The 115,343-nt window shown below is 56.5% G+C and carries 98 protein-coding genes, 1 pseudogene and 1 other annotated feature (2 of these 100 cut by a window edge); of the genes and pseudogenes, 53 read left to right on the top strand and 46 right to left on the bottom strand.

The annotated features are described in order from the left end of the window. Position 1: a 1-nt sliver of a YkgJ family cysteine cluster protein gene (locus tag ACL2XJ_RS22755; RefSeq protein WP_413724573.1), read on the bottom strand. Its footprint begins 407 nt before the window's first position; just 1 of its 408 coding nucleotides falls inside the window; only part of the start codon is in view: it crosses the left edge, with 1 base visible at position 1; its stop codon lies beyond the left edge, outside the window. Between the two features lie 267 nt (positions 2-268). Between ACL2XJ_RS22755 and ompW the strand changes: the two genes are divergently transcribed. Beyond that, positions 269-904, top strand: a complete 636-nt coding sequence (ompW, locus tag ACL2XJ_RS22750; RefSeq protein WP_132921394.1) for an outer membrane protein OmpW — start codon at positions 269-271, stop codon at positions 902-904. A 230-nt stretch (positions 905-1,134) separates the two neighbouring features. On the opposite strand, the gene ACL2XJ_RS22745 is transcribed toward ompW, so the two are convergent. From ACL2XJ_RS22745 to ACL2XJ_RS22720, 6 genes and pseudogenes are all read right to left on the bottom strand, one after another. Continuing rightward, a complete protein-coding gene (locus ACL2XJ_RS22745) occupies positions 1,135-1,449 on the bottom strand; it encodes a BON domain-containing protein (RefSeq protein WP_132921395.1) in 315 nt (104 codons plus the stop codon). A gap of 99 nt (positions 1,450-1,548) precedes the next feature. Then, complete coding sequence (trpA, locus tag ACL2XJ_RS22740) at positions 1,549-2,355, bottom strand: tryptophan synthase subunit alpha (RefSeq protein ID WP_132921396.1); 807 nt, start codon at positions 2,353-2,355, stop codon at positions 1,549-1,551. After that, positions 2,355-3,545, bottom strand: coding sequence for a tryptophan synthase subunit beta (gene trpB, locus ACL2XJ_RS22735; RefSeq protein WP_132921397.1), 1,191 nt, complete (start codon positions 3,543-3,545; stop codon positions 2,355-2,357). The genes trpA and trpB overlap by 1 nt, the downstream gene beginning before the upstream one ends. Before the next feature lie 33 nt (positions 3,546-3,578). Next, positions 3,579-4,937: a bifunctional indole-3-glycerol-phosphate synthase TrpC/phosphoribosylanthranilate isomerase TrpF gene (gene trpCF, locus ACL2XJ_RS22730; protein ID WP_413724572.1), complete on the bottom strand. Its 1,359-nt coding sequence runs from the start codon at positions 4,935-4,937 to the stop codon at positions 3,579-3,581. Positions 4,938-4,940: 3 nt separating this feature from the next. Beyond that, positions 4,941-6,534, bottom strand: a pseudogene (trpD, locus tag ACL2XJ_RS22725) (bifunctional anthranilate synthase glutamate amidotransferase component TrpG/anthranilate phosphoribosyltransferase TrpD). Then, positions 6,534-8,096, bottom strand: coding sequence for an anthranilate synthase component 1 (locus ACL2XJ_RS22720; protein WP_132921401.1), 1,563 nt, complete (start codon positions 8,094-8,096; stop codon positions 6,534-6,536). Before ACL2XJ_RS22720 ends, trpD begins: the two are co-directional and overlap by 1 nt. A 24-nt stretch (positions 8,097-8,120) precedes the next feature. Continuing rightward, positions 8,121-8,224 (bottom strand) — a sequence feature (Trp leader region). Between the two features lie 245 nt (positions 8,225-8,469). On the opposite strand from ACL2XJ_RS22720, the gene rnm reads away from it, so the two are divergent. After that, positions 8,470-9,369, top strand: a complete 900-nt coding sequence (gene rnm, locus ACL2XJ_RS22715; RefSeq protein ID WP_413724571.1) for an RNase RNM — start codon at positions 8,470-8,472, stop codon at positions 9,367-9,369. 56 nt (positions 9,370-9,425) lie between these two features. Further along, positions 9,426-10,046: an L-threonylcarbamoyladenylate synthase gene (locus ACL2XJ_RS22710; RefSeq protein ID WP_132921402.1), complete on the top strand. Its 621-nt coding sequence runs from the start codon at positions 9,426-9,428 to the stop codon at positions 10,044-10,046. Between the two features lie 181 nt (positions 10,047-10,227). On the opposite strand, the gene ACL2XJ_RS22705 is transcribed toward ACL2XJ_RS22710, so the two are convergent. The 9 genes from ACL2XJ_RS22705 to ACL2XJ_RS22665 form a co-directional block, all read right to left on the bottom strand. Continuing rightward, the gene (locus ACL2XJ_RS22705; RefSeq protein ID WP_413724570.1) at positions 10,228-11,178 is read right to left on the bottom strand and encodes an ABC transporter substrate-binding protein; all 951 of its coding nucleotides are present in this window, start codon (positions 11,176-11,178) and stop codon (positions 10,228-10,230) included. A 23-nt stretch (positions 11,179-11,201) separates the two neighbouring features. Continuing rightward, positions 11,202-12,401, bottom strand: a complete 1,200-nt coding sequence (locus tag ACL2XJ_RS22700) for an ABC transporter permease (protein WP_413724569.1) — start codon at positions 12,399-12,401, stop codon at positions 11,202-11,204. Continuing rightward, positions 12,398-13,162, bottom strand: coding sequence for an ATP-binding cassette domain-containing protein (locus tag ACL2XJ_RS22695; protein ID WP_413724568.1), 765 nt, complete (start codon positions 13,160-13,162; stop codon positions 12,398-12,400). Before ACL2XJ_RS22695 ends, ACL2XJ_RS22700 begins: the two co-directional genes overlap by 4 nt. Next, positions 13,143-13,466 carry a hypothetical protein gene (locus tag ACL2XJ_RS22690; protein WP_413724567.1) on the bottom strand — a complete coding sequence of 108 codons (324 nt, stop codon included), beginning with the start codon at positions 13,464-13,466 and terminating at the stop codon, positions 13,143-13,145. Before ACL2XJ_RS22690 ends, ACL2XJ_RS22695 begins: the two co-directional genes overlap by 20 nt. Before the next feature lie 9 nt (positions 13,467-13,475). Further along, positions 13,476-14,210, bottom strand: coding sequence for a hypothetical protein (locus ACL2XJ_RS22685; RefSeq protein WP_413724566.1), 735 nt, complete (start codon positions 14,208-14,210; stop codon positions 13,476-13,478). Further along, entirely contained in the window at positions 14,207-15,058 is an 852-nt protein-coding gene (locus ACL2XJ_RS22680; protein ID WP_413724565.1) for a BtpA/SgcQ family protein, read from the bottom strand. Before ACL2XJ_RS22680 ends, ACL2XJ_RS22685 begins: the two co-directional genes overlap by 4 nt. 17 nt (positions 15,059-15,075) lie before the next feature. After that, positions 15,076-15,999 (bottom strand): carbohydrate kinase family protein, encoded by a 924-nt coding sequence (locus tag ACL2XJ_RS22675; RefSeq protein WP_413724564.1) that lies wholly within the window; start codon positions 15,997-15,999, stop codon positions 15,076-15,078. Beyond that, on the bottom strand, positions 15,996-16,748 hold the full coding sequence (locus ACL2XJ_RS22670) for a GntR family transcriptional regulator (protein ID WP_165934100.1): 753 nt from the start codon (positions 16,746-16,748) through the stop codon (positions 15,996-15,998). The genes ACL2XJ_RS22675 and ACL2XJ_RS22670 overlap by 4 nt, the downstream gene beginning before the upstream one ends. Before the next feature lie 455 nt (positions 16,749-17,203). Next, entirely contained in the window at positions 17,204-18,193 is a 990-nt protein-coding gene (locus ACL2XJ_RS22665; RefSeq protein WP_413724563.1) for a hypothetical protein, read from the bottom strand. 503 nt (positions 18,194-18,696) lie between these two features. Between ACL2XJ_RS22665 and rluB the strand changes: the two genes are divergently transcribed. Further along, positions 18,697-19,587, top strand: a complete 891-nt coding sequence (gene rluB / locus ACL2XJ_RS22660; protein WP_132921412.1) for a 23S rRNA pseudouridine(2605) synthase RluB — start codon at positions 18,697-18,699, stop codon at positions 19,585-19,587. Between the two features lie 176 nt (positions 19,588-19,763). Here rluB and cobO read toward each other — a convergent pair whose 3' ends face one another. Next, positions 19,764-20,354 (bottom strand): cob(I)yrinic acid a,c-diamide adenosyltransferase, encoded by a 591-nt coding sequence (gene cobO, locus ACL2XJ_RS22655; RefSeq protein WP_132921413.1) that lies wholly within the window; start codon positions 20,352-20,354, stop codon positions 19,764-19,766. 15 nt (positions 20,355-20,369) lie between these two features. Then, positions 20,370-21,128: a YciK family oxidoreductase gene (locus ACL2XJ_RS22650; RefSeq protein ID WP_132921414.1), complete on the bottom strand. Its 759-nt coding sequence runs from the start codon at positions 21,126-21,128 to the stop codon at positions 20,370-20,372. Positions 21,129-21,434: 306 nt separating this feature from the next. On the opposite strand from ACL2XJ_RS22650, the gene sohB reads away from it, so the two are divergent. Then, the gene (gene sohB, locus ACL2XJ_RS22645) at positions 21,435-22,481 is read left to right on the top strand and encodes a protease SohB (protein WP_413724562.1); all 1,047 of its coding nucleotides are present in this window, start codon (positions 21,435-21,437) and stop codon (positions 22,479-22,481) included. 40 nt (positions 22,482-22,521) lie between these two features. Here the strand turns inward: sohB and ACL2XJ_RS22640 are convergent, their stop codons facing one another. Beyond that, complete coding sequence (locus tag ACL2XJ_RS22640) at positions 22,522-22,773, bottom strand: YciN family protein (RefSeq protein WP_132921416.1); 252 nt, start codon at positions 22,771-22,773, stop codon at positions 22,522-22,524. 423 nt (positions 22,774-23,196) lie between these two features. On the opposite strand from ACL2XJ_RS22640, the gene topA reads away from it, so the two are divergent. The 4 genes from topA (at position 23,197) to ACL2XJ_RS22620 (ending at position 31,674) form a co-directional block, all read left to right on the top strand. After that, positions 23,197-25,785, top strand: coding sequence for a type I DNA topoisomerase (gene topA / locus ACL2XJ_RS22635; protein ID WP_413724561.1), 2,589 nt, complete (start codon positions 23,197-23,199; stop codon positions 25,783-25,785). A 306-nt stretch (positions 25,786-26,091) separates the two neighbouring features. Further along, a complete protein-coding gene (cysB, locus tag ACL2XJ_RS22630) occupies positions 26,092-27,066 on the top strand; it encodes an HTH-type transcriptional regulator CysB (protein ID WP_132921418.1) in 975 nt (324 codons plus the stop codon). Positions 27,067-27,201: 135 nt separating this feature from the next. Continuing rightward, on the top strand, positions 27,202-29,874 hold the full coding sequence (gene acnA, locus ACL2XJ_RS22625) for an aconitate hydratase AcnA (protein WP_413724560.1): 2,673 nt from the start codon (positions 27,202-27,204) through the stop codon (positions 29,872-29,874). A 498-nt stretch (positions 29,875-30,372) separates the two neighbouring features. Continuing rightward, positions 30,373-31,674, top strand: coding sequence for an HAAAP family serine/threonine permease (locus tag ACL2XJ_RS22620; protein ID WP_413724559.1), 1,302 nt, complete (start codon positions 30,373-30,375; stop codon positions 31,672-31,674). A 69-nt stretch (positions 31,675-31,743) separates the two neighbouring features. Here the strand turns inward: ACL2XJ_RS22620 and ribA are convergent, their stop codons facing one another. Further along, complete coding sequence (ribA, locus tag ACL2XJ_RS22615) at positions 31,744-32,334, bottom strand: GTP cyclohydrolase II (protein WP_132921421.1); 591 nt, start codon at positions 32,332-32,334, stop codon at positions 31,744-31,746. Positions 32,335-32,600: 266 nt separating this feature from the next. Between ribA and pgpB the strand changes: the two genes are divergently transcribed. The 9 genes from pgpB to ACL2XJ_RS22570 all read left to right on the top strand — a co-directional run bounded on the left by pgpB (position 32,601) and on the right by ACL2XJ_RS22570 (position 42,738). Continuing rightward, positions 32,601-33,356 carry a phosphatidylglycerophosphatase B gene (gene pgpB / locus ACL2XJ_RS22610; RefSeq protein ID WP_203521299.1) on the top strand — a complete coding sequence of 252 codons (756 nt, stop codon included), beginning with the start codon at positions 32,601-32,603 and terminating at the stop codon, positions 33,354-33,356. Between the two features lie 215 nt (positions 33,357-33,571). Next, entirely contained in the window at positions 33,572-34,513 is a 942-nt protein-coding gene (locus tag ACL2XJ_RS22605; RefSeq protein ID WP_132921423.1) for a D-ribose ABC transporter substrate-binding protein, read from the top strand. Between the two features lie 48 nt (positions 34,514-34,561). Then, positions 34,562-35,224, top strand: a complete 663-nt coding sequence (locus ACL2XJ_RS22600) for a DUF2291 family protein (protein WP_413724558.1) — start codon at positions 34,562-34,564, stop codon at positions 35,222-35,224. Then, positions 35,221-36,741: a sugar ABC transporter ATP-binding protein gene (locus ACL2XJ_RS22595; protein ID WP_132921425.1), complete on the top strand. Its 1,521-nt coding sequence runs from the start codon at positions 35,221-35,223 to the stop codon at positions 36,739-36,741. The genes ACL2XJ_RS22600 and ACL2XJ_RS22595 overlap by 4 nt, the downstream gene beginning before the upstream one ends. A gap of 1 nt (position 36,742) precedes the next feature. Further along, complete coding sequence (locus ACL2XJ_RS22590; RefSeq protein WP_132921426.1) at positions 36,743-37,846, top strand: ABC transporter permease; 1,104 nt, start codon at positions 36,743-36,745, stop codon at positions 37,844-37,846. Between the two features lie 190 nt (positions 37,847-38,036). Beyond that, the gene (locus tag ACL2XJ_RS22585) at positions 38,037-38,867 is read left to right on the top strand and encodes a transketolase (protein ID WP_413726946.1); all 831 of its coding nucleotides are present in this window, start codon (positions 38,037-38,039) and stop codon (positions 38,865-38,867) included. Beyond that, on the top strand, positions 38,860-39,804 hold the full coding sequence (locus tag ACL2XJ_RS22580) for a transketolase family protein (protein ID WP_413724557.1): 945 nt from the start codon (positions 38,860-38,862) through the stop codon (positions 39,802-39,804). The genes ACL2XJ_RS22585 and ACL2XJ_RS22580 overlap by 8 nt, the downstream gene beginning before the upstream one ends. A 2-nt stretch (positions 39,805-39,806) precedes the next feature. After that, entirely contained in the window at positions 39,807-41,306 is a 1,500-nt protein-coding gene (locus ACL2XJ_RS22575) for an FGGY family carbohydrate kinase (protein WP_413724556.1), read from the top strand. Positions 41,307-41,310: 4 nt separating this feature from the next. Beyond that, positions 41,311-42,738 carry an L-fucose/L-arabinose isomerase family protein gene (locus ACL2XJ_RS22570; RefSeq protein ID WP_413724555.1) on the top strand — a complete coding sequence of 476 codons (1,428 nt, stop codon included), beginning with the start codon at positions 41,311-41,313 and terminating at the stop codon, positions 42,736-42,738. 401 nt (positions 42,739-43,139) lie between these two features. Here ACL2XJ_RS22570 and ACL2XJ_RS22565 read toward each other — a convergent pair whose 3' ends face one another. Beyond that, complete coding sequence (locus ACL2XJ_RS22565; RefSeq protein WP_203521305.1) at positions 43,140-44,093, bottom strand: sugar-binding transcriptional regulator; 954 nt, start codon at positions 44,091-44,093, stop codon at positions 43,140-43,142. 280 nt (positions 44,094-44,373) lie between these two features. Between ACL2XJ_RS22565 and ACL2XJ_RS22560 the strand changes: the two genes are divergently transcribed. From ACL2XJ_RS22560 to yciH, 4 genes are all read left to right on the top strand, one after another. Then, positions 44,374-44,685, top strand: a complete 312-nt coding sequence (locus ACL2XJ_RS22560) for a LapA family protein (RefSeq protein ID WP_132921431.1) — start codon at positions 44,374-44,376, stop codon at positions 44,683-44,685. A gap of 6 nt (positions 44,686-44,691) precedes the next feature. Continuing rightward, positions 44,692-45,861 (top strand): lipopolysaccharide assembly protein LapB, encoded by a 1,170-nt coding sequence (lapB, locus tag ACL2XJ_RS22555; RefSeq protein WP_203521306.1) that lies wholly within the window; start codon positions 44,692-44,694, stop codon positions 45,859-45,861. 250 nt (positions 45,862-46,111) lie between these two features. Continuing rightward, on the top strand, positions 46,112-46,864 hold the full coding sequence (gene pyrF, locus ACL2XJ_RS22550; RefSeq protein ID WP_413724554.1) for an orotidine-5'-phosphate decarboxylase: 753 nt from the start codon (positions 46,112-46,114) through the stop codon (positions 46,862-46,864). Continuing rightward, positions 46,854-47,177, top strand: a complete 324-nt coding sequence (gene yciH, locus ACL2XJ_RS22545; RefSeq protein ID WP_132921434.1) for a stress response translation initiation inhibitor YciH — start codon at positions 46,854-46,856, stop codon at positions 47,175-47,177. The genes pyrF and yciH overlap by 11 nt, the downstream gene beginning before the upstream one ends. A 29-nt stretch (positions 47,178-47,206) precedes the next feature. Here the strand turns inward: yciH and ACL2XJ_RS22540 are convergent, their stop codons facing one another. Further along, a complete protein-coding gene (locus ACL2XJ_RS22540) occupies positions 47,207-47,416 on the bottom strand; it encodes a glycine zipper 2TM domain-containing protein (RefSeq protein WP_132927732.1) in 210 nt (69 codons plus the stop codon). Between the two features lie 244 nt (positions 47,417-47,660). Between ACL2XJ_RS22540 and araD the strand changes: the two genes are divergently transcribed. The 4 genes from araD (at position 47,661) to ACL2XJ_RS22520 (ending at position 52,572) form a co-directional block, all read left to right on the top strand. Beyond that, complete coding sequence (gene araD, locus ACL2XJ_RS22535) at positions 47,661-48,356, top strand: L-ribulose-5-phosphate 4-epimerase (RefSeq protein ID WP_413724553.1); 696 nt, start codon at positions 47,661-47,663, stop codon at positions 48,354-48,356. 420 nt (positions 48,357-48,776) lie between these two features. Beyond that, a complete protein-coding gene (kdgT, locus tag ACL2XJ_RS22530; RefSeq protein WP_413724552.1) occupies positions 48,777-49,778 on the top strand; it encodes a 2-keto-3-deoxygluconate transporter in 1,002 nt (333 codons plus the stop codon). A 285-nt stretch (positions 49,779-50,063) separates the two neighbouring features. Further along, entirely contained in the window at positions 50,064-51,530 is a 1,467-nt protein-coding gene (locus ACL2XJ_RS22525) for a TcdA/TcdB catalytic glycosyltransferase domain-containing protein (RefSeq protein ID WP_413724551.1), read from the top strand. A gap of 337 nt (positions 51,531-51,867) precedes the next feature. Continuing rightward, positions 51,868-52,572: a glycosyltransferase gene (locus ACL2XJ_RS22520; RefSeq protein ID WP_413726945.1), complete on the top strand. Its 705-nt coding sequence runs from the start codon at positions 51,868-51,870 to the stop codon at positions 52,570-52,572. A 304-nt stretch (positions 52,573-52,876) separates the two neighbouring features. Here ACL2XJ_RS22520 and ACL2XJ_RS22515 read toward each other — a convergent pair whose 3' ends face one another. Beyond that, positions 52,877-54,811: an exoribonuclease II gene (locus tag ACL2XJ_RS22515; RefSeq protein WP_413724550.1), complete on the bottom strand. Its 1,935-nt coding sequence runs from the start codon at positions 54,809-54,811 to the stop codon at positions 52,877-52,879. Positions 54,812-54,953: 142 nt separating this feature from the next. Continuing rightward, entirely contained in the window at positions 54,954-57,260 is a 2,307-nt protein-coding gene (locus ACL2XJ_RS22510; RefSeq protein ID WP_413724549.1) for an FdhF/YdeP family oxidoreductase, read from the bottom strand. Between the two features lie 307 nt (positions 57,261-57,567). On the opposite strand from ACL2XJ_RS22510, the gene ACL2XJ_RS22505 reads away from it, so the two are divergent. Both ACL2XJ_RS22505 and ACL2XJ_RS22500 read left to right on the top strand, forming a co-directional pair. Further along, positions 57,568-59,166, top strand: a complete 1,599-nt coding sequence (locus ACL2XJ_RS22505) for a PTS transporter subunit EIIC (protein ID WP_413726944.1) — start codon at positions 57,568-57,570, stop codon at positions 59,164-59,166. A gap of 209 nt (positions 59,167-59,375) precedes the next feature. Further along, entirely contained in the window at positions 59,376-60,290 is a 915-nt protein-coding gene (locus ACL2XJ_RS22500) for a LysR family transcriptional regulator (RefSeq protein ID WP_413724548.1), read from the top strand. Between the two features lie 18 nt (positions 60,291-60,308). Here the strand turns inward: ACL2XJ_RS22500 and fabI are convergent, their stop codons facing one another. The 7 genes from fabI to pspF form a co-directional block, all read right to left on the bottom strand. Beyond that, positions 60,309-61,097, bottom strand: a complete 789-nt coding sequence (gene fabI / locus ACL2XJ_RS22495; RefSeq protein WP_132921441.1) for an enoyl-ACP reductase FabI — start codon at positions 61,095-61,097, stop codon at positions 60,309-60,311. 182 nt (positions 61,098-61,279) lie between these two features. Beyond that, the gene (sapF, locus tag ACL2XJ_RS22490; RefSeq protein WP_132921442.1) at positions 61,280-62,092 is read right to left on the bottom strand and encodes a putrescine export ABC transporter ATP-binding protein SapF; all 813 of its coding nucleotides are present in this window, start codon (positions 62,090-62,092) and stop codon (positions 61,280-61,282) included. Positions 62,093-62,094: 2 nt separating this feature from the next. Further along, positions 62,095-63,087, bottom strand: a complete 993-nt coding sequence (gene sapD, locus ACL2XJ_RS22485) for a putrescine export ABC transporter ATP-binding protein SapD (protein ID WP_132921443.1) — start codon at positions 63,085-63,087, stop codon at positions 62,095-62,097. Beyond that, positions 63,087-63,977: a putrescine export ABC transporter permease SapC gene (sapC, locus tag ACL2XJ_RS22480; RefSeq protein ID WP_132921444.1), complete on the bottom strand. Its 891-nt coding sequence runs from the start codon at positions 63,975-63,977 to the stop codon at positions 63,087-63,089. Before sapC ends, sapD begins: the two co-directional genes overlap by 1 nt. Further along, on the bottom strand, positions 63,964-64,929 hold the full coding sequence (gene sapB, locus ACL2XJ_RS22475; protein ID WP_203521316.1) for a putrescine export ABC transporter permease SapB: 966 nt from the start codon (positions 64,927-64,929) through the stop codon (positions 63,964-63,966). Before sapB ends, sapC begins: the two co-directional genes overlap by 14 nt. Next, the gene (gene sapA / locus ACL2XJ_RS22470; protein ID WP_203521317.1) at positions 64,926-66,578 is read right to left on the bottom strand and encodes an ABC transporter substrate-binding protein SapA; all 1,653 of its coding nucleotides are present in this window, start codon (positions 66,576-66,578) and stop codon (positions 64,926-64,928) included. The genes sapB and sapA overlap by 4 nt, the downstream gene beginning before the upstream one ends. 227 nt (positions 66,579-66,805) lie before the next feature. Next, complete coding sequence (gene pspF, locus ACL2XJ_RS22465) at positions 66,806-67,795, bottom strand: phage shock protein operon transcriptional activator (RefSeq protein ID WP_413724547.1); 990 nt, start codon at positions 67,793-67,795, stop codon at positions 66,806-66,808. A gap of 196 nt (positions 67,796-67,991) precedes the next feature. Here pspF and pspA point away from each other — a divergent pair, with 196 nt between their 5' ends. The 6 genes from pspA (at position 67,992) to tyrR (ending at position 73,716) form a co-directional block, all read left to right on the top strand. Then, positions 67,992-68,657 carry a phage shock protein PspA gene (pspA, locus tag ACL2XJ_RS22460; RefSeq protein WP_413724546.1) on the top strand — a complete coding sequence of 222 codons (666 nt, stop codon included), beginning with the start codon at positions 67,992-67,994 and terminating at the stop codon, positions 68,655-68,657. A gap of 155 nt (positions 68,658-68,812) precedes the next feature. Continuing rightward, a complete protein-coding gene (pspB, locus tag ACL2XJ_RS22455) occupies positions 68,813-69,046 on the top strand; it encodes an envelope stress response membrane protein PspB (RefSeq protein WP_132921449.1) in 234 nt (77 codons plus the stop codon). A 1-nt stretch (position 69,047) separates the two neighbouring features. Beyond that, the gene (pspC, locus tag ACL2XJ_RS22450) at positions 69,048-69,407 is read left to right on the top strand and encodes an envelope stress response membrane protein PspC (RefSeq protein ID WP_413724545.1); all 360 of its coding nucleotides are present in this window, start codon (positions 69,048-69,050) and stop codon (positions 69,405-69,407) included. A gap of 111 nt (positions 69,408-69,518) precedes the next feature. After that, complete coding sequence (locus ACL2XJ_RS22445; protein ID WP_203521320.1) at positions 69,519-70,904, top strand: YcjX family protein; 1,386 nt, start codon at positions 69,519-69,521, stop codon at positions 70,902-70,904. After that, complete coding sequence (locus ACL2XJ_RS22440) at positions 70,901-72,007, top strand: YcjF family protein (protein WP_413724544.1); 1,107 nt, start codon at positions 70,901-70,903, stop codon at positions 72,005-72,007. The genes ACL2XJ_RS22445 and ACL2XJ_RS22440 overlap by 4 nt, the downstream gene beginning before the upstream one ends. A gap of 137 nt (positions 72,008-72,144) precedes the next feature. Continuing rightward, positions 72,145-73,716, top strand: a complete 1,572-nt coding sequence (tyrR, locus tag ACL2XJ_RS22435) for a transcriptional regulator TyrR (protein WP_413724543.1) — start codon at positions 72,145-72,147, stop codon at positions 73,714-73,716. Positions 73,717-73,770: 54 nt separating this feature from the next. Here tyrR and tpx read toward each other — a convergent pair whose 3' ends face one another. After that, positions 73,771-74,292: a thiol peroxidase gene (gene tpx / locus ACL2XJ_RS22430; RefSeq protein WP_413724542.1), complete on the bottom strand. Its 522-nt coding sequence runs from the start codon at positions 74,290-74,292 to the stop codon at positions 73,771-73,773. Positions 74,293-74,441: 149 nt separating this feature from the next. Here tpx and ycjG point away from each other — a divergent pair, with 149 nt between their 5' ends. Then, a complete protein-coding gene (gene ycjG / locus ACL2XJ_RS22425; protein WP_132921454.1) occupies positions 74,442-75,410 on the top strand; it encodes an L-Ala-D/L-Glu epimerase in 969 nt (322 codons plus the stop codon). Between the two features lie 24 nt (positions 75,411-75,434). On the opposite strand, the gene mpaA is transcribed toward ycjG, so the two are convergent. Continuing rightward, entirely contained in the window at positions 75,435-76,142 is a 708-nt protein-coding gene (gene mpaA, locus ACL2XJ_RS22420; RefSeq protein ID WP_413724541.1) for a murein tripeptide amidase MpaA, read from the bottom strand. A gap of 201 nt (positions 76,143-76,343) precedes the next feature. On the opposite strand from mpaA, the gene ACL2XJ_RS22415 reads away from it, so the two are divergent. From ACL2XJ_RS22415 to ACL2XJ_RS22400, 4 genes are all read left to right on the top strand, one after another. Beyond that, positions 76,344-77,960: a peptide ABC transporter substrate-binding protein gene (locus ACL2XJ_RS22415; protein WP_413724540.1), complete on the top strand. Its 1,617-nt coding sequence runs from the start codon at positions 76,344-76,346 to the stop codon at positions 77,958-77,960. A 35-nt stretch (positions 77,961-77,995) separates the two neighbouring features. Beyond that, positions 77,996-78,967 (top strand): magnesium/cobalt transporter CorA, encoded by a 972-nt coding sequence (gene corA, locus ACL2XJ_RS22410; protein ID WP_413724539.1) that lies wholly within the window; start codon positions 77,996-77,998, stop codon positions 78,965-78,967. 24 nt (positions 78,968-78,991) lie between these two features. Next, positions 78,992-79,975, top strand: a complete 984-nt coding sequence (gene zntB / locus ACL2XJ_RS22405) for a zinc transporter ZntB (protein ID WP_413724538.1) — start codon at positions 78,992-78,994, stop codon at positions 79,973-79,975. 375 nt (positions 79,976-80,350) lie between these two features. After that, complete coding sequence (locus ACL2XJ_RS22400) at positions 80,351-80,548, top strand: hypothetical protein (protein WP_203523182.1); 198 nt, start codon at positions 80,351-80,353, stop codon at positions 80,546-80,548. A 29-nt stretch (positions 80,549-80,577) separates the two neighbouring features. Here ACL2XJ_RS22400 and ttcA read toward each other — a convergent pair whose 3' ends face one another. The 3 genes from ttcA to nifJ all read right to left on the bottom strand — a co-directional run bounded on the left by ttcA (position 80,578) and on the right by nifJ (position 85,744). Then, entirely contained in the window at positions 80,578-81,513 is a 936-nt protein-coding gene (ttcA, locus tag ACL2XJ_RS22395; RefSeq protein ID WP_413726943.1) for a tRNA 2-thiocytidine(32) synthetase TtcA, read from the bottom strand. A 106-nt stretch (positions 81,514-81,619) separates the two neighbouring features. Continuing rightward, complete coding sequence (locus ACL2XJ_RS22390) at positions 81,620-82,099, bottom strand: hypothetical protein (protein ID WP_413724537.1); 480 nt, start codon at positions 82,097-82,099, stop codon at positions 81,620-81,622. 117 nt (positions 82,100-82,216) lie between these two features. After that, positions 82,217-85,744 carry a pyruvate:ferredoxin (flavodoxin) oxidoreductase gene (gene nifJ, locus ACL2XJ_RS22385; protein WP_413724536.1) on the bottom strand — a complete coding sequence of 1,176 codons (3,528 nt, stop codon included), beginning with the start codon at positions 85,742-85,744 and terminating at the stop codon, positions 82,217-82,219. A 191-nt stretch (positions 85,745-85,935) separates the two neighbouring features. Here nifJ and ACL2XJ_RS22380 point away from each other — a divergent pair, with 191 nt between their 5' ends. Together ACL2XJ_RS22380 and ACL2XJ_RS22375 are read left to right on the top strand one after the other, a co-directional pair. Next, the gene (locus ACL2XJ_RS22380; RefSeq protein ID WP_413724535.1) at positions 85,936-86,583 is read left to right on the top strand and encodes a hypothetical protein; all 648 of its coding nucleotides are present in this window, start codon (positions 85,936-85,938) and stop codon (positions 86,581-86,583) included. Positions 86,584-86,722: 139 nt separating this feature from the next. Further along, positions 86,723-86,989, top strand: a complete 267-nt coding sequence (locus ACL2XJ_RS22375; RefSeq protein WP_132921464.1) for a DUF333 domain-containing protein — start codon at positions 86,723-86,725, stop codon at positions 86,987-86,989. A gap of 315 nt (positions 86,990-87,304) precedes the next feature. Here the strand turns inward: ACL2XJ_RS22375 and ACL2XJ_RS22370 are convergent, their stop codons facing one another. Then, positions 87,305-88,297: a 2-hydroxyacid dehydrogenase gene (locus ACL2XJ_RS22370; RefSeq protein ID WP_413724534.1), complete on the bottom strand. Its 993-nt coding sequence runs from the start codon at positions 88,295-88,297 to the stop codon at positions 87,305-87,307. Between the two features lie 73 nt (positions 88,298-88,370). Here ACL2XJ_RS22370 and ACL2XJ_RS22365 point away from each other — a divergent pair, with 73 nt between their 5' ends. Next, complete coding sequence (locus ACL2XJ_RS22365) at positions 88,371-91,022, top strand: YdbH family protein (protein ID WP_413724533.1); 2,652 nt, start codon at positions 88,371-88,373, stop codon at positions 91,020-91,022. Beyond that, positions 91,019-91,240 (top strand): YnbE family lipoprotein, encoded by a 222-nt coding sequence (locus ACL2XJ_RS22360; protein WP_413724532.1) that lies wholly within the window; start codon positions 91,019-91,021, stop codon positions 91,238-91,240. The genes ACL2XJ_RS22365 and ACL2XJ_RS22360 overlap by 4 nt, the downstream gene beginning before the upstream one ends. A gap of 52 nt (positions 91,241-91,292) precedes the next feature. On the opposite strand, the gene ACL2XJ_RS22355 is transcribed toward ACL2XJ_RS22360, so the two are convergent. Beyond that, on the bottom strand, positions 91,293-91,895 hold the full coding sequence (locus tag ACL2XJ_RS22355) for an FMN-dependent NADH-azoreductase (RefSeq protein WP_132921468.1): 603 nt from the start codon (positions 91,893-91,895) through the stop codon (positions 91,293-91,295). Positions 91,896-92,125: 230 nt separating this feature from the next. On the opposite strand from ACL2XJ_RS22355, the gene hrpA reads away from it, so the two are divergent. Next, entirely contained in the window at positions 92,126-96,010 is a 3,885-nt protein-coding gene (gene hrpA / locus ACL2XJ_RS22350) for an ATP-dependent RNA helicase HrpA (RefSeq protein WP_413724531.1), read from the top strand. Positions 96,011-96,431: 421 nt separating this feature from the next. Here the strand turns inward: hrpA and ACL2XJ_RS22345 are convergent, their stop codons facing one another. The 4 genes from ACL2XJ_RS22345 to rstA form a co-directional block, all read right to left on the bottom strand. Next, on the bottom strand, positions 96,432-97,295 hold the full coding sequence (locus ACL2XJ_RS22345; protein ID WP_413724530.1) for a trypsin-like serine peptidase: 864 nt from the start codon (positions 97,293-97,295) through the stop codon (positions 96,432-96,434). A gap of 397 nt (positions 97,296-97,692) precedes the next feature. Then, complete coding sequence (gene asr, locus ACL2XJ_RS22340) at positions 97,693-98,031, bottom strand: acid resistance repetitive basic protein Asr (RefSeq protein WP_132921471.1); 339 nt, start codon at positions 98,029-98,031, stop codon at positions 97,693-97,695. A gap of 218 nt (positions 98,032-98,249) precedes the next feature. Continuing rightward, a complete protein-coding gene (gene rstB / locus ACL2XJ_RS22335; RefSeq protein ID WP_203521332.1) occupies positions 98,250-99,563 on the bottom strand; it encodes a two-component system sensor histidine kinase RstB in 1,314 nt (437 codons plus the stop codon). Then, positions 99,560-100,285, bottom strand: a complete 726-nt coding sequence (rstA, locus tag ACL2XJ_RS22330) for a two-component system response regulator RstA (protein WP_413724529.1) — start codon at positions 100,283-100,285, stop codon at positions 99,560-99,562. The genes rstB and rstA overlap by 4 nt, the downstream gene beginning before the upstream one ends. 254 nt (positions 100,286-100,539) lie before the next feature. Between rstA and ACL2XJ_RS22325 the strand changes: the two genes are divergently transcribed. Further along, complete coding sequence (locus tag ACL2XJ_RS22325) at positions 100,540-100,965, top strand: hypothetical protein (protein WP_132921474.1); 426 nt, start codon at positions 100,540-100,542, stop codon at positions 100,963-100,965. A gap of 135 nt (positions 100,966-101,100) precedes the next feature. Here ACL2XJ_RS22325 and ydgH read toward each other — a convergent pair whose 3' ends face one another. After that, complete coding sequence (gene ydgH / locus ACL2XJ_RS22320) at positions 101,101-102,057, bottom strand: DUF1471 family protein YdgH (RefSeq protein ID WP_132921475.1); 957 nt, start codon at positions 102,055-102,057, stop codon at positions 101,101-101,103. A gap of 327 nt (positions 102,058-102,384) precedes the next feature. Here ydgH and pntA point away from each other — a divergent pair, with 327 nt between their 5' ends. After that, on the top strand, positions 102,385-103,914 hold the full coding sequence (gene pntA, locus ACL2XJ_RS22315) for a Re/Si-specific NAD(P)(+) transhydrogenase subunit alpha (protein ID WP_132921476.1): 1,530 nt from the start codon (positions 102,385-102,387) through the stop codon (positions 103,912-103,914). A gap of 11 nt (positions 103,915-103,925) precedes the next feature. Further along, on the top strand, positions 103,926-105,314 hold the full coding sequence (gene pntB / locus ACL2XJ_RS22310) for a Re/Si-specific NAD(P)(+) transhydrogenase subunit beta (protein ID WP_132921477.1): 1,389 nt from the start codon (positions 103,926-103,928) through the stop codon (positions 105,312-105,314). Between the two features lie 213 nt (positions 105,315-105,527). Here the strand turns inward: pntB and uspE are convergent, their stop codons facing one another. Further along, the gene (uspE, locus tag ACL2XJ_RS22305; protein ID WP_203521337.1) at positions 105,528-106,481 is read right to left on the bottom strand and encodes a universal stress protein UspE; all 954 of its coding nucleotides are present in this window, start codon (positions 106,479-106,481) and stop codon (positions 105,528-105,530) included. A 125-nt stretch (positions 106,482-106,606) separates the two neighbouring features. Further along, positions 106,607-107,359 carry a fumarate/nitrate reduction transcriptional regulator Fnr gene (fnr, locus tag ACL2XJ_RS22300; protein WP_132927736.1) on the bottom strand — a complete coding sequence of 251 codons (753 nt, stop codon included), beginning with the start codon at positions 107,357-107,359 and terminating at the stop codon, positions 106,607-106,609. A gap of 205 nt (positions 107,360-107,564) precedes the next feature. Between fnr and ACL2XJ_RS22295 the strand changes: the two genes are divergently transcribed. The 6 genes from ACL2XJ_RS22295 (at position 107,565) to ACL2XJ_RS22270 (ending at position 114,967) form a co-directional block, all read left to right on the top strand. Further along, positions 107,565-108,479: an L-lactate dehydrogenase gene (locus ACL2XJ_RS22295; RefSeq protein WP_413724528.1), complete on the top strand. Its 915-nt coding sequence runs from the start codon at positions 107,565-107,567 to the stop codon at positions 108,477-108,479. Between the two features lie 215 nt (positions 108,480-108,694). After that, a complete protein-coding gene (gene smrA, locus ACL2XJ_RS22290; RefSeq protein WP_413726942.1) occupies positions 108,695-109,261 on the top strand; it encodes a DNA endonuclease SmrA in 567 nt (188 codons plus the stop codon). An 81-nt stretch (positions 109,262-109,342) separates the two neighbouring features. After that, positions 109,343-110,119, top strand: coding sequence for a trans-aconitate 2-methyltransferase (gene tam / locus ACL2XJ_RS22285; protein WP_413724527.1), 777 nt, complete (start codon positions 109,343-109,345; stop codon positions 110,117-110,119). 431 nt (positions 110,120-110,550) lie between these two features. Further along, positions 110,551-113,769 (top strand): hypothetical protein, encoded by a 3,219-nt coding sequence (locus tag ACL2XJ_RS22280; RefSeq protein WP_413724526.1) that lies wholly within the window; start codon positions 110,551-110,553, stop codon positions 113,767-113,769. Between the two features lie 86 nt (positions 113,770-113,855). Further along, positions 113,856-114,260 carry an MbcA/ParS/Xre antitoxin family protein gene (locus ACL2XJ_RS22275; protein ID WP_132921481.1) on the top strand — a complete coding sequence of 135 codons (405 nt, stop codon included), beginning with the start codon at positions 113,856-113,858 and terminating at the stop codon, positions 114,258-114,260. Beyond that, positions 114,254-114,967, top strand: a complete 714-nt coding sequence (locus tag ACL2XJ_RS22270; protein ID WP_413724525.1) for an RES family NAD+ phosphorylase — start codon at positions 114,254-114,256, stop codon at positions 114,965-114,967. Before ACL2XJ_RS22275 ends, ACL2XJ_RS22270 begins: the two co-directional genes overlap by 7 nt. A gap of 112 nt (positions 114,968-115,079) precedes the next feature. Here ACL2XJ_RS22270 and ACL2XJ_RS22265 read toward each other — a convergent pair whose 3' ends face one another. Continuing rightward, on the bottom strand, positions 115,080-115,343 hold the end of the coding sequence (locus ACL2XJ_RS22265; protein ID WP_413724524.1) for a fibronectin type III domain-containing protein. The gene runs 672 nt beyond the window's last position; 264 of the gene's 936 nt are visible here — the last part of the coding sequence; the start codon falls outside the window, past its right edge; it ends in the stop codon at positions 115,080-115,082.

Raw genomic sequence — 115,343 nt, 5'->3', positions numbered from 1 at the left:
TGGTGTTTAATGCCCGCTCCCGCCGTTACAAGCCTGAACTGAAACTACCCATCGTACGCCGGGAAATCAATGGAATTTCTCTAATGTCGCTTTTTTTATAATCAATCACTTTGAATTGATATGGATCAATCCAAGATGCATTAACGAATTGATATAAAAGTAGTTAAATACACTTCAACGCAAACGGACCCGCTGCCGTGGCATAGTGTTTATTGTCATGTGGATCAATTTTGCGACCTAAAAGCAAAATATCAATAAGGAGAGGGGCATGAAAAGAACAGTTATTGGCGCGGCATTGGCGGGCGTTCTGTTTTCAACGGCGGTGTCGGCTCAGCAGGCGGGGGATTTCATCGTCCGGGCGGGTTCCGCTACGGTGCGGCCGACGGAGAGTTCCGATAACGTGTTGGGACTGGGGGGATTCAATATTGATAATAATACCCAGCTCGGACTGACATTTACCTATATGGCCACCGATAATATCGGGGTGGAACTGCTGGCGGCGACGCCGTTTCGCCATAAGGTGGGCCTGAACAGCACCGGTGATATCGCCTCGGTAAGACAGCTGCCTCCCAGCTTGATGGCGCAATACTATTTTGGCGAGGCGCAGGATAAATTACGGCCCTATATCGGTGTAGGTCTGAATTACACTACGTTTTTCGATGAAAAATTCAATCAAACCGGACGTGATGCGGGATTAAGCGATCTTAGCCTTAAGGATTCCTGGGGGATAGCCGGCCAGGCAGGGCTGGATTACAACCTGAATGACAATTGGCTGATCAATATGTCGGTGTGGTATATGGATATCGATACGAAAGTGCGGTTCAAGGCCGGCGAAGAGCAGCAGTCGATTCATACCGATATCAATCCGTGGGTATTTATGTTCGCGGTGGGGTATCGGTTTTAGCGTGGCGTGCTATTCCGCTGGTCAGGTTTTTTGCAAACTTGCTCGGAGTTTCTGGGGCGGGGCAGGATGCTAGAAGAGTAAACCGCCCGCGCCAGGACGGCGCGGATCGAGCCTCCATGGACGGATTCACGGCGTGTTTACGATCTAGCTCCTGTTCCGACCGGGCACGGGTTTCAGCCCGACGTGCGTCGGGCTTGCCATGACATGGCGCTCAGCCGCGACCCTTAAGCCTATTTTATACTGATGTGATTTTCCACTTCCCTTACCCCCGGCACGCCGCGGGCAATGGAGACGGCGCGGCTGGCCTCTCGCGATGAACCGGCGAAACCGCTTAACTGCACCCGTCCTTTATAGGTATCCACGTGGATATTGCGGGACGCGACTTCGTCATCCCGCAGCAGTTCCGATTTCACCTTGGTGGTTATCACGGTGTCGTCGATATAGCCGCCGGTGCTTTCGGATTTCGGGGTAGGGGCGCAGCTAATGACCGATGTCGCCAATACGGCGCTAAGGGCAAAGGCGGAAAGCATTTTGAAGGTTCTCATTTTAGCTCCTCGGTATTTTTATCCGTTTATTGCCGGTGTTAAGGCCGGTATCTCTACGCGGCCATCAGAGTGTTACCGATAAAATGAGTATTTTCAACCTCAGCCGCGCGTCGCCGCTTTCATTTCCCGTACAAAGGTGCTGAGTTCATCAAGCATAGCCGTCGGATCGCCGGTATTGCGCTCGATGATTTTTACGATGGCCGAACCGGAGATAGCCCCCGCGGCCCCCGCCGCCAGCGCTTCCCGCACCTGCGCGGGTTCGGCGATGCCAAAGCCCTGCAGCGCCGGCGCCCCGTGATACTCTTTGAGGGTATTTACCAGATGTTCAAGGGGAACATGGCCGCGGTTTTCGCTGCCGGTGACGCCGGCGCGGGACAGCAGGTAGGTATAAGCGCGGCCGTGAGAGGCGATTTCACGCAGCAGGCCCGCATCGGCGTTCGGCGGACAGATAAAAATCGGCGCCACGCCGTGCCGCAGGGCGGCGGTGCGAAACGGCAGGCTCTCTTCCAACGGGACGTCCGCCACCAGCACCGAATCGACGCCCACCTGTTCGCAGCGGGCATAAAAGGTGTCGATGCCTTTATTGAACACCAGATTGGCATACATCAGCAGTCCGATGGGAATATCGGCGTATTTGCGACGGATGGCCGCCAGCATGTCGAAACACTGGTCCGGCGTGACGCCGGCGCTAAATGCCCGCAGATTGGCGTTCTGGATAGTGGGACCGTCCGCCAGCGGATCGGAGAAGGGGATGCCCAGCTCAAGCGCGTCGGCGCCCGCCTCAATCAGCGTGTCGATAATGCTGAGCGACTGGCGGGGGGAGGGATCGCCAAGGGTGACGAACGGCACAAAAGCGCCCTCTTTGCGGCTTTGCAGCGCGGCGAATAACTGCTCATAGCGTTCCATTAGATCTCTCCTCGCGCTTTCAAAATATCGTGAACGGTAAAAATATCCTTATCGCCGCGCCCGGAAAGGTTCACCACCAGAATTTGCTCTTTCTCCGGTTCCGCCTTGATCATCTTTAGAGCATGGGCCAGGGCATGGGACGATTCCAGCGCCGGAATAATCCCTTCATGGCGTGACAACTCTTTGAACGCTTCCAGCGCTTCATCATCGGTAACGGAGACATATTCCGCCCGGCCGATGCTGTTGAGGTAGGCGTGCTGCGGCCCCACCGAGGGGAAATCCAGGCCGGCGGATATGGAGTAGGACTCTTCGATTTGCCCATCGGACGACTGCATCATCGGCGATTTCATGCCGAAGTAGATGCCCAGCCGGCCGTGCTTGAGAGAGGCGCCGTGCTGTCCGGTTTCGATACCCAGGCCGCCGGGTTCAACGCCGATTAGGCGTACAGAGGGTTCATCAATAAAGTCGGCGAACATGCCGATGGCGTTGGAACCGCCGCCGACGCAGGCCAGCACCGCATCCGGCAGGCAGCTTTCCCGCTCGCGCATTTGCTGCTTGGTCTCTTCGCCTATCATGCGCTGGAATTCACGCACGATGGTGGGATAAGGGTGCGGGCCGGCGGCGGTCCCCAGCATATAATGCGCTTTCTCATAGCTGCCGGACCAGTCGCGCAGGGCCTCGTTACAGGCATCCTTGAGGGTGGAGGAGCCGCTGTGTACCGGGATCACTTCCGCGCCCATCAGCCGCATGCGGAACACGTTCGGCGACTGACGCTCGATATCCTTGGCGCCCATGTAAATCCGGCATTTCAGGCCCAGCAGCGCCGATGCCAGGGCGGAGGCCACCCCATGCTGGCCGGCGCCGGTTTCGGCGATGATTTCGGTTTTGCCCATGCGTTTGGCCAGCAACGCCTGGCCCAGCACCTGGTTGGTTTTATGGGCGCCGCCGTGAAGCAGATCTTCCCGCTTGAGATAGAGCTTGGTTTTGGTGCCGGCGGTGAGATTGCGGCACAGGGTCAACGGCGTCGGCCGGCCGGCGTAATTGGTCAGCAGGTCGTTGAATTCAGCCTGGAATACCGGGTCGCTTTGGGCGCTGACAAAGGCTTCTTCCAGCTGCAAGAGGGCCGGTACCAGGATTTGCGGTACGTACATGCCGCCGAATTCGCCAAAATAGGGGTTAAGTAGTGTCATGCTTTCATGTCTCTTAATGATACGGACCGGGAATTAATAGGCGCGAAGCGTCTGAAATACCGTGGCCAGTTTATGATGATCCTTTAGCCCGGGCGCGCTTTCGACGCCGGAGTTGAAATCCAGTCCCACACAGCCCAGCTGCGCGGCGGCCACACAGTTATCCGCCGCCAGCCCTCCCGCCAGCATGACGTTGTCCAGGGTTTGCCCCGCCAGCAACGACCAGTCGAACCGCTGGCCGCTGCCGCCGCCATTGTCCAGCAGGTAGCGATCGACGCCGGTAAAGTCCCTGGCGGGCGAGTGCTTCCGCATGTCCAGCGCTTTCCAAATCCGGCAGGCGGCGGGCAAGCGGCCGCGCAGGGCGGTGATATAATCCTGGTTTTCGCTGCCGTGCAGCTGCACGGCGTAAAGTCCCAGCGCGGCAGCAGTTTGTGCCACTTCGCCGATATCGGCGTCGCGAAAGACTCCCACATACCGCAGCGGCGCGCCGGCGATCACGGTACGGGCGCGTTCCATATCCACCCGGCGCGGGGAGGCGTCCACGAAAATCAGTCCGCCGTACAGGGCGCCGGCATCCAGGGCCGCCCGGGCATCCTGGGGCCGGGTCAGTCCGCAAACCTTGTTTTCACCCAGCAGCACCCGGCGCACGGCGCTGTCCAGATCCGGTTCGGACATCAATGCGCTGCCGATAAGAAAGCCGTTGGCGAAATGGCTCAACTCCCGGACATGCCGATAGGAGGTAATGCCTGATTCGCTGATAACCGTGATGCCGCCGGGAAGTTTCGGCGCCAGGGTGCGGGTACGGTTCAAGTCGATGGATAAATCCCGCAGGTCGCGGTTATTGATTCCCACCACCTTGGCGCCGAGGGCCACGGCGCGGCGGCACTCCTCTTCGCTGATGGCTTCGGTGAGCACCCCCATCTCCAGGCTGTGGGCCACCGCGGCCAGCTGGCGGTAGCTGTCGTCATCGAGAACCGACAGCATCAGCAAAATGGCGTCCGCCTGATGGTAGCGGGCCAGGTAGATCTGGTAAGGATCGATGATAAAATCCTTGCATAACACCGGCTGCGTCACCACGTCGCTTATCTGGCGCAGAAAGTCAAAACTGCCCTGAAAATACTTCTCGTCGGTAAGGACCGAGATGGCCGACGCGTAATGCCTATAGATGCCGGCGATGGCCGCAGGATCGAAATCGGCCCGGATAAGTCCCTTGGACGGCGACGCTTTTTTGCATTCCAGTATAAAGACCGTCCGCGAGCCTTGCAGAGCATGGTAAAAGCTGCGGCTGCTGGGCTTAACCTCATCGCGGAACGCGGATAATGGCTGTTGCTGCTTACGGTCTGCGATCCAGATTTTTTTATCGGCGACGATTTTCGCCAGTACCGTATCCTGCATGTTTTATCCTCTAGCCGCCAAAGCGGTTACCAATTCGTAGGCGCCGCCGCTGCGGATCGCCGTCAATGCCTGCCGGGTATTCTCGCGAAGATCCTCCCGTCCGAATAATTTTAGCAGCAGGGCCACATTGGCGGCGACGGCGGCTTCATGGGCCGGCTCGCCTTTACCTTGTAACAACCGTGCCAGAATGTCACGGTTTTCTTCCGGCGAGCCGCCCAGCAGCGCTTCCACCGGCTGGCTTTGCAAGCCGAAATCCTCCGGCGTCAGTTCATAGCGGCTAATCTCGCCATGGTTCAGTTCCGCCACCTGGGTCGGCGCGTGCAGCGCCACCTCATCCATACCGCCGCCGTGTACTACCGCCGCGCGTTCATAGCCGAGCACCCGCAGGGTTTCGGCAATGGGCAGCACCAGTTCGGGGCTGTAAACGCCGATCAGCGCCAGCGGCGGACGGGCTGGATTGATGAGCGGCCCCAGCACGTTGAAGAGCGTGCGGGTTTTCAGTTGCTGGCGGACCGGCATGGCGTAACGGAAACCGGTGTGGTATTGCGGCGCGTATAAAAAACAGACCCCCAGCTCATCCAAGGCCTGGCGGGATTGCTCCGCCGGCATATCCAGACGGATACCGAACGCCGCCAGCAAATCCGACGAACCCGAGCGGCTGGAGACGCTGCGATTGCCGTGTTTGGCCACCCTGGCGCCGCAGGCGGCGGCGACAAAGGCGCTGGCGGTGGAGATATTGATGCTGTTGGAGCCATCGCCGCCGGTGCCGACGATATCGGCAAACGGATAGTCAGGCCGGGGAAATGCCATGGCGTCCGCCAGTAAAGCGCCGGCGGCGCCGGCGATTTCATCGGGATGTTCGCCGCGTATTTTCATGCTGATCAGCGCCGCCGCCAGCTGTGCGGGTTCCAGCTGTCCCTGGATAATCGCGCTGAAAAGCCGTTGGCTTTCATCACGGCTGATGCGCTCGGCCCGAAAGAGTTTATCAAAAATCTGTTGCATGGCGGTTTCCTTACAATTAAGCCAACGCCCAGTCCAGCGTCTGGTTCAGCAAACGCGCACCCTGGGTGGTTAAAATGGATTCGGGATGGAACTGGAATCCGCAGACGCGATCGGCGTCGTGGCGTACCGCCATCACCATTTGGTTGAAATGGGCGTTGACCGTCAGCCCGGCCGGGATTTCGCTGCCCACCAGCGAATGATAGCGGGCCACCGGCAGCGGGTTCGGCATGCCGGCGAACATGCCCAGTCCATCATGTTCGATAAGGGACGCTTTGCCGTGCAGGATCTCTCCCGCTTGTCCCACGTGTCCGCCATAGGTTTCGACGATAGCCTGATGGCCGAGGCAGATACCGATAATGGGTAACCGGCCGCGCAGCTGCTTGAGCAACTGCGGCATGCAGCCGGCATTGGCCGGCGCGCCGGGGCCGGGAGAAAGCACCAGGATAGGATTATCCATCAGTTGCAGCCGTTCGATGATGGTTTGCGCCGGCAGCTGGTTGCGGTAAACCATGACCCGGTGACCGGCGGCGCGCAGTTGATCCACCAGATTGTAGGTGAAGGAATCGATATTATCGAGCAGCAGGATATCGGCCATCAGAACACCTCCCGGGCATGATGTGCGGTAGCAATGGCGCGCAGCACGGCGCGGGCTTTATTGCGGCTTTCGTCGGCTTCGGCCTGGGGGACGGAATCCAGCACCACGCCGGCGCCCGCCTGGACGGTGGCTATGCCGTCCTCAACGTAGGCGGAGCGGATAACGATGCAGGTATCCAGTACCCCCTGGCCGGTGAAATAGCCGATAGCGCCGCCGTAGCTGCCGCGGCGGGTGCCTTCGGCTTCGGCGATAAGCTGCATGGCGCGCACCTTCGGCGCGCCGCTCAGGGTGCCCATATTCATGCAGGCGCGGTAGGCGTGCAGCGCATCCAGGTCTCCCCGCAGGGTTCCCACCACCCGGGACACCAGATGCATAACAAACGAATAGCGATCCACTTTGGTCAAATCGGCGACATAGCGGCTGCCGGCTTCGCAAATCCGCGCCAGGTCGTTGCGCGCCAGATCCACCAGCATCAGGTGTTCCGCCAGCTCTTTATGATCGGATCGCATCTCCAGTTCGATGCGGCTGTCGAGATCGGCATCAAGCTGACCGTCCGGTTTCCGGCCGCGGGGGCGGGTACCGGCGATGGGATAGATTTCAATTTGCCGGTTCGCCGCGTCGTATTTCAAAGAGCTTTCCGGCGATGCGCCGAACACGGTGAATTCATCGTCCTGCATAAAGAACATATAGGGACTGGGATTGTGCTCTTTTAGTGTGTGGTAGGCCGCCAGCGGCGACGGGCAGGGCAGCGAGAACCGGCGGGAAGGCACCACCTGGAAAATTTCCCCTTCGCGGATCGCCTGCTGCATTTTCTCCACCACCCGGCAAAATTCCTCATCGCTCTGGTTGCATTCCAGCGTCATGCTGTCGATGGTTTGATGGGGGATGGGGCCCGGCACCTGTTGGAGCTGGTGCTGCAGTTGCTCAAGTCGGGCCTGCAGACGCTGTTTCTCGCCGGCGGAGGGACAAAACAGGCTGGCCTGGATTTGGCAGGACTGGCGCTGGTGATCGAGAATAAGCAAGGTTTCCGCCAGGTAAAAACAGAAATCCGGACAGCGCTGATCCTGGCGCACCTCTGGGAGGGATTCAAAACCCGCCACCAGGTCGTAGGCGAACAGGCCGCCGAGAAACAGGGCTTCCGGCCGATCCTCGGGAACCTGCACCAGCGTCAGCAGCAGGCGCAGGCAATCAAACACCGACAGGGCGCGCAAGCGGGCGTCTTCGTCCATGTGGTTTTCCGCCGCTGGGAATGTCAGTTCGCGGCCGTTGGGATGCGCGCGAACCAGGACCTCGGCGGGCAATGCGGCATCCAGCAGCGGCAGCAGCGCCGCTCCGTTGGCGGTGAGCGCCTGGATGGTCACCTGCCGGCCCAGGGCGGAGATGCGCATGGCGCTGTCCAGTACCATCAGGCTTTTGAGATTGCGCTTGCTGTCGATTTCGGCCGATTCGAGCAGTAAGGTGGCGGGACGCGCGCCGCAAAGATGGTTGAACATCGCGGTGGGATCATCCCGGTAGGCGGCCGTTGCCTGTAAGAGTTCCAATGGTGGTCGCATGGTTTGCATTGTTCGTTTTCCTGTTTTTCGCCCATAAAAAAGCCCGCTTGTGGGCGGGCTTTCGGGATCTTGCTCTGTCTGATGACAGCTACGCATGATTACACCGCCCGCTACAGGGAGGTGCGCCACCAGCGAAGCATAAACATATTGGACATCATCATCAGATTCTCGCTTAGATTGAATATGTACTAGTAAACTAGTTCAGCAATGAAATGTCAACAACCGTTGCTTAAAATCGGTAAATAATCTTACCTGTTCGATTCATGGGCGATAAACGCTATGATAGGGACATGCAATGGCCGTTGTACCCGTCACCTTTTGTCTTGCGGCTGTGTTGGCTGCAATTTTAAAGCTATAGGATCTCTATTTTGAAGGTAATTTTTTGACTGATAAACCGTTGGGTGCAAAATCATCGTTGCTCACTCTATATGACCTGCACAGCCATACTACCGCCTCGGACGGTATGCTCGCGCCGGAGGCGCTGGTGGAGCGTGCGGTTGCCATGGGAGTGGATGTGCTGGCGATTACCGATCACGATACCCTGGCAGGCGTGGCGGCGGCGGGTCAGGCTATTATCCGGCAATCCCTGCCGCTGATGCTGATACCGGGAGTGGAAATTTCCACTCTGTGGCAAAACCATGAAATCCATATCGTCGGACTGGGCGTGGACGCCGCCCATCCGGCCATGACCGCGCTGTTGGCGGCCCAGCGGGAAAAACGCCTGGAGCGGGCCATGATCATTGCCCAGCGCCTGGAGCACGCCGGAATTTCCGGCGCCTGGGAGGGGGCCCGGGCGTTTGCCGGCGAGGGGGTGATTACCCGCGGGCACTTTGCCCGTTATCTGGTGAGTATCGGCAAGGCCGATAATCTGGCCGCGGTGTTCAAAAAATACCTGTCGAAAGGGAATCCCGGCTATACGCCGTCGCGGTGGTGTACTATCGAGGAGGCCGTGGACGCCGTTCGGCAGGCGGGAGGGCAGACGGTGGTGGCTCACCCTGGCCGGTATCAGCTTTCCGCCAAATGGCTCAAGCGTTTGCTGGATCATTTTGTGGCCGCGGGCGGCGACGGTATGGAGGTTGCTTCTTGCCAACAGTCTTTGCAGGAAAGGATATTGCTGGCCGGGTACGCCCGTGAACGGCAGTTGCTGGGTTCCCAGGGGTCGGATTTCCATATGCCCTGTGCCTGGATTGAATTGGGGCGTAAGCTCTGGCTCCCGGGGGGAGTCGAGCCGATATGGCGGGACTGGCCGACGCAGAGTGCCATCCAGCCGTCGTTATTTTAAAAGGATAAACAGGGTTTGCCGGGGATTATCCCCGCTAGACGAGCTAAGGAGTGTTAATGAGTCAGTTTTTTACCATTCATCCAGAGAATCCACAGCCGCGATTGATTAACCAAACCGTGGATCAGCTGCGTAAAGGCGCGGTTATCGTTTATCCCACCGATTCGGGGTATGCCCTGGGCTGCCGTCTGGAGGACAAAAATGCCATGGAGCGTATTTGCCGGATCCGCAAGCTGGACAGCGATCATAATTTTACCCTGATGTGCCGCGATCTGTCCGAGCTTTCAACTTACGCCCATGTGGATAACCAGGCGTTCCGATTAATGAAAAACAATACTCCGGGCAAATATACCTTTATTTTGAAGGCCACCAAGGAAGTCCCGCGGCGGTTGATGAACGAGAAGCGTAAAACCATCGGTTTGCGGGTGCCGTCCAACCCCATTGCCCTGGCCCTGCTGGAAAACATGAATGAGCCTTTGATGTCCACCACCCTGATGTTACCGGGTAACGATTTTGCGGAATCCGATCCGGAGCGCATCAAGGATCATCTGTCCAAACAGGTGGATGTGGTGATTCACGGCGGCTTTTTAGGTCAGCAGCCCACTACCGTTATCGATCTTACCGACGATACGCCGCGCGTGGTGCGGGAAGGCGTCGGGGATATTTCGCCTTTTCTCTGAGCGGGGTCTCCCTTTAACACGCGTGGTTCAGGCTCCGATGATCGCGGGCCTAGCGTGCCATGTGGCGCTCCGGCGGGCGGGAAAACCACGCCCGCTTCGACCACATCGGCGCGCTCTCCCTTTAACACGCCCGGTTATGGCGCCGGTGATCGCGGGTTACCGGGCCATGTGGCGCTCCGGCTTAAAGACAATCCGCCTTGTATTCGTAGCGATCTGCTTTCTCCGGCTCGTTGGCGGCGATGGCGACAATATCGGTCAATGTGGTTTTCGCCACCGTTTTGCCCGCCAGCAGCTGGACGGCAATATTCACCACCGCTTCCCCTTCCTGTTTCGGGTTTTGCGCGATCAGCACGTCGATAGTGCCGTTTTTCAGGGCATTCACCTCCGCCGTGGCGGCGTCATAGGCCACCAGCCTGACGCGTTTCACCGCGCCGGCCTGACGCAGGCCGGTGATGGCGCCGATGGCCCCCTGATCGTTGGTGGAGAACACCCCGGCCAAATCCGGATGGGCCGACAGGGCGGAGGTGACGATTTCCGCCGCTTTCTGCGGGTCGTCGCTTTGGTACTGCGGGCCGAGATAGGTTATGCCGGGATAGGCCTTGATCTGTTCGGCGAAGCCCCGTTCACGGGCATCCTGCGCCGCCGAACCGGGGGGCTGGGTAATCACCAGGACTTTGCCTTTGCCGTTCAGCAAACGGTTCATGGCTTGCGCCGCCATTTTGCCGCCTTGTTCGTTATCGGTGATAATCTGGGTCGCCAGGAACGAGGTATCGTGCAGTGTCTGATCGACGGTGAGCACCTTGGCGCCCCGGGCAGCCAACTGCTTCATGGGCGCCACCAGCGCCTGCATATCGGTGGGTACGATAGCCGCTACCGCCGGCTGGGTGGCGGTGACGGCGTTAACCACCGGGATCTGGCTGTCGGCGGCGAATTGATCCGGCGCGAAGACGGTTAAAGAGAGTCCAGCCTGTTTGGCTTTTTCCTGGGCGCCGCATTGCAGCGCCTGGTAAAAGGGGCTGCCCTTTACCCCCAATACCAGCGCGACGCTGCCGGTGGGCTTGGCGGCGGCCGGCAGGGCGAGTCCCATGGCCAGGGTGCAGATCAGAGTCGACAGAACTGTTTTACGCATCATATATACTCCGTTAAGGTCAAAGGTTAACCGCGTTCTCTCGCCCGACGTTTCAGTTGGTCGATCCACACAGCCAGAATCAATACCGCGCCCATGGCGACGGTTTGCCAAAAAGGCGGTATGCCGAGAATGACAAAACCGTTCAAGAGGATAATCGGGATAAACACGCCGATTACCGTGCCGGCCACGCTGCCGATGCCGCCGAACAGGCTGGTTCCCCCTAATACCACCGCCGATATGGTGGAGAGATTGTCCATGGCGTGGCCGCCGATGGTGGTGGTGGAAAAGCGGGCATTGGACATGACGGCGGCCATGCCCGCCAGCGCGCCGGAAATCATGTAAATCCCGACGAGCCGCCTGCGCACATTGACCCCGGCGCGGCGGACCGCCTCCATATTGGATCCGGTGGCGAAGACATGCAGTCCGAAGCGGGTAAGATGCAGTACCGCCGCCGCCGCCAAAGTCACCAGGACGGCGATGACCACCAGCATCGGTATGCCGGCGATATCGCCGCTGCCGATAACGTCCACCAGCCGTTCGGGAATGGCCCGGACATCCACGCCGCCGCTGATGATTTGCGCCAGGCCTAATGCCATGCCGAAAGTGCCGAGGGTGACAATCAGGGCCGGAATGCGGGCCACCGCGATCAGAAAGCCGTTCAGCGCGCCCCACAGGGCGCCGGCCAGCAGCGATACCAGCGTGCCGAGGGCGATAATGCCCCAGCCCGCGTCGGTGGTGCCGAAGGTAGTGCCTGCGCCTCCGGTGAGATAGAGCATGGTTTGGGCAGAGATGACCGAGGAAAAGACCAGCACCGCCCCCACCGATAAATCAATGCCCGCCGCAATGATGACGAAAGTCTGGCCTACCGAGAGCACCAGCAGGATGGCGGCATTGATGGCGATTTGCGACAGATTGTAGGCTGAGCCGAACTGCGCCGGACGCAGCAGCCAGAACAGCGCAATCAGGGCAATCAGCAGCAGGCAGATCCAGCCGCCCCCCAGCAGTTTCGCCAGGAATTCCCGCAGGCCGGCGGGTGACGGACCGTCCGTTGACGGACGCTGCTGTTCTCCGTGATGACCGTTGTCCGCCGTCCCGCGAGGGCTGCCCGACGCCTGGGGCGGATCACCGGCGGAATACGCCGCCCCGTGACGGCTGCCCGGTCCCTGGGACGGTTCACCGGCCAACTGTACCGGGTCTGAATCGGACGGAGAGAGCGTATTTTTCATCGGGACTCCTCGGCGGCGGCGCCGCTGGTCATGGCGGTGACCAAATCTTCCACCCGCGCGCCGGCGGTGGAGAGCTGGCCGACGCTGCGTCCCAGGCGCAGCACTTCCACCCGGTCGGCGATTTCCAGCACCTGCGGCATATTGTGGCTGATCAGCACCACCGCGATGCCTGAAGCGCGAACCTGTCTTATCAATTCCAGCACCCGTTCGGTCTGTACTACCCCCAGGGCGGCGGTGGGTTCATCCAGGAAGATGACCCGGTCCGCCCACATGGCGGCGCGGGCGATGGCCACCGACTGCCGCTGGCCTCCGGACAGGGTGGATATGGGCACTTTCAGCGAACGCAGCGACACGCCCAGCCGGGCGAACTGGCCCACCGCCTTGCGCCGCATCGAGGCCCGGTCCAGACAGCCGAGTTTTCCCAGCAGACCGGGCAAAAGCTCCTCGCGGCCTAAAAACAGGTTGTCCACCGGCGTTAACTCCGGCGCCAGCGCCAAGTCCTGGTAAACGGTGGAGATACCCAACTGCTGGGCCACAGAGGGGGAGGCCAGGCTCACCGGCTGACCGTCTATAAGGATCGTGCCGCCGTCGGGCCGGTCGGCGCCGGAAAGGATTTTCACCAGCGTCGATTTACCGGCGCCGTTATCGCCGATCAAGGCGCAGATCTCGCCCGGATAGACGCGGAAACTCACTCCTTCCAGCGCCTTGACATGGCCGAAATGACGGCTGATGCCGCGGGCTTCAAGAACCGGCGTGCTCATAAGCGGAATTCTCCAGCGGCAAGCCAATATTATTGGAAAACGCGAACCATTCGTTGTAGGCCGCGGCGGTCAAATTGGCCCAATGGGCAAAGGCGGCTTCCGCGTCGGGAAAATGCCAAAGCTCCACGGTTTGGAAATCATGTTGGCCGCGAATATGATATACCCCGATGCGCGCCGCGCCGGCCTGGGTTGCCTGTTTCGCCAGTTGGTCCCAGCGGGCCTGTTTTTCCCGCCGCTCCGTTTCGGACAGGCGGTACCAATGGGGCCGCGGGCGGGCATAATGAATCCAGAGACTGTTTGACATGTGTTTTCCTTATGCGCGTTCAGGCAGCAGCAGTTCGGCCAGCGGGCGGACTTTGCCCACTACGTGCCGAGAGGTGGTAAACATAAAATCGGCGGCGTCTTCATGGCCGCTGATGGCTTTATCGACGGTTTCGGGCCGGTCCGTTTCCCAAATGCCCAGGTGGTGCCAGCTATGGGCCCAGTCCAGCCGGTGGCGACCGGCGATATTGATGTTGAGCGCCAAATCCCCTTTAAAGGCGACATCGCATTCCGCGTCATAGTCGCGCCGCTGTTGTGCCGTCGCCTCGCACCAGGCATCGTTCCATTCCCAGAGGGCCATAAACCCCCAGTTGCGCTCCAGGACCGGCCCTGAACCCCGGACGGTGGCGAACTCACGGGGGCCTAGCAGCCATTCGGTGGTGAACAGCCGGCCCCAGCCCGCCTGTTCCAGGCGCACCGTGCCCGCCAGCGCCGCGCTCAATCCCGGCGCTTCGAAGGCGCCGGACAGATCCCATTGATGGGCGAAGCCGCTGTCAAGGGCCATAGGGCGCACGTTACTCTGCGGGTCGAACATGGCCCGAAACGACAACAGCCATCCCTCGTCGCGCAGCTGCTCCAGCACCGCCATCAGCCGCCGGTAATCCCCGTCGCCATAAATCGCCGGTCCGCCGTCCGTCTGCCGTTTGGCCAAAAACGCCACCACACAGCCACTGGAGGCGGCCGGCTCTGAACTGAATACCTCGGTCTCGCCGGTGAGCAGGGTCATAACGCCTCCCGGACTTTTATTACCGCATTCATCAGCTCCTCCACCCGTTTGGCGTCCACCGGCAGCCACCAGCGGCCATCCTGTTTCAGCCACTGGCCGATAATGGCGCCGTCGGCGGCGGCGAACAGGGTCGGCACCTGGCTCGGCGACAGCCCTGAGCCCACGATGACCGGCAGGTTGGTGCCGCCGCGCACTTCGTCGACTTCGCGGGGCTCGGTGGGGGAGCCGGTGCGGGTACCGGTAGCGATAAGCACATCGGCGTCAAACCATTCCGCGTCGGTGGCCTGTTCGGGAATGCTGCGATCCGCCGTGATGGCATGGGCGCCGAACTTGACGTGGACATCGGCGAAGATGGCCACGTCGCGGGCGTCAATCATGGCGCGATAGCGCATGGCTTCCGGCGCCGGGCCGTTGATGAAACCTTCATTGGCGACATAGGCATTGACCCATTGATTTACCCGCACCCAGCGTGCGCCCACCGCTTTGGCAATGGCCAGCGCCGGAATGGCGCCGTTGGCCACGCAGGTGATGCCGATGGGGGTGTTCACCGCGCCACGGACCTCCATGCAGACGGCGGTTAACGCCGCCACGGTCTCCGGGCCGATATGTTCCGGCCGCGAGAAGGGCAGATCGCTGGCATTTTCCACGATAATGCCGTCGATGCCCCCTTTTGACAGGGTCAGGGCATCCCTCACCGCCGCCGCGGCGATGGACTTCATGGTCTCCCCTTGGTAACGGGGCGCGCCGGGCAGCGCATTAAGATGGATAACGCCTATCACCGGTTTTTTCACCGGGAAAAGCGCTGCCAGCATATCGGGTTTCTCGGGCAGTACGATGGGTGCGGCCATAATCTCTCTCTTGGTCATTATTCATTTGTCCCGGCGGTATAGCCGGCCGGGGCGTTCTCGAATCGAATCAATTGTTCGCGGGTGGGGTAGGAAGACTGCGCCCCCATCCCGCCGCAGCTGTAGGTGGCGGCGTAAACCGCCTCACGCAGCGCCAGGGGAACGGATAAACCCTCCAGGCGCCGGGCGATAAACCAGCCCGCCAGGCAGTCGCCGGCGCCGGTGGTATCCACCACGGCGGGCGTACCGATAAAACGGGCATCATGGCTGGCTTCGGCACAAACATAACGTGCGCCCTGGGGACCAAGGGTACAAACCACCGATCTGACCCCCAGCGCCAGTAACCGCGCTATCGGCTCATCGCCGATTTGCGCCAGGGCCCGCTGGTTGCAAAACACCGTTTCGGCGCCGTTCAGCACAGGATGCAGCGGCGCCAGGCCGGCCATAAACGTGGCCGGTTCCAAATCGATAGACCAGGGTATGCCCGCGTGCCGGCAATGTTCGATGACGCTTTCGGCGGCGGCGCTGTAAACGGCGGTATGCAGCCAGCCCACCCCACGCCAATCAAGACCGCTCAGCAGATCGGCGCCGGGGTACATGGATACGCCCGGTTCCAGCAGCAGCCGCTTTTCTCCCTGGGCGTCCAGTAAAACGATGGCGCGGCAGGTTCGGCCGGGTCTGCGTCCGCCGGTAACGTCGATACCCGCCGCCCGCAGCGGCGCCAGCAAGCCCTCGGCAAATAAATCATCGCCGGTTTCCACCGCCAGGCCGACCGAGGCGCCGGCCAGCCGGCAGGCCAGCGCCGCGTTGGTCACCACGCCGCCGGGCATTTCATTGGTAATGCTCACCAGCAGCTTTTCATCGGGCTGGGGCATTTTTTCCATCAGCAGAGTGGTATCCAGGCTGATATCTCCCACAAATAACGCTTTGCCGGCCGCCGTCATGATCGCACCAGATCGATGGTGAAGCTGTAGCGATCGGCGCGGTAGCTCACCGTGGCAAACTCTACCGGCTGTCGCTGGTTGTCATGGCTTAACCGACGGGCAATCAGCACCGCCGTACCGCGAGCGATGGTAAGCAGTCGCGCCAGCTCGCCGTCGGCGATGCCGGCGCTGATGGTTTCCCGCGCGCCGATAATGCGGCAGCCGCAGTGCTGCTCCAGCCAAGCGTAGAGAGAGCCGGAATTGAGTTCGGCGACGGTGGGAAGGGGATGCCGGCTGAACAGCGACGGCGAAAACCAGGAGTGAGATACCGCCATGGCCAACCCGTCGGCGCTTAACAGGCGCGATACCATAAAGGCTTTGACGTTTTCCGCCATGCCCAGTGCGGCAGCCGCTTCCGGCGGCATAGCGGCCATACGGGCGGCGAGGGTGGCGTAACCGGCGGTGAATCCCCGCCGCCGCATATCCTCGGCAAAACTGGACATTTGATTCAAGGGTTGCAACACATGGGGTGGCAGCACCATTGAGCCTTTGCCGGCGCGGCGGGTAATCAATCCCTCCTGCTCCAGTTTGTCCAGTGCGGTGCGGGCGGTGGTGCGGCTGACGCCGAAGGTCTTATTCAACGCCGCTTCCGAGGGCAGGATATCGCCGGGCTTAAATCCGCCAAACTCGATTTCCCGCCGCAATCGCTCGGCTATCTGCCACCAAAGAGGCTGCGGGCCGGAGAGCAACCCGTGCTGATCCCAATCCATAATTAACGCCTTGTTAACCTTAATGTCATGATAATTGAATGTCATGACATTGTTGTCAATATAGGCAGTTAGGATAAATCATTATTAAAATCATATGGTTCTGGCGTTATGACGGCAAGACATTCGGGGTTTTATGGAAAAGAAACAGCCAGTTGAAAGATGACAATGAATTTCTTGTTAACATTAAAAAGCGTTGTGTAAAGATTGATAGGAAATAATTATGACAAGGTGATGCGAATCTACGTATGAGACGAATACGGATAATGAGAATCTCAAGACAGCGCTGATTTTTGAAGGTTTAGGGCTTTGACGGGATGCAAAGGCAGGGGATAACGATAATCACGAGCACGCGGAGCTGTGCTTTGCCCATAGGACCAAAACTAGCTCCCGCGTATTTCAAGACCCGAATGAGGCCAATAGAGAGAGCTTATGCCCTGCTTATCCGCAGGATTAGCTTACACGCTAGGGGCGGTTGCTTGAACTGCCGCGCCGCTAGCGCTTAATCTTTTTGTGGAAAATTTCTCGGCGAGCTTATCTCCCAAAAAAGTGAAGAAATCCGCGCTGACAATATTATGCTCTCCCTTAATTGGCTGAGATTTTACTAACTTTAATTTCAAAGCATCATCAGGAGATGCCAGCGCATTCTTCGGTATTTCAAATTCCTCTTCCCCCATAAAATCGAAAGGTGTCCCATTTGTAATGCTTTTCCCAGCCAAATTCCATTTGACCATTTTATCTCTTAACATGGATAAAAAATCATTTTCATGGCATATATAATTAGCCCAGGCTTCAACCATATAAAATTCATTGTTTACCTTCACTCGGCATACTTCATGCGCGAAACTTCCATCTGATCTGAACAAAGCCAATCCTGGTTTCAACCCAAGCTTATGACACAACGCATAGGCGATACGTGCCATGACACCGCAGTTTCCAAATTCATGCGTAACGCAATATTCCAATGCTTTTTGGGTAGATGTTTCGAACAGTTTTTGCGACTCTATTTCATAAAAAAGCGTTTCTTGAATATGATACATATCGCGATTGGTTTTTATTTTATTAGAAGATTTTATACTGCTCCCTTTATACAAAAAACGCACGGTTTTCAACACGTTTTCAAGCACTTTTAATGTTTCATCCGCTGTCATGGCTTTCCCCATCTCTCCATGGTCAATAGACGAAGCCTCGGAGATCGCATCTGATGGTATGCCCATCCTGCTGGCGAAATCAGCCTTAAGTATGCCTGTGGCAAAAATACTTAACAGTAAGTCATCCCCTGTTTTTTTATGGTATGGGGCGCCGGCGACAAGATCATCCGCGGTATTTCCAATATTTTTAAGGGTATTTAAAAAATGTAATTCTTTATTGCTACCTGAGGTAAATTCAACAGTTTCTTTAGCACTGGTTGGTATGTCCCAATTTGCTGGGCCCGAAATATTATGCATTATTAAATTCCTTGTTTTGCGCAAGTCAGTATAAAATTGTGTCAATGCCGCGTATATACTTTAATCTGCATGATGCTACAGCCTTGATAATGCAATCATATTTAATTTATTAAATTATATTTCATTTACTATAAATAAAACTTTCAAATTTTGACTCTATTTTATGAAAAATATTCAACATATATTATTGGTTTGACCGAATTCCAGGGGGCCCCTGGCGTCCTCGCTACTATCAGGGCCCTTACCGCATGGATACCGTTTTAGTCACGGCATGTCGCGAGATCGGGGAACGTCCAATGCCGGCCGATGAAATGCGTACAAGCTTTTAGCGTTAAGTTAGGGTATTATACTCGCCCGCAAAAAGGAGTGTGCATGCTATTGCCGCAACAGGCTTTATGACACTCTTAAACGCTGAATTTCATTGTATAGCAATGGGTAGAATTTGTTCAATCCCTTGTTTATTAACATTAGACGCCTGTGAAGGCGACAATCGAGGTTGCTCAATGAGCGAAAAGCTGCAAAAAGTCCTGGCCCGCGCCGGGCATGGTTCCCGCCGAGAAATTGAATCCCTGATTGAACAAGGCCGCGTCAGCGTCGATGGTAAAATCGCCACGCTGGGTGATCGGGTCGAAGTCGTCGGCTCAATGAAAATTCGCGTGGACGGTCATGTGGTCAGCATTACCGCCACCGAGGAATCGGTATGCCGGGTATTGGCCTATTACAAACCCGAGGGAGAACTCTGTACCCGCCGCGATCCCGACGGACGCCCGACGGTCTTTGATCGTCTGCCGAAAATTTCCGGTTCACGCTGGGTGGCGGTAGGGCGCCTGGATATCAACACCTCCGGCCTGTTATTGTTCACCACCGACGGCGAATTGGCCAACCGCCTGATGCACCCCCGGTGCGAGGTGGAACGTGAATACGCCGTGCGGGTGTTCGGTCAGGTGGACGATGAGAAAATTCGCCAATTGACCAAAGGCATTCAGCTGGAAGACGGCGCCGCCGCGTTCAAGTCACTGAGCTTCCAAGGCGGCGAAGGCCTGAATCAATGGTACAACGTCACCCTGAATGAAGGGCGCAACCGCGAAGTGCGGCGGTTATGGGAAGCGGTGGGCGTACAGGTCAGCCGCCTGATTCGTACCCGCTACGGCGATATTCCCCTGCCCAAGGGATTGCCCCGCGGCGGCTGGACCGAACTCAGCCTGCTGGAAATCAACTACCTGCGTGAAATGGTGCAGTTGCCCGCCGAGACGGTCAGCAAAATGCCGGTGGAGCGTGAACGCCGCCGCATGAAAGCCAACCAGATCCGCCGGGCGGTTAAACGCCACAGCCAGGTAGCTCCCACCCGCCGCGGCGGCGGCGGCCAAAGCAGCAAACGCAATTCCGGCGCATAATGTGCGGCCAGGGCCAGCTAAATCCTAATCACGGAAGCTTCATGCCGGCATGTTAAAGGGAGACAGCGCTGATGGGGTCGAAGCGGGCGTGGTTTTTCCGCCCGCCGGAGCGCCCCATGGCACGGTAGGCCCGCTAACATCGATCGTGCAGCGAACCTGTTAAAGGGTCACCGTCCCTACCAATCAATACCCTGCTGAGCCTTGATCCCGGCATCAAAAGCGTGTTTAACCGGCCGCAGTTCGCTCACCGTATCCGCCAGATCCAACAGCTCCCGATGACAGGCGCGCCCGGTAATAATCACCGTCTGGTTTGGGGGACGACGAAGCAGCGCCTCAATGACCTCGGATAAATCGATATAATCGTACGTCACCATATAGGTCAGTTCGTCCAACAGCACCAAATCCAGCGTTTCATCCGCCAGCATCCGCAAACCATGCTGCCAAACCTCCTGTGCGGCGGCGCGATCGGTTACCCGATTTTGCGTATTCCAGGTAAAACCGGTGGCCATCACCTGAAATTCCACGCCGTGGGCTTCCAGCAGGTTGCGTTCACCGTTCGGCCATTGACCTTTGATAAACTGAATTACCCCAGCACGCATACCGTGCCCGACGGCCCGGGTAACGGTGCCGAAACCGGCGGTGGTCTTCCCCTTGCCGTTGCCGGTAAAAACGATCACGATTCCCCGCTCCTCTCGCGCCCCGGCGATACGGGCATCCACTTTCTCTTTTAATCGCTGTTGGCGCTGCTGGTGCCTTTCTTCGCTCATGGTGTCATCCTGTTTTCACGCCGGTCCCGGTTTACGGTCCGGCTGGGCATCAAAACTGATGCCGGTTTTGCGGTGACTGTCGTCACCCATCAGATACAGATAAATCGGCATAATATCCGCCGGCGTTTTGAGTTTTTCGGCGTCTTCGCCGGGAAAAGCATTTTTGCGCATGGCAGTCCGGGTGCCGCCGGGATTGATGCAGTTGACCCGGAGCCGGGCGGCGGGATATTCATCCGCCAGTACCTGCATCATGCCTTCGGTGGCGAATTTCGACACCGCGTAAACCCCCCAGTTGGCACGGCCTTGCCGGCCGACGCTGGAACTGCTGAATATCAGCGACGGCCGATAAGCTTTAAGCAGCAGCGGCAGCATGGCCCTGGTCAATAAAAAGGTAGCGTTGACGTTCACTTCCATGACGTTACGCCAGCTGTCGGCGGATTGCCGCGCCATGGGCGCTATTTCTCCCAGCAAACCGGCGTTATTCAGCAGCCCGTCCAGCCGGGGAATTTCCCGCATCAACGCTTCTCCCAACTGCCGGTACTCCTGCTCGCCGGCCTGTGATAAATCCAGCGTGATCACACGGGCATCCGCACCGCCTTCATCGGCGATCTGCTGCCGCACCGCCGCCAGCTTCGCCTCCGTTCTGCCCAGCAGCAGCAACGATGCGCCGTAACGGGCATAGGTCAGCGCCGCTTCACGCCCGATGCCGTCGCCGGCGCCGGTAACCATAATGATACGCTGCTGCAGTAGATTGTTTGCGGGCTGGTAATACACGTCGGACTCCTCTGCTTACTATTGCTTACTGCGCTTATTTTTATTTGCTTTGCGGGCAGGACGCTTAATTACCCGGGCGATGGCCGGAAGGATCTCTCTTTTATGCCTGAAACGGTGGGTGATTTCAATGTATGCCCGGCCAATGCCGGCGGATGTCGCATCGCGATTTCCCCTCCGGAGGCGGGCCGGCGGGAAAAACAAGATTTATCACTATTATAGGGCGGAATATTCCGAATTTTCTGACGACGAGACCCCGGCTGTTAGCTAGAATAAGCCACAACGAAAACAATTCAGCAAGGTGGCAAAATGGAATTCCTCTCTCTCTATGGACTTTTTTTGGCGAAAGCCATTACCGTGGTGGCGGCTATCGGGGCCGTTATGCTGCTGGCGGTAGGGCTGCGCCAGCGGCAGCGCAGACGCAAGGGTGAGCTCCAGGTCACCGATTTGGGTAAGCATTACCGCGAAATGCAGCGCGAAATGCAGCTGGCCCGCATGGGAGAGGCGGAACAGCGCATTTGGCACAAACGTTACAAAAAAGAGGAAAAGCACGATGCCAAACTGGCGCGCAATCGCGCCAAACGCGGCGAAAAAACGCCGCTGAAATCCTGTCTGTATGTTCTTGATTTCAAGGGCAGCATAGATGCGGGGGAAGTGGCCTCGCTGCGGGAAGAAATTTCCGCGGTGCTGGCGGTTGCCAAACCGCAGGACGAAGTTCTGCTGCGGTTGGAAAGCCCAGGCGGGGTGGTGCATGGTTACGGGTTGGCCGCTTCGCAGCTGCAGCGCCTGCGCGACAAAGGCATTCGCCTCACCGTGGCGGTGGATAAAGTGGCCGCCAGCGGCGGCTATATGATGGCCTGCGTTGCCGACCGCATAATCGCCGCGCCGTTTTCCATTATCGGCTCCATTGGGGTGGTGGCGCAAATTCCTAATTTCAACCGCCTGTTAAAGCGCAACGATATAGATGTGGAACTGCATACCGCCGGTGCGTATAAACGGACCTTGACGCTGTTTGGCGAAAATTCCGAGCAGGGCCGTCAGAAATTCCAGCAAGATCTCAATGAAACACATCAATTATTTAAACAATTCGTGCATGAGATGCGTCCGTCGCTGGATATTGAAGCCGTGGCTACCGGCGAGCATTGGTACGGCAGCCAGGCAAGGGAGAAGGGGCTGGTGGACGGCATCGGCACCAGCGATGAACTGCTGATTGCCGAAATGGCTAATCACGAGGTCATCAACATCAAATACGCACGCCGGAAACGTTTGCTTTCGCGATTCACCGACAGTGCGGCCTTGAGTATCGAACAGCGGCTGCTGCATTGGTGGCAGAAAGGGGAAAAGCCCTTATTATGAATATAGGCGGGCCGGGAATACGGCCCGTTACCCACAACGCTCAATCCTGCAGATGATATTTCTCCGATAGCACCACGGCCAGATGTTTAAACATATTAAACACCGCTGTGGTTTTACGGGTGGGTATTCCGTCCTGATCGAAAAAAAATTCGCCGCGGAAAACCAGCACGCCGTCTTTTTGTTCTACTTCGGTCGCTTCCATACCGTGCATATATTCATCGTGTTCACGTATGATCCTATTCGCTTCAATCAACAGGTTTTTGCGATCAATGGGGGTGGTTTTTGCGTACATAAATTTTGCTCCTTGGTTAATGCAGAGCCTATTGTAATACCCGGTTGTGTTTGGCTGCAAACAGACTAAGGTTTATTCCGTTGGCGCCTTTTTTTCTTAATTGGTTTACAACAGCCGCTTTTTTTGTATCGCTAATAAGTTGCGCCAACTTTTTTATCATGTAGAGTGTGGGCCTTCATGACTCTGGGGATGCCGATGGGCACAAACCGGCAATGGATTTATCAATATCATAGGCTAATATTGATAAATTTATTATATTTATCAGTAGGTTAATCTCATGTCGCTAGTGAAAGAACAGACCGGCTAGAAAGAGGTTGATTTTTGACGGTACTGCCGCAATATAAAATCAGAGGTATGCCCAGCCAGGGTCTGGCGCACAAAAAGCTTCTTTTCAGAGAAGAAATCATTCAGGTAAAGGTAAAAATGGGTAAAGCTCTCGTTATCGTTGAATCCCCGGCGAAAGCCAAAACGATTAATAAATATTTAGGTAATGACTACGTGGTCAAGTCCAGCGTCGGTCACATCCGCGATTTGCCCACCAGTGGTTCAGCCAGTAAGAAAAGCGCAGACACAACTAAAAAGAAAAAAGAAAAAAGCGATGCGCAAAGCGCGCTGGTTAATCGTATGGGAATCGACCCTTATCATGGCTGGAAGGCCCATTACGAGATATTGCCCGGCAAAGAAAAAGTGGTTACCGAGCTGAAAGCGCTGGCGGAAAATGCCGACCATATTTATCTCGCGACCGACCTTGACCGCGAGGGGGAAGCCATTGCCTGGCACCTGCGGGAAGTGATTGGCGGCGATGATAAACGGTTCAGCCGGGTGGTGTTTAACGAAATCACCCGTAATGCCATTACCCAGGCGTTTAAACAGCCCGGCGAATTAAATATCGATCGGGTGAATGCCCAGCAGGCACGCCGGTTTATGGACCGCGTAGTGGGTTACATGGTGTCGCCGCTGCTGTGGAAAAAGCTGGCCCGCGGGCTGTCCGCGGGCCGCGTGCAGTCGGTGGCCGTCCGGCTGGTGGTGGAACGCGAGCGGGAAATAAAGGCCTTTGTACCGGAAGAGTACTGGGAACTGCACGCCGATCTTAAGGTGTCCGCCAAAGCGCAACTGCAGATGCAGGTTACCCATGAAGGGGACAAGCCCTTCAAACCGGTGAACCAGGAGCAAACCCAGTCCGCGGTCAAACAGCTGGAAAACGCCACCTATATCATCGCCGATCGCGAGGATAAACCCACCAGCAGCAAAGCCGGGGCGCCTTTTACCACCTCTACCCTGCAACAGGCCGCCAGCACCCGCCTGGGCTACGGGGTGAAAAAAACCATGATGCTGGCCCAGCGTCTGTATGAGGCGGGGCATATCACCTATATGCGTACCGACTCCACCAATCTGAGCCAGGATGCGCTGACGATGGCCCGGGATTACATCGGCGCGCAGTTTGGCGCCAAGTATCTGCCCAAACAGGCCAATGAATATGCCAGCAAGGAAAATTCACAGGAAGCCCATGAAGCCATTCGTCCCTCGGACGTCGGCAACCTGGCCGAACAGCTCAGTGATATGGAACCGGACGCGCAAAAACTCTACCAACTGATCTGGCGTCAGTTTGTTGCCTGCCAGATGATGCCTGCGCTGTATGATTCCACCACCCTGACGGTAAAAGCCGGTGATTTTTCCCTGCGCGCCAAAGGGCGCATCCTGCGGTTCGACGGCTGGACCAAAGTCATGCCGGCGCTGCGCAAGGGCGATGAAGACCGCACCCTGCCCGCCGTGAAAGTGGGGCAAGAGCTCGCCCTGGAAAAATTGCTGCCCAGCCAGCATTTTACCAAGCCGCCCGCCCGTTACAGCGAAGCCTCGCTGGTGAAGGAATTGGAAAAACGCGGTATCGGCCGGCCTTCCACCTATGTGTCGATCATCTCCACCATTCAGGATCGCGGTTACGTCCAGGTGGAAAACCGGCGCTTTTACGCGGAAAAAATGGGCGAAATCGTCACCGACCGGCTGGAAGAGAATTTCCGCGAGCTGATGAACTATGATTTCACCGCCCGCATGGAAGACAAGCTCGATCAGGTGGCCAACAATAAGGAAGAGTGGAAAGCGGTGCTGGATTCGTTTTTCACCGAGTTCACCCATCAGTTGGAAATCGCCGAAAAAGACCCGGAAGAGGGGGGCATGCGTCTCAACCAGATGGTGATGACCAGCATCGATTGCCCCACCTGCGGACGTAAAATGGGCATCCGTACCGCCAGCACCGGCGTATTCCTCGGCTGTTCAGGTTATGCCCTGCCGCCGAAAGAACGGTGTAAAACCACCATCAACCTGATCCCCGAAGCCGAGACCCTGAACATACTCGAAGGGGATGACGCTGAAACCAATGCGCTGCGCGCCCGCCGACGTTGCCCGAAATGCGGCATGGCCATGGACAGTTATCTTATCGATAACAATCGCAAAATCCACGTCTGCGGCAACAACCCTCTGTGCGACGGATATGAAATAGAGCAGGGGGAATTTCGCATCAAGGGCTATGACGGCCCGGTGGTGGAATGCGAAAAATGCGGTTCCGAAATGCATTTGAAGCTGGGGCGTTTCGGAAAATACATGGCCTGTACCAACGACGAGTGCAAGAACACCCGCAAAATCCTTCGTAACGGCGACGTCGCGCCGCCGAAAGAGGATCCGGTGCCGCTGCCGGAACTGCCCTGCGAAAAATCAGACGCCTATTTTGTCCTTCGCGACGGTGCCGCGGGAGTGTTCCTGGCCGCCAATACCTTCCCGAAATCCCGGGAAACCCGCGCGCCGCTGGTGGAAGAACTGGCCCGTTTCAAGGATCGTTTACCGGAAAAACTCCGTTATTTGGCCGACGCGCCGGTGAAGGACGATGAAGGGAATAAAACCATGGTTCGTTTCAGCCGCAAGACCAAACAGCAATATGTCTCGTCGGAAAAAGACGGCAAGGCCACCGGCTGGAGCGCGTTTTACATCGACGGCAAATGGCAGGTCAGCAAAAAATAAGCGGGCATGGTTTTACCGCTCGCCGCAGCGCCCCACGGCACAATCAGCCCGCTATCACTGAAGCTTGCATGAGCCGTATTAAAGGGATTATCTCGCCCTGCCGCCTACCACAACCAACCTCCGGGTTGGTTTTTTTATGCTTTATAAATAAGTTATATATAGCGATTTTTTATGATTAAATAGTATTATAGCAAAATATTACTTTTGCCCCCGATGCTGACAAAAGCCGGCTGCCTCATGGTGACAGCGACTCCAAACGGTACTTTTGCACCGGATTCTTGCACCTGTTATGCCAGGATGACAAATATGAAATTGCAGCAGCTTCGATATATTGTTGAAGTGGTAAATCATAATCTGAATGTTTCTTCCACTGCCGAGGGGCTGTATACCTCGCAGCCCGGCATCAGCAAACAGGTGCGAATGCTGGAAGATGAACTGGGGGTGCAGATTTTTGCCCGCAGCGGCAAACATCTGACCCAGGTGACCCCCGCGGGGCAAGAGATCATCCGCATTGCCCGCGAAGTCCTGTCGAAAGTCGACGCCATAAAAGCCGTTGCCGGCGAACATACCTACCCCGATAAAGGCTCGCTGTATGTAGCCACGACCCACACCCAGGCCCGCTACGCTCTGCCTGAAGTCATCAAAGGCTTTATCGAACGCTATCCGCGGGTTTCCCTGCATATGCATCAGGGCTCCCCCACACAAATCGCCGAGGCGGTATCCAAAGGCGTGGCGGACTTCGCCATCGCCACCGAGGCGCTGCATCTCTATGAAGATCTGGTGATGCTGCCCTGTTATCACTGGAACCGGGCTATCGTGGTGCTTCCCAATCATCCGTTGGCCAACAAGGCCAACATCACCATTGATGAGCTGGCGGCCTATCCGCTGGTGACCTATACCTTTGGTTTCACCGGCCGTTCCGAACTGGATACCGCCTTCAACCGCGCCGGGCTGACGCCGCGCATCGTCTTTACCGCCACCGACGCCGATGTGATCAAAACCTATGTCCGCATGGGGCTGGGCGTTGGGGTAATTGCCAATATGGCGGTAAGCGAAGAAGCCGATCCGGACCTGGTTAAAATCAATGCTGATGCAATGTTTGCCCTGAGCACCACCAAAATCGGCTTTCGTCGCAGCACTTTTTTGCGCAGCTATATGTACGACTTCATCCAGCGCTTTGCGCCTCATTTAACCCGCGACGTGGTGGATACGGCCATTGCCCTGCGCTCCAATGAGGAAATAGAGGCCATGTTCAAAGATATCAAACTGCCGGTTAAATAATCCATAACGCCTTTTCCGGCTAGCCTGACCGCATCACTTGTTATGAAAACGTTACATTAATCTTGTAAAATGATGACAGATCGCCTCAAACCCAATGGGGTTATGACTATAATGAAATAAAAGTCTGGAGGAGTTATGTCGTCAACAATTCGAGAAACCAGTAAGGAACGCCTGGTGGTCGGGGATAAAACCTACCGCTATTTCAGCCTGCCCCACGCTGCGCGGACGCTGGGTAATCTTGACGCTCTGCCCAAATCCATGAAAGTGCTGCTGGAAAACCTGCTGCGCAACGAGGACGGTGACATTGTCACCGAAGAGCATCTGAGAGCGGTGGCCGGCTGGCTGGAAAACGCCCATGCCGAGGGTGAAATCGCCTATCGCCCGGCCCGGGTGCTGATGCAGGATTTCACCGGCGTGCCGGCGGTTGTGGACCTTGCCGCCATGCGGGAGGCGGTAAAGCGCCTGGGCGGCGATGTAAACAAGGTCAATCCCCTGTCGCCGGTTGACCTGGTTATCGACCATTCCGTCACCGTCGACAGCTATGGCAACGACGGAGCCTATGTAGAAAACAACCATCTGGAGATGGAAAGGAACCTCGAGCGCTACAAATTCCTGCGCTGGGGGCAGCAGGCATTCAGCCGGTTCCGGGTCGTGCCGCCGGGAAACGGTATCTGCCATCAGGTCAATCTCGAATACCTTGCGCAAACCGTTTGGCACGAGCAGCAGGATGGTGAAGAAGTAGCCTATCCCGACACGCTGGTGGGCACCGATTCCCATACCACCATGGTCAACGGCCTCGGCGTGCTGGGCTGGGGCGTGGGCGGTATCGAAGCGGAAGCGGCCATGCTCGGCCAGCCGGTATCCATGCTGATTCCGGACGTGGTGGGTTTTAAGCTTATCGGCAAGCTTAATGAGGGCATCACCGCCACCGATCTGGTGCTGACCGTAACGCAAATGCTGCGTAAACACGGCGTGGTGGGTAAATTCGTGGAATTTTATGGCGATGGGCTGGACGTGCTGCCCCTGGCGGATCGCGCCACCATCGGCAATATGGCGCCGGAATACGGCGCCACCTGCGGTTTTTTCCCGGTAGATGCCATCAGCCTGGATTATCTGCGACTGACCGGCCGCAGCGAAGAGCAGATAGCGCTGGTGGAAGCCTATAGCAAAGCACAGGGCCTCTGGCGCAATGCTGGGGATGAACCGCGCTTCACCAGTACGCTGGTATTGGATATGGGAACGGTAGTGGCAAGCCTGGCGGGGCCGAAACGGCCGCAGGACCGGGTGCCGTTGCCGGGTGTGGCGGCGGCGTTCCGCGCCAGCGATGAGCTGGATTTCACCAAGCGTACCCATCATCCGGATTTCCAGGACGTGGAGCTGGAGGGGGAATCCTTCCAACTGCATCAAGGGGCGGTGGTGATTGCCGCCATTACCTCCTGCACCAATACCTCCAATGCCAATATCCTGATGGCCGCCGGCCTGCTGGCCCGCAACGCGGTGCAAAAGGGGCTGAAGACCAAGCCTTGGGTGAAAACCTCGTTAGCCCCCGGATCCAAAGTGGTGACCGATTATCTGGCGGCGGCGGGATTGACGCCTTATCTGAATCAGCTCGGTTTTAACCTGGTGGGTTACGGTTGCACCACCTGCATCGGTAACTCCGGCCCGCTGAAGGAACCCATCGAGGCGGCCATCAAGTCCGGGGATTTGACCGTGGGAGCGGTGCTGTCCGGCAACCGTAACTTTGAAGGGCGTATCCATCCGCTGGTGAAAACCAACTGGCTGGCGTCGCCGCCGCTGGTGGTGGCCTATGCCCTGGCCGGTAATATGCTGGTGAATCTGAGCACCGATCCGCTGGGCACCGACGCCGGCGGGCAGCCGGTGTATCTCAAGGACATCTGGCCGAGTTCGGCGGAAATCGCCGATTCGGTGAGCCTGGTTAACAGCGCCATGTTCCATAAGGAATACAGCGCTATTTTCAACGGCAACCGGGATTGGCAGGAGATCGAGGTCAATCGCACCCCAACTTACCACTGGCAGGATGACTCCACCTATATCCGCCTGACGCCGTTCTTTGACCAGATGCGGCATCAGCCCGAGCCGGTGGAAAATATCCGCGGCGCCCGTATTCTGGCGTTGCTCGGCGATTCGGTGACCACGGATCATATCTCCCCGGCGGGCAATATCAAAGCGGACAGCCCGGCGGGACATTATCTGCGGGAAAACGGCGTGGAAGCGGGAAATTTCAATTCCTACGGATCCCGGCGCGGCAACTACGAAGTGATGGCGCGCGGCACCTTTGCCAATATCCGGATCCGGAACGAAATGGTGCCGGGTGTGGAAGGGGGGATAACCCGTCACTATCCGTCCGGCGATGAGATGCCGATTTACGATGCCGCCATGCGCTACCAACGGGAACAGGTGCCGCTGGCGGTTATTGCCGGTAAAGAGTACGGTTCCGGCTCCAGCCGGGATTGGGCCGCGAAGGGCCCGCGGCTGCTGGGCATCCGGGTAGTGATTGCCGAAACCTTCGAACGTATTCACCGTTCGAATCTGATTGGCATGGGGATTCTGCCGCTGGAATTCCCGGCCGGCGTGACCCGGCAATCGCTGCGGCTGAAGGGGGATGAGCGTATCAGCATCGGCGGCCTGGGCGAGCTGGCTCCCGGCCAGACGGTGGCGGTGACCATCGACTATGCCGATGGCCGCAGCGAGCAGGTGATGACCCGCTGCCGTATCGATACCGGCAACGAGCTTACCTATTACCAGCATGACGGTATTCTGAACTATGTCATCCGCCGAATGCTGTAATCGGCGTTTCATAAGCTTCGCCTCCCCCCTTAGCGTCCGGCGAGACGTTAGGGGGGCAGGCATGAGAGTACCGATGGATCCTCGAATCATTGTTAATACGGGGTGTATTATTTTGTGGTGGTAGCTATTTCACCTTATTATATTAATCTAACACCTATATTAATCTAACACCTATATTAGTCTATAAAATTATTTCTGTGATTATTATTAAGGATAAAGTATCAAATTATCTATCTTACAGACTGACAATATTAAAGTATCAATATTGATTTTTTAAAATTTGGCTTCTTTGTTGTTTACTTCGTTAATACATTCATTTTTGTGATCCTGATAGGGTAATTAAATTTACCGTTTGATATAGAATGCCGCCACCGCATAAAGAGCAGATATGTGAAAATAGACTGTTATTTTCATGAATGGCTATGCTTAACGCTAGCAGAATATCTTTAGCATATTCACGGCATTTTTATCGAAACGTTCCCTGAGGAGAACATTATAATGAATAGCATCACGGAAAGCGCCTCGGTGCTGGAGGCGTCTCCGGACTCCAGCTGGCGCAGAAGCGACACCATGTGGATGTTGGGCCTGTACGGTACGGCCATTGGCGCGGGCGTGCTGTTTTTACCCATTAACGCGGGTATCGGCGGGCTGGTTCCGCTGATTATCATGGCCATTATGGCTTTCCCCATGACTTTTTTCGCCCACCGCGGATTATGTCGTTTTGTCTTGTCAGGTAAAAAAGGGGGTGGGGATATCACCGAAGTTGTTGAGGAACATTTCGGCGTGGGTGCGGGTAAATTAATCACCTTGCTGTATTTTTTTGCTATTTACCCTATTTGCCTGGTATATGGCGTGGCTATTACGAATACCGTTAATAGTTTTATTATCCATCAGCTTCATTTGCCGACGCCGCCGCGTGCAATATTAGCGCTGATATTAATCCTCGGGCTGATGACTATTGTGCGTTTCGGTAAAGAAATGATCGTCAAGGCGATGAGCATCCTGGTTTTCCCCTTTGTGGCGGCGTTAATGCTGTTGGCGGTTTATTTGATTCCGCACTGGAGCTCGGCTATTTTTGACAGCGCCTCCGCTGCCGGCAGCATGACCGGCCATAGCCTGATGGTTACACTTTGGCTGGCAATTCCGGTGATGGTGTTTTCGTTCAACCATTCGCCGATCATCTCCTCCTTTGCGGTGGCCAAGCGTCAGGAGTATGGCGACGGCGCGGAGAAGAAGTGTTCGCGCATCCTGGCCTGCAGCCATGTGATGATGGTGCTGACGGTGATGTTCTTCGTTTTCAGCTGCGCGCTGAGCCTGTCAACCGCCGATTTGGCCCAGGCCAAGGCGCAGAATATTACCATTTTGTCCTATCTGGCGAACCACTTCAATAACCCGCTGATCGAGTGGGTGGCGCCTATCATCGCCACCGTCGCCATCAGCAAATCCTTCCTCGGCCATTATTTGGGGGCGCGCGAGGGTTTCAACGGCATGATGATCAAATCCTTGCGCAGCCGGGGGAAGAGCGCTTCCGAAGAAACGCTTAACCGTATTACCGGCATTTTCATGCTGCTGACCACCTGGCTGGTGGCGACGATGAACCCCAGCATCCTGGGCATGATCGAGACCCTGGGCGGACCGATTATCGCCATGCTGCTGTTTTTGATGCCGATGTATGCCATGCATAAGGTCCCGGCCATGAAAAAATACAGCGGCACTATCATTAACGTATTAAGTAACGTATTTGTGGCGTTAGTGGGCCTGGTGGCCATGTCGGCAATCGTCTATAACCTGCTGGGCTAAAGGGACGGCGGGTCGTCCCGGCCCGCTTCCTGCCCTTCCATCAGCGGCGGATGAAGTAACGGGCAGAGATCAGATGTCCAGCAAATGGCCCATTTTGGTCGCTTTGGTATTGAGATAGCGTTCATTCTTCGGATTGCGGCCGACGATCAGCGGGACGCGTTCGATGATATGAATGCCGGCCTCGGTGAGAATCTCCACCTTCTGCGGATTATTGGTGAGCAGACGGATGGAGTCCACGCCCAGCAGCTTGAACATATCGGCGCATAGGGTGAAATCCCGCTCATCTGCGGCAAACCCCAGCTGATGATTGGCTTCCACCGTATCGGCCCCTTTATCCTGCAGCGCGTAGGCGCGAATTTTATTCAGCAACCCGATATTCCGGCCTTCCTGGCGGTGATACAGTAAAATCCCCCGGCCTTCCTCGGCGATATGCGTCAAGGCGGCTTCGAGCTGGAATCCACAGTCGCATCGCAGGCTAAACAGGGCATCACCGGTCAGGCACTCCGAGTGCACCCGCGCCAGCACCGGCTCCACGCCGGTAATATCACCGAACACCAGCGCCAGATGGTCGTGTCCTGTGGCTATCTCTTCAAAACCCACCATCAGAAAGTCGCCCCAGGGTGTCGGCAGTTTGGCCTCTGCCACACGTTTAAGCTGCATTTTACTCTCCAAAACCGAAATACTGACGCGCATCCTACTTATTATCTTGCTGTTTGACCAGCGTGGCGCAAAGTGATACGCGAAAATCCGTTAATAAGGTATTTTGCCACAAGTTCATTAAAATCTGACGATTGATCATGCTTATTATTGGCAAAATAGTCATTTGATTGTCACAATTCCCTACAACGACGGGCAATTTATAAGCCTCCCCCCTTCGGTCTTGGGATTCAATTCTTCTCGGCAAAGCTTTTTCAGCGGAAAGACACATGTTTGATATTGCGAAACGCACCGGTTTTGGCGCGATAGTACTTATGGTAATCCCTATTTTAGCCTGGGTCAGTGGCTGGCAGTGGCATCCGGATAACGAAGTGTGGTGGTGGCGGGTATTGTTTTGGACGACCCAAACCGTGACGTCTCCCTGGGGCTTTATCACCAGCATCGTCCTGTTTGCCTGGTTCCTATGGTGTTTGCGGTTTCGCTTGGGGCCTGCGCTGGTTTTGGCCTGTATTCTCGGCGTCGCGCTGCTGGCGGGCCAGGGTATCAAGTCGGCCATCAAGGACCGGGTGCGGGAGCCGAGGCCCTATGTGATATGGCTGGAGCAGACCCACGATATGGACGGCCGGGATTTTTATTCCCTGCCGGGCAAGGCCCGGTCGATGCTGGTGAAAAAAGAGCTGCAGAACGAACAGGAAATTCCCCGCTGGCTGCGTAAACATTGGCAGCATGAAACCGGCTTCGCTTTTCCCTCCGGCCACACGGTGTTTGCCGCCAGCTGGGCCTTACTGGCCTGGGGGCTGCTGTGGCCTCGGCGGCATTATAAATCGGTGATAGTGATTATGGTCTGGTCGGTGGCGGTGTTGAGCAGCCGCATGGTGCTGGGTATGCACTGGCCGCGGGATGTGCTGATGGGCATCCTGCTGAGCTGGCTGGTGATCGCATCGGCCTGCTGGCTGGTGCAGCGCTGGATTGGGCCTTTAGTGCCCAAACCCGATGAAGCCCGGGATATCAAATCCCGTATGTAGCCCTCATGGAATATTGCCTGCCGCGCAAGGATGCGCGCCGCGGCCCTGCTCAAAATGTCACCCTCTCGCCATCCTCCGGAATGTAACGGTAATGTTGCTTTTGTGATATCTATCGCTATTCCTAAAATTCGCCATGGACAATCATCATTAGAATTGCCACACTCCATATGAATATAAAATCAAAAGTGAATATATATTCATAACGGAGAACAACAATGAACACCTACCTACTCAAACCTTGTCTTGCCGCCGTTTTACTGTCCTTGTCCATGGCGTCTTTTGCCGCCGACAAAGGCTTAATCGCCATCATTACCCCGTCCCATGACAATCCGTTCTTTAAAGCGGAAGCGGATGCCGCCACCGCCAAGGCCACCCAATTGGGCTATACCACGCTGGTGGCGTCCCATGACGATGACGTAAGTAAGCAAAACCAACTGATTGAAACCGCCATTGCGCGCAAAGCGAAAGCGATAGTGCTGGATAACGCCGGCGCCGATGCCACCATCGGGCCGTTGAAGAAGGCCAAGGCCGCCGGCATCCCGGCGTTTCTTATCGATCGCGAAATCAATGCCACCGGCGTGGCGGTGGCGCAGATTGTCTCCAATAACTACCAGGGCGCGCAGCTGGGGGCGGAAAAATTCGTCAAGCTGATGAACGGCAAGGGGAATTATGTGGAACTGCTGGGCCAGGAGTCCGATACCAACGCCCATGTGCGCTCACAGGGCTATCACGATGTGATTGACGACTATACCGGCCTGAAGATGGTGGCCCAGCAAACCGCCAACTGGAGCCAGACCGAAGCCTTCTCCCGTATGGAATCCATGCTGCAGGCCCATCCGGATATCACCGGCGTGATTTCCGGCAACGATACCATGGCCCTGGGAGCGGAAGCCGCGCTGAAGGCCGCCGGACGTAAAGATATTATCGTGGTGGGATTTGACGGCAGCGACTATGTGCGGGATTCCATCCTGGCCAAAGGCAATATCAAGGCCACGGTGTTGCAGCCGGGCTGGCGCGAAGCGGAAATGGCGGTGGAACAGGCTGATGCCTACCTGAAAACCGGTAAAGCCCAGAAAGAAGAGAAGCAGCTGATGGATTGCGTATTGATTGATGAAACCAATGCCAAAAACCTGAAAAATTTCGGCGTTCAGCCTTAAGTGACGTACCGGAAGGGGCCGCGCGGCCCCTTCAAAACAGGAGAGGGTATGCAACTCAGCGTATTACGCATATTGGGCAAAGAGGCCACATTGGGCAATCCGGGCACAGGCAAAAAACTGGCCACCTGGGCCCTGGCCCTGTTACTGCTGTCCGCCTGCGACGTGGTCAAACTGGGCAGCGACGGTAAGCCGATTATTCCGGCGGATCCCACGGCGGGTCCGGATTATTCCAACCAGACGCCGCAGCAGATAGCCCAGGAATTCTGGGGACCAAAAATACTGCCCGCCGCCCGCAGCCAGGCGCTGGATTGGCCGGCGCTGAAGCAAGCGCAGGAAAAACTGGCCGGTACCGACACCAAAAGCGTCTACAGTAAATTTTCCGCCAAGGTCGGCGCGGTGGATGCCGACGGCATGGAACGCAAACTGACCTTGAACGTCAACGGCGATACCGTGCTGCTGCAATTGGGACCCGTCATCAAGGGTAACGCGGTACGTGATGCCGCCGGGTTTATCCATTTTGAGGATTTCAAAAACCAGGTGCAGTTCGCCCAGGTGTCCAGGGCGTTGAATAAACAGGCGCTGGGCGGCCTGCCGGCCATTGACCCAAGCTGGGTCGGACAGCCGGTGGACGTGCTGGCGGCGTTTACCCTGAGCCATGGGAGTATCGATGACGGCGTGGCGCTGGATATCAAGCGGGGGGCGAGTCAATGAGCGATAAACCTGAGGTGGTGCTGCGCGCTCAAGGCATCACCATGATGTATCCGGGCACCCTGGCGTTGGACAACGTAAATTACAACGTCTATCGCGGCAAAGTGAATGTGATAATCGGCGAGAACGGCGCCGGTAAATCCACCCTGATGAACGTGCTGGCGGGCGTGCAACAGCCCACCGCCGGCGAAATCCTGCTCAATGGCGAGCGGGTGAGCTTTGGCAATACCCGCGAGGCGGCGGCGAAAGGCATCGGCATGGTGCATCAGGAACTGAACCTGTCGGAAAACCTCAATGTGGCGGAAAACATCTTCCTCGGCCGCGAACAGCAAACCGGCCTGTGGCCCATTAATCAGGCTGAACAGGAGCGGGTGGCCGCCGAACTGATGGCACGGCTGGATCAGCCCATCTCTCCCCGTGAGCTGGTGTCCAATCTCAAGGTCGGCCAGCAGCAAATGATAGAGATAGCCAAGGCGCTGGCGGAGCGGGCGGATATCCTGATCCTTGACGAGCCCACCTCGGCCCTCAGTAAAAACGAAGTGGACGTGCTGTTTCGGGTAATTCGCGAGCTGACCCGCCAGGGCGTATCCATTATCTATATCTCCCATCGCCTGGAGGAGCTGATGGCCATCGGCGATTACATTACGATTCTGCGCGACGGGCGCTTTCAGGCCGAGGCGGTGGTGGGGGAAATCGACGTGCCCTGGATCGTGCGGGAGATGCTTGGCGGTGACCCTGTCACAACTTTTCTCAAGCCCGGCCGCCAATTCGGCTTGCCGGTATTGCAGGCGGACCATATCACCTGCGTCAACGATGCCGGTCATCCGGTGGTGAACGATGTGACCTTTACCGTGCGCGCCGGCGAAATCGTCGGCATCTACGGCCTGATGGGAGCCGGTCGTACCGAACTGTTCGAGTGCCTGCTGGGCACCGAAAAAAACTACCTGGGCAAAATCTGGCTGGGGGATTTACCCATCTCCACCGGTATGTCCACCGCCAACCGCATCAAGCTCGGCATGACCCTGGTGCCGGAGGATCGCAAAAAATCGGGCATTTTTCCCGCCTCCTCGGTAGCGGTGAACCTGACCATCTCCAGCCTGTGGCGGCGACTGCAAAACGGTATCAGCATCATGCGCCGGGATGAAGAGCGGGTGGTGGCGTCCACCATCGGCAACCTGTCCATCAAGGTCTCTTCGCCGGACGTGGAAATCCAGGCCCTGAGCGGCGGCAATCAGCAAAAGGTGGTGATTGGCCGTTCGCTGCTCACCGATCCGAAGCTGCTGCTGCTGGACGAACCCACCCGCGGCATTGACGTGGGCGCCAAGGCGGATGTGTTTGAAATGATGGTGGCCCTGTCGGAACAGGGGATCGGCATTCTGTTTTCCACCTCGGATTTAAAAGAAATCATGGCGGTCTCCGACCGTATTCTGGTGATGTCGAACGGGAAATTGACGGCGAACGTGGAGCGTCAGTCCGCCCAGGAATCGGCATTGGTCACGGCGAGTGCAAAAGGATTCTGATATGAAAGCAATCAATACCGCCGCGTTAGCGCCTCTTACGGCCAGCCGGTCATTCCGGTCGCGGGAAAATATTCTGCTGCTCCTGCTTAAGCTACGCACTTTTATCGCGCTGTTTTTGATTTTAGGCTTTTTCACCTTTACCGTGTCCGGCTTCCTGGCCACGGAAAGCATTCTTATTATGTTGAAGCATATCTCCATCAATGCTTTTTTGGCGCTGGGCATCACCTTTGTCATCATCACCGCCGGCATCGATCTGTCCATCGGCGCCACCCTTGGCCTGTGCGGCATGTTCGCCGGTTGGATGATCACCCACGGCATTGTGTTGCCGATGTTCGGCATCGCCATCTTCCCCAGCGTCTGGGTCATCGTGCCGGCGGTTCTGGTGCTCGGCGGGCTTATCGGCGCCGTTAACGGCTGGATCATCACCCGCTATAACGTGGCGCCTTTTATCTGCACCCTGGGCACCATGTATATCGTGCGGGGCGCGGCGATGCTGCTGTCCAACGGCGAGACCTTCCCCGGCCTGGACGGCAACCCGCGGCTTGGCAATACCGGTTTTGATTTCATCGGTTCCGGTTCGCTGCTGGGGGTGCCTTACTGTATCTGGCTGATGTTCGTGCTGGCATTGATCATTGCCTATATTGCGCGCCGCCTGCCGTTTGGCCGCCATGTTTACGCCATCGGCGATAACGAACGGGCGGCGGAGCTGTCCGGTATCAAGGTGAAGCAGGTAAAAATCTGGGTTTATACCATTTCCGGCCTGTGCGCCGCGGTAGCGGGCATTGTGGTGACCTCGCAGCTGGTGGCCAGCCATCCGGCCACCGGTACGTCATTTGAAATGAATGCCATCGCGGCGGTGGTATTAGGAGGGACGTCGCTGGCCGGCGGGCGCGGGACCATTGTCGGCACCCTTATCGGCGCCTTTGTTATCGGCATCCTGGCGGACGGCCTGGTAATGATGGGGGTTAGTGAATTCTGGCAGATGGTCATCAAAGGGATGGTGATTATCGTGGCGGTCATTATCGATCAAATGCAAAACCGGATGCAGCATAAGGCGGCCATCGTCTCGCAAAAGATCGTCAAAGAAGAGGCCGCCACCGAGTAACCCCCGTTCCCGTGCCGTTTACGATGATGCCGTAACGAGGGCTGGGAGGCAGCGACAAAACGGCGAGACGAGGGGGATTTGCCCGAAGGGATGGGGGCGGCGGGAAGTTTTTTACGCCACGCATGAATAAATATTCCCATATGGATAAAAATTCACATGGGCAATAAATTGATAATCAAGAGGTAATATGATGAATCCTTATTCATTGTCCATCGATGATCTGGTGACCAAGGCGCGGCATATCCGCCGCCGCATCGTGCAGCTGAATGCAGGCAGTCCGGCGGGAGGCCATACCGGCGCCGATCTCTCCGAGGTGGAAATTCTCACCGCGCTCTATTTCCGCCTGCTGAACTGCGCGCCGGACCGGCTCGATGACCCCGAACGGGATATCTATATCCAGTCGAAAGGCCATGGCGTGGGGGGGTATTACTGCTGTCTGGCGGAAGCGGGCTATTTCCCCCTCGACTGGCTACCCACGTACCAACATGCCAATTCCCATCTACCGGGCCATCCGGTGCGCCATAAGACCCCCGGCATTGAATTGAATACCGGCGCGCTGGGGCACGGGCTGCCGGTGGCGGTGGGTATCGCGCTGGCGGCAAAACGGGATAACAGTCCGCGCCGGGTCTTCGCGCTCACCGGCGACGGCGAACTGGCTGAGGGCAGTAATTGGGAAGCCGCGCTGGTATCCGCCCATTACGGCCTCGATAACCTGGTGATCATCAACGATAAGAACAAGCTTCAGCTGGCGGGATCCACCCGGTCCATTATGAATACCGATCCCCTGGGGGATAAATGGCGGGCGTTCGGCCTGAATGTCACCGAGTGCGCCGGTAACGATATGCAATCGGTGGTGGACACGCTGGAAAACTTGCCGTCCAACGGCAAACCGAACGTGGTGATCGCCAACACGGAAAAGGGCGCCGGCATCTCCTTTACCCAGGGGCGGGCCGAATGGCATCACCGGGTATTTAAAGGCGATGAAATCACCCTGGCATTGGAGGAACTCAAAGATGAGTAATGCAGAACATTTAGCCAGCGTCATGGTGGAACAGCTGATCAAAGCGGTGGATAACGGCCTGGACGTGGTGCCGGTATTGGCCGATTCCACCTCCACCGCCAAAATAGGCCCGTTCATCGCCCGTTTTCCCGACCGCATCGTGAACGTGGGCATTGCGGAACAAACCATGGTGGGTACGGCGGTGGGCCTGTCCATCGGCGGCAAAATCGCCGTCACCTGCAATGCGGCGCCGTTTTTGATCTCCCGCGCCAACGAGCAGGTAAAAGTGGACGTTTGCTACAACAATTGCAATGTGAAACTGTTCGGCCTGAACGCCGGCGCCAGTTACGGGCCCCTGGCCAGCACCCATCACAGTATTGACGATATCGCCATCATGCGCGGTTTCGGCAATATCCAGATTTTTGCGCCGTCGTCGCCGGAAGAATGCCGCCAAATCATCGATTATGCCCTCGCCTATGTCGGGCCGGTGTATATCCGGCTGGATGGCAAAGCCTTGCCCGCCCTGCATGACGAGACCTACCGGTTCAAACCCGGTCAAATCGATGTGATGCGCCATGGCGAAGACGTGGCGCTGGTAGCGATGGGATCAACGGTACATGAAGCGGTGGATGCCGCCCGGATTCTGGATGAGCAGGGCGTTTCTGCCGCGGTCATCAATATATCCTCCATTCGCCCGTGCGATACTCGTCAGCTACTCTCCTTATTAACAAAGAGTAAACATGTGATTAGCATCGAAGAACATAACATTAACGGCGGCGTGGGCAGCCTGGTGGCCGAAGTGCTGGCGGAAGCGGGCTGCGCTATTCCCCTGGTGCGGCTGGGCATCGGCGACGGCGAGTACGCCATTGCGGCGGATCGCGCCGCCACCCGCGCCCACCACGGTTTCGATGCTCAGGGCGTAGTCAATACCGCCTTGCGCGTTTGCCGGGGGAACTGACCATGGCCACGCCCATCATTCTGGCTATTGACGAGGGCACCACCAATGCCAAGGCCATTGCTGTCGATGCCGAAGGCCGGGTTCTGTCTAAAGCGGCGGTGCCCTTGGCCCTGATTCATCCGCGGCCGGGCTGGGCGGAGCAGGATCCCGACGCGGTCTGGCAAGGTGTTTGCCAGGCTATCGCGGGTTGCCTGTCCGCCCTCGGCGACGTTCAGGTGGCGGCGGTGGCCATCAGCAATCAGCGGGAGTCGGTATTGGTATGGGAGCGCGCCGGCGGACGGCCGTTGACGCCCATCGTCAGCTGGCAATGTCGCCGATCCGAGGACTTTTGCCGCCGGCTCCATGAGGACGGCCGTGGGGAAATGATTTATCACCTTACCGGGCTGCCCATCGATCCGTTATTCCCCGCCGCGAAAATCCGCGGCCTGCTGGCGGCGCTACCGGACGGTTTTGCCCGCGCCGGCCGGGGAGAGCTGTGCGTGGGTACCCTTGATTGCTGGCTTAACTGGCAGCTCACCGGCGGACGGGCCTTTGTCACCGACTATGCCAATGCCGCCCGCACCCAATTGTTTAATATCCGTGAAGGCCGCTGGGACGACGCGCTGCTGCAGCTGTTTTCCGTGCCCGCCGCCTGCTTGCCACAGGTGCGGCCCTCGGCGGCGGTACAGGGCTATACCCTGGCCGGCCGGGTGCCGGGACTGGCGGGAGAGATTCCCGTGGCGTCGTTAATCGGCGATTCCCACGCGGCGTTATACGGCCAGGGCGGCAATCAGGCCGGCGATGTGAAAGCCACCTACGGCACCGGCTCATCCCTGATGATGGCGCTGGAGAACATCGGTGCGCCGGCAACGGGCCTGAGCACCACCGTGGCCTGGCATGACGGCCGGCTGTGCTACGCGCTGGAAGGCAATATCACCCATACCGGCTCCGGGCTGGCCTGGGTGGCGCGCCTGCTGGGGATATCCTCTCTGGCGGAACTCTCCGCCATGGCGTTGAGCCAGGCGGGTAATCAGGGCGTCTATTTTGTCCCGGCCTTGTCCGGGCTGGGGGCGCCTTATTGGGACAGCCGGGCGCGCGGATTGATCTGCGGGTTGACCGACGCCGCCACGCCCGCGGTGCTGGCGCGCGCCGGCCTTGAGTCCATCGCGTACCAGATTGCCGATGTGTTTTTTGCCATGGAGCGCGCCGCGGGACGGTCGTTGCCGGCGCTGCGGGTAGACGGCGGCGCTACGCAGAATGCCTGGCTGATGCAGTTTCAGGCCGATTTGCTGCAGCGGCGGCTGATTCGCAATCTCAACGCCGAAGTGTCTGCCCTGGGCGCCGCTTATCTGGCGGGCAAAACCCTGGGCTGGTGGACCAACGAGGATATCGCGGTCTTGCCGAGGGAAGTGGAGTATATCGAACCCCGGGCCGAGACCGCGGAGATGCAAGACAATTATAAAAATTGGCAAACGGCCGTAGCACGGGCCCGTTATCAAGCAGAACAACCCTACCGGGAGTGAAGTAATGTCGAGAAAAATTCTACAACAATTAACCTTCGGCGTGATCGTCGGCAATCGGGGCTTTTTCCCCAGCTATCTGGTCACCGAGGCGCGGCGCGATGCGGCGCAGGTGTTTGAGCAATTGGGCATCAAGACGGTTATCCTGGATGAAAACCAGAGCAAGCTGGGCGGGGTGGAAACCTGGCAGGACGCCAAAGCCTGCGCTGAACTGTTTCACCGCCATCGCGACGAGATTAACGGCGTGGTGATACTGCTGCCTAATTTCGGCGATGAAAAAGCCGTGGCAGACGCCGTTCGCCTGTCGGGATTAACCGTGCCGGTGTTGGTGCAGGCGGAGCAGGACAGCCTGGATAAAATGGGGTTGGCGACCCGGCGCGACAGTTTCTGCGGCAAAATTTCCCTGTGTAATAATCTGCGCCAGTGCGGTATCCCCTTTACGCTCACCAGCCGCCATGTCTGCGCGGTGGCGGGCGAGGACTTTTCGCGGGATTTACAGCGGTTTACCCAGCTTTGCCGGCTGGTGCACGCTATGAAAGGCGTGCGCATCGGCGCTATCGGCGCCCGGCCCGCCGCCTTTAATACGGTGCGTTACAGCGAAAAGCTGCTGGAGCGTATGGGCGTGTCGGTGGAGACGCTGGATTTATCGGAGATTTTTACCCGGGTCGGCCGGTTGAGCGACAATGATTTGCGGGTGGATGAAAAGCTGGCGCTGCTGAAGGATAACGCCGATACCGCCGCTATCCCGGCCCAGAAGCTGCATACCATGGCGAAACTGTTTGTGGTGATTAGCGAATGGGTACTGGCTAACGATATTGATACGACCGCTATTCAGTGCTGGACCTCGCTGCAGGAAAATCTGGGTATTAATGTCTGTTCTATCATGAGCGTGATGTCCGGTCAGCTGATGCCCAGCGCCTGCGAGGTGGATGTGATGGGCGCGCTGTCCATGTATGCGCTGGCCAGCTGCTCGCTGTCGCCGGCGTCCATCGCCGACTGGAATAACAATTTCGGCGATGAGCAGGATAAATGCGTGTTGTTCCATTGCGGTAATTTCCCCGCTGAAAGCCTGGAAAGTCCGGTGATGGGTACGGCGGATATTATCGGTACTACGGTGGGGTGCGAGAATACCTGCGGCGCGGTGCACGGCCGGATGAAGGCCGGTCCGCTTACGTATTTCCGGCTGTCGTCGGACGATTTTACCGGCAAGGTGCGGGCCTATGTGGGCGAGGGGACGGTGGTGGACGACCCGCTGGATACCGTGGGCTGCCGCGCGGTGGTGCAGATCCCCGCCATGGAGCCGCTGCTGCGGTATATTTGCGAGCAGGGCTTTGAGCATCATGTGGCTATGAACCATTCCGCTACCGCGGCGGTGCTGCATGAGGCGTTTACCAAATATTTGGGGATTGAGTGTTATTGGCATGCCAAGGCGTAATGTACGATCGGCTGGCACGGTCTCCCTTTAACATGTTCGCTGCGCGATCGGTGATAGCGGGCTTACCGCGCTGTGGGGCGCTCCGGCGGGCGGTAAAACCACGCCCGCTTCGACCCCATCAGCACGGTCTCCCTTTAACACGTTCGCTGCGCGATCGGTGATGGCGGGCTTACCGCGCTGTGGGGCGCTCCGGCGGGCGGTAAAACCACGCCCGCTTCGACCCCATCAGCACGATCTCCCTTTAACATGTTCGCTGCGCGATCGGTGATGGCGGGCTTACCGCGCTGTGGGGTGCTCCGGCGGGCGGTAAAACCACGCCCGCTTCGACCCCATCAGCACGGTCTCCCTTTAACATGTTCGCTGCGCGATCGGTGGGTGCGGGCCTACCGCGCTGTGGGATGCTAGGGGAGCGAGATGAGCTTTTCACCCACCAGCCGGTCGGTGATCAGCACATCGATATAGCGGCCTTCCAGGGCGCCCTTGATGGCCGCGACTTTTTCATGTCCCCCCGCCAGGGCCACTACCCGTTCGCATTCACGCACCTGGGGCAGCGGCATGCCGATCACCGGGTCTTCTTCGTCCGCCAGCACCGCTTCGCCTTTGCTGTTGAAATAATGCAGGCAGATATCCCCCACGGCGCCGCGCTGCGCCAGCAGCCTGAGCATTTTTTCGTGGTAATAGTTGCCGGAATTCATTAGCAACTGCGAAGGTTCCAGCGCGCCGATACCCACCAGCGCGACGTCCACTTCGCTGAATTTGGCCACGACATCGGCCACCTCGCTGCTGTTGATAAGCCGTAGCCGATCCTCAACCGAGCGTTCGATGCTTTGCGCCGGCAGCAGATAGGCCGGGCAGTTCAGCTGGTCCGCCAGCAGTTGGGTCAATAGTGTGGCCTGGACATTGCCGTTGGGACCCACGCCCCCGAGGAGCTGGATAACGCCGCTGGCCTTGACCGCCAGCGGATGCAGATTATCCACCATTTCCCGCAGGGTGCTGCTCCAGGAGGAAATACCCACCAGATCGTTCGGGCGGATGCTGGTCTGCATATAATGGGCGGCGGCGGAACCGATGGCCTGTTTGATCTGCTGAGGTTCGGCATCATCCGGCACATCCACCACAATGGCCTGGTCGATGCCGTAACGCCGCTGGATGGCCGACTCCAGCCCCATAAACATATTGGGCGGCTGTACCACGCTGATTTTAACCACCCCTTCTTTGATGCAACGGGTGATGGCCCGGGAAACGAAAGATTGTGACAAATGCAACGCGGCGGCGATATCCGCTTGTTTTTGATTTTCGGTATAATAAAGCGTGGCGATTTTAACCAATAATCGCTGTTCGTCTTGCTTAGACATGCGGCGTCCCCAGACTCGCCATACGGTGGCATCATTTTTATGCATAACTGAATAAATAACAAGAGACAAGGGGCTGCAGGGCGGCGATGACCGTTTCATGAGGGGCGGCAAAACGCGGTGATTTTAACCATCGGCCCCGGATTCAACCCGGTGGGCAGCAGATAATGCAGTTAAGTTGTCTGCGGGATTTCCTTCGTAACGCGGGAAATGCTAATTTATAGGCTCTGGGTACCGGTATACCGGTGTAATCCATTTAAATAACGCAGTTGCAGGAAATCATGTGAAATATGTACTGATATTTTTGCTGGTTCTGGTGATTTTTATTATTTCCGTCACCTTTGGGGCGCATAACGATCAAATCGTCACCTTTAACTACTTGCTGGCAGAGGGGCAATATCGGGTTTCCACCTTGTTGACCTGGATATTCGCACTGGGTTTTATCCTGGGCTGGGCCGTTTGCGGTTTGTTTTATCTGCGCGTCCGTTTCGCCCTGATGCGGGCGGAGCGCCGGGTCAAACGGCTGGAACAGCAGCCGGCGCCGGTTAACAGCGCGGCGCCCGTCGCTACCGCGCCCGCTGTCAGTAAGGAATAACGCGTTATGTTAGAACTGCTGTTTCTGTTGTTGCCCGTGGCTGCCGCTTACGGTTGGTACATGGGGCGCAGAAGCGCGCAGCAGGATAAGCAACAGGACGCCAATCGCCTCTCCCGCGAGTATGTGGCAGGGGTTAATTTTTTGCTGTCCAATCAGCAGGACAAAGCGGTGGACCTGTTTCTTGACATGCTCAAGGAGGACAGCAACGCCGTCGAGGCCCATCTTACGCTGGGGAACCTGTTTCGATCCCGGGGGGAGGTGGATCGGGCCATCCGTATTCACCAGGCGTTAATGGAGAGTACCGCGCTGAGTTTCGAGCAGCGGTTGCTGGCCACCCAGCAATTGGGCCGTGACTATATGGCCGCCGGTTTCTACGATCGCGCCGAGGAAATGTTCAGCCAGCTGGTGGACGAAGATGATTTTCGCACCGGGGCGTTGCAGCAGCTGCTGCAGATTTACCAGGACACCAGCGATTGGAACAAGGCAATCGAGATAGCGGAAAAGCTGGTGAAGCTGGGCAAAGAGCCTCTGCGGATTGAAATTGCCCATTTTTATTGCGAGCTGGCGCTGCAGGCCATGGGCAGCGACGATCTGGACAAGGCGATGGCGCAGTTGAAAAAGGGCGCGGCGGCCGATAAGAACTGCTCCCGCGTCTCGATCATGATGGGGCGCATTTTTATGGCGCGTCAGGACTACCCTGCCGCGGTGGCCGCCCTGCAGCGGGTGCTGGATCAGGACAAGGAGATGGTCAGCGAGACTTTGCCTATTTTGCAAACCTGCTATCAGCATCTCGAAAAGCCTGAGGCCTGGGCCGAATTTCTCACCCGCTGCGTTGAAATGAACACCGGCGCGGCGGCGGAGCTGCTGCTGGCGGATGTTATCGAACAAAACGACGGCACGGAAAACGCCCAGCTTTATATCAATCAGCAGCTGCGCCAGCATCCCACGATGAGGATGTTCCACCGTCTGATGGATTTCCATCTGAACGAAGCGGAAGACGGACGGGCCAAAGAGAGTCTGCAGGTGCTGCGGGATATGGTGGGGGAACAGATCCGGACCAAGCCCCGTTACCGCTGCAATAAGTGCGGATTCACCTCCCACAGCCTGTACTGGCATTGTCCCTCCTGTAAATCCTGGGCCTCCATCAAACCCATCCGCGGCCTTGACGAACAGTAATCCGTGACAAGCCGTGAAGGTGAGGATGAGTTTACCGCATCACGGGTATGGGTAATACCGGCTGCAATCTTGCAGACGAAGAACGGTTATCATCTCCAACGCTCTCGTTTGCCGGCGCTGGGCTTTTTTCTTGCCGGCAGGTAAAATACTCCGCATCCATTAAACTGGCGCTGTGCGCAGGTTATTTTATCGGCGGCGAATGTCAACCGCCGCGCCGGCACCGCCAGCCTTCCCATCAAAAGGTACCCTCATGACCCGCGACTTCCAGTCGTCTGTGCCGCCGGGATTTTCCTCACCCATCATCGTGGCGTTGGACTATGCCTCCCGTTCCGAGGCTCTGGCCTTTGCCCATAGGGTTTCCCCCAATGAGTGCCGGCTGAAAATCGGAAAAGAGATGTTTACCCGCTTCGGCCCGGATTTCGTTCGCGATCTGCAGCGGCTGGGCTTCGATATTTTCCTCGACCTGAAATTTCATGATATTCCCAATACCGTCGCCAAGGCCGTGTCCGCGGCGGCGGAGCTGGGCGTGTGGATGGTGAATGTGCACGCCGGCGGCGGGGAACGGATGATGGCGGCGGCGAAAGAGGCCCTTGCCCCGTTCGGTGCCCAAGCGCCTAGACTTATCGCCGTAACGCTGCTTACCAGCATGGCGGATGAAGATTTAACGGCCCTGGGCATTCCATACGGGGCTTTTGAGTATGCCGGACGACTGGCGGACCTGGCCCGGCGCTGCGGGCTGGACGGCGTGGTCTGTTCCGCGCGGGAAGCCGCTGTGTTTAAACAGCGATTCGGCGCTGAATTTCTGCTGGTCACCCCCGGTATCCGGCCGGAAGGCAGCGACGCCGGCGATCAGCGTCGGGTCCTGACGCCGGTGGAAGCCCTGCGGGCCGGGGTGGATTATATGGTGATCGGGCGTCCTATTACCCGTTCACAGGACCCGGCCGCAACGCTGCAAGGCATCTTGATGTCATTGCGCGACGTGGGAGGAAACGATGGACAATAACAGCCGTGTGGTCTATTCCACCGAGAGCGGGCGGATAACCGAGCCGTCCCGGCCGGTAGCCCGTCCCAAGGGTGATGGCGTGGTGCGGATTCAGCGCCAGACCAGCGGACGCAAGGGAAAAGGCGTTTGTCTGATTAGCGGCCTGGATGTAGATGATAATGCGCTGGCGGCGCTGGCGGCGGAGCTGAAGAAAAAGTGCGGCTGCGGCGGGTCGGTGAAGGAGGGCGTGATTGAAATACAGGGTGATAAACGGGAACTGTTGAAACAGCTCCTGGAAGCCAAGGGACTGAAAGTCAAACTGGCCGGCGGTTAACCGTGCAGGTTAACGCCGGCGGGACCGGCTTAATGCACCTGATGGCCGACAACGCCGCCAACCGCCGCGCCGCCTAAGGTACCCAAAGCGCTGCCATTGGTAAGAACCGCGCCGCCCACCGCGCCGACGCCGGCACCGATGGCGGTGTTACGCCCACGTCTCGTTTCACACGCACTTAGGGTAACAACCAGGGCGATCGCCACGGCGGCCGCGGTAATACGTTTGGTTGAATATTTCATCATCATCAATTTCTCCATAGATTGCTGTTGTTATTGATTGCTAGTTAATAATTATAGTACGTTCCGCTTGTTTAGCCCGGATTAACAATAATATATCTGCCTGCTCTCCTGGCTCGCCTCGGCATGCCCACGGTCGCGAAAAACGGTCAATAGCAGAAGTAGGGCGGATCTTTAGCCGATTAGGCCATAGCGGTTGCTTCTGGCTGCCGGGACAATGTCCTCTAGCGTTCAAGAGGACTTAACGATGCTTACCGAATTGAAAGAACAGGTCCTGGCGGCCAACCTTGCTTTGCCGCGCCATCACCTGGTGACCTTTACCTGGGGAAATGTCAGCGCGGTGGACCGCCCACAGGGATTGATGGTGATTAAGCCTTCCGGCGTCAGTTACGAAGAGATGACCCGGGAAGATATGGTGGTAGTGGAATTGGAAACCGGGCGGGTGGTGGAAGGACAGAAAAAACCCTCTTCCGACACCGACACCCATCGGGTGCTGTATCTGGATTTTGCCGGCATCGGCGGTATCGTCCATACCCATTCGCGCCATGCCACTATCTGGGCGCAGGCCGGACAAGACATTCCTGCCTGGGGCACCACCCATGCCGACTATTTTTATGGCGCCGTTCCCTGTACCCGGCTGATGACGCCCGCGGAAATACAGGGCCGCTATGAATGGGAAACCGGCAAGGTTATTGTGGATACCTTCGTCTCCCGCGGTATTGATCCCGAGGCGGTTCCCGCGGTGCTGGTAAATTCACACGGTCCCTTCGCCTGGGGCAGCGATGCCGATAATGCGGTCCACAACGCGGTGGTCTTGGAAGAGCTTGCCTATATGGGCATATTCTCCCGCCAATTGACGCCCGATTTGCCGCCGATGCAATCGGAATTGCTGGACAAGCATTATTTACGTAAACACGGTAAAAACGCTTATTACGGACAATAGCAAAAACTCACGATAATGGCTCTGTGGCGCCGGTTATGCCGATCTGCCGGCGTCATGTAAAGCTCTACAGGCGTGCGTTCAACATAACCGCGACAGAATGCGCCGGCGGGTTTTTATTCCACTCTTTTCCCTTCCTGATGAATGTTTGAATCCTGAAAACCTCAATCTTTTTACTGGTGTCGTACCCTGTTACCGCTTTGGGAATGTGATTTGGATCTCATTTCAAAACCCAATGCCCATTTAGTTAAAATGATCTGTTTATAAAAAAGAAACAACGTTTCATTTTTATGTCGCAGATCACTGTATGACAAGATGTAAATGGCTAACGTAGCGCCTAACCGATCTTATCAATGCACGGAGCGTCCACGGGGCGGCTCCGTACCAAAGATGGATGATAATTCGAACTTAGGTGGAATCCAGATGCAAATCAAACGTGCAATTGACAAAATCCCTGGTGGCATGATGCTGGTGCCGCTCTTCATCGGCGCGCTGTGTCATACATTTGCACCCGATTCGGGTAAATATTTCGGCTCCTTCACTAATGGTTTGATTTCCGGCACCGTCCCTATCCTGGCGGTCTGGTTTTTCTGTATGGGGGCCTCCATCAAGCTCAGCGCCACCGGCACCGTGCTGCGTAAATCCGGTACCCTGGTGGTGACCAAAATCGCCGTTGCCTGGGTGGTGGCTGCGGTGGCGTCAAGGCTGCTGCCGGCCAATGGCGTGGAAATCGGCTTTTTTGCCGGCTTGTCCACCCTGGCGCTGGTAGCCTCCATGGATATGACCAACGGCGGCCTCTACGCGTCCATCATGCAGCAATACGGCACCAAGGAGGAATCCGGCGCCTTTGTTTTGATGTCGCTGGAATCCGGCCCGCTAATGACCATGATTATTCTGGGCACCGCCGGCATCGCCTCGTTTGAACCTCATGTGTTCGTCGGCGCGGTATTGCCGTTTCTGATTGGATTTGCCTTGGGCAACCTGGATCCCGAGCTGCGGGACTTCTTCAGCAAGGCGGTACAGACCCTGATTCCTTTCTTCGCCTTCGCGCTGGGCAATACCATTAATCTTAACGTTATCGCCCAAACCGGGCTGCTGGGGATTTTGCTGGGTATCGGCGTGATTATCGTTACCGGCATTCCGTTGATCCTCGCGGATAAATACATCGGCGGCGGCGACGGCACGGCGGGTATCGCCGCCTCCAGCTCCGCCGGCGCCGCAGTGGCCACGCCGGTGCTGATAGCCGAGATGATCCCGGCGTTCAAACCCATGGCGCCGGCCGCCACCGCGCTGGTGGCCACGTCGGTTATCGTCACCTCCATTCTGGTGCCGATTATCACCGCGCTCTATTCCAAGCGGGTGAGAAAAGGAGAGGTCGCCGCACTTGCGCAGGCAGAATTGAAATCGCAGGCCATTGAACGCTAGAAGTACGAAGATAGTTGAACCACAGAAAACCCCTCCGCGGGGTTTTTTGCATTTTTAGCTGATCCCGTCTTAAAGCGATTGCAGGACATTTCTAAATGGGACAGAATTCGCTCGCGGAATAAATGAGCTAAGATGCTATCTACTCCTCTAAATATATTAATTTTCATTTGAAAATTGTCAGCGCTTACCTGCGGGAGAGGCGAATAAGCTTGTTACCTGCGCCAATAAATCACCACCATCCGCATTGATAAAAATTGACTCAATTAAAATATAATGGTTATCTCTATGTATAATTCAATCTCTGGTTTAAATTATTTTAACCCCGCCTATGCACAAAACACCGATACCCTCTATTTTAATAAAATATTCAATATATGGGATGTTTGGCAACACAACACAGCGGGCGTGATAGGAGAGCGTAGAGCACAGGCGGTGGAAATAATGAAAGAGTGTGTCATTCAAGGAGGGTCGATTTTAGACCTTAGCGAACTGGATCTGACGGAAATACCCGTTTTGCCGGCTGGTATCGAAGAGCTGAATGTGAGCCGTAATGCGCTGATAACACTGCCTGAAATACCGAATGGCGTAAAAAAAATAGACGCCAGTCATAATCGGCTGGAGCAGCTTTGTGTAATGCCATCTACGTTGGAAGAGCTGGATCTCACAAACAATATGTTCAGGGAGTTACCTTTCATCGGCCACCCCTTGCTTAAGCTGGATTTCAGTGAGAACCCGATTTCCCATAAAATCCCAAAAATACTTCATTATATTTGGCTGGGGCAATCTCCGTTACCCACTTTCGCCGTGTCCAATATAATAAATAGCGCTGCCGAAAATCCAGATTATACAGTGAAAGTCTGGGTGGAAAATTCGGCAAAAATCAGAACTCAGCTAATAGATGCCGGTTATTCCACCGCATTATTTTCTAAAGTGGAATTTATCGAGCCAAATCCGCCATATATTATTCAGTCAATCATTAACAGAGAGGGCGATCATACACAATTTGCAAATTATGCGGCAGCATCTGATATATTGCGTTTATACATTATGTTTAGCGAAGGGGGATTATATCTGGATGTGGACGTGGCCTTAAAAAAACCATTGGGAGAAATTAAATCTCAAAGTTATGATAGAGTCCCTATGTCAGATTTTTTGATGCAAATAACCTGTAACTATAAGAATAATAGAAATTTGTTAACTTATGGAAACGCAGTGATGGCGTCGGTAAAAAACTCGTTTTCTGCAAGCGAACTATTATATGAAGCTATGGCCCCTTATAGGGCAACAAATAATCGAGAGTCATCGGGTTCTTTAAACAGTACAGATTTTATTAGGTATGTTTCTAGAAAAATATTTGAAACAGGTATGAACTTAGAAAAAGAAAACCGTCACTCGCAAGGCTTTATCCACATGGAAAATAAAATATTCGATTATAACGACGTCATATGGGATCTAAAAAAGACCAACTCATTGTTTAGGTCTAATCTCACTGTGTATCTGACAGGTCCTAGACTTTTCTTTAGATATTTTGAGTCTAAGGGGATTACAATAAGTTTGAGCCACGACACTCAAGCTGACAGTAATGATTTTTATGATCTAAACCAAAAGCTTAGCACCTTAACTATGAATGATAGTAATATCTACGGTAGTATAGATGAAACACAACCCGGCTATATCTGGATAAAGGATATTGATGCAGAGGGCAGATGGGTATTCCTGAATAAACTAAAAAAAGAATTTTCCGAATCATGATTGAATAAAGACATTTTTCAATATCATATATAATTATTTCACTTAAGGAATAGGTTGTATTGCTGTTAAATCTTGAGTTGAGCATGGATAATTGGCGCTGGAATAAAGGCAAAATTATCGTTACTCTGCGGGCGGAAAAATAACACTCTTTATCATATAAGGAGTTCGTTATGCATTACTTAAACTGCCACAATAATCCATATATCTAAGCAATTAAATTCTAATTAATAAAGGATTTTTATATGTTTTTATTAACTCCCTCTAATAATCCTGATTACATGATTTCCCAAGGGAACCCTATCGATAGTACCCATGACAATGGTCTTGCCGTCAGTGAATTAATCAATATTGGTTATTCGATGGCCATCATTTCAAAGATAAAATTTTTGAAGCCTGCCCCCCCTATCATATACAATCGGCCATAGCCAGAGAGAACGTTAAAACCCGATATGCTAACCTACCTGCGGCCTCGGATATATTGCGATATTATCTACTAAAAACATTTGGCGGCCTATATATGGATGTATATGTTGTATTAAAAGAACCTTTGGGCGATTTGGTTTCGCAAAGTGACAATAAAGATTATAAAGCAGATTTCCTTTTTCACTTTATGTATATTATAAAAAACAATGAAGTTTATTCACTTCTTAACAATGATTTTTTAGCCTCCGTGAAGGATTCTGTATTTATTAATAAAATGCTGGATGAAGCAATTTACCCGTATTTAGAAACAACACATAATCCAAACAGCGGCATGTTCAATAACACGGCTTCAATTATAAAGCTAATGGAGGATTTCAAAGAAGTAGCTGTTCCAGAAACTAAAAATTCAATTTTATCTGATGAGTCAAATGAAAATTATGAATTTATTAATGCGATGTGGCATGGTAAAAGAGCTACTGGAAATGCAAGATTTTCGCTCACGCTGAATAACACGGGGCCAGAGTTATTGGAAAAGGTTATATTTGAAAATTCTAGAGATACTTTAATTTTGATGTTACCATTTATAATGAAAACAGACTGGATGACGATGTCATTTTAAATAAATCCTTGAGTCAGATAGTCTTCAAAAATATCAATAATTTTGGTAAGTTTAGCAGGTCGGAGACAAACGCAGCGAGGATAAACGCCGATAGGCGGAGCCCCGTTTTTGAATGGACGCAAGGGTTCGATACAAACGTTAAATGGAGCGGCTTATCCAAAGATCGCACTCCAGGGGAAATATAATAGAGTAGTATAAAATGCACTAAATGCTTCAGCAGGATGTTGAAACGGTGCCGTTAAGGCGTACGGAGTTAAGAAAGGGAATGATACTTCCATATCATTCCCACTTTTCAAAGATGCTCTTAAACCGGCCGCGCAATCACCGATCGTGTTTCCTGGCGCACTTCCTCAAGGGTGACCTCAATGCTGTCCCCCTGGCGGTAGCGCTCTTCGCCTTTCACCTGCACGGTGCCGGTATCCTGGCTGCACACCAGTTCATCGCGCACGCTGTGGATAAAAGGCGCCGGGACAAAGGCCACCGCGCCGTTCTCCAACAGGCGAACCCGCATGCCGCCGCGGGAGATATCAATGATCTCCGCCGCATAGCGCGTGCCGTTGCCGGCTTTGTCCTTGAGATAACGGGCATAAAGCCAATCGCCGACATCCCGTTCCGCCATGCGGTTCAAGCGGCGGCGCTCCGCCAGGCGCAGCATGACGTCTTCCGTCGGGCGGGCGGGGGTGCCCTGGCCCAGTAATCCCTTCAGCAGGCGATGATTAACCATATCGCCGTACTTGCGGATAGGCGAAGTCCAGGTGGCATAGGCATCCAGGCCCAGGCCGAAATGCGGGCCCGGTTCGACGCTGATTTCAGCGAAGGTCTGGAAACGGCGGATGCGGCTGTCGAGATATGAGGTGGGCAGGGCGTCCAGCCGGCGCCGCAGCGCGCAAAAACCTTCCAGCGTCATCAATGTGGCGGCGTCGGCCTGGATATTATTGTTGGCCAGTACGGTGACCGCCTGTTCCACCAGAGTTTCATCAAAACCGTGGTGCACGTTATAAACGCCGTAACCCAGGCCGTCCCGCAAGACCCGCGCCGCGCAAATATTCGCCGTGATCATGGCTTCTTCCACCATCCGATTGGCGATACGGCGCGGCTCTACCTGGATATCCAGCACATCGCCTTTATCGTCCAGCACGAAGCGGTAGTCGGGGCGATCCTTGAACACCAGGGCATTGGACTGGCGCCAGGCGGCCCGGGCCAGGCTCAGGCGCTGCAACAGACGAATCTGTTGGGCCACTGCCTCGTTTTCCGGCTGCCAGTCGCCGGCGTCTTCCAGCCAGTCGGAGACCTGGTCATAAACCAGCTTGGCTTTTGACTCAATCCACGCGGCGAAAAAGTTGGGTTTGTCCGCCAGCGAGCCGTCCGCATTGACCGTAACCCGGCAAACCAGGGCCGGGCGGCGTTCATGGGCATGCAGCGAACAGATGTCATCGGAGAGAATGCGCGGCAGCATCGGGATATTGAATCCCGGCAGATAATTGGTAAACGCCCGATCCCGGGCTATGTTGTCCAGCGGGCTGCCGGCCTGAACATAGGCGGTGGGATCGGCGATGGCGATGGTCAGCACCAGCGTATCCCCTTCACCGGCCGCCACATGCAGGGCGTCATCCATATCTTCGGTGCTGGCGCTGTCGATGGTGATGAAATCCAGGGCGGTCAAATCCTCGCGCACCAGGTTATCATCCTGCAGGGTCAGTCCGTCCACCATGGCCGGCGCTTCGCGTTCGAGATTGTGGCGGGCCAGCGTCACCCACCAGGGGGCGAAATGATTGTCGCCGGTAGTGACCAGATGGGTAATCTCAGCATAAAAATGCCGATCGCCTTTTAGCGGATGGCGGCGCATTTCCGCCACCGCCCAGTCCCCGGTTTTGAATTCATGCTCTACGTTGCGCACCGGACGGCAAGGGATCACTTCTTTGATCAGCGGATGGTCGGGCACGATGGACAGGCGGTCATCCTTGAACTGCACCCGGCCGACAAAGCGCGACAGGGAAGGTTCAATGAGGGTTTCCGGCTCGGCTATCTCCCGCTCTTTCTCCGTGCGCACCACGGCGGCAATCCTGTCGCCGTGCATCACTTTTTTCATAAAGGGCGGCGGGATGAAATAGCTTTTTTGAGCATCGACTTCAAGGAAGCCAAACCCTTTCTCAGTACCTTTGACCACGCCTTCGACACGCGGCGTCTGAGAGTGAAGTTGCTGTTTTAGCTGCGCGAGCAGCGGGTTATCTTGAAACATAATGTCCAGAAGAGTGTAAAAAGGCTTCAATAACGGCAGACAGTTTTACGCGAATCGACGGTTGGCGGCAAGTGTAACGCGCCATTAAAGCCATAAAAAAGCCGCCCGCCCCGGCAAGGGGGGGCGGTGTCGATGCGACGGTTTAAATAATTCGCGCCGTATCCGTTGCCTTGTTCGCCAGCAGACGCACCGGGATGGATTTGGAGGTCGGGGTATGGGTGCCGTCGCCAAAGCTGGACAAAGGCACCAGCGGGTTGGTTTCCGGATAATAGGCCGCCAGGTTGCCGCGGGGAATATCATAGCTAATGACCTTGAAACCGCTGACCTTTCGGCTGATGCCGTCGTGCCACAGGGTTTCGATGTCCACCCGATCGCCGTCGTGCAAGCCCAGCGCCGCCAAATCCTCCGGATGGACAAACACCACTTCCCGCTGGCCATATACGCCGCGATAACGATCGTCCAGTCCGTAAATGGTGGTGTTGTACTGGTCATGGGAGCGCAGGGTTTGCAGGGTAAACGGCACCGTCCGGCCGGCGATTTGCGGAAACAGGGTATCCGGCAGGGGAGCGTCGCTGAATTCCGCTTTGCCGCTGGGCGTATTGAAGCGCAGTTCAGCCGCGGCGTTACCGAGGTAAAATCCCCCCGGCTGTTCGCAGCGAAGGTTGAAATCGGTGAAACCGGGCACGGTGGCGGCGATATGATCGCGGATGAGACGGTAATCACCCGCCAGGGCGGTCCAGTCCAATTTTTCGTTACCCAGCACCGCTGCGGCAATGCCGGCGACGATGGCGGTTTCCGAGCGCTGCAAGGAGGAGAGCGGCGGATTTACCCCTTCCGAGGCGTGTACCATGCTGAACGAATCTTCCACGGTGACATACTGGCTGCCGGCGGTTTGCATATCGAGCTCGGTGCGGCCAAGGGTCGGCAGGATCAGCGCATCGCCGCCGGTAACCAGATGGCTGCGGTTAAGCTTGGTGCTGATATGTACCGTCAGTTCGCAACGGCGCAAGGCGTGCTCGGTGCGGGCGGTATCCGGCGCCGCGGCCGCCAGGTTGCCTCCCAGGGCAATCAGTACCTTGATCTCGCCGCGCAGCATGGCCTCTAGCGCCTCAACGGTGCTGTGTCCGGGGGCGCGCGGAGGCGTAAAGCCGAAATGGGCCGCCAGACTGTCCAGCAAGGCCGCCGGCGGCTTCTCGTCGATGCCCATGGTGCGATTGCCCTGCACATTGCTGTGGCCGCGCACCGGACATAATCCGGCCCCCGGTTTGCCAAGCTGCCCGAACAGCAGTTGCAGATTGACGATTTCCCGCACGGTGGGAACCGAATGCTTGTGCTGGGTAATACCCATGGCCCAGGTGCAAATGACCCGATCGGCGCCGCGGTAGATGTCCGCAGCGTCGCGAAGCTGCTGCTCGCTCAGGCCCGACTGCCGGATGATATGCTGCCACGGGGTGGCATCCACCGCCGCCAGGTAAGCCTCCATGCCCTGGGTATGGCTGTCAATAAACGTTTGGTCAAACAGGCCGGGCCGGCCTTCCGCCAGCTGCCGTCGATGGATTTCCAGCAGGGCTTTCACCATGCCGCGTACCGCCGCCATGTCGCCGCCGAGATTGGGCTGCAGATAGCTGGAACTGATACGGCCGGATTTTGGCGTCAGCAGCTCCAGCGGGTTCTGCGGATCGGCAAAACGCTCCAATCCCCGTTCCCGCAAGGTATTAAAGGTGACGATGCGCGCGCCGCGATCGGCGGCGTGGCGCAGGCTGTGCAGCATACGCGGATGGTTGGTGCCCGGATTCTGGCCGAAAACGAAAATCGCGTCCGCCTGTTCGAATTCATTCAGGTGAATGGTGCCTTTGCCCACGCCGATGCTTTGCTTAAGGCCGCTGCCGCTGGCCTCATGGCACATATTTGAACAGTCGGGGAAATTATTGGTGCCGAACATCCGGCCGAATAATTGATAAAGGTAGGAAGATTCATTGCTGGCGCGGCCGGAGGTATAAAGTTCCGCCTGGTTCGGATTGTCCAGTCCGCGCATATGGCTGGCGATGAGGTCGAACGCCTCCTGCCAGCTTACCGGGTAATAGCGATCGGTTTCCCGGTTGTAGCGCAGCGGCTCCGTCAGACGTCCCTGGTACTCAAGGAAATAATCGCTTTGCTCATAGAGTTTGCTGACGGTGTTCTGGGCGAAAAAATCCGCGTCCAACGCCTTGCGGGTGGCTTCCCAGCTCACCGCCTTGGCGCCGTTTTCACAAAAACTGAAGGTGCTGGTATTGTCATCGCCCCAGGCGCAGCCGGGACAGTCGAAGCCTTTTGATTTGTTTACCCGCATTAAATTACGGATATTTTTGAAGGTCTGTTTACTGTCCCTGACATAACGGGTGGTCGCTTCCAAAGAACCCCAGCCACCCGCCGCGCCGGTATAAGGTTTAATCGCAGGTTTAAATTTCATAAGTTCGTTTCGCAGGTGAATGAAGATAAATATTTGTTAAAATATTTTTAGCTATTTGGGTTAATGAGGTTAATTCTAGGCAGTTTTGATAACACCGTCTAATTGAATAGCCTAATCGCAGGATAGACGGCGGCTATTGCCTAAAGTCCCTTCATCTTTTAATTTTCCATGCTTTAAACCGCACCAAGGCAGGTTAATCTTTTGTGATAGCGTTCATATTTTCAGCCATTGCCGCCGCCGCGGGATCAGGCGCAGCCAATACTGGCTCATACTTACCTGGTTAATTATGAGGAAGAGAGCAATGCTGATGAACGATCTAAGCAGTAAGGTGCATGGATTCGGCAAAGCGTTAATGATGCCGATTTCGGTGATTGCCGCCGCCGGGATCTTTCTCGGGGTGGCGGCGGCCATGCAGAATCCGGCGGTAACCGGCGACGCGTTCGCCAGCCTGAAGTATCCCCAATTGGTTATCGGGTTCATCCGGCAGGTGGCCGGCGCGCTGTTCGCCAACCTGCCGCTGTTTTTTGCCGTGGCCAGCGCCATAGGTCTGGCAAAGGCGGAAAAACCCACCGCGGCCTTCGCGGCGGTCATCGGTTTTATCGCCATGCATGTGGGGGTTAGCGCCAGCCTGGCGGCGCAGAACCTCACCGCCACCACCACCACCGTGCCGGCATTGATAGCCAAAGGCATGACGCCCACCGCGGCACAGATGCTTTCCGCTCAGTTCACGCCGATGCTGGGGATATTCACTTTCAATATGAGCGTATTGGGCGGGGTAATTGCCGGCCTGACGGTGGTGGCGCTGCATAACCGTTTCTATACCATTGTATTGCCGACGGCGGTGAGCTTTTTCGGCGGACGGCGGTTCGTCCCCATCATCACGGTGGTGGTGCTGCCGTTGCTGGGGGTAGTCCTGTCGCTTATTTGGCCCACCATCGGCGCGGCCATCGCCTGGGTGGGTAACCTGATCGGACAAAGCGGCCAGTACGGTGCCTTCTTATTGGGATTTTTCGAACGGCTGCTGATTCCCACCGGCCTGCATCATATCCTTAATGAAACCGTGCGCTTTACCCCCATAGGCGGCATGGTGACGGTGGATAACCATGCCATCGTCGGCGCGCTGAATATTTTCAATACCACGCTGACCCATCCGGGGCTGTTGAGCGACGAGCAGGTGCGCGAGTCAACCCGGTTTCTGGCGCAGGGTAAAATTCCGGTAATGATGTTCGGTCTGCCCGGCGCGGCGCTGGCGATGTACCATTGCGCCCGTCCCGAGCATAAAAAGCGGGTCAAGGCCCTGATGATGGCCGGCGCCCTGGCGTCCTTTACCACCGGTATCACCGAACCGCTGGAGTTCTGTTTTGTTTTCGTTTCACCGGTGCTGTATCTTTTTCATGCGGTGCTGTGCGGCCTGTCGTTTATGCTCATGGACGTTTTCCATCTGATGATTGGCAATGTTCAGGGGGGCGCCATTGACCTGGTAGTGTTCGGCGTGCTCGGCGGCAGCAAAACCCACTGGTGGTATGCGGTACTGCTGGGGCTGATTTATTTTCCGGTCTATTACTTCGGCTTCCGGCTGATTATTACCCGGCTGCGGGTGGAAACCCCCGGCCGCGAGACCCAGGAAGAGGAGGCCACCGAGCGCAAACCTCTCTTGGCCAACGAGCGGGCGGAAAATATCATCACCGGCCTCGGCGGCCAGCAGAATATCGCCGATGTGGATTGCTGTTTTACCCGCCTGCGGGTCCGGGTCAAGGATATGAAGCAGGTAATCGACCGGACCCTGATGCTTACCGGCGCCAGCGGGGTTAAGCGGGTCAGCGACAACGATGTCCAGGTGATCTACGGTCCGCAGGTGGAAAAAATCGCCCAGGATGTCAAAGTTACCCTGGGGGTCACTACCTAACAGGACAATTATCGACAACCTTAAGGTATAATAATTAGATTGCTGATGAATTCGCCCAAGGTCAATAAGGCGGGACAGGATGTGAGAGAAGTAAACCGCCCGCGCCATGGACGGATTCACGGCGTGTTTACTCCGCTGGCATCCTGTCCCCACCAGTCACCCATTCAATCAGGACTATCAATATTACCGCCTTTGGCCGGAAGGAACCGATGGATATAAAACAGCTAATCTACTTATGCAATCTTGAGCGGGAGCGTCATTTCGGCCGCGCCGCGGAAGCGAGCTTCGTCAGCCAGCCGACCCTCTCCGCGCGCCTGAAAAATCTGGAGCGGGAGCTCGGCGTGGCGCTGATCCATCGCGGCAATAGTTTCCAGGGGTTTACCGCCGAAGGGGAACGGGTATTGTCCTGGGCGCGGGAAATCGTCTCGGTCTACCAGGGGCTGAAGCTGGAAGTGGAGTCCCTCAAGCAGGGACTGGCGGGCACGCTGCGCATCGGCATCGTGCCGCAGTGCGGCATTCCCCTGGCCCAGCTGTTGTTCGATGCCCGGCTGGAATACCCCGCTCTCGAATATCAGGTCAACGTGCTCAGCGCCGATCAATTGCTGGAAGCGCTGATTAATCACAGCGTGGATATCGGCGTTGGCTTCTTTGAGCTGAACCTCTTGCAGGAACTGCATTTCCAGGTGGCGCCGCTGCCGGACCGGGGGGTGGATCTGGTGTTCCATCCCGCGCACTTCACCGGGCTTTCCCCCCAGTCCGTAGTGACTTTGGCGCAGGCGGCCGCCTTTCCCCTGTGCCTGGCCGAACCCAGCCGCTACTTCCGGCGCTATCTGGACGAACATTTCCGGGGCGAGGGATTGCATCCGCATATCGCTCTGGAAAGCGCCTCGATCTTTCATTTGCTGCAGGGGGTTTTTGTCGGGCTGGGCTGCGGCATCATGCCCCGCGGGCATCTGCTGCCCGGAATGACACCGGATTTGCTCAGCGCGCCGATACGGCTGCCCGCCATGAAACGACAGGGCGCCGTGGTGGTTGCCGAGCCCGGCCGGGCAACGCCGCTGGCGAAAACCCTGTTCGCCTTCGCCGCCGTCTGGCTGGCGGACAGGATAAACAGGGAGGTGTAAGCAGGGCCGGGCGGGGGGTTAATTCTGTTCCAGATCGTTCATGGAGGCGATATTAAAGCCGCCGTCCACATGAATGACTTCCCCGGTGATGCCTGAGGCCAGATCGGAGCACAGAAACGCGGCGGTATTGCCCACGTCCTCGATGGTCACCACGCGGCGCAGCGGCGTCACCGATTCGCAGTAAGACAGCATTTTCTTGAAGTTCTTGATGCCGGAAGCCGCCAGGGTCCGGATGGGGCCGGCGGAAATGGCGTTGACGCGTATGCCCTGCGGGCCCATGGCGTTGGCCATGTAGCGGGTATTGGCTTCCAGGGACGCCTTGGCCAGTCCCATGACGTTATAGTTGGGTATGGCGCGTTCGGCGCCCAGGTAAGTCAGCGTCACCAGGGCCGAATTCGGATTCAGCATATGGCGGCCGGCTTTCGCCATGGCGACAAAGCTGTAGGAGCTGATATCGTGGGCGATGGCAAAGCCTTCGCGGGTCACGGCGTTCACATAATCGCCGTCCAGCTGCTCGCCCGGGGCAAAGGCAATGGCATGCACGAAACCGTCGTAGTTCGGCCATACCTTGGCCAGTTCGACATACAGCGCTTCGATGCTGGCATCTTCAGCCACATCGCAGGGTAATACGATGCTGGAACCCAATTCACCGGCGAATCCCTCAACCCGTGATTTCAGTTTATCGTTCTGGTAAGTAAATGCCAGTTCGGCACCTTCGCGATGCATCGCCTGCGCGATACCGAAGGCGATGGAGCGATTGCTGGCTACGCCAGTGACCAGAATGCGCTTACCGGTAAGAAAACCCATAGCATTAATCCTTGTAATCATTTTTACATGCGATCGTAGCGCCAGCGACGCGACATTCGACGTTTATAAACCGGCGGAGTGTACCATGAACAACCGTTACAAGTGTATACCCCGCCTCTCTGGAATATCCGCCGCGGATAAACGGGCCATATCCCGCCGTCGCCGGATATACTCCGGGTTTGCTATGGCATGGCGGCATCGCGCCGCCAGGCGTCCGCCGTCAGGGCCTCGCCGAAGTGGCTGGTTATCAGCCGCTTGGTGAGATCGTGCAGCGGGGCGGCCAGCACGTCTGCGGTATTGCCGCGCTCCACCACCTCGCCGTCCTGCATTACCATGATCTGGTCGCTGATATGCTTCATCATGCCCAAATGCTGGGTGACATAGATATAGGCTATACCCTGTTTGGCCTGCAGCTCGAGCATCAGGTTGATGATTTGCGAGCGCATCGACATATCAAGGGAGGCCAGCGCTTCGTCGGCCACGATAACCTTCGGGCGCAGAATAAGCGCCCTGGCCAGGCCCACGCGCTGTTTCTGCCCCGGCGCCAGCATATGGGGGTAATAGAACGCGTGATCCGGGCGCAGCCCCACCTGCCGCAGGGTCAGGTTAATAGCCTGTTCACGCTCCGTCGGCGTCATGGCGGTGTTGAGCCGCAGCGGTACGTCCAACAGCTGTCCGATGCGCTGGCGGGGATTCAGGGCATTGCCTACATCCTGAAAAATCATGCGGATGCGCTGGCTGCGATAGCGGTAATCGCCGAAGGTCAACGGATGGTCATCGATCAAGAGCTCGCCGCCGGTGGGCTCCACCGTGCCCGCCAGCATTTTCGCCAGGGTGGATTTGCCCGAACCGTTCTCGCCGATAATCGCCAGGGTTTGCCCCTCCCGCAGAATAAAGCTCAGGGGCTTCACCGCCTCAACCTGGTGTTTATGGAACAAGCCGCTGCGATAACGGAAGGTTTTAGTGAGGTTGCGGGCTTCCAATAGGGTTTCCATGCTTATTGCCCTTCCATATTGAGGGGGAAATGACAGGCGAACCAGTGGTTCTTTATCGGCTCCAGCGGCGGCATTTCAATACAGGTTTTCTGCGCGTAAGGGCAGCGGGGCCCCAGGCGGCAGCCGATGGGCAAATGCTCCAGGGAGGGAATGCCGCCGGGCAGGGTATTCAGGCGGCTTTTCGGCGGCATGGATCGGCCGAAATCCGGAATGGCGCGGATCAGCGCCTGGGTGTAGGGATGATGGGGGGTGGCTATGAGCTCCTCGCAGGTAGCGCTCTCCACAGTCTGGCCACAGTAGAGCACATTAATACGGTTGGCCCATTTGCTCATCATCTGGATATCGTGGCTGATCAGCAGGATGGTGGTGTTGTTATTCTGGTTCAGACCCGCCAGCAGCCGGAATATCTGCGCCTGGGTGGTGGGTTCCATGGCGTTGGTGGGCTCGTCGGCAATCAGCAGCCGGGGCTGATTGGCCAGGGCGATGGCGATCATCACCTTCTGGCACTCCCCCTCGGTGAGCTCGTAAGGATAGCTGCCCATGATATTGCTATGATCCTTGATGCCCACCCGGTGCAGCAGCTCGATGGCCCGGCGTTTGCGCCAGCCGAACCGTTGCCACCACAGCCCTTTATAGGTCCAGCCCGGGATCACCTGAATCAGCTGGCGGCCGATGGTTTCCGACGGATCGAGGCAGGATTGCGGCTCCTGGAAAATCATCGAGACGTTATGGCCCACCAGCCGGCGCCGCTGGCGCGGGCTCAGCTGCAATAAATCGATGTCGTCGAAGCGAAACCGGTCCGCCGTGACCCGCCAGTTATCCTTGGTGACGCCGCAGATGGCTTTGGCTATCAGGCTCTTGCCGGAGCCGGATTCACCCACCAGACCGCGCACTTCCCCTTCAACCAGGGTGAAACTAACCCGATCCACCGCTTTCACCGGCCCTTCGGCGGTCATGAATTCGATAGTGAGATTACGGATATCCATTAACGGCATTATTCCACCTCCGCAATCATGGCGCGGCGAATGCCGTCGCCCAGTATATTCACGATCAGCACGCTTAACATAATGGCGCCTCCCGGCAGCATCACGGTCCAAGGCGCGGCATAGACCAGTTCCAGCGTATCCCCCATCATGGCGCCCCATTCCGGCGACGGCAACTGCGCCCCGAGATCGAGAAAGCCGAGGGCGGCGATATCCAGAATGGCCATGGACAGGGCGCGGGTGAAATCGGACACCAGGACGCTGGCGATATTGGGCAGCACCGCATAGCGCAGGATATGCGGCATCGATGCGCCGTCGATGCGCACCGCCAGCACATACTCTTTTTCCAGTTCGTCATGCACCGCGCCGTAAACCGTGCGCACGATACGCGGTAAAATGGCCAGCCCCACCGCCAGCATGGCGTGCCCGAGGGAGGGGCCGATAAACGCCACCACCACGATGGCCAGCAGCAGCGACGGAATGGATAACAGCGTGTCCAGCACATGATTGAGCGCCGCCGAGCGCAGGCCGCGGCTAATGCCCGCCAGCACTCCCAGCAGCAGTCCGAAGGCACAAGCCAGTATGGTTAACAGCAGCGCCGCGCCGAAGGTGGGGGCGGTGCCGGTTAACAGGCGGCTGAGCACATCGCGGCCCAGATCGTCGGTGCCCAGGAAGAAGGAGACATCGCCGTAGCGCGACCAGGAGGGCGGCAGGAGCTGGTAGCCGAGAAACTGCTGATCCAGGGCATAAGGCGCCACCACCGAACCGAACACGCACAGCAGGATCAGCAGCATAAAACCGTACAGGCCGATCATCGACATGGCGTCATGGTAAAAGATGCGCCAGATATAACGCAGCGGACTGGCCATGCGTTTTTCGCGATAAATATTATCGGAGAGCATACCACTCCTTATGGCGCAGCGGATTGGCCAGCGCGCCCACCACATCCGCCAGAACATTGACGGCAATCACCAGCGATCCCACCGCCATGACGCCGGCGGAAATGGCGGCGTAATCCTGCTGGCGTATGGCGTTGATCAACCAGCGGCCCACGCCGGGCCAGCTGAAGACCACCTCGGTAATCATGGCCAGCGTCAGCATGGTGGAAAACTGCAATCCCAGTTTGGGGATAATGGGGGGCAGGGCATTATGCACAACATGCCGGCGGATAATGGTGGTCAGCGTCAAGCCGCGGGTCGCCGCCGCCTTGATGTAATTCTGGGCGAACACCTCGTCGGTACTGATGCGCATCAGCCTTATCACCTCGGTGGTGGGGGCCACCGCCAGGGCGATGATGGGCAGCACCATGTGCCGCAGGGTGCTGGTTATCATTTCGTGGCGGTATGGGGAATCGGAAAGCCAGGCATCCAGCAGGGCGAAGCCGGTAACCGGTTTAATCTGATAGAGCAGATCATAACGCCCGGAGACCGGAAACCAGCCCAGATGCAGGGCGAAAAACAGCGTCAGCAGCAGCGCCAGCCAGAACACCGGCATTGACAGGCCCAGCAAGGCGAAGATGCTGATGCCGATATCCTGCCATTTATTGCGCGTCACCCCGGCGACGATGCCCAGGGGGATGCCGACGATAAGCGCCAGGACAAAGGCCAGTATGCATAGCTCCAGGGTGGCGGGGAACACTTCGCGCAGCTGCTGGCCGATGGACTGGCCATTGATGCTGGACACGCCGAAATCCAGATGCAGCAGGCCGTTGAAGTAATAGAAATAGGCATCGGCGAGCGCCGCGCCGCTCAACGGCGCGCTGGGGGTGAAATAACTGAGGCTAAAGCCCACCAGCGACAGGAAAAACAGCGTAATCAGCAGCAGCAGCAGCCGGCGCAGGATAAATATAATCATGGTTTCGGTTCCTGGGAGTCATCCCGGTAAACCCCGGCAAAGGAGGCATTGCCGAAGGGGCTGAGCACCAATCCTTTGATATCGTAGCGATAGGCCTGCAGGCGCAGCGACGATGCCAGCGGCAGTACCGGCAGCTGCTCCTCCAGCATTCGCTGCGCATCCCGGTAGGTCTCCATGCGTCCGGCCAGCTGCTGCGACAGCAGCGCCGAGCGCAGCAATTGGTCGAACAGGGGCTGGCACCAGTGAGCATAGTTGGTTTGCGAGCGGATGGCGGCGCAGCTGAGCAGCGGCCGGAAGAAGCTGTCCGGATCGTTGCTGTCGGTAGACCAGCCCGCCAGCGTCAGGTCGTGGTTCATGGTCATCAGCCGGGCCTCCTGGAACCGGCCCTCCACCGGGACGATAATCACCTTGATGCCCACCTGCGCCAGGTCCGCCTGGATAAGCTCAGCGGTTTTCAGCGGGCTGGGATTATAGGATTGCGAGGCCGTGGGCACCCATAAACGCAGCTCCATGTTGTCTTTGCCGATGGCGTGCAGGAGCGCCCGCGCCTTGTCGGGGTTATATTCGCTGACCTTGGCCTCGTTGTCATAGGCCCAGGAGGCGCGCGGCAGGATCGAGGCGGCGGTCTCGGCGGTGCCGTAATAGATGGACTGCATCAGGCGCTGATTGTTGATGGACAGTGCGATGGCCTGGCGCACCCGCACATCGTCCAGCGGCGGTTTGGCGGTATTGAACGCCAGATAGGCGATATTCATTCCGGGCCTAAGGGTCAGCCGCAGGCGCGGGTCGTCGCGCAGCACCGGAAGCTGGCTGGCGGCGGGATAGGCCAGGACGTCGCACTCCCCGGTCAGCAGCTTGGACAAGCGGCCGATGCCGCCGGCGCCCAAATCGATGACCACCTGCGACATCCGCGGCCGGCCGCGCCAGTAGGCGTCATGGCGCAGCAGGCGGATAAACTGGCCGGCCCGGTATTCGTTAAGCATGAATGGTCCGGTGCCCACCGGCTGGCGATCGATTTGTTCCTGCCGGCCGGCGGCGGTGAGCTGTTCGGCGTACTCCTCCGACAGCACCGGCGCGTAGTGGGTGGCGATATGCCAGAGAAAGGAAGCATCCGGGCTGTTGAGCCGAAACTCCACCGTGTCGTTGTCCAGCTTGCGCACGCTTTGCACCGAGTCGGGAAACTGCAGACTGTCGAAGTAGGGATAGTCGCCGCCGTTGACATCGTGGTAAGGGTGGTGGATATCAAACATGCGGGCAAAGCTGAACACCACGTCGTCCGCGTTCAAATTGCGGGTGGGCGTAAACCAGGCGGTGCGCTGGAACGGAACGTTTTTGCGCAAATGGAAACGATAAGTCGCGCCGTTGTCCAGCACTTCCCAGCTTTGCGCCAGTTCGGGGATCAGCCGATAGGTATAGGGATCCACATCCAATAGACGATCGTAGATTTGCGCCGAGAGGGTATCCACCGTCAGCCCGCTGCTGGCCATTTGCGGGTTGAACGTATTCAGCAAGCCGTTCACGCAATAAACAAAGCCGCTTTGCCGAATGTCAGGCGGGGAGGGCGTCTGGGCCGCCATCGTGGGCAGCCCCGACGACGCCATGACGGTTACCCATAACAGCGCCAGTATAGAAGAACGTTTTATTCCCATAACCACTTGGATCCTACCGGATAATGGTTCCAGTTTACCTCACTCTGGCGCGACACCCAATTTATGCCGTCAATAATCCGGCGGGATCGGCGCTAAAAGCGCCAATTGGCCGGATTGCGCCTGAAAACGCCGCCACCGGAATAAAAGGATGAGAACGGTTATCATCAAAAAGCTTTGCAAATGATAGTGAGAAGCATTAGCAGACACCTGGCGCCCTATCATCAGGGCTATGCGCTGACCTTAACGGCGTGTTTTTTCATTATCCCCCGCAGCTGGTGGTAGCTCAATGACAACAGATCGGCGGCCTGGCGCTGATTATACCGTGCCTGCGCCAGCGCGCGCTCTATCCAGTATTTCTCCTGTTGTTCAAGCCAGGCTTTCAAATCCAGCGGCAGCGCCGCCGGGGCGCCGTCGGGCGTCTCGTCCGGGTCGGCGGCGGCGTTCACCGCCGCGAAGGGATCGAGCAGTATTGCGTCCAAGGGACGATCGCTGCTGCCGTGACGATAAATCGACCGCTCCACCACGTTTTTCAGCTCCCGGACATTGCCGGGCCAGTAATACGCCAGCAGCGTTTGTCTCGCCGCCGGGGTAAAGCCGGGAAACAGCGGCAAATCGATTTCCCGGCACATCTGGATGGCAAAATGCTCCGCCATGACCATAATATCCTGCTGCCTTGCCCGCAGCGGCGGCAGCGCCACCACGTCAAACGCCAGCCGGTCCAGCAAATCGGCGCGGAAATCGCCGGCTTTGGCCAGGCGGGGCAAGTCGGCATGGGTGGCGCACACCAGCCGGACGTCCACTTGCAGCGGCTGGCTGCCTCCCACCCGTTCCAGCTCGCCGTATTCAATCACCCTGAGTAATTTTTCCTGCACCATCATCGGCGCGGTGGCCAGCTCATCCAGAAACAGGGTGCCGCCGTCCGCCCTCTCGAACCGTCCCTGGTGACGTTTTTGCGCGCCGGTAAAGGCCCCTGCCTCGTGGCCGAACAGTTCCGAATCCAGCAGGTTTTCATTCAAGGCGGCGCAGTTAAGGGAGATGAACGGACCCTGCCAGCGGGGGGAGAGGTAATGGAGCCGCCGGGCTATCAGCTCTTTACCGGTTCCCCGTTCGCCGATGACCAACACCGGCTTGTTCAGCCGCGCCAGCCGGGAGACCTGTTCCAGCACTTCCAGGAAATTATTGGATTGCCCCAGCAGGTTTTCATGATGATCCGCCATGGTGAATTTCGCCAACAGTTGGTATATATAATCACTATAGCGGAAGCCCAATGAAGAGCAATTATAAAAAACATATAAAATCAATGCATTAAAATTCGTGCATTATTGGCACGCTATTTGTAATCCCCTCTGTAGGGCATGTTCATTATGAACACATTTTCAGTCGTTAACCGGCTAGATATAAAGGGGATCTGCAATGGGTATTTTTTCTCGTTTCACCGATATCGTGAACGCCAATATCAATGCCTTACTGGATAAGGCGGAAGATCCGGAAAAACTGGTCCGCCTGATGATTCAGGAAATGGAGGATACCCTGGTCGAGGTGCGCACCACCTCCGCCCAGGCGCTGGCGGAAAAGAAACAGCTGTTGCGGCGTATCAGCCAGGGGGAAACGCAGCAGGCCGACTGGCAGGCAAAAGCCGAATTGGCCCTGACCAAAAACAAAGAAGACCTGGCGCGCGCCGCGCTGATGGAAAAGCAGCGCCTCACCAAAATTGTCGCCGCCCTGCATCAGGACGTGTCGGTGATTGAAGAAACGCTGGATCGCATGAAACGTGAAATAGGCGAGCTTGAGAATAAGCTGGCGGAAACCCGCGCCCGCCAGAAAACCCTGGCGCTGCGCCATCAGGCCGCCGCTTCTTCCCGGGATATCCGCCGTCAGCTGGACAGCGGTAAAATCGACGAAGCCATGGCCCGATTTGAACAGTTCGAAAGCCGTATCGACAGCATGGAGGCCGAGGCCGAAAGCGTCGGCTTCGGCAAACAAAAATCGCTGGACCAGCAGTTCGCCGAATTGAAAGCGGATGATGAAATCAGCCAACAGCTGGCGGCCCTGAAAGCGCAAATGAATAAAACCGAATAATGCAGGCCGCTGACAAACGTACTCGGCGTCAATAAGGCGGGACAGGCTGCCAGAAGAGTAAACCGTCCCGGCCGAGCACGTTGGCAACAGATTCATCAATGAGCAATTACCCTAAATAATGCGAGTTGCCGCCTTCCCGATGATAAGGAGTCATCATGACTGCAGTGTTGATTGTGCTCGCCATACCCTTGACCGTGTTTTTGCTGTTTGTGGCGCCGGTATGGCTGTGGTTGCATTATGGCAATCGCCGTCGGCAGGGGTCGCTTTTTCAGACGCAGGATGCCCGGCGATTGGCGCAGCTCCAGGAAGAGGCGCAGCGGATGCAGACGCGTATCCGGGCGTTGGAGGATATTCTGGATGCGGAATACCCCGACTGGAGGCAACAATAGGATGAATGGAATAATGAAAAAACAGCTGTTCCGCCGGCCCGACGAGGGCATGATCAAAGGGGTCTGCGCCGGCCTGGCGCACTATTTTGATATTCCGGTGCGGCTGGTGCGGATTATCGTGGTGCTGTCGATGTTTTTCGGACTGTTTATGCTGACCATCATCGCTTACGCCATCCTGGCGTATTGGCTGGAACCCGCGCCGGCGGGTGCCGAAGGTTCTGATTCCGCCGCCATGCCCCCCGGCCGGCAACTGGACGTGCTGGAAATGCAGCTTAAGGACAGCGAGCAGCATCTGCGCCGGGTCGAACGTTATGTCACCTCCGAAACCTTTGGCCTGCGTAACCGGTTCCGCCACCTATAACACGCGCGGCGCCGGGTTTGCCGGCTGATGATGAAGCAACGGACAAAGAGCCGGATTTGTCTGGGGATGCAATCCACGACATAATCAACTTTTGCCATGTGGAAAACTGGAATGGACGCTCTGAATCAATGGCTGAATCGCGGCATCGATCGCCATCTGCGCCTGGCGGTAACCGGATTAAGCCGCAGCGGCAAAACCGCCTTTATAACCTCTTTTGTCAATCAACTGCTGATGGTGAACAACGGCGCGCGCCTGCCGATGTTTTCAGCGGCGGACGGCGGCCGCCTGCTGGGGGCCAAGCGGGTGCCGCAGCGCCATCTGGGCATTTCCCGTTTCGCCTACGATGAAGGCATCGCCGCGTTATACGGCACGCCCCCCGCCTGGCCCCTGCCTACCCGCGGCGTCAGCGAAATGCGGCTGGCGCTGCGCTACCGGTCCCGGGATGCGCTGTGGCGCCATATCAAGGATACCGGCACCCTCTATCTGGAAATCGTTGATTATCCGGGGGAATGGCTGCTGGATTTACCGATGCTGGAGCAGGATTACCTGGGCTGGTCCGGTCAAATGGCCGGATTGCTGCAGGGAGATCGCGCTTTATGGGCCGGGCCCTGGCTGAAAAAATGCGCCGCCCTTGATCCGCTGGCGCCGGCGGATGAGCGTGCGCTGGCGGAGATTGCCGCGCAATACACCCGTTATCTGCTGCATTGCAAACAGCAGGGCCGGTATTTTATCCAGCCGGGACGTTTTGTGTTGCCCGGTGACATGGCGGATGCGCCGGCGCTGCAGTTTTTCCCCTGGCCGGCGGGTGGAACCCTGCCGGAAAGCCAATTGCTCCAGGCGCCGAAAACCACCAATCTCGGTATGCTGCGGGAGCGTTATCACTATTATTGCCAGACCGTGGTAAAAGGGTTTTATAAAGATCATTTTACCGGTTTCGATCGCCAGATAGTGTTGGTGGACTGCCTGCAAGCGCTGAACGGCGGCCCCGATGCCTTTAACGATATGCGTCTGGCCTTGAGCCAGCTGATGCGCAGTTTCCACTACGGCAAACGTACGCTCTACCGCCGGCTGTTTTCTCCCTGCATCGATAAGCTGATGTTCGCCGCCAGTAAAGCGGATCACATCACCGCCGATCAGCAGGCCAATCTGGTGTCGCTGCTGCAGCAGTTGATTCAGGATGCCTGGCGTAACGCCGCCTTTGAAGGCATCGCCATGGAGTGCGCCGGCCTGGCCTCGGTGCGGGCCACCGAGGGCGGCACGGTGGCCTTGCAGGGGAAAAACATCCCGGCGCTGAAGGGGTTCCGCCTGCGGGACAGCCAGCCGCTGACGCTCTATCCCGGCGACGTCCCCCCGCGGCTGCCCGGCGCGGCGTTCTGGCATAAGCAGGGTTTTCAGTTCGAAGATTTCCGGCCGCGGCAGATGGACCCGGATATGCCGCTGCCCCATATCCGCCTGGATGCGGTGATGGAGTTTCTGTTGGGGGATAAATTGCGATGACCGAACCTATTAAACCCGGCATGGAGGCTCACCGTCCCGGTGAGGATGCCATTCAAGCCCGCATTGATTTTGAACAACCGGTTGTTGTCCCCGAAGAGCCCGCGCTGCGGCGTGCGCAGGTTTTCGATCCGCAGCAGGAAATAGTCTTCGAGCCGCTGGGGGACGCCGACGAAACCGATGCCGGTGAAAATAAACCGGGGCGGCCTGAGCGCTGGCTGGACGACGCGTTAAAGCCCAAACGGAGCATCTGGCGCCGCCTGGTGACGGCCGGCGCGGGATTGTTCGCCATAAGCGCACTGGCGCAGATGGGATCGTGGTTTGGCCGGGCCTGGCAGCAACAGGATTGGTTCGCCCTGGGTACGCTGGGGGCGGGCGCCCTGATTATCCTGGCCGGCGCCGGTTCGCTGGCGGCTGAATGGCGCCGGCTCTATCGTCTGCGGCAGCGGGCCGAAGAGCGCGATCGCGCCGGCGAGCTGCTGCGCAGCCACGCCCTCGGCCAGGGCCGGGAGTTTTGCCTTGGCCTGGCCGGACGGGCCGGTATCCGCCAGGGCCACCCGGCCCTGGTGCATTGGCTGGCCGCGCTGCAGGATACCCACAGCGACCGGGAGGTGGTGGAATTGTATGCCCGCATGGTGCAGCCGGTTATCGACCGCCGCGCCCGGCGGGAAATCAGCCGCTCCGCCGCCGAATCCGCCCTGATGATCGCGGTCAGTCCGCTGGCGGTGGTGGATATGGGGTTTATCGCCTGGCGCAACCTGCGGTTAATCAATCGAATCGCGGCGATATACGGTATCGAGGTGGGTTATTTCAGCCGTATACGTCTGTTCCGGCTGGTGCTGCTGAATATCGCATTCGCCGGCGTCAGCGAATGGGTCCGCGAAATGGGTATGGACTGGATGTCGCAGGATCTGGCCGCCCGCCTCTCGGCCCGCATCGCGCAGGGCATGGGGGCCGGGCTGCTGACCGCGCGGCTGGGTATCAAAGCGATGGAGCTTTGCCGCCCGCTGCCCTGGCTAAACGGCGACAAGCCGCGCCTGGGCGATTACCGCCGTGAACTCATCGGCCAGCTGAAATCTCTCCTTGAGCGGAAAAACCTTCCCTGACCGGCGGCGGGCGCTTCCGGTCCGATGGCTGAATTTCTTTCCGTCTGTCAACTTTTTGTGACAGACGGCTTCATCCCGGCTGCGCCGCAACGTATGATATCCCCAGGATTCGCCCATCAATCGTCAAGAGGCGCGGCATGCGTTTAGAAGTTTTTTGTGAAGATCGCCTCGGCCTGGCCCGGGAACTGCTGGACCTGTTGGCATCGCGCAATATTGATTTACGCGGCATCGAAATCGATCCCGCCGGCAGGATCTATTTAAATGTTGCACTGGTGGAAAGGGACTCTTTCCCCGGGTTAATGGCGGAGATTCGCCGGATCCAGGGCGTGACCGATGTCCGTACCCTGGCCTTCATGCCTTCGGAACGGGAGCATCGCGCCCTGGAAGCATTGTTGGCCGCCATGCCCGAACCGGTGTTGTCCGTGGATCTTAAAGGCAAAGTTGAACTGACCAATCCGGCGGCCTTGGCGCTGTTCAACCTGCCGGAGGAAAAAATGCGCCGCCAGCCCATCGGCGGCTTTATCGGCGGGTTCAATTTTACCCGTTGGCTGGAGAATGAGCGTCCCGCGGCCGATAGCCGGCGGGTGGTATTGGCGGGGCAGGATTTTCTAATGGACATCACGCCCGTCCGGCTGGCGGACGATGACGGCAAACCGGCGGCGGCGGGGGCGGTAATCTTGCTGAAGTCCGCAGTCCGCATGGGACGGCAGTTACAGGAAACCGGCCCCAATGACGACAGCGAATTCGGCCATATCATTGCCGCCAGCGTCAAAATGCGCCAGGTGGTGGAGCATGCGCGCAAACTGGCCATGCTGGACGCGCCCCTGCTGATCGTCGGCGAGACCGGCACCGGTAAAGATTTGATGGCCCATGCCTGCCATTTGCGCAGCCCGCGCGGCAAACAGCCATTCCTGGCCCTTAACTGCGCCGCGCTGCCGGATGACGTGGCGGAAAGCGAACTGTTCGGCCACGCCGCCGGCGCTTATCCCAACGCGCTGGAAAGCAAAAAGGGCTTTTTCGAACAGGCCGGCGGCGGTTCGGTGCTGTTGGACGAGATCGGCGAGATGTCCCCCCGCATGCAAACGAAACTGCTGCGTTTCCTCAACGACGGGACCTTTCGCCGGGTGGGCGAAGATCAGGAAATGCATGTGGATGTCCGGGTTATCTGCGCGACCCAGAAAAATCTTCTGGAGCTGGTGCATAAAGGGCAGTTTCGCGAGGATCTCTATTACCGCCTGAACGTATTGACCCTGAATCTGCCGCCGCTGAGGGAGCGGCCGGATGACATCATGCCCCTTACGTCGCTCTTTATCGCCCGGTTCTGCGACGAGCAGGGCGTGCCGCGTCCGCGGCTGGCCCCTGAGTTAACGGCCATGCTGGCGCAGTACGCCTGGCCGGGCAACGTCCGGCAGCTGAAAAATGTGCTTTATCGCGCCATGGCGCAGTTGGATGGCCCGGCGATAGGCGTCGACGACATCGACCTGCCGGATTTTGCCCTCTCGCTGCCGATGTCCGAAGAGGTGCTGGACGGCTCCCTGGACGATATCAGTAAAAGGTTCGAGCGCTCGGTGCTCACCCGGCTTTATCGCACCTATCCCAGTACCCGAAAGCTGGCGAAAAGACTGGGCGTATCCCACACCGCCATCGCCAACAAGCTGCGCGAGTACGGACTGAGCAGCAAAAAGCCCGGCGAGGACGAGGAAGCATAAAACCACGCCGCGCCGTTCGCGCCCGCCTGCTCCTCCATTGCCCGGCCCGCAGGGTCAATTGCGGGCCGGCGCTTCCCTCAGGACAGACAGCGCCCGATCATAATCCGGCTCATGGGTGATTTCCGCCACCCGTTGGCTGTACAGCACCTTGTTGCGCTCATCGAGCACCATGACCGCCCGCGCGGTCAGCCCTTTCAGCGGGCCATCGGTGATTTCCACTCCATAGCGGCGCATGAATTGCCGATCGCGCAGGGTGGATAAGGTAATGACGCGATGCAATCCTTCCGTACCGCAAAAACGTGACTGGGCGAACGGTAAATCGGCGGAAATGCACAGCACCACGGTATTTTCCAGATCGACGGCTATTTGATTGAAACGGCGTACCTTGGCCGCGCAAATGGCGGTGTCGATACTGGGGAAGATATTCAGCAACTTGCGTTTGCCGGTATGGTTGTTTAACGTTATGTCTAAGAGATCTTTGGCCACCAGTGAAAAGTCCGGAGCCGTATCACCGGGCTGTGGCAGCGAATCCGCCACCCTGACCGGATTACCCTGAAAATAAACTGTTTCTGCCATACTGGGTTCCTTGTCTGCTTAACATCAAATCCAGTCTAAAAGATGACGAAAAGCGAAGATAGCCGGATTTTTACAATAATAACTTTCTAAATTAACAGGATTTATGGGCCGGGAGGATCCTATGGCAACCATCAATCCGAGGACCGACGATGAGAGTAATGCGTTTTTATGCCGAAGCATGGCCGCTCCATACGCCTTTTGTGATTTCACGGGGCAGCCGTACGGAAGCAAAAGTGGTGGTGGTGGAAATAGAGCAGGACGGTGTTAAGGGTATCGGCGAATGCACCCCTTATCCCCGTTACGGAGAGAGCGAACAATCGGTGCTGGAACAGCTGACCTCGGTGCTGCATCCCATCGAACAGGGCGTTTCGCGGGAAATACTGCAGCAATTGCTCCCCGCCGGCGCGGCCCGCAACGCGGTGGATTGCGCGCTGTGGGATGTGGAGCGCCAGTTGAGCGGACAAACGCTGGCGCAGTACGCCGGCGTCCAGCTGCCGGCGACCATCGCCATGGCGCAGACCCTGGGCATCGATGAACCCCAGGCCATGGCCGAAGCCGCGCAGGCATTCTGGCAAAAAGGCGCCAGGCTGCTGAAAATCAAGCTCGACGATCGGCTGATAACCGAGCGGATGGTGGCTATTCGCACCGCCGTTCCGGCGGCGACCCTCATTGTCGATGCCAATGAAGCCTGGCATCCCGAAGGATTAGCCTCCCGCTGCCAATTATTGGCGGATCTGGGGGTGGCGATGCTCGAACAGCCGCTGCCCGCGGAGCAGGATGCCGCGTTACAGCATTTCATCCATCCGCTGCCGATCTGCGCCGATGAAAGTTGCCATACCCGACAGCAATTACCGGCGCTTAAGGACAACTATGAGATGGTGAACATCAAACTGGACAAAACCGGCGGCCTGACCGAAGCGCTGCTGCTGGCCCGGCAGGCGGGAGAGCAGGGGTTCGGCATTATGCTCGGCTGCATGCTGTGCACATCCAGGGCCATTGCCGCCGCCTTGCCGCTGGCCCCGGCGGCGCGGTTTATCGACCTGGACGGGCCGACCTGGCTCTCCATGGATGCGCAACCCCATCTGACGTTCGGCTGCGGGTCTATCCTGCTGGAATAACGTTATCCGTTCCGGGGGCGGTTTTCAGGATCTGTAACGCAATAAATCCACCAGGGCGTCCAGATAATCCGTGGTGGCGGCATCCGCCGAGACGGCGGGCAGTTCGGCGGTGATGCAGGGCAGGGATTGCTCCTCGCACCAGTTGCCGAAGGAACCTGGGGTCGCGTAGCCGACGCTGTCCACCAGCGGCAGCGAAAGCCGCTCCGCCAGCCATAGCGCCAGGGGTGAACGGGCCTGCTGTTCGATACAGGCCAGGGGCTCATGGAACGAAACCACCCAGGCCGGTTTTAATTGCGCTATCAACCCGCACAGCGCACGGGTTTCCGGCTCCGAACCTGGCGCGGTGCCGGGGGAGAGCGCCACGTCCCGTGCTTCGCTTGCGCTGGTCCAGCGGTAAAGGGTATCCATGGGCCGCCAGTTGCCGGTGGGGAAATTGCGGTTCAGATCGACCCCGTTGGCGTTCGCGCGCAATCCCAGCTGACAGCCGTCCGGATTCACCGCCAAAACCAGATGATGGCGCGGCGGCTTTGCGCCGAGAGTGCGCAGTGCGCAAGACAGCGCCACCACCCCCGCGGTTTCATCGCCGTGGGTGCCGGCAATGATTAATCCGGTATCCGGACCGGCGTCGGCGGCGCGGAAAAACAGCATCGGCGCGCCCAGTACCGATTTGCCAAAGGGGGTCCCGGGAAAAATAAGCTTGCCCCGCTGCGGGCGGGGATGGAATACGGTCATGGGGTTTTCTGCCATAATCTAATGAGTTACATTGACTGATAATATTTTATCGCAAAAGACCTTCGCCTTACGACTTTTGTCGGCAGACTTTTAGTTTTAACATTTTTAGTCCCGAACTTTTTTATGCTAAAGCACGGCACGGCCGCCATTATCCGGCCCGCGCCCGGGTGATGCGCCGATTATGACTTCAAGGAAAAGCTTATGCCTGGTTCCAAATTAGCACTCTGTGCCTCCTTAATCATTGCCTGCTGCGGCATCGCCCGCGGCGCCACGCCGCCGCCCGGCGTTCAGCTGTCCCCGGTACAGCATATCGTCCGGCACATCAAAGACGAACCGGCCTCGCTGGACCCCATCAAAGGCGTCGGCCTGACGGAAGCGGAGGTCACGCGGGATCTCTTCGAGGGGCTGGTTAACCAGGACGCCGACGGGCATTTGATTCCGGGCGTGGCCGTCAGCTGGCAAACCAACGACAACCGCACCTTTATTTTTCATCTGCGCCATGACGCCCGCTGGTCTAATGGTGACCCTGTCACCGCCGGTGATTTTGTCTACAGCTGGCGGCGGCTGGCGGATCCGAAAAATCTGTCTCCCTTTGCCTGGTTTGCCCAGTTGGCGGGGCTGGCCAACGCCGGCGACATCATCGCCGGCAAAGCGCCGGCCGAGCGGCTTGGGGTCAGCGCACCGGACGACTACACCCTGAAAGTGGAGCTGGATAAACCGGTACCGTATTTTGCCAGCCTGACGGCTAACTTCAGTTTATTCCCGGTCCACCGCGCCACGGTAGAGAAATACGGAAATGACTGGACCAAAGTGGGCAACCTGGTGGGCAACGGCGCGTTTCAGCTCCAGCAACGGGTAGTCAATGAAAAACTGGTGCTGGCGCCCAACCCGTACTACTGGGATCATCGGCATACGGTATTAACGCAGGTAACGTTTATTCCCATCAATCAGGAGTCTTCGGCGCTGAACCGCTATCTCGCCAATGATATCGATATTACCGAATCCTTTCCGAAACCCCGCTATCAGCAACTGCTAAAGGATATTCCCGGCCAGGTGTATACCCCTCCCCAGTTGGGAACTTACTATTACGCGTTTAATACCCGGCGCGCGCCCACCAGCGACGTGCGGGTGCGCAAAGCGCTGTCTTACGCCATCGACCGCCGGATTATCGCGGAGAAGGTGGTGGGCAGCGGCGAAAAACCCGCCTTTCACCTGACCCCCGACGTCACCGCCGGTTATAAGCCCGTGCCGAATTATCTGCAGCAGCACTCCCAGGAGGAGTTGGATGCCGAAGCCAAGGTACTGATGACGGCGGCGGGTTACGGCCCGGATAAACCTATTACCCTGAATCTGTTGTACAATACTTCCGAAGGCAACGAAAAAATCGCTATCGCCGTCGCCTCCATGTGGAAGAAAAAACTCGGGGTGAATGTCAAGCTGGTAAACCAGGAATGGAAGTCCTATATCGACAGCCGCAATACCGGTAATTTCGATGTGGTGCGCGCGTCCTGGGTTGGGGATTATAATGAGCCCTCCACCTTCTTATCGCTGCTCACCGCGGCGCACAGCGGCAATATCGCCAAATTCAACGACCCCCAATACGATCGCCTGCTGGAGCAGGCCAGCCGGCAAACCAATGCCAAACTGCTGGCGGCGGATTACAACAAGGCGGAGGATATTATCGCCGAACAGGCGCCCATAGCGCCGATTTATCAATATACCAACGGCCGGCTCATCAAGCCCTGGGTGCAGGGCTACCCAATTAATAATCCCGAGGATGTGGCTTACAGCCAAAGCATGTATATTCTCAAGCACTGAAAATGGCGTTTCTGGTGAATGGTACAGGATAAATAATGGACAAGGTGATAAACAGCGTTGCTTACCAAGCGGGACGTCGAATAGGTGAAGTCACCATCGACGACATCAGCGAGGTGTTAAAACAGCCCGACGCGTTTGTCTGGTTAGGCCTGTTTGCGCCCGATGATGCATTCATGCGAAAAATACAGCAAGAATTCCATCTGCATGACTTAGCCATCGAAGATGCGCTTACCGCCCATCAGCGGCCAAAATTGGAAACCTACGGCGACTCGTTGTTTATCGTGGTGAAAACCGCCCAGCGGGTGGATGATAAAATACAGTATGGCGAGACACATTTTTTCGTCGGCGCGCATTTTCTGATTACCGTTCGTCACGGCGCCTCCTCCAGCTACGCCGCCATTCGGGCGCGCGCGGAGGAAACGCCCAAGCTGCTGGCCAAAGGGCCGGGATTCGCGCTCTATTCTATACTGGACTTTGTGGTGGATAATTACCGGGAAATCATCGGACAGTACGAGACGCAATTTGACGGCATCGAGTCGGCCATGTTCAAGTCCGAGTTCGATCCGCAGGCGGTGGAAGAGGTTTATCGACTGCGCCGCGATCTGCTGGCTATGCACAATGCCGCCGTGCCCATCGACGATATTTGCAACCAGTTGATTCATCTGCATGAAGCCGTTATTCCCAAAGAACTGAGAGCCTATATCCGCGACGTCCAGGATCATGCTCATCAGGTGATCACGCTTACCGATGATATGCGCGAAATGTTGACCAATGCGATGCATGTGAATTTGGCGATGGTATCGGTCAGGCAAAACGAAGTGGTAAAACGGTTGGCCGGGTGGGGCGCTATCCTGGCGGTGCCAACGGTTATCTTCAGTCTGTACGGCATGAACTTCGCCTCGATGCCGGAATTAAAAATGCCCTGGGGATATCCGGTCACGCTGCTGGTGACCCTTGCCGGCTGTGTTGCCCTGCATCGGAAACTCAAACGTTCAGGTTGGTTATAGTCAGTGGAAAAAAGGTGTGAGACGTTGGACGTTATTGATCAAAACGCTTTGCATATCAATGGTGTGGTTTATGCCGGCCAGTTGGACGGCGCCGGGGGTATCCGGCCCATTGAAGCGGCGGATATTGCCCATTGCGACCACCCGTGCTGGCTGCATCTGGATATTGAGCACCAGGCCAGCATGGAATGGCTGAATGATACGCCGCTGGTTCCGGACCCCTTGCGTGAGCCGCTGGCGGGCAACAGCACCCGGCCCAGGATAAACCGGCTGCCCGAAGGGGCGCTGATTATATTGCGGAGCATTAATTTTAATACCGAAGAGTACCCCGAAGAGCTGATCGTACTGCGCATCTATATCACCGATAAGCTGATTGTCACCACCCGGCGTCAGCCTATACAGGCGGTGGAAGAGATTCTTGAAGGGCTGCAGAGAAAACAGGGCCCGGTCAACAGCGGTACCTGGCTGGTGGAGATGAGCGATATCCTGACCGATCATACCAGTGATTTCATCGATGAAATGCACGATCGGATAATCGCCCTGGAAAACGACCTGCTTGAACAGCGCATTCCGCCGCGCGGCCAGCTGGCGCAGCTGCGCAAGCAGTTGATTGTGCTGCGCCGCTATATGGGGCCCCAGCGCGACGTGTTCTCGCGTCTGGCCAGCGAGCATCTGGCCTGGATGGACAAGGACGACCGGCGCCGGATGCAGGATATCGCCGACCGGCTGGGGCGGGGCATAGAGGATATTGACGGCGGCATCGCGCGCACGGCGGTCATCGCCGATGAAATCAACTCGCTGACGGCGGAAGCCATCAACCGCCGCAGTTATACCATGTCCCTGATGGCAATGGTATTCCTGCCCACCACCTTCCTCACCGGCCTGTTCGGCGTTAACCTGGGCGGCATTCCCGGCGGCAATATGCGTTATGGTTTTAGCCTGTTTTGTCTGCTGTTGGTTTTATTGGTTCCGGGGGTTGCATGGTGGTTAAAACGTCGTAAATGGCTATAACATTGGCGTTTATGGAAATATATTCGGTAAAAAGTATCCAAAAAGCTCATCAATATTGAGCAATATCAAAAAGCCGATGCTTAGAATCAGGCATTATCCATTGTGCAGGTGAATGCAACGTCAAGCGATGGGCGTTGCGCTCCATATTGTCTTACTTCCTTTTTTTGAATTATTGCATAGCATATTTAATTCATATAATGCCGGGTTTTAGAACCTGGCATTTTTTTTGCGCTTTAACCCCTCCCGGCTATCCTTAAAGAGTATTTCATTAACATGACTTGAGTGCAGCGCCAATGGCTGAATCCGACGGCATAGCCATGACTTGCCGCTGTAATTTATGCAATTATTTCGATATTTCCCTACGAGGTGGACACTATGTCGTTGACTACTACGCCCTCTGGCACGGCACGCGCTAATCAATATCGGTTCAGTATACCCACCGAGCCGATTCCCAATGAGCCCATACCCACCGATCCGCCGCCGATCCCCAATCCGCTGCCGGAGCCGCCGCTGGAACCGCCCTATAATCCCGATCCCAAACCCATCAACGACCCGCCGCCTCATCTTTTTTGATCAGGCCGCCGCCCGCGGGCGGCGTTAACTTATTTGATTTCCGTCACCGGCAAACGCTGGTGAACAGAGAGCTGCAATAACTCCTCCGGTTCATCCTGCCAGCCCACCGGCACCGCCGGCAGCGTTTCCTGGTCAAAGGCCAGATCTCCGCCCGCTATTACCGGATCGCCGGCATTCAACTGCCTGAAGTCAAAGAGATTGCTATCCGCCAAATGGGAGGGCACCACGTTTTGCATGGCGCGGAACATGGTTTCTATCCGTCCCGGATACTGTTTATCCCAGTCCCGCAGCATATTCCCGATCACCTGCCGCTGCAGGTTGGGCTGGGAGCCGCACAAATTACAGGGGATAATGGGAAATTCCCGCGCGGCGGCAAAACGTTCGATATCCTTTTCCCGGCAGTAGGCCAGGGGGCGAATGACAATATGTTTGCCGTCGTCGCTCATCAGTTTGGGCGGCATGGCCTTTAATTTACCGCCGTAGAACATATTCAGAAACAGCGTTTGCAGCATGTCGTCGCGATGGTGGCCCAGGGCAATCTTATTGGCGCCCAGCTCGCCGGCGGTGCGGTAGAGAATTCCCCGCCGCAGCCTTGAACACAGGGAACAGGTGGTTTTGCCCTCGGGAATCTTATCCTTAACGATGGCATAGGTATTTTCTTCAACGATGTGATATTCGATACCCAGCGATTCAAGGTAGGCGGGCAATACATCGCCGGGGAAGCCGGGCTGTTTCTGATCCAGATTCACCGCTATCAAGGTAAAGTTCACCGGCGCGTTTTGCTGCAGACTGCGCAGGATGTCCAGCATGGTGTAGCTGTCCTTGCCTCCCGACAGGCAGACCATGATGCGATCCCCTTCCTCAATCATGTTGAAGTCGGCGATGGCCTGGCCCACATTGCGCCGCAAGCGCTTCTGAAGCTTATTGAAGTTATAAATCTGTTTTTGATCAACCACGGTAATTATGCCTTAAGGTGTTATGTACGGGACTGTGTCTGACAGCGGCGCGGTAATGCGATCCTATAAAACGGCAACGCAGGAGAATGGATGAGGCGGGTCGGGCAGACATCGCTCAGTCCGTGAATTCCTGCATCAGCCTTTCATTGATGGCCGCCACCGCCCGATCGCCATGTTTGATTTGGCTGATGTGCAATTGGCGGGTGGCGCTGAAACGATGGCTGATGGTGATGCCGTAGGACTTTGTCAGCCAGCTGAACGGACCGCTGTCACAGGCGACCTCGTCGATTTCCAGCCAGGACAGCCCCTTTTTACCCCGGCGCCCGGGCAGCAGGCCGCGCACCAGCCAAACGCCTTCCAGGTCATAAAAAAACCGAAAGCGCCGGCGCCAGGCCAGATCATAAATCAGCTTAACGATGCCGATAAACAAAATGACGTAACCGGCCAGGATGATATTGGCCGCGTTGGCGGACTGGGATACCAGCAAGCCAATGGCGGTCAGCATGGCGAACAATATCCAGGGGCGGACATAAGCAACCCATGAAAGAAAAAACCTGCCGTGCCGGGGCACTTCGACAATATCGTTGCGATCCATTTTTCATCCGTATCAATCCAGCCGCGGGCATAATAGCGCCTCTGCCGCCGGCTGAAAAGTCCGGAATCGCCGGCCGGCCGCTCCCGGCCGGACAGGTTGTCAATAAATCCAGCCGGCTTATTCCGCCGTCTCCCCTTTGCCCGCCATGCGGGCCAGGAAGTCATATTTCGCCTTCAAATCCTTTTCCGCCGCCTGATAGAGCGCGCTGGCCACCTCGGGCTGCTGGCTGTTCAGCCGCTTAAAGCGCTGCTCATTAAGCAGGGTGGCGCTTAACTCGCTGCTGGGCGGGCGTGAATCCAGGGACAGGGGGAGTTTGCCTTCATCGCCGCGGCGGGGATCGAAACGATACAGCGGCCAGAAGCCGGTGGCGGTGAGCTGGCGCATCTGGTCGTGGCTTAACGCCAAATCATAGCCGTGCTCTTCGCAAGGACTGTAGGCAATAATCAGCGACGGGCCGGGATAAGCCTCGGCTTCCTGAATGGCTTTCACCGTCTGGTTGAGCTGGGCGCCGAGGGAGATTTGCGCCACATAGACATGGCCGTACATCATCATGCTCACCCCCAAATCCTTGCGGACTTTGCGCTTGCCCTGTTCGCCGAATTTGGTTACCGCCCCCAGCGGGGTGGCTTTGGATTGCTGGCCGCCGGTATTGGAATAACATTGGGTATCCAACACCAGAACATTGACGTTTTCCGACAGGCTCAGCACATGGTCCAGGCCGCCGAAGCCGATATCATAGGCCCAGCCGTCGCCGCCGATAAGCCAAATGGATTTATCCACCAGATAATCGGCGTCCGCGGCCAGTTGCCTGCTGTCGCCGCCGGTATGGGGTTTCAACAGGACTCTTAACTGTTCGATCTGTGCGCGGCGTTCCGGCACGGCCACTCCGTCGGCCTGCAATCCGGCCAGCAAGCCCTCCGGCAGCAGATCGCGATGCTGGTTCAGCAAACGCAGGACACGGCGGCGGTGCTGATCCACCGTCAGCCGGAATCCCAGCCCGAACTCGGCGTTATCCTCAAACAGCGAATTGGCCCAGGCCGGACCGCGCCCCTCGGCGTTGGTGGTGTAGGGCGTGGTGGGCAGATTGCCGCCGTAGATGGAAGAACAGCCGGTGGCGTTGGCTATCAGCAGCCGGTCGCCATACAGTTGGGTCAGCAGCTTGATATACGGCGTCTCGCCGCAGCCGGAGCAGGCGCCGGAGTACTCGAACAGCGGGGTAATCAGCTGAGAGGTGCGGATGTCGATGCGTTCCAGCTGCTCGGGTTTCATTTCCGGCAGATTCAGGAAGAAGTCGTAATGGATCTTTTCCTCTTCCACATGCTCCAGCCGCGAAGCCATATTGATAGCCTTGATGTCCGGGTTTTGCCGGTCTTTGGCCGGGCAGACCTCCACGCACAGGTTACAGCCGGTACAATCTTCCGGCGCCACCTGCAAAACGTATTTCTGGCCGCGCATATCGCGGGATTTCACTTCCAGGGACGCCAGTCCGGCCGGGGCCGCGCTCATGGACTCGGGGGAGACCACCTTGGCGCGGATCGCCGAATGGGGGCAGGCCGCCACGCAGTGATTGCACTGGGTACACAGCTCCGGTTTCCACAGAGGGATGCGTTCGGCGATATTGCGTTTTTCCCAGCGGGTGGTGCCCACCGGCCAGGTGCCGTCCGGCGGCAGGGCGGAAACCGGCAGCGCATCGCCGAGACCCGCCAGCATTGCCGCGGTGACGGTTTTGACAAAATCCGGCGCCGCGTCGGACACCACCGGCGGGCGCAGCGGGCTGTGTTCATTGACTTCCCGCAGCGGCACGGCGTGCAGCGCTTCCCGGGTAGCCGCCAGGGCCTGCCAGTTGCGTTCCACCAGTTCCTGCCCCTTGCTGCTGTAGCTACGGGCAATGGCCGACTGCAGGGCGGCGAGGGCGCTGTCCTGGGGCAATACGTCGGTCAATTGGAAAAAGGCCATCTGCATCACCGTATTGATGCGCGCTCCCAACTGGCATTCGCGGGCAATCTGCGCCGCATTGATAATATAAAACTTCGCCTGGCGCGCAATCAGCAGCGCCTGCACTTCCTGCGGCAGCCGCGCCCAGATTTCGTCGGCGGCATAGGGGGTGTTCAGCAGGAAGATACCTCCCGGCCGCAGGCGCTCCACCATTTGGTACTTGTCGATAAACTGCGACTGATGGCAGCCGATAAAGTCGGCGTGGCTGATGAGGTAGGCCGAATTGATGGGATGTTCGCTGACCCGCAGGTGGGAAACCGTCAGGCCGCCGGCCTTTTTCGAATCATAGACAAAATAACCCTGGGCGAACAGCGGCGTGCTGTTGCCGATGATTTTGATGTTGTTCTTGGTGGCGGAAACCGACCCGTCGCTGCCCAAGCCGTAGAACAAGGCTTCCAGTTTGGCGCGATGGGGTAAATCAGCCTCCGGCAGCGGCAGGGACAAATGGGTGATATCGTCAAAGATGCCGACGGTGAAACGCGGCCGCGGCCGGGGCAATGCCAGCTCATTAAAAATCGCCAGGACGCAGGCGGGATCGAACTCTTTCGACGACAGGCCGTAGCGGCCGCCGATGGTGCGGGGCAGGCTGTCGCGCCGGCCCTGGCTGTAGGCCTCCGCCAGGGAGGTCATCACATCCAGATAAAGCGGCTCCGCCAGCGCTCCCGGCTCTTTGGTGCGATCCAGCACCGCGATGCTACGCGCGCTGTCCGGGATGGCCGCCAGCAGATGTTCGGCGGAAAACGGGCGATAAAGACGGACTTTCACCATGCCCACCTTTTCACCCCGCGCCAGCAGGCTGTCGATAACCTCTTCGCAAGTGCCGATGGCCGATCCCATCAGGATTATCACCCGCTCGGCCTGGGGATGGCCGTAGTACTCAAAGGGTTGGTAACGGCGGCCGGTGGCGCCGGCAAACGCGTCCATTGCCTGTTCCACATGGGCAAACGCGCCGTTGTACCAGGGGTTGGTGGCTTCCCTCGATTGGAAATAGGTATCCGGGTTGGCGGAGGTGCCGCGAATGACCGGGTTATCCGGCGTCAGCGCCCGCTGCCGGTGGGCGTCGATGCCCGCCTGCGGCAGCAGGGTTTTCAGCGTATCGTCCGACAGCGGCGCGATTTTATTGATTTCATGGGAGGTGCGGAAACCGTCGAAAAAATGGATAAACGGCAGCCGGCTGTTCAGGCTGGCGATATGGGAGACCAGCGCAAAATCCTGCGCTTCCTGCACATTGCTCGCGCACAGCATGGCGCAGCCGGTCTGGCGTACCGCCATGACATCGGAGTGATCGCCGAAAATCGACAGTGCGTGGGTGGCCACCGTGCGGGCCGCCACGTGCAGTACAAACGGCGTCAATTGCCCCGCCAGTTTGTACAGGGTCGGGATCATCAACAGCAATCCCTGGGATGAGGTGAAGGAAGTGGACAAGGCGCCGGTCTGCAAGGCGCCGTGTACCGTGGCGATGGCGCCCCCTTCGGATTGCATCTCAACCACCCGCGGCACGTCGCCCCAGATATTGGCGGTGCCGGCTTCAGACCAGGCGGAAGCCAGTTCCGCCATGGTTGAGCTGGGGGTGATGGGATATATCGCGATAACTTCGTTAACACGGTAAGCCACCGAGGCGACTGCGTTATTACCGTCTGTGGTGATCATGTTCTGCCTTATTTGCTCAACGGATGATAACCATAAAATCATCGGGTTATCATAATTAGCCATGAGTATAACAGTAGCGGGCGCAGGGTATTTTTGCTTTTGTGCGACGGGGATGAATTATCCCAGGGCAGTTGCGGAATTGTTTGAACAGTATTCACTATATTACACTCCCTTTAACCCTGTGGGATATAATGATGAATAACATAACAAGCCTGAAATCAGCTGCATTATCTGTGGGAAGTTCGCTTACGCCGGGCACGGTTCAAACGAAACCTTTAAAAAACGCTCTGCCTGTAGCAGCGGTGAATAACGAGAACGCCAGCCCGAATATCGGTCGTCGCGCCAGTCATAGCGAATTCAGTGAAAAAGTGATGCTTGAAGTACAAGAGATGACGCAACGCTATCTAAAACTCGCCATAGAAGCGGTTTTGAATGGCGGCAACTGCCAAGCTACCGTCGACAAATACTGTATAAAAAATAAAGATTCCCTGCGAAAAATACACACCGCCTCCCTGATGGCCGGTCATGACGGTTCAGCGGGGGCGATGCTGAAAAAAGGAGAAAAATGGCAGAGCGTTGCCGAGAAGCATGGAATACACGATGAGAAGCTCTTAATGACCATAAAGTCATTTTCCGCCTGTATGGATAAAAAACAGGCCATTCTAAAAGACGTTCCCGCTGATGATGAGAAATATGAGGGTTTCACCTTAGATGAGGGGGCTTTGGCGCCCGGCGCTGCTGATGATAAAGCGTCAGGCAAAAAACCGGGGAACTACCGAATAACCCCTTTGGATGCGGTGCTTGCCCATGAGGCGATAATCAGCCTGGCGCAGTTATAAAGCAGGGCAGCGAGTGAAAAGACTGGCCGGTCTGATGATTTTATAATCAAAAACGCAATTGAGTCTCGACGCATACATTTTGTGCGACTACACTGACAGCCTTAAGATTGTTCCTAATACCTCTTTCCGGAGCACATTGATGAAGGTGAGTCTGTGGTTATTGGCGACGTCGGCGCTGTTTTTGGTCGCCTGCAGCAGTCATTCCAATCAGGAACCTGAACAGCAGGGCACGTCGGCCCACTTGCCGCCTGAGCAGCGGGCGATGACGGTTATCGAGGCCAGCTGTATCAATGCGGGGGGCAGTCCCACCACCGCGCAGCAGCTGGACGGCAGCTCGGTGGAGATGTGCCAGCTGGCGGACGGCAAGCGCAAACCCATGGAAAGCCTGGCCCGCAACGCGCTGTAGTCACAGCTGTAATGAAAGGTGCGGGGAACCGGGAAAAAGTTCAACCGCCAAAGTCAAGACCGGACAAAAGTGATAGCCCGCTAAACCAGCGTCTTCAGAGTGCTGACAAACGTACTCGGAGTCTATGCGGCGGGGCAGGATGCTAGAAGAGTAAACCGTCCGCGCCAGGGATGGCGCGGATCGAGCCTCCAGGGATGGATTTACGGCGTGTTTACGATCTAGCATCTTGTCCCGGCCGGGCACGTTGTCAACAAGCGCTTGCCCGCTAAACCAGCGGGCTGTCTCACATCACTCTACGCCGCCGCCTTAAAACCGTCAGCCGTTCAGCAGATTCGGGCAGTGCTCCCCGCCGCTGATTTGCCTGAGATTTTGCAGGGTTATTTCGCCGATGCTGGTCAGCGCTTCTTCCGTCAAGAATGCCTGGTGGCCGGTGAACAGCACGTTATGGCAGGCCGACAGGCGGCGGAAGACGTCGTCCTGGATCACGTCGTTGGAATTATCCTCAAAGAACAAATCCCGCTCATTTTCATACACGTCCATCCCCAGGGCGCCGATTTTCTGAAGCTTCAACGACTCTATGGCCGCCTGGGAATCAATGAGCCCGCCGCGGCTGGTGTTGATGATCATTACGCCGTCTTTCATTTTGGCAAAGGCTTCCCGGTCCAGCAGATGGTGATTTTCCGGCGTCAGAGGGCAGTGCAGGGTAATGACGTCGGACTGGGCGAACAGCGTCGGCAGGTCTGTGTATTCTGCCCCCAGCTCCAGCGCCTGCGCGCTCGGATAGGGATCGTAGGCCAACAGCCGCATGCCGAAGCCCTTCAGGATCCGCATGGCGGCCACGCCGATTTTACCGGTGCCGATAACGCCCGCGGTGCGGTTATGCATATTAAAGCCTATCAGACCTTCTAGCGAAAAATTGGCGTCGCGGGTACGTTGATAAGCGCGATGGATACGCCGGTTCAAACACATCATCAGGCCGATGGCGTGTTCCGCCACGGCTTCCGGCGAGTAGGCCGGTACGCGCACCACCGCAATGCCCAGTTTTTTCGCCGCGTCCAAATCCACATTATCAAAACCGGCGCAGCGCAGCGCCACCGTCTTCACGCCGTGGGCGGCCAGTATTTCCAGCACGTCGCGGCCGCCGTCGTCATTGACGAAGATACATACCGCATCGCATCCTTCGGCGGTTTTGGCGGTACGCGGGGTTAACTGAAATTCGTAAAATTCCAGATCGTAACCATACTCTTCATTCACTTTTGATAAATATTTCAAATCGTAATTTTTAGTACTGTAGACGGCGATTTTCATACACTCTTCTCGCTAGCAAAATTTTCAACCCAAGTATGATATCTTGCAGACATCGGGACAATAAAGGAATGGCATGACCACAGTATCGGGCACTTTAGGGCGTAAAGGCGCTTTTTTTTTCAAGGCCCACCGTTTTCTGCTGTCGCTGCTGGTGGTTATTTTCGTGCTGGTGGGCGCTGCCTGGTATTTTACGCCGGCCTGGCTGCCGCTATGGGCGCAACGCTACCTGCCCGCCGACGTTCGTTTAATCCTCGACGGACGTCCCGTCTGGCGGCAGGGTCAGCTGGCGTTGCCGGATATCCGGTTAGTCCGGGGGAATTGCGATTGGCTGGACGGCAGCGGTGTCTCTCTTGGCCGCGGCAACGGCGGCTGGCGCCTTGATGCGCGACAGGTCACGGCGAATACCCTCTGCGCTGCGTCCGCAGCCGATAGCGGAGCGCCTTTGACATGGCAAGGGGTGCTGGGGGAGCTGCCGTTCTTCTCGCTGCATATCCAGCGGCTGTCGGTGGCCCCCTGGCAAGCCTATGGCGGCGAACTGCAACTGGTTCACCGGGGAAACGACACGCGGCTGAACTACCGCGGCGGCGAGGTGACGGCGGATCTGCGCATGCTGGACCGGCAACTGACGGTGAATGATTTAACCCTCAATGATGCCGCCGGCCGCCAGTGGGTACGTTTACAGGGCAGCCTGGGCCTGTCCCCCCAGATACTGCTGCCGCCGGAGCGGGGCGCATTGACGGCCGGCATGGCTTCTCCCGACGGTACGCCGCTCATCGCCAGGTTTGACTGGCGGCAGCAAAACGGCGAGCTGACTATCAGCGACAGTCAGACGGATTTCACCCTGGCGCGCTTACCCTGGCAGGTGAGCGATGAGTCCATTGCCATCTCCGGGGGCGAATGGCATTGGCCCTATGCGTCACAGCCCCTGGCGGGCCATATCAGCCTTAACCTGAAAAACTGGCAAGCCGGGCTGGTCGGCCTGGAAATCAGCGCCCGGCTGAATGTCCTCACCGAGGGATTGCGGGGTAAAGCCAACGCGGTTCTGAACCTGGGGCCGGGCAAAATCGGCCTGACGGATAACGCGCTGGATTTTCGCCTGACCGGGCTGGCCAATCAGGGTGATTTGTCTTTGGATGCCTCGATCCCGGGCCAACTGAGGGGCCCCTTGAGCGATCCTGTCCTGGTAATGTCCCCCGGCGCGCTGCTGAGGGTGGTGGGGCCGCTGTTCAATGTTTTGAATATCACCAGCGCCCGTTTACCGCTGGCGGGCATGCAGCTCTCCTCCCGCGGCCTGAGCGGCCGCCTGCAGGCCATCCTGCTGGCGGATGCCGCCCGTATGGGGAATTTAACCCTGCATCTCGACGGACGGGCCAGCAACTTTTTGCCTGACCAGGGGCAGTGGCGCTGGCGCTATTGGGGTAACGGTTATCTCTCGCCGTTTCACGCCCGCTGGGATATCAACGGACGGGGCAGTTGGCTGGAAGATATGATTGAACTGAGCGAAATGAACAGCGGCTTCGATGGGCTGGAATACGGCCTGGTGCATGTGGATGAACCCCGCCTGAAGCTTGTAACCCCGTTCCGCTGGCAGCGCAAGGCGTCGCAGCCGGCGTTTAGCGGCGGGATGAGTCTGTCCGCCCGGCGCATAGACATCAAACGGGGCGGATACATGCCGCAGCCGCGCCTCGTATTGCAACTGTCGGGGCGCGACCCGCAGGATTTTCTCTGGCGGGGCAAGCTGCAGGCCGGCGCCATCGGTCCGGTAAGAGTAAACGGACGCTGGGACGGAACGCGCCTGCGCGGCCAGGCCTGGTGGCCGCAGCAGCCGCTGCGGGTATTTCAGACCCTGCTGGCGCCGGAGCTGAAAATGACCCTGCGGGACGGTGAATTCCACGCCCAGAGCGCCTTTTCAGCCGCGCCCGGGCAAGGTTTTCTGGCGGGGGGCCATGCGGTGGTGAGCGAGGGCGATGTCTGGATGCAGGAAAACCATTTACAGGGCATTGCCCTCGGTCTGTCTTACCGGTTGCAGGACCAGCGCTGGCTGCTGGGGGTCAAACAGCCCGTCACCCTGAATATCCACAAGGTGGTAACGCCAATTAACCTCGACCACCTGGCGCTCGGGCTGCAGGGCTATTATCCTTACGACGAAAGGCGGCCCCTGACGCTGACCCAGGCGGCGGTGGATACCCTCGGCGGCAGCATCCGCCTGTCGCCGCTACGCCTGCCGCAGCGGGAGGCGGCGGTGCTCAGCCTGAAATCCATTGAAATGAGCGAACTCGTCACCGTGCTTAATACCCGGCAATTTGCCGTCTCAGGCCGGGTCAGCGGCGAATTGCCGCTGAATTTCGCCGACCCGGCCGGCTATATTCGCCACGGCTGGCTGGCCAACGACGGTAATATGACCTTGCGATTGGATAAACAGTTCGCCGACCAGTTGGGCAGCAGTAATCTGGCGACCCGTGCGGCCATTGACTGGCTGCGCTATATGGAAATCACCCGCACTCGCGCCGAGGTAGACCTGGATCGATCGGGGAATCTGCTGCTGCTGGCGCACATCACCGGCACCAATTCACAAATCAATGCTCAGCGGGAAGTCCGGCTGAATTACCGCCATCAGGAAAACCTGTTTCAACTGTGGCGAAGCCTGCGCTTCGGCACCCAGGTTGAACAGACGCTGGAAAAACAGGCGGCGCAGCCTGCGCTGACTACAAGGGGAGCGCAATGACATCGGGCATCAAACTCATGGTAATTCTGGCCGCGCTGACGGTGAGCGCATGCGTTCCGCGTATCGAGCTGGCGATGCCCAAGGAACCCATTACCATCAATATGAATGTCAGAATTGAACATGACATCAACATCACGGCGGACAAGCGCAGCGCCGCCTTGCTGCAGCCGGTGGTCTGTCCCGACGCCAACGCCAACGCCTGCCCGCCGGCCAAATAAAAAAAGCGCATCCGAAGATGCGCAACAGTGCTTCATGGCAGAGAGGGAATACTTAGGCGGCAAACTGGTTGATTTGTTCTTTGGCTTCGTCCTGCGCCTTGCCGGCCACTTCCGGACCATAGGCGATGCCTTCGGCAAAGGCGAATTGCACATCGGTGATACCGATAAATCCGAGGAATAACCGCAGATAGGCGGTTACCAGATCGCTGGGGGTATCTTTATGGATGCCGCCGCGGGTAGTGAGGACAAACGCGCGTTTATTCTTGACCAGGCCTTCCGGACCCTGCTCGCTGTAGCGGAAGGTCACGCCCGCACGGGCAATCAGGTCAAAATAGTTTTTAAGCTGGGTGGAAATATTAAAATTGTACATGGGGACGGCAAAAACAATCACATCATGGGCCTGCAGTTCGTTAATCAACTCATCGGACAGGGTTAGGGCCTCCTGCTGGCGGGGCGTCAGGGTAGCATCCGCCGGCCGCAGGGCGCCCACCAATTCGCCATCCAGCACCGGTATCGGTTGTGCGGCAAGGTCGCGCACGGTAATCTCATCGCCGCTGTGGTTTTGCTTCCATTGTTCGATGAAATGATCGGCCAATTGGTTGGATTGTGAAAACGTAGCCAAAATACTTGATTTAATAACTAATACCTTACTCATCTTTCATTCCTTATTCTTCAATGGGGATTGACCCTTAGGCAATGAGTAACACTCTATTCACAAACCCCGGTCAGTGAAAGCGCAATATTTCGAGTTGTTTGTTCGAATTTACTGAACAAACCGGCGGCAGAGTTAAAGTCCTGCCGGCAGATATGATAAGCTGGCGAAATGAAAGCATCCGGGCCGGCACATTAAGCACTGTCCGGCCGCAGGTTTTGAGGAAAGATAACGTGAAGTCACCGCTGGCGGCGCTGTCCGCTTCGTTGGAGTCGGTAATGCTCCGCGATAAAACCGGTTTGCGCCGTCGTTTGCAGGGCGCCATGAAAGAGAGCCCCGAGGCGCAAGCCGCCATAACCGAACACATTGCCGCCGATATCCGGCTTTCCGTACAGCGAGCGGAAAGCCGGCGGGCGGCCCGTCCGGCTATTTCCTATCCCGAAGATTTACCGGTAAGCCAGAAGCGCGCCGATATCCTGCAGGCCATTCGCGACCATCAGGTGGTGATTATCGCCGGTGAAACCGGCTCCGGTAAAACCACCCAAATCCCGAAAATCTGTTTGGAGCTGGGGCGAGGCATCACCGGCCTTATCGGCCATACCCAGCCGCGGCGGCTGGCGGCGCGCACCGTTGCCGATCGCATCGCCCAGGAACTGGCGACGCCGCTGGGAGAAGCAGTGGGCTACAAGGTTCGTTTCAACGATCATGTGGGCGATAACACCCTGGTGAAGCTGATGACCGACGGCATACTGCTGGCGGAAATTCAGCAGGACCGGCTGCTGCTCCAGTACGACACGCTGATTATCGATGAAGCCCATGAGCGCAGCCTGAATATCGATTTCATCCTCGGCTATCTCTATCAACTGTTGCCCAAACGGCCCGACCTGAAAATCATTATCACCTCGGCCACCATCGATCCCGAGCGCTTTTCCCGTCACTTCAACCACGCCCCGATAATTGAAGTCTCAGGGCGCACTTATCCGGTGGAGGTGCGATACCGGCCGGTGGCGGACGGCGCGGGGGAGGGAGATAACGATCAGTCCCAGGCCATCTTTGACGCGGTGGCCGAATTGAGCCGGGAGTCGCCGGGGGATATTCTGATTTTCATGAGCGGCGAGCGTGAAATCCGCGATACCGCCGACGGCCTGAACAAGCTGGATTTACCCCATACCGAGGTGCTGCCGCTTTATGCCCGTTTATCCAACAGCGAGCAGAACCGGGTGTTCCAGTCCCATAGCGGCCGCCGTATCGTGCTGGCCACCAATGTGGCCGAAACCTCGTTAACCGTACCGGGGATCAAATATGTCATTGACCCCGGCACCGCGCGCATCAGCCGCTACAGTTTTCGCACCAAGGTGCAGCGTCTGCCTATCGAACCCATTTCCCAGGCATCCGCCAACCAGCGTAAAGGCCGGTGCGGACGGGTCTCCGCCGGTATCTGTATCCGGCTGTACTCCGAGGAGGATTTTCTTTCCCGTCCGGAATTTACCGATCCGGAGATTCTGCGCACCAACCTGGCGTCGGTTATCTTGCAGATGACCTCCCTCGGGCTTGGGGATATCGGAGCGTTTCCTTTTGTGGAAGCCCCGGATAAGCGCCAGATCCAGGACGGCGTGCGGCTGCTGGAAGAGCTGGGGGCCCTGGGGTCTGAAACCACGCGGGGCTATCGCCTGAGCCCTCTCGGACGGCAGCTGGCGCAATTGCCGCTGGACCCGCGCCTGGCGCGGATGGTGTTGGAAGCCAGGAACAACGGCTGCGTGCGGGAGGTCATGGTGATTGCCTCCGCCCTGTCTATCCAGGATCCCCGCGAGCGGCCTATGGATAAAAAGCAGGCGTCCGATGAAAAGCACCGCCGCTTCGCCGATAAAGAGTCGGATTTCATGGCGTTCGTGAATTTATGGGATTATGTGCAGGAGCAGCAGAAATTGCTGCCCTCCAACCAGTTCCGCCGGCTGTGCCGCACCGATTTTCTCAGCTATTTGCGGGTCAGGGAGTGGCAGGATGTCTATACCCAGCTGCGTCAAACCGTGAAAACCCTCGGCCTGCCGGTGAATACCCAGCCGGCGGACTATCGCGGTCTGCACTGCGCCCTGTTGACCGGCTTATTATCCCACATCGGCCAGAAGGACGTTGATAAGCACGAATACACCGGCGCGCGTAATGCCCGCTTTGCTATTTATCCCGGCTCCGGTCTGTTCAAAAAACCACCAAAATGGACCATGGTGGCGGAGCTGGTGGAAACCAGCCGCCTCTGGGGCCGCATTGCCGCCCGTATCGATCCGGAATGGATTGAGCCGCTGGCCCAGCACCTGGTCAAACGCAGCTACAGCGAGCCGCACTGGGAAAAAGCGGCGGGTTCGGTGATGGCGGTGGAAAAAGTGACCCTGCTGGGCCTGCCTATCGTCACCGGCCGCAAAGTCACTTACAGCCAGATCGACCCGGCCCTGTGTCGCGAACTGTTCATCCGCCATGCGCTGGTGGAGGGGGACTGGCTCACCCGCCATCCGTTCTTTCACGCCAACCGCAAACTGCTGGGTGAAGTGGAGGAGCTTGAGCATAAATCCCGGCGCCGGGATATTCTGGTGGACGATGAAACGCTGTTTGCGTTCTATGACGGACGCATCGGCCAAGAGGTCGTGTCGGCGCAGCATTTCGACAGCTGGTGGAAAGAGGTGTCCCGGCAGGATCCCGACCGGCTCAATTTTGAAAAAAATATGCTGATCAAAGACGGAGCGGACGATATCAGCGCCCTGGATTATCCCAATGTCTGGCGACAGGGTAACCTTAAACTGCGGCTGAGCTATCAGTTTGAACCGGGAGCCGACGCCGACGGCGTGACGGTGCACATTCCGCTGCCGCTGTTGAATCAGGTCTCTTTACAGGGATTTGACTGGCAGATCCCCGGCGTTCGCCGCGAGCTGGTCATTGCCTTGATCAAATCCCTGCCAAAAACGTTACGCCGTAACTTCGTGCCGGCGCCGAATTACGCCGAGGCTTTTTTGCAACGGGTAACGCCAGGGGAAGGCGGCCTGCTGGATGCGCTCGAGCGTGAGCTGCGCCGTATGACCGGCGTGACGGTGGACAGGGATGCCTGGCTGTGGGACCAGGTGCCGGATCATCTGAAAATGACTTTTCGCGTAATCGACGATCGGCAAAAGACCCTGGCTGAAGGCAAGGATCTGGATGCCCTTAAACTCAAGCTCAAGGCGGATGTGCAACAAACCCTGTCGGCGGTAGCCGATGACGGCCTGGAGCAGCGGGATCTGCATTTATGGAGTTTCGGTACTTTACCCAAGCGCTATGAACAGAAAAAGGGCGGTTATTCGCTGAAAGCCTACCCGGCCCTGGTGGATGAGAAACAGAGCGTCGCCATCCGCCTGTTCGAAACCGAGCATGACCAGCACCGCGCCATGTGGTTGGGTATCCGCCGGCTGCTGCTTATTAATATTCCTTCGCCGATCAAATACCTGCATGAAAAATTGCCCAATAAAGCCAAGTTGGGTCTTTATTTCAATCCTTACGGCAAGGTGCTTGATTTGATAGACGACTGCATTTCCTGCGCCATCGATAAACTGATGGCCGAGCGGGGAGGCGTGGTGTGGAGCGAGGAAGAGTACGCCGCCTTGCAGGAGCATGTGCGGGCCAATCTCAATGCGGAAGTGGTGGCTATCGCCAGTCAGGTGGAGCAGATACTGACGGCGGTGTTTGCTATCAATCAGCGTCTGAAGGGCCGGGTGGATATCGCCCTTGCCCTGGCGTTATCCGATGTCAAAAGCCAGATGAGCGGCCTGATTTATCGCGGTTTCGTTACCGGCAACGGTTGGAAGCGGTTGGGGGATACTTTGCGTTATCTGCGGGCTATTGAGCGTCGACTGGAGAAATTGTCCGTTGATATTTACCGGGATCGGGCGCAGATGCTGAAGATTGAACAAATTCAGCAGACCTGGCGGCAGTGGCTGGCGAAGCTGCCGCCCCTTCGGCGCGAGGATGAGGACGTGAAGGAGATTCGCTGGATGATCGAGGAGCTGCGGGTCAGCTATTTTGCCCAGCAGCTGGGTACGCCGTATCCTATTTCAGAAAAACGTATTCTGCAGGCGATGGATCAGGTGGAGTTGTAGGGGCGGCTCGTGCCGCCGGGCACGTTTTAGTCCGGTGATGGCGCGGTCTCTCTTTGGCCGGTTCGTTGTAGGTTCGGCGATCGCGGGCCTACCGCGCTGTGGGGCGCTCCGGCGGGCGGTAAAACCACGCCCGCTTCGGCCCCATCAGCACGGTCTCCCTTTAACACGAATCATTGCACGATCGGCGATCGCGGGCCTACCGCGCTGTGGGGCGCTCCGGCGGGCGGTAAAACCACGCCCGCTTCGACCCCATCAGCACGGTCTCCCTTTAACACGAATCATTGCACGATCGGCGATCGCGGGCCTACCGCGCTGTGGGGCGCTCCGGCGGGTGGTAAAACCACGCCCGCTTCGGCCCCATCAGCACGGTCTCCCTTTAACACGCTCGTTATACGTCCGGCGAACGCGGGGTATTCCAGGATTATTTGGCCGCGGTTTTTTGCAGTTTGGGCTGGCTGTCGGCCGGTGCATTGGCCGCGCCGTCCGTATCTCCCGCCAGGGCCAGCAGTTCGCTGCGGATGCCGGTTACCGCCAGGGCGCGGTTATCCGCTCGATAGCGGTCTTTGGCCAACGGCGCCGAGCTTTGTATCGCAATCAATTGCCAACCGGCCAGGGTGTTGAGCATCAACGGCGATCCGCTGTCTCCCGGTAGGGTATTGCAGCGATGGGATAACACCGCCGTTTGCGCCCAGCCGGTTATTTGGCAATCCTGATGGACATAAAGGGTATCGAGATGGTCTTCGGGATAACCGGCCTGGGTCACCAGACGGTCGGCCTGTTTCAGCTGTGCCGTGAGCTGTGCGCGATCCCCTTGCCATAACGGCAGCGGAATGATTTTCCGAAACGGCTTGTCTAAGCGGATAAGCGCAAAATCATAGGGCGCGGCGTCGGGCGGGACGACCCAGCCGTCGCCGGAGGGTTTGAGCCGCTTGCCCAGATTCTTGTCCACCAGGGTTTCAATGGCGTTGCTGTGGTAACGCCAGGCTTGGTGCACGGCGACGAAACGGATCATGATGGCTTTGTCGATACTCCCCGGCGGCGCCAGAACGCAGTGGCCGGCGGTTAACGCCAGATGAGGGGAAATCAGGGTGGCGGTGCAAAGATTGCCGCTGGCGGTCTCTATCTGACCTATGGCCTGCCAGGGTCTGGTATCAGGCTTGGTGATGGGCTGGCGGCTGTCATGGCCGAAAAAAAGCACTTTTTGCTCTTTGGTCAGGCTGGCTGAAGCGGCGTTATGGATACTCACGGATAACAGGCACAGCAGCAACAGCGGGAAGGTGCGCATAAACAAGCTCGCCTTATGATAAGTTGGAATATCATCCATTAAAAAATGATTATCTTACTATAGTGGAAAACGATGCAAATGAAGAGAATTACGTTGTGTTTCAGGACGCTAAATAGCTAATCAGCACAAAAACACGCGACGAACCTGCGGGGGCATGTGGCAATTAAATATAAAAGAAGGCGCTGATGACCGCACAAAGAATCAGGCAACCTAAAATGATTTCATATAAGTAGCGGCGCAGCATAGGCGAGACCCTAAAGAAACCGACACCCGGTTAACCGGGTGTCGAATAGCTAATGATAATCCGCTAAAATGTTAACTTCTTCAGCTTTTACCGCCGCACTTCTATGGTTAAACCCGCACGCGGTCCGGTAAGCCGATTAAGGCTAAACCGTTATTAAGATGCCGGAGTGGTAGTGGCTGCAGCAGCGGCCGGAGCGGCTTTCTTATGGGCTTTCTTCACGTGTTTTTTAGCAGCCTGGGCAGTTTGCGCCGGGGCGGCTTTCTTATGAGCTTTCTTCACATGTTTTTTGGCTGCTTGGGCAGTCTGGGCCGGTGCTTTCTTGGCTTTTTTAACATGTTTCTTATGAGTTACGGTCTTAGCCGGAGTCTTGGTCACCGTGGTGCTGGTGGTGGTAGACGCCGGGGTAGTAGTAGAGGTAGTGGTATCAGCGGCAAAAGCAGCGCTGGACAATCCCATGGCAGCAGCAATAACCAGTGCAAGTACTTTTTTCATTGTCAAATCCTCAGAATTGCGGTTTCTATTTACAACCCCGGATCGGGGCCGGTGAACACACAATAGGGGAATAAAACCATGGCGTCCGTGAGTGTTTGGTATCGGCGTGTAACCGAATGTACAATAGAGGAATTACCCTTTTTAGTTACAACATACTTTTAGAGAACCCATGCCCCGGCGGAGCATTGGCGCACGGTACGCAAAGCTGGCTCCGCAGGTCAAAAGGGGCTTTTTATGACCGGAATAGCGAGGGGATGGCTGTTGACCGGCCAGCGGTAAAGCAACCGCGCTCCGCCCAGGGGGCTGGTATCGGCGATCACCTGTCCGTCATGGGCCTGGGCGATGGAGCGGACAATGGCCAGGCCCAGTCCGCAGCCGCCGGTGCTGCGATCGCGGCTGGGGTCAAGCCGGACAAAAGGCTCAAACACCCGCTGGCGCTCGCTTTCGGGGATGCCGGGACCGTCGTCATCCACCTGCAGGTAACCGTATTGGTCTTCTACGCCCAATTTCACGCTGATCATTTGCTGACTGTAGCGCAGGGCATTATTCACCAGATTATCCAGCACCCGTTCCATAAGCCGGGCATCCACCTGACCGAAATTCCCTTGGTCGGGAATGTCCTCATGAATCACCCGTTCTCCGTGCACCAATCGGATATCGGCCAGCTTCTCAGCCAGCCAGCCCGGCAGATCCACCGACGTCAGGTTCAGGGTAACCTGTGGACGATCGAGACGGGCAAAAGTCAGCAACTCGTCTATCAGCCCTTCCAGCTGGCTGACATCATGATTCAGCCGTTCCTGTTCTTCCGTGGACAGCCCTTCGCTCATGGCCAGCCGGTAGCGTAATCGCACCAGCGGCGTGCGCAGTTCATGGGCGATATTATCAATAAGCTGCTTTTTACTGGCAATCAGGGTATTGATATTGTCAGCCATCTGATTGAACGCCACCCCAAGCCGATAAAGGCTGGAAGCGCTGTCGAAATGGGTCCGTTCATCCAGGAAGCCGGCGCCGAGCCGTTGTGCCGCCGTTTCCAGCCTGAGCATATCCTGCCAATGGGGCCGCATCCAGATAAATACGGGCAGAGCCAGCGACAGGCCGATAAAAACCAGCAGCGCCAGGTCAAGCAAGCGCATCTCATGAATGAAAAACAGATAAGGGATCGGCCCCACGGCCAGCACGTAATTACTGCGGGGAATGCGCTGGATAAAGGTGTATTCGTCGTCCAGCGCGACAATCTCGCCGCGGCGCAGCCGCAAGTCGTCACCGGGGTTGAGCTGATATTTTCTCAGCGGTTCGATGTGCAAACTGAAGGAGAGATTGATGTCCAGCTTATTGATGGTCTTGTTCCAATCGCGGGGAGGAATGGAGCGCAGCTCATTTCGCATCAGGTAAAGGGAGCTCTTCATCAGGTCATCCATGGATTTCCTGCCGGCGCGTTCGGCGGTGACCTTGTAAACCAAGCCCACCAACAGCGTCATTACCAGAAAACAGACAAACAGCAGCAAATAAAACTGGATAAACAACTTCCTCATGGCCGGGCGCTCTCCCAGGCGTTCGGCGCGAACAGGTAGCCTTTATTACGCACGGTCTTGATGCGAAAGGGCTCAAGCGCATTGTCATAGAGCTTTTTACGCAGCCGGGAAATGGCGACGTCGATACTGCGGTCAAGGCCGTCGTAGCTGACGCCGCGTAAATTTTTCAGTAACGCCTCGCGATCCATGATCTGGCCGGCGTGGGTCGCCAGTTCCCACAGCAGTTCAAAGTCGGAAGTGGAAAGCAAAACCGTTTCTGCGCCCAGAATCACTTCCCGGTTAATCAAATCGATACTTAACTGCCCGAAATGCAGCACGCTGCCGGTACTGCCCGTCGCAGGAGATACCTCGCGGGGAACAAAGGCGCTCTGCCGCAGATGCAAACGCAGCCGCGCCAGCAGTACCGCCGGCGGGGTGGTTTTCAAAATATAATCATTGGCGCCCATTTCCAGCGCCAGAACATGATTCATATCGCTGTCCAGGGAAGTCAACAGAACGATAGGACCGTTGTAGACCGGGCGTAAATCCCGGCATATCGTCATACCGTCTTTGCCCGGCAGCAGGATATCCAGCAACACCAGATCGGGGTTTTCACGCATAATCACCTCTTGGGCGCGATCTCCCCGCGGTTCGAGAGTAACCTCGAAATCGTGTTTACCGAGCCATGCTGCAATAAGGTTGCCGACTTCGGTGTCATCTTCAACAAAAACAATCTTATTCATTGTGCCGATAATCTGCGTACATTAGGTGAAACAAATGGTACTGAGCATACCGCCTGAGACGTTATTGCGCCATCGGATATGCGTTAGGAAATGTCCTGAAGGGTAGATACTCTAAATAATAAATAAAATATTACTATTCTGTTGCCCTTGAACCGCCCGCCTATTCACCTATTATTCATTACCCTATGCTATAGTTATCTGCACATTGTGTGGCGGGGATTACGCCGGGACAGCGAGGGGGGGGATGGGGCAAAATGGCAAAATATCAGCTCGATGCTGGCGTTCAGGGCGAAAGTTTCTGCTTTGATTATACGCACTATTTATCCGCCAGCTGCAAAAAGCGCTGGAGCTTCATTGATGCCATTTATGGCGTCATGCCGATTTTCGGCATCGTGACCAAAACCCCGCCCGTACATTCCCATACCCACCAGGAACAGCTCAAGGCCTTGGCGCTGCAGGTGCTTTCCACCCAGGTCAACGACGAAACCAATATCATCCGCCTTATCGCCCTGGCGGAGCAGCAAGGTATTTTCCGCTTTGAAATCCGGTTACCCTATGCGCTGGAAAAAGGTCAGCTCGGCGCCATTCAACATGAATTCGGCGATCATCTCTCATTGCAACAGCACGACGAACGGCTGTCCATCCAACTGACGACCATTCCTGAAATACCGGCCGCCTGAGCTGGCGCGGGTCGAGCCTACAGTGATTGTATTCACGGCGTGTTTACGATCCGGCAGCCTGTTCCGACCGGGCACTGAGTCAACAAAAACAGGGCGAGTTATCCTCGCCCTGTTTATCGAACAATCAATCAATAACTATTTGAACAAATCCGCGGAGACGGTCAGGTTGCCGCCGCTGGCATTCTGTTCCCATTGCCGGGTGATATGGTAGTATTTCGCGCCTTTCTTGGCCGCGAGACGCGCAACCTGCTCGGAGACGTCGGTGGTGCTGTTATAGTGTCCGGTAAAGGTGACCGAATCAAAAGGTACCATTTCCGCGGCGGTAACATTATTGACTTCCTGAATAACGGTGCCGTCAGGTAACGTGACGCTGTAACGCTTACCGGTGGTTGACTGCGTTTCAAAGAAGCGGCCCACCGCGGAGCTGGGGGTACCGGACGATGCTACGCCGGGTATTTCAACTTTGGCGGCGGCGGCGCCGCCGGCGGCCAGCGCGGCCCGTCCCGCCTCGGAGTCAGCCGGAATGGCGTCAGGGCTTTGCAGGACGCGTTTCGGCGCATCGGCTTTATAAATGAAGGCGGTGATGCTTTGATTGCCGCCTTCGTTAGCGTCGATTTGCCTCACAATATAAAATGAGGCGGCGCCTTTCTCTTTGGCGGCCTTGGTGATGGCGTCGTTAACATCAGGCTGGCTGTGAAACAAGCCCCTGATGGTGACGGTATCGTAAGGCTCGAGCAGGTTGGCCTCGTCCTTGGGAAGTTCTTTTACGCCGTTATAGTACCGATATTGCGTGGCGGTGGAGGCAGACGGCGCGTCTTTACGGTAGATATCGGCGGCCACTCGCCAGTTGCCGCTGCTGCTGCTGTTATCGCCGTAGCCCTGAATGTAAAAGTAGGCGGCCCCTTCCTCATCGGCCCGTCTTGAGACGGCGTCGGCGGCATCGCCGATAGAATTAAAATGACCGGTAACATAGACCCGGTCAAAAGGTTTCAGGCTGGCTGCCTTTTCAGGTGTCAGCTCTTGGGCGGCCTGCGTCGACAATGTGGTTAACGTCAATAACGCAGATGCCAGTAATGCTTTCTTCAGCTTCATAAAAAGTCCTTTCGACGTACGCTTTCACGCTAAACATGCTGAACTGTTGATGTATAACAGATTAGCTGCCGATTATGGCATGTAATAATAGCAAGTGTCTCAGCAATTTATGTCAGTGTGAATAACAATTGCGAAAGAGCGGTAAACTATGCCGGTTTTTTTACTGAAAAAGTGCTTAACCGGCACAATCTGTAGACCGCTGTTTTTATTTTAAGTAGGTTATTGTATGGCTCTTGTAGGGTGATCCCAGGGTCTGCGGTATGACACATTTGACACTTGGGTCAGGATGACGGTTATTTTCAGAAAGAACAGTTAAAAGGGAAAGCTATGCGTATTGGTGTACCGAAAGAACGCTTGGCCAACGAGGCCCGCGTTGCCGCAACGCCTAAAACCGTTGAACAATTGCTCAAACTGGGATTTACAGTAGCGATTGAAAGCGGCGCAGGCAAACTTGCCAGCTTTGAAGATGCCGCTTTTGTAGCGGCCGGCGCTTCAATCACAGACGCCTCCGATGTCTGGCAATCCGATATCATTCTGAAGGTTAACGCGCCGGCGGATGATGAAATACCCTTAATCAAAAACGGCAGTACCCTGGTCAGCTTTATCTGGCCGGCGCAGAATCCGGCTTTGCTTGAGAAGCTCTCCGCCAATAATATCACCGTGATGGCGATGGATGCCGTGCCGCGAATCTCCCGCGCGCAGTCAATGGATGCCTTGAGCTCCATGGCGAATATCGCCGGCTACCGCGCCATTGTGGAGGCGGCTCATGAATTCGGCCGTTTCTTCACCGGGCAAATTACGGCGGCGGGTAAAGTGCCGCCGGCCAAGGTCATGATAATCGGTGCCGGGGTGGCCGGACTTGCCGCTATCGGCGCCGCAGGCAGCATGGGCGCTATTGTCCGCGCTTTCGATACCCGTCCTGAAGTGAAAGAGCAGGTCAACAGTATGGGCGCGGAGTTTCTGGAGCTGGACTTTGAAGAAGAAGCCGGCAGCGGGGACGGGTATGCCAAAGTGATGTCAGAGGCCTTTATCAAAGCCGAAATGGCCCTGTTTGCCGCCCAGGCGCAGGACGTGGACATTATCGTCACCACCGCGCTTATCCCCGGCAGACCGGCGCCCAAACTCATCACCAAAGAGATGGTCGCTTCCATGAAGCCGGGTAGCGTCATCGTCGATTTGGCGGCACAGACCGGCGGTAACTGCGAATTAACCGTAGCCGATACCGTGACCATGACCGAAAACGGCGTGCGTATCATCGGCTACACCGATTTACCCAGCCGGTTGCCGACCCAATCCTCCCAGCTCTACGGCACCAATCTGCTCAATCTGTTGAAGCTGCTGTGTAAAGAGAAAAACGGCGAAATCGTGGTGGATTTCGACGATACCGTGATCCGCGGCGTTACCGTGGTAAAAAATGGCGAACTCACCTGGCCCGCGCCGCCGATTCAGGTTTCCGCCCAGCCGCAGCAGGCTAAGGCCGCGGCGCCCCTGGCGAAACCGGTGGAAAAACCCGGTTCGCCGCTGAAAAAATATATCCTGATCGCTATCGCGATTATTTTATTCGGCTGGCTGGCAAGCGTCGCCCCCCGCGACTTCCTGTCGCATTTCACCGTGTTTGCCCTGGCTTGCATCGTCGGATATTACGTGGTCTGGAATGTCAGTCATGCGTTGCACACCCCGCTGATGTCGGTGACCAATGCCATATCCGGGATAATTGTCGTTGGTGCGTTATTGCAAATCGGTCATGGCGGATGGGTCTCTTTCCTGTCTTTTATCGCCGTACTGATAGCCAGCATCAATATCTTCGGTGGCTTCACCGTGACTCAGCGCATGCTGAAAATGTTTCGTAAAAATTAAGGGGTTAACCCATGTCTGAAGGATTAGTGACGGCGGCCTATATCGTTGCCGCTATTTTATTTATTTTCAGCCTGGCGGGATTGTCCAAACACGAAACCTCAAAGCAGGGCAATCTGTTTGGCGTTTGCGGCATGGCGATTGCTTTGCTGGCGACCATTGTCGGGCCTCATGCCGGTAATATCGGCTGGATTATCGTCGCCATGGTTATCGGCGGCAGCATCGGCGTTTATCTGGCGCGTAAGGTCGAGATGACCGAAATGCCGGAACTGGTGGCGATACTGCATAGCTTTGTCGGCCTGGCGGCGGTACTGGTAGGGTATAACAGTTATCTCGATCATGGTGAAATCCTGGACGCGGTGATGATCAATATCCATCTCACCGAAGTCTTTTTAGGCATCTTTATCGGTGCGGTTACCTTTACCGGTTCCATCGTGGCGTTTGGAAAGCTGCGCGGGAAAATTTCCTCCCGCCCGCTGATGTTGCCCTTTCGCCATCATATGAACCTGGCGGCGCTGGTTGTTTCCTTCCTGCTGCTGGTCCTGTTTGTCAGAACCGACAGCGTGGCCCTGCAGTCTATTGCCTTATTGCTGATGACGCTGATTGCCCTGGTATTCGGCGTACATCTGGTGGCCTCCATCGGCGGCGCCGATATGCCGGTAGTGGTCTCCATGCTTAACTCCTATTCGGGGTGGGCGGCGGCGGCGGCCGGCTTTATGCTCAGCAACGACCTGCTCATCGTCACCGGCGCGCTGGTGGGGTCCTCGGGTGCGATACTGTCTTATATTATGTGCCGGGCCATGAATCGCTCCTTTATCAGCGTGATTGCCGGCGGTTTCGGCACCGACAGTTCCGGCGGCGCCGAAGACACCGAAATGGGCGAATATCGGGAAACCACGGCGGAAGAAGTGGCGGAACTGCTGAAAAACTCCAGTTCGGTTATCATCACTCCGGGGTATGGCATGGCGGTGGCGCAGGCGCAATATCCGGTGCACGATATCACCGATAAGCTGATTGCCCGTGGCGTGAAGGTGCGGTTCGGCATCCATCCCGTTGCCGGTCGTTTGCCCGGCCACATGAACGTGTTGCTGGCCGAGGCCAAAGTGCCTTATGACGTGGTGCTGGAAATGGACGAAATCAACGATGATTTCAGCGATACCGATACCGTACTGGTGATCGGCGCCAACGATACCGTTAACCCGGCGGCGCAGGAAGATCCCCACAGCCCCATCGCCGGCATGCCGGTACTGGAAGTCTGGAAGGCGCAGAACGTCATTGTCTTCAAGCGTTCCATGAACACCGGCTACGCCGGAGTGCAGAATCCGCTGTTCTTCAAGGAAAATACCCAGATGCTGTTTGGCGACGCCAAAGCCAGCGTCGAGGATATCCTGCGGGCGCTATAAGCTGACAAGGCCCCGACCGGGGCCTTTGAGCTTATTGACAAAGTGCCCGGTCGGAACAGGCTGCCAGATCGTAAACACGCCGTGAATACGTCCTTGTAGGCTCGATCCGCGCCATCCATGGCGCGGACGGTTTACTCTTCTGGTAGCCTGTCCCGCCTTATTGACTCCGAGTGCGTTTGTCAGCAGTCTGCAAGGCCCCGAACGGGGCCTTTTTTATTCGTATTGATCGCCCGCTTCCAGCGTGACCGGCGAGACGTAGTCGTCCGGCTTGATGGCCAGCAGGTCGCATTTCAGATGATCGATCACCAGTTCGGTGGTGTTGCCGATAAAGGCGGCGGAAAAGCCGGTGCGGCCGATGCTGCCCAATACCACCACACCGGCGTCGAGATGCTCGGCCAAATCAGGGATAACTTCTTCCGGCAGGCCTTTTTCCACATGGGTGAATTTTTCATCCAGCTGGAATTTTTGCCGCAGGCTTTTCATGGCGATCAGATGCTGTCCGCGAATGGCATCGTTATAGACGCTGGGATCAAAATCCGGCAGCTCGATGGCGATATTGATGGGGGTCACCGGATAAGCGCCCACCAAATGCACTTCGGTTTGATTAACCTGTTCCGCCAGCGCCAGGGTTTCGGTTACCAGCTTGATATTAAGGGGATCGTGATAGGGCTCTTCGCCGGACAGATTCACCGCCACCAGGGCTTTGCCTCCTTCCGGCCAGGGCTGGTCTTTAACCATCCATACCGGGCAGGGACATTTGCGCAACAGGTGCCAGTCGGTGGGGGTGAATATCACCGATTCGAAGCGATCGTGCTGATGGGCCATTTTCAGCACCAGATCGTGTTTGAAGGCCAGGACTTCCTGGATAATGGCTTCGAACGGCCGGTTATGCCAGATGACTTTGATATCGATAGGCACGCCGCTGTGAATATAGTGCTGGCACTGCTCCTCGATCCAGGCGGTGCGCTGGCTTATCACACCTTTACGCATCGCGGTGCGTTCGTCAGGGGAAAGCAGGGTGGTCATTTCATAGGAGAAATCATAGATGGGCAGGAAGGCTTTAATGGTGCCGCCCAGTTTATGCACTAAATAAACTGCACGGCGAAGCGCCGGTTGATCATCCTGATTTGGGTCGATTGCTACTAATAGATTGTTATACTTGGCCATGAGAGTCTCCTCATTTCTGCAACTCGACAGAATGTTAAATCAGAGTAACTCATTGAAGCAAACCAGGACAGAAGAGAAACGCAGCCGGATCAATAAAATAAGAAAATTACGTATCCGGCCGGGCGTCAGGCGACTTTTTGCGGCGTTCCGGCCAATTCAGACAGCGCGTCGCCGTCTTCGATAGTAATATATTTGCCTTTTACCGCCAGGATACCGCTCTTTTGAAAGCGGCCCAGCAGGCGGCTGATGGTTTCCACCGTCAGGCCCAGGTAATTGCCGATATCGCCCCGGGTCATGGTCAGCCGGAATTCACGCGGAGAAAATCCCCGCTGGGCAAAACGGCGTGAAAGATTGTACACAAACGCCGCCAGGCGCTCTTCGGCATTCTTTTTGGAAAGCAGCAGGATCATATCCTGATCGCCTTTGATCTCGCCGCTCATCAGCCGCATCATCTGCTGGCGCAAATTGGGCATTTTGCCGGAGAGATCGTCCAGGGTCTCGAACGGTATTTCGCACACCATCGAGGTTTCCAGCGCCTGGGCGAAACTGGGATGCTGACCGGCGCCGATGGCGTCAAAACCCACCAGATCCCCCGCCAGGTGAAAACCGGTGATCTGTTCGTCGCCCTGTTCGGTAATGGTGTAGCTTTTAATGGTGCCGGAGCGGATAGCATAGAGGGATTTGAGTTCATCGCCGGCCTTGAACAGCGCCTGGCCTTTTTGAATCGGCTTTTTACGCTCGATGATATTATCGAGCTGGTCCAGCTCGTGCTCATTAAGCGTGAAAGGAATACATAATTGGCTGATACTGCAATCCTGACAATGGATGGCACAACCGCCAGACTGGATTCGTCTGATAATACGCTTTTCCTGGATGATCATATGTCGCCGCTCATGCATTACTTGATTTGGGTCAATTTTAACATCATTTCGTGTCGTTGATAAAGTGTCCAACGACGCAGGTGCACATTTAGTCAAAACGCGAGCGTACCAACAGGGGTATTTCGGCTGGGTTTTGACCGGCAAAAGGAGTAGTGTTAACGAAAAACCAGCCATTAACCCGTTTAAAATCAGGAGAAAGGATATGCAGCGGATCGTGGGAATCATCGGCGCGGGCCATGTCGGCGCCGATACGGCTTTTTCGTTGGTCACGCAGGGGTTATGCGATCAGATTATATTAATCGACGAAAATGAAGCCAAAGCGCATAGCCAGGGTCTGGAATTGCGTGATATGGCCTCGCTGGTGTCCTCGCGCGTGCATATTGTGGTGAATGATTATGCCGCGTTAAAACGGGCCCAAGTGGTGGTGATGGCGGTAGGACCCACCTCTGCGCTGCGGGAAGATCGCATGGAGGAGCTGTTGGAAACCAGCGCGGCGGTCGGGCAGGCGGTACCCCGCATTATGGCCGGCGGCTTTCAGGGAGTATTTATTAATATCACCAACCCCTGCGATGTCATCACCCGCCTGATCCAGCATATCAGCGGGCTGCCGGTGTCCCGGGTGTTCGGTACCGGCACATCGCTGGATACCGCGCGTATGAAGCGGGTGGTGGGGGAATTTTTTGCCGTCGATCCGAAAAGCGTGGACGGGTATGTTATGGGTGAGCACGGAGAATCCCAGTTTGTCGCCTGGAGCACGGTACGGATTGGCGGAGTTCCCATCGGCGGGTTTGATGCCGGCAAGACTCTTGATCTGCCGGCGATGAAAGATCAGGTGCGTGCGGGCGGCTGGCAAATTCTGCAGGGCAAAGGCTGGACCAGCTTCGGTATCGGCACCGCCGCGGCCCGTCTGGTGGACGCGGTACTGTCGGACGGGCGTACCGTTTTCCCGGTCTCCGTTTGGGATGAACGGCAGGGGGTGTATATCGGCCGGCCGGCGTTGGTCGGCGCCGGCGGTATTGTACAATCCGTCGCGGTGCCCTTAACCGAAGAGGAGCAGCTGGCATTTGAAGCCTCCGCCAAGGTTATAGGCCGTGCGTTCGGCACTATTGCTTTATAGTTCCCGCGATACCCGTCATCTTCAGGTTGCAGTTAGTGGGTATACAAGGTTTCGTTTCCCACCTTTAACGGTAAATTCCTCTGCCGGTGTTTGCTTAAATATCGGCGAATCTGATGAAATCCCGCCATAGCCGGTTTATAGTAAAACGGTATCAACCTGTTGGGAGCGGGCCCGCTGCATCGCCGCTCCTGCCAAGCAAGCGCGAGTGACGAATGATGACCGGTGATGATAACGATTTGTTCAAAGAGGCCATGGAAGATGTCAAACCGCTAAAGGATTTATCCAACGTGGTTTTTTTGCAGCATAAGCCCCCATGTCGCCACCGGCGGCAGGAACCGGATGACGCCGCGGAAAATTTTCTCGTCGCCGGTTATATCGATGCGTTACCTCTTGATGTTCCCCTCAGCTATAAACAGGACGGCATTCAACAGGGCGTACTGGATAAACTGAGTGAGGGACGCTATGCCGTTGAGGCCAGCCTGAATCTTACCCGTACCCCGGTGGAAACCTGCCGTCAGCATTTGTTCGCCTTTATCCGCCGCATGCAGTCGGAGCAGTTACGTACGTTGCTTATCATCCATGGCAAAGGACGCCATGACAACAGTCACGCCAATATTGTCCGCAGTCTGGTCGCCCGCTGGCTGACTCAGTTTGAGCAGGTGCAGGCCTATTGCGCCGCTCGTCCCGTCCATGGCGGCACCGGCGCCTGTTATGTGGTGTTGAAGAAATCCGCCGCCGCCAGCAGTGAAAACCGTGAACGCTTTGCCCGGCGCAAATGCTGAACTCCGGGTGCCGGCGGTAGGGTTTTCCGGCAGTGGCAAGGGACATATTCCCCAAGCAGTTCTTTCAGACGAGGTCGTTACATGCAAGACTGGAATCCGCAGCTCTACCGCCAATTTGAAGTAGAAAGAACCCGGCCCGCGCTGGAACTCATCGCCCGCATCGAGACGGAAAATCCCCGCCAGGTGACCGATCTCGGCTGCGGTCCCGGTAACTCCACCGAGGGATTATTCCAGCGATTCCCGCAGGCGACGGTGACCGGCGTAGACAGCTCGGAGGCCATGCTGGAACATGCCCGGCAGCGGTTGCCGGCGTGCCGTTTCAGCCGGGAAGATATCTTGCGATGGCAACCGGCGGCGGCGCAGGATATTGTCTATGCCAATGCGTCATTGCAATGGGTGCCCGATCACGAGATTCTGTTCCCGCGGTTGTTTTCCATGGTGGCGCCCGGCGGCAGCCTGGCGGTACAGATGCCTGATAATCGCCAGGAGCCCAGCCATCGGGAAATGCGCCGGGTGGCTGACGAAGGGCCGTGGCGCGATCGCATCGGCGAAGCGGCCCAGGTCAGGGTCAAGATCCTGAGCGCGGCGGAGTATTATGATCTGCTCGCACCCCATGCCGAGCGGGTGGATATCTGGCGGACCAGCTATTTTCATGTCATGCCCTCGCACCAGGCCGTTGTGGAATGGGTCCGCGCCACCGGCCTGCGGCCTTTTCTGGAGCCCTTGACCGATGAGCAAAGGCCGGAATTCCTGAAAAAATATCTGCAAGCCATTGAAGACGCTTATCCTCCTCGTGTCGACGGCAGCGTGCTGCTGGCGTTTCCGCGGCTGTTTATCGTCGCCCGCAAGAGCCGATAAAACGGTAAGGACACTTATTAAACCGATGCCTAAACCAATCGGTGGCGATGGCTCTCAGGTAAGAGCGCCATCCCGTGCCCGCGGTATTTTTCCCATCTACCCGGCGTTTGCTAAAATAGTGAATCCCTTCATTAATGTTATATATCACTTCCAGTACTATAAATAGCCGTTTGAACCGCGCTTGCCATAAACACACATCAAAAACGTATACTTATCTAAGTTAAATATATGCTTAACCAGCAAAAAATAATGTCATATCTTACCGCCGCGCGCCATGAAGATTGAACCGGGGATGAATAACTTTGCAATGCAATTCCATTATAGTCGAAATATCTAAATTTTTATTATGTACCTATTGTATAGTCAATATAGTGTTTCCTTGCTTAACAAATAAAGTAAGGCGATAATTATAATGCAACTAAGGGAGGGGTATGAAAGTAATAGAAGATATTAATCCTGGCTACAGCGGGAATGAATATGGTAGACGGGAAACATTGAGTAATGTAGATCATTTTAAGGTGAAGGCTAATGCCTGTCTATATCGAAAACTGGAAAAGGTATATAACTGCGAAAAGTCCTTTTTGCAAAGATTTCTTTCAATGCCGGACTCCCTTAATGCCTGCAATTTGTATGATGTGTCTATTCCCGGTTCAACCGAACGTCCGCTGCGTCGCTCGGAAAAAATGGCGAACATACATTGTGTCAGCGTCAAAGTGAAACTCGCTTATGAATGTATAAATGATAGCAGACGATTAAACGCCATCGATTATGTTTATCTTGGATCCCTGTATGGCGGACCGCCGTTACATCAAGGGCTTACCTTGGATGAACAGGGTAATTTATTGTTAATTAAAGGGAAAAGCAGTGATTTTTTTAAAAGGTGCTGGCTGAAGGCTACCCAGAACACAAAGTTTTATATTGCTAAAATTGATCTGTGGGAAGAGCGTAAAATGCAATTTTCTCGGTTAAATATCAACCAGGAAGGGAAGCTGATTGCCTGGGGAAAAAACGAAAAAGTGCAATATGAAATTAATTTCACTATGGAAGGTATAACAAAAGAAATATATGTAGATAGACCATTGGATACCGCTTCATATATTGGATTACAGATAATAAAATTGTCTGAACCTTTCCATAAATCTTTATTATTGCAATTTAGCCTGGATGAAAGAAATTCGATCGAATTTTTTTTTACAAATGGATCCCTATATTTAAATGAGATTTGGAATGATAAATATCGATATAATTATGATTTTATGAAGCATCGGCTTACTATGCCTCTGCCCTCCAGAGCGAAAATTTTATCGGCAACAAAAGTGGCTAATCAAGTTAAATTATGCATTGAGCAGGATGGAGGAACCAGTATCATGTATTTCTCACCCCATCATGTCAATATGCAAACCTGCCATGTCAAGCATTTAAGCCATAAGCCAGTGCAAAATTTTTATTCGGGAACCGGCGCGGATCCTTATGAAAAAGTTCACTCCGGTTTGCCATTTGACAGACAACGGCTGGGTAATTTCAGTAGCAAAAATATTCCCTTGTTTTCTTCTGTGATTGATAATTTTCGCGGGAATTTCAAAAAAGCCAAAAACGCCCATTTTGCCGGTGACAAATACCGAACTGGACGCTTTATGGCAAAAGCCTTTGATCCCGGTCTGCAATGCATGTTTGAAACGGCGAGGGAGGTTGTCTGGCCAAAAAAAACACCCTCAGGTTTAACTCCGCGCCACGGGGTCATTCAGGAGGTTCTGCCGCTTACCGATTTTGTTCAGGATAAGAGGCTCAGGAAGGTGTTTTCTTCCGCCACCGATTACATTGGACCGGCGGAGTCCTTAGAACGGATGCTAAAGCTTTCGTTGAGCTCATTAGAGGAAAATGAATCTATTTCTTTGAATATAAGCAAAAGTACTGCGTTTTTTATAGGTGTCGCGGCAGCTGGATTGCCTATTCCAGGATGGTTTGCCGGGACATTGGCGCGTTGGGGTAAACAGGATAGCCTTACCCTTACCAAAAGCGAAAGCGGCAAGATCTCTTTTAGCTTCATCAGAAACAAAGCCCGCTCACTCGTGGCATTGGCCGGTACCGGCCAGGGTCTGGAAGAGAAAGGCAAGCTTCTCTCGGCAGGGGGTATTGATCTCATCACCGTTCTCCCGGTGGAGGCCAATTTCATCGCGGCAGGGAATGCGGAAAACGAGCATAATTTCAGTTTTAAAATCGAATGGAGCCATATCGACTTGTTTTTGGGAATACTGTTTAGCCCCAACACTATGAATGGACAGGTAGAGAAGTGGATAACCGATGCAACGCTGAAAAAAACCAGGGACAAAAACATCACTCTGTCATTGGAGGCCAAAAGTGAACTTCGGGGCCAGATGGGTTTTATGGCGAACGCTAATACCTATCTTGTGCTGCCTCGTACCGCACTGGGCGCCGCTGCCACCATGAATTTTTGCGATTATGCCAAAAAGGAAAGCATCACCATAAGCGGTTTAGGAGATACAAATAATCTTCTAAAAGAAAAATCTGCCAAAACCACTTACCTGAGTTCATCGTTGAATGCGTTTCATGAAAGAAAGATCATGCCTATCGCCATGACTGGTTTGGATACGCCCGGAAAGCAAATCATGTGTTATCCGCTGCCGCTGTTTGAGGAATCGAATCAACGATTACCTTTGAGTCATAATAAAATTTCCAGATATTTTCATTTAGATGACAAGTCGCTGCATCGGAAATTCTCCCCTCTGGGCGTTTTGGAAAGAAATACAACAAATACCCCCGTTGAAGACTGCAACTTCTCCGGGGCGCAAATCAGCGGCCCGGATCGCTCGGATATTCCTCTCATCGTCACTGGCGCCGACGGCAATGTGGCAGCGTTGATTGAAAGCATCAAACTGGCATTGCAACGGGCAAGCTCCGATGAACATGGCTATCAATCTATAAAACCCGGAGAAAGTCTCGGCAGCTTTATCATTTCACCGGGGGACTTCAATGAAAATTTACTATTAGACGCTAAAAACCTTCGGTCGCAGGCGTCGAGGTCTGCCCATAAGGCTAAAAGCATCGTTCGGCCGCAGATTAACCGGATCCTGAAAGTCACCCTGCGAGAATATTTGGAGCACGAGTCCCGAAAGATCGTTTCCAATGATAATACCGCCGCCGGCTCTGCGCGCACGGCGTCTGATTTCATCAAGGCGATGGAGGAATATTCGGCGCGAAGCGATCGGAAAAGTAATGGAAAGCGATCCGCTGTCATGGTGATCGCCACTTACCGCTTGCAAAAGCATTCCCGCGATCTGTTAAGTGATGTGTTTGGCCGGATATGTGATTCCGTGAATCGAAATAGCGAGACGGGGCGCATTACAGAGGGCGAGCTAAGATGGCTTGAGGATCTCAATGAATTTCTGACGGTGGATAAATCAGGCAAAAGCCCCTGTTATCAGTTGGACAACATCGCCCTGGTCAGGCAAAACGCCATTACTTACGAGGTCAGTACTCTGCCATTTACCATCCTGCATATTGCCCGCAAAAACGAGTTGGTCTATTCCAAATCCCTTTCCACCATCAATTTTGAATACCGCGAAGGTGAGTTGTTCCCCTATAAATTTATCTCGTCCGCCAAAATAATGCCGGATCTGTTTTACAGGTAGCGTGGCTAATCTCCCAATGTTTGTCTCCATATAGACTTTAATAAGAATATAGTCTATTCTAAGACCAAAACGAAAGGGGGCATGGCATGGCGATACCGCAGAAATTAGAGCGCTATCAAGATAAAAAAAGGGCCGCCGCCGTCGGTTTGAAGACGGCGATGTCCATTTTGGAAAAATGGGGCAGCACTCCTGAACAGATGCAGGCCATACTTCAAATGTCTAAAGCGTCCTTTTACAAATTGAGGAAGGACCCGGCGGCGGCGCAACTAAGCCACGATCAGTTTGAGCGCATAAGTTATCTGCTCAATATTCATGGCGCGCTGCGTACGCTGTTTGAAAATCCGGAAAATGTCTACGGTTTTATGGCCATGAAAAATCACACCCCTTATTTTAACGGGCAAGCGCCGCTGGAACTGATTGGCACTGGCCATTTTGGTACCCTGTACGAAGTCTATAAGCATATCGATGCCTTGCGTGGCGGCATATGGTGACAGAACAACCGGTGGTTCTTCCCTCGCTGAGTGTTCAACGCCAGCGGGGTTATCGCTTAATCAATTCAAAATATCCGCCGATCGCGCTGTTTGACGACGTCGCCGATGAGGAGGAGTTTGAAACCCTCTATGAGTTGCAGGCGCTGACGAATCCACGTTTGCGAAACAGCGCCGGGTCGCCGGGTTTTTTGCCTGCCGGTGATATTCCCTTCGGCATAACCGGCTGCTCCTATGCGGTAGCGCCATTTACCCATGTCAATCCCTTGGGTAGCCGCTTTTCCGATGGCTCGTACGGCATGTTGTATATTGCCGATGAGATGGCTACCGCCTTGACGGAGGTGACTTATCATCAGGAACATTACTGGCAGTTAATCGACGGTTTGAAATATGATCGCATGGTGATGCGCAGCCTGCTGTTTATCTTTGATCCGGAGCCGGCGATTGATGCGCTGGCGCTACCGCTTTCCCATCCGGTTTACGATGCCCATAGCTATAGCGCCGCAAGGGCGTTGGGGCGGTCTTTGAAAAGCCAAGGCTGCAGGACGCTGCGCTATCGCTCGGTCAGACGGCCGGGCGCGGTGTGCTGGGGACTGTTCACCCCGAAGGGGGTAAAAAGCGTTCAGCAAAGCGCTCACTATGAATTTATCTGGGATGGTAAAAAAATCAGCAAGATTGACCGCATCGTCTCCTCGCGGACGCTCAAGTAATCCGTATTTTTCAAAATACGCCCTCGCTTTTAGGCGTCTGATTTGCTGCCCCGTTACGGGGCAGCGATAATAGCCGGGATCAAAATAACGTCTTTTACCCACTTACAGTTTCTTAGTAGCCTCGGCCATCATGATCACAACATCCTGGATTCGGCGGATTATAGGGCGGCCGCGGAGGCGGATAGCATCCGGGATTCGGCGGATTATAAGGCGGCCGCGGAGGCGGATAGCATCCGGGATTCGGGGGATTATAGGGCGGCCGCGGGGGCGAATAGCATCCGGGATTCGGCGGATTATAGGGCGGCCGCGGAGGCGGACAGCATCCGGGATTCGGCGGATTATAGGGCGGCCGCGGGGGCGGATAGCATCCGGGATT

It is taken from the genome of Sodalis sp. RH16, assembly GCF_047324245.1.
Lineage (GTDB): Bacteria > Pseudomonadota > Gammaproteobacteria > Enterobacterales > Enterobacteriaceae > Acerihabitans > Acerihabitans ligni.
The sequence above is the reverse complement of the archived record's forward strand: the minus strand, read 5'-3'. Positions and strand labels throughout refer to the sequence as shown.

Excerpts from the sequence above, each read along its gene's own strand:
- ACL2XJ_RS22440 (WP_413724544.1), top strand. The coding sequence starts at position 70,901 with ATGACCGAACCTATTAAACCCGGCATGGAGGCTCACCGTCCCGGTGAG.
- ACL2XJ_RS22275 (WP_132921481.1), top strand. The coding sequence starts at position 113,856 with ATGGCGATACCGCAGAAATTAGAGCGCTATCAAGATAAAAAAAGGGCC.
- yciH (WP_132921434.1), top strand. The coding sequence starts at position 46,854 with ATGGACAATAACAGCCGTGTGGTCTATTCCACCGAGAGCGGGCGGATA.
- trpB (WP_132921397.1), bottom strand. The coding sequence starts at position 3,545 with ATGACACTACTTAACCCCTATTTTGGCGAATTCGGCGGCATGTACGTA.
- pspC (WP_413724545.1), top strand. The coding sequence starts at position 69,048 with ATGAATGGAATAATGAAAAAACAGCTGTTCCGCCGGCCCGACGAGGGC.
- cobO (WP_132921413.1), bottom strand. The coding sequence starts at position 20,354 with ATGAGCGAAGAAAGGCACCAGCAGCGCCAACAGCGATTAAAAGAGAAA.
- mpaA (WP_413724541.1), bottom strand. The coding sequence starts at position 76,142 with ATGACCGTATTCCATCCCCGCCCGCAGCGGGGCAAGCTTATTTTTCCC.
- kdgT (WP_413724552.1), top strand. The coding sequence starts at position 48,777 with ATGCAAATCAAACGTGCAATTGACAAAATCCCTGGTGGCATGATGCTG.
- topA (WP_413724561.1), top strand. The coding sequence starts at position 23,197 with ATGGGTAAAGCTCTCGTTATCGTTGAATCCCCGGCGAAAGCCAAAACG.
- ACL2XJ_RS22680 (WP_413724565.1), bottom strand. The coding sequence starts at position 15,058 with ATGGCCGCACCCATCGTACTGCCCGAGAAACCCGATATGCTGGCAGCG.
- nifJ (WP_413724536.1), bottom strand. The coding sequence starts at position 85,744 with ATGATCACCACAGACGGTAATAACGCAGTCGCCTCGGTGGCTTACCGT.
- ACL2XJ_RS22400 (WP_203523182.1), top strand. The coding sequence starts at position 80,351 with ATGTCGTTGACTACTACGCCCTCTGGCACGGCACGCGCTAATCAATAT.
- ACL2XJ_RS22370 (WP_413724534.1), bottom strand. The coding sequence starts at position 88,297 with ATGAAAATCGCCGTCTACAGTACTAAAAATTACGATTTGAAATATTTA.
- tyrR (WP_413724543.1), top strand. The coding sequence starts at position 72,145 with ATGCGTTTAGAAGTTTTTTGTGAAGATCGCCTCGGCCTGGCCCGGGAA.
- ACL2XJ_RS22745 (WP_132921395.1), bottom strand. The coding sequence starts at position 1,449 with ATGAGAACCTTCAAAATGCTTTCCGCCTTTGCCCTTAGCGCCGTATTG.
- ACL2XJ_RS22695 (WP_413724568.1), bottom strand. The coding sequence starts at position 13,162 with ATGAGCACGCCGGTTCTTGAAGCCCGCGGCATCAGCCGTCATTTCGGC.
- ACL2XJ_RS22710 (WP_132921402.1), top strand. The coding sequence starts at position 9,426 with ATGAGTCAGTTTTTTACCATTCATCCAGAGAATCCACAGCCGCGATTG.
- tpx (WP_413724542.1), bottom strand. The coding sequence starts at position 74,292 with ATGGCAGAAACAGTTTATTTTCAGGGTAATCCGGTCAGGGTGGCGGAT.
- ACL2XJ_RS22525 (WP_413724551.1), top strand. The coding sequence starts at position 50,064 with ATGTATAATTCAATCTCTGGTTTAAATTATTTTAACCCCGCCTATGCA.
- ACL2XJ_RS22445 (WP_203521320.1), top strand. The coding sequence starts at position 69,519 with ATGGACGCTCTGAATCAATGGCTGAATCGCGGCATCGATCGCCATCTG.
- ACL2XJ_RS22705 (WP_413724570.1), bottom strand. The coding sequence starts at position 11,178 with ATGATGCGTAAAACAGTTCTGTCGACTCTGATCTGCACCCTGGCCATG.
- trpCF (WP_413724572.1), bottom strand. The coding sequence starts at position 4,937 with ATGCAGGATACGGTACTGGCGAAAATCGTCGCCGATAAAAAAATCTGG.
- ACL2XJ_RS22415 (WP_413724540.1), top strand. The coding sequence starts at position 76,344 with ATGCCTGGTTCCAAATTAGCACTCTGTGCCTCCTTAATCATTGCCTGC.
- asr (WP_132921471.1), bottom strand. The coding sequence starts at position 98,031 with ATGAAAAAAGTACTTGCACTGGTTATTGCTGCTGCCATGGGATTGTCC.
- ACL2XJ_RS22500 (WP_413724548.1), top strand. The coding sequence starts at position 59,376 with ATGGATATAAAACAGCTAATCTACTTATGCAATCTTGAGCGGGAGCGT.
- ACL2XJ_RS22670 (WP_165934100.1), bottom strand. The coding sequence starts at position 16,748 with ATGGATTGGGATCAGCACGGGTTGCTCTCCGGCCCGCAGCCTCTTTGG.
- ACL2XJ_RS22360 (WP_413724532.1), top strand. The coding sequence starts at position 91,019 with ATGACATCGGGCATCAAACTCATGGTAATTCTGGCCGCGCTGACGGTG.
- ACL2XJ_RS22665 (WP_413724563.1), bottom strand. The coding sequence starts at position 18,193 with ATGCATAATATTTCGGGCCCAGCAAATTGGGACATACCAACCAGTGCT.
- pntA (WP_132921476.1), top strand. The coding sequence starts at position 102,385 with ATGCGTATTGGTGTACCGAAAGAACGCTTGGCCAACGAGGCCCGCGTT.
- ACL2XJ_RS22620 (WP_413724559.1), top strand. The coding sequence starts at position 30,373 with ATGAATAGCATCACGGAAAGCGCCTCGGTGCTGGAGGCGTCTCCGGAC.
- ACL2XJ_RS22590 (WP_132921426.1), top strand. The coding sequence starts at position 36,743 with ATGAAAGCAATCAATACCGCCGCGTTAGCGCCTCTTACGGCCAGCCGG.
- ydgH (WP_132921475.1), bottom strand. The coding sequence starts at position 102,057 with ATGAAGCTGAAGAAAGCATTACTGGCATCTGCGTTATTGACGTTAACC.
- ACL2XJ_RS22390 (WP_413724537.1), bottom strand. The coding sequence starts at position 82,099 with ATGGATCGCAACGATATTGTCGAAGTGCCCCGGCACGGCAGGTTTTTT.
- ACL2XJ_RS22515 (WP_413724550.1), bottom strand. The coding sequence starts at position 54,811 with ATGTTTCAAGATAACCCGCTGCTCGCGCAGCTAAAACAGCAACTTCAC.
- sapD (WP_132921443.1), bottom strand. The coding sequence starts at position 63,087 with ATGCCGTTAATGGATATCCGTAATCTCACTATCGAATTCATGACCGCC.
- ACL2XJ_RS22270 (WP_413724525.1), top strand. The coding sequence starts at position 114,254 with ATGGTGACAGAACAACCGGTGGTTCTTCCCTCGCTGAGTGTTCAACGC.
- ACL2XJ_RS22585 (WP_413726946.1), top strand. The coding sequence starts at position 38,037 with ATGAATCCTTATTCATTGTCCATCGATGATCTGGTGACCAAGGCGCGG.
- pyrF (WP_413724554.1), top strand. The coding sequence starts at position 46,112 with ATGACCCGCGACTTCCAGTCGTCTGTGCCGCCGGGATTTTCCTCACCC.
- sapA (WP_203521317.1), bottom strand. The coding sequence starts at position 66,578 with ATGGGAATAAAACGTTCTTCTATACTGGCGCTGTTATGGGTAACCGTC.
- ACL2XJ_RS22675 (WP_413724564.1), bottom strand. The coding sequence starts at position 15,999 with ATGACGGCGGCCGGCAAAGCGTTATTTGTGGGAGATATCAGCCTGGAT.
- sohB (WP_413724562.1), top strand. The coding sequence starts at position 21,435 with ATGGAATTCCTCTCTCTCTATGGACTTTTTTTGGCGAAAGCCATTACC.
- ACL2XJ_RS22295 (WP_413724528.1), top strand. The coding sequence starts at position 107,565 with ATGCAGCGGATCGTGGGAATCATCGGCGCGGGCCATGTCGGCGCCGAT.
- ACL2XJ_RS22540 (WP_132927732.1), bottom strand. The coding sequence starts at position 47,416 with ATGAAATATTCAACCAAACGTATTACCGCGGCCGCCGTGGCGATCGCC.
- ACL2XJ_RS22640 (WP_132921416.1), bottom strand. The coding sequence starts at position 22,773 with ATGTACGCAAAAACCACCCCCATTGATCGCAAAAACCTGTTGATTGAA.
- rstA (WP_413724529.1), bottom strand. The coding sequence starts at position 100,285 with ATGAATAAGATTGTTTTTGTTGAAGATGACACCGAAGTCGGCAACCTT.
- pspF (WP_413724547.1), bottom strand. The coding sequence starts at position 67,795 with ATGGCGGATCATCATGAAAACCTGCTGGGGCAATCCAATAATTTCCTG.
- ACL2XJ_RS22565 (WP_203521305.1), bottom strand. The coding sequence starts at position 44,093 with ATGTCTAAGCAAGACGAACAGCGATTATTGGTTAAAATCGCCACGCTT.
- ACL2XJ_RS22605 (WP_132921423.1), top strand. The coding sequence starts at position 33,572 with ATGAACACCTACCTACTCAAACCTTGTCTTGCCGCCGTTTTACTGTCC.
- ACL2XJ_RS22575 (WP_413724556.1), top strand. The coding sequence starts at position 39,807 with ATGGCCACGCCCATCATTCTGGCTATTGACGAGGGCACCACCAATGCC.
- cysB (WP_132921418.1), top strand. The coding sequence starts at position 26,092 with ATGAAATTGCAGCAGCTTCGATATATTGTTGAAGTGGTAAATCATAAT.
- ACL2XJ_RS22325 (WP_132921474.1), top strand. The coding sequence starts at position 100,540 with ATGGCAAAATATCAGCTCGATGCTGGCGTTCAGGGCGAAAGTTTCTGC.
- ACL2XJ_RS22380 (WP_413724535.1), top strand. The coding sequence starts at position 85,936 with ATGATGAATAACATAACAAGCCTGAAATCAGCTGCATTATCTGTGGGA.
- ACL2XJ_RS22345 (WP_413724530.1), bottom strand. The coding sequence starts at position 97,295 with ATGCGCACCTTCCCGCTGTTGCTGCTGTGCCTGTTATCCGTGAGTATC.
- ACL2XJ_RS22580 (WP_413724557.1), top strand. The coding sequence starts at position 38,860 with ATGAGTAATGCAGAACATTTAGCCAGCGTCATGGTGGAACAGCTGATC.
- pspA (WP_413724546.1), top strand. The coding sequence starts at position 67,992 with ATGGGTATTTTTTCTCGTTTCACCGATATCGTGAACGCCAATATCAAT.
- lapB (WP_203521306.1), top strand. The coding sequence starts at position 44,692 with ATGTTAGAACTGCTGTTTCTGTTGTTGCCCGTGGCTGCCGCTTACGGT.
- ACL2XJ_RS22570 (WP_413724555.1), top strand. The coding sequence starts at position 41,311 with ATGTCGAGAAAAATTCTACAACAATTAACCTTCGGCGTGATCGTCGGC.
- tam (WP_413724527.1), top strand. The coding sequence starts at position 109,343 with ATGCAAGACTGGAATCCGCAGCTCTACCGCCAATTTGAAGTAGAAAGA.
- ACL2XJ_RS22280 (WP_413724526.1), top strand. The coding sequence starts at position 110,551 with ATGAAAGTAATAGAAGATATTAATCCTGGCTACAGCGGGAATGAATAT.
- ACL2XJ_RS22510 (WP_413724549.1), bottom strand. The coding sequence starts at position 57,260 with ATGAAATTTAAACCTGCGATTAAACCTTATACCGGCGCGGCGGGTGGC.
- ycjG (WP_132921454.1), top strand. The coding sequence starts at position 74,442 with ATGAGAGTAATGCGTTTTTATGCCGAAGCATGGCCGCTCCATACGCCT.
- corA (WP_413724539.1), top strand. The coding sequence starts at position 77,996 with ATGGACAAGGTGATAAACAGCGTTGCTTACCAAGCGGGACGTCGAATA.
- ompW (WP_132921394.1), top strand. The coding sequence starts at position 269 with ATGAAAAGAACAGTTATTGGCGCGGCATTGGCGGGCGTTCTGTTTTCA.
- ACL2XJ_RS22720 (WP_132921401.1), bottom strand. The coding sequence starts at position 8,096 with ATGCAAACCATGCGACCACCATTGGAACTCTTACAGGCAACGGCCGCC.
- rstB (WP_203521332.1), bottom strand. The coding sequence starts at position 99,563 with ATGAGGAAGTTGTTTATCCAGTTTTATTTGCTGCTGTTTGTCTGTTTT.
- acnA (WP_413724560.1), top strand. The coding sequence starts at position 27,202 with ATGTCGTCAACAATTCGAGAAACCAGTAAGGAACGCCTGGTGGTCGGG.
- pgpB (WP_203521299.1), top strand. The coding sequence starts at position 32,601 with ATGTTTGATATTGCGAAACGCACCGGTTTTGGCGCGATAGTACTTATG.
- smrA (WP_413726942.1), top strand. The coding sequence starts at position 108,695 with ATGACCGGTGATGATAACGATTTGTTCAAAGAGGCCATGGAAGATGTC.
- sapF (WP_132921442.1), bottom strand. The coding sequence starts at position 62,092 with ATGGAAACCCTATTGGAAGCCCGCAACCTCACTAAAACCTTCCGTTAT.
- ACL2XJ_RS22505 (WP_413726944.1), top strand. The coding sequence starts at position 57,568 with ATGAACGATCTAAGCAGTAAGGTGCATGGATTCGGCAAAGCGTTAATG.
- ACL2XJ_RS22375 (WP_132921464.1), top strand. The coding sequence starts at position 86,723 with ATGAAGGTGAGTCTGTGGTTATTGGCGACGTCGGCGCTGTTTTTGGTC.
- uspE (WP_203521337.1), bottom strand. The coding sequence starts at position 106,481 with ATGGCCAAGTATAACAATCTATTAGTAGCAATCGACCCAAATCAGGAT.
- ACL2XJ_RS22600 (WP_413724558.1), top strand. The coding sequence starts at position 34,562 with ATGCAACTCAGCGTATTACGCATATTGGGCAAAGAGGCCACATTGGGC.
- sapB (WP_203521316.1), bottom strand. The coding sequence starts at position 64,929 with ATGATTATATTTATCCTGCGCCGGCTGCTGCTGCTGCTGATTACGCTG.
- pspB (WP_132921449.1), top strand. The coding sequence starts at position 68,813 with ATGACTGCAGTGTTGATTGTGCTCGCCATACCCTTGACCGTGTTTTTG.
- pntB (WP_132921477.1), top strand. The coding sequence starts at position 103,926 with ATGTCTGAAGGATTAGTGACGGCGGCCTATATCGTTGCCGCTATTTTA.
- araD (WP_413724553.1), top strand. The coding sequence starts at position 47,661 with ATGCTTACCGAATTGAAAGAACAGGTCCTGGCGGCCAACCTTGCTTTG.
- ribA (WP_132921421.1), bottom strand. The coding sequence starts at position 32,334 with ATGCAGCTTAAACGTGTGGCAGAGGCCAAACTGCCGACACCCTGGGGC.
- ACL2XJ_RS22685 (WP_413724566.1), bottom strand. The coding sequence starts at position 14,210 with ATGACCCTGCTCACCGGCGAGACCGAGGTATTCAGTTCAGAGCCGGCC.
- ACL2XJ_RS22595 (WP_132921425.1), top strand. The coding sequence starts at position 35,221 with ATGAGCGATAAACCTGAGGTGGTGCTGCGCGCTCAAGGCATCACCATG.
- rluB (WP_132921412.1), top strand. The coding sequence starts at position 18,697 with ATGAGCGAAAAGCTGCAAAAAGTCCTGGCCCGCGCCGGGCATGGTTCC.
- ACL2XJ_RS22355 (WP_132921468.1), bottom strand. The coding sequence starts at position 91,895 with ATGAGTAAGGTATTAGTTATTAAATCAAGTATTTTGGCTACGTTTTCA.
- ACL2XJ_RS22700 (WP_413724569.1), bottom strand. The coding sequence starts at position 12,401 with ATGAAAAATACGCTCTCTCCGTCCGATTCAGACCCGGTACAGTTGGCC.
- ACL2XJ_RS22690 (WP_413724567.1), bottom strand. The coding sequence starts at position 13,466 with ATGTCAAACAGTCTCTGGATTCATTATGCCCGCCCGCGGCCCCATTGG.
- sapC (WP_132921444.1), bottom strand. The coding sequence starts at position 63,977 with ATGCTCTCCGATAATATTTATCGCGAAAAACGCATGGCCAGTCCGCTG.
- ACL2XJ_RS22365 (WP_413724533.1), top strand. The coding sequence starts at position 88,371 with ATGACCACAGTATCGGGCACTTTAGGGCGTAAAGGCGCTTTTTTTTTC.
- fabI (WP_132921441.1), bottom strand. The coding sequence starts at position 61,097 with ATGGGTTTTCTTACCGGTAAGCGCATTCTGGTCACTGGCGTAGCCAGC.
- trpA (WP_132921396.1), bottom strand. The coding sequence starts at position 2,355 with ATGGAACGCTATGAGCAGTTATTCGCCGCGCTGCAAAGCCGCAAAGAG.